General features: G+C 42.3%; 109 protein-coding genes and 1 other RNA gene (2 of these 110 cut by a window edge). 40 read left to right on the forward strand and 70 right to left on the reverse strand.

The genetic code is table 11. The features are described 5' to 3' along the window. The 4 genes from ACZ41C_RS01735 to ACZ41C_RS01750 form a co-directional block, all read right to left on the reverse strand. Positions 1–483, reverse strand: partial view of an HAD family hydrolase gene (locus ACZ41C_RS01735; RefSeq protein ID WP_464563890.1) — the 5' portion only. It extends 216 nt beyond the left edge of the window; the window shows 483 of its 699 coding nt (coding positions 1–483); the start codon lies at positions 481–483; its stop codon lies beyond the left edge, outside the window. After that, positions 474–1187: a 3-deoxy-manno-octulosonate cytidylyltransferase gene (gene kdsB / locus ACZ41C_RS01740; RefSeq protein WP_464565686.1), complete on the reverse strand. Its 714-nt coding sequence runs from the start codon at positions 1185–1187 to the stop codon at positions 474–476. Before kdsB ends, ACZ41C_RS01735 begins: the two co-directional genes overlap by 10 nt. A 19-nt stretch (positions 1188–1206) precedes the next feature. Next, positions 1207–1776 (reverse strand): DUF4126 domain-containing protein, encoded by a 570-nt coding sequence (locus tag ACZ41C_RS01745; protein ID WP_138259153.1) that lies wholly within the window; start codon positions 1774–1776, stop codon positions 1207–1209. Between the two features lie 71 nt (positions 1777–1847). Continuing rightward, entirely contained in the window at positions 1848–3281 is a 1434-nt protein-coding gene (locus ACZ41C_RS01750; protein ID WP_464563892.1) for an ATP-dependent DNA helicase, read from the reverse strand. 100 nt (positions 3282–3381) lie between these two features. Between ACZ41C_RS01750 and ACZ41C_RS01755 the strand changes: the two genes are divergently transcribed. The 4 genes from ACZ41C_RS01755 to ACZ41C_RS01770 all read left to right on the forward strand — a co-directional run bounded on the left by ACZ41C_RS01755 (position 3382) and on the right by ACZ41C_RS01770 (position 6591). Continuing rightward, a complete protein-coding gene (locus ACZ41C_RS01755; RefSeq protein ID WP_138259155.1) occupies positions 3382–4032 on the forward strand; it encodes a hypothetical protein in 651 nt (216 codons plus the stop codon). Beyond that, positions 4010–4846, forward strand: a complete 837-nt coding sequence (locus ACZ41C_RS01760; protein WP_464563895.1) for a DUF3822 family protein — start codon at positions 4010–4012, stop codon at positions 4844–4846. The genes ACZ41C_RS01755 and ACZ41C_RS01760 overlap by 23 nt, the downstream gene beginning before the upstream one ends. Next, positions 4846–5382, forward strand: a complete 537-nt coding sequence (locus tag ACZ41C_RS01765) for an RsmD family RNA methyltransferase (protein WP_464563897.1) — start codon at positions 4846–4848, stop codon at positions 5380–5382. The genes ACZ41C_RS01760 and ACZ41C_RS01765 overlap by 1 nt, the downstream gene beginning before the upstream one ends. 93 nt (positions 5383–5475) lie before the next feature. Further along, positions 5476–6591, forward strand: a complete 1116-nt coding sequence (locus tag ACZ41C_RS01770) for a DUF2914 domain-containing protein (RefSeq protein ID WP_464563899.1) — start codon at positions 5476–5478, stop codon at positions 6589–6591. Here ACZ41C_RS01770 and rnpB read toward each other — a convergent pair. Then, positions 6590–6895, reverse strand: an RNA gene (gene rnpB / locus ACZ41C_RS01775) — RNase P RNA component class A. The genes ACZ41C_RS01770 and rnpB overlap by 2 nt on opposite strands. Before the next feature lie 108 nt (positions 6896–7003). On the opposite strand from rnpB, the gene ACZ41C_RS01780 reads away from it, so the two are divergent. Beyond that, the gene (locus ACZ41C_RS01780) at positions 7004–8833 is read left to right on the forward strand and encodes a DNA polymerase III subunit gamma/tau (protein ID WP_464563901.1); all 1830 of its coding nucleotides are present in this window, start codon (positions 7004–7006) and stop codon (positions 8831–8833) included. Here ACZ41C_RS01780 and ACZ41C_RS01785 read toward each other — a convergent pair. The 7 genes from ACZ41C_RS01785 to ACZ41C_RS01815 are packed head-to-tail and all read right to left on the reverse strand — an operon-like array spanning position 8822 to position 15595. After that, complete coding sequence (locus ACZ41C_RS01785) at positions 8822–9175, reverse strand: transmembrane 220 family protein (protein WP_138259160.1); 354 nt, start codon at positions 9173–9175, stop codon at positions 8822–8824. The genes ACZ41C_RS01780 and ACZ41C_RS01785 overlap by 12 nt on opposite strands. Before the next feature lie 10 nt (positions 9176–9185). Further along, positions 9186–10559, reverse strand: coding sequence for an alkaline phosphatase family protein (locus ACZ41C_RS01790; protein ID WP_464563904.1), 1374 nt, complete (start codon positions 10557–10559; stop codon positions 9186–9188). Position 10560: 1 nt separating this feature from the next. Beyond that, complete coding sequence (gene eboE, locus ACZ41C_RS01795; RefSeq protein ID WP_464563906.1) at positions 10561–11754, reverse strand: metabolite traffic protein EboE; 1194 nt, start codon at positions 11752–11754, stop codon at positions 10561–10563. 11 nt (positions 11755–11765) lie between these two features. Beyond that, the gene (locus ACZ41C_RS01800; RefSeq protein ID WP_464563908.1) at positions 11766–12926 is read right to left on the reverse strand and encodes a 3-dehydroquinate synthase; all 1161 of its coding nucleotides are present in this window, start codon (positions 12924–12926) and stop codon (positions 11766–11768) included. Between the two features lie 4 nt (positions 12927–12930). Further along, on the reverse strand, positions 12931–13830 hold the full coding sequence (eboC, locus tag ACZ41C_RS01805; RefSeq protein WP_464563910.1) for a UbiA-like protein EboC: 900 nt from the start codon (positions 13828–13830) through the stop codon (positions 12931–12933). 1 nt (position 13831) lies between these two features. Beyond that, on the reverse strand, positions 13832–14740 hold the full coding sequence (locus ACZ41C_RS01810) for a TatD family hydrolase (RefSeq protein WP_464563912.1): 909 nt from the start codon (positions 14738–14740) through the stop codon (positions 13832–13834). A 6-nt stretch (positions 14741–14746) separates the two neighbouring features. Beyond that, complete coding sequence (locus ACZ41C_RS01815) at positions 14747–15595, reverse strand: EboA domain-containing protein (protein ID WP_464563915.1); 849 nt, start codon at positions 15593–15595, stop codon at positions 14747–14749. Positions 15596–15692: 97 nt separating this feature from the next. On the opposite strand from ACZ41C_RS01815, the gene ACZ41C_RS01820 reads away from it, so the two are divergent. After that, complete coding sequence (locus ACZ41C_RS01820; RefSeq protein WP_138259279.1) at positions 15693–16274, forward strand: MiaE family protein; 582 nt, start codon at positions 15693–15695, stop codon at positions 16272–16274. 13 nt (positions 16275–16287) lie between these two features. On the opposite strand, the gene ppk1 is transcribed toward ACZ41C_RS01820, so the two are convergent. The 9 genes from ppk1 to rpsA all read right to left on the reverse strand — a co-directional run bounded on the left by ppk1 (position 16288) and on the right by rpsA (position 24843). Beyond that, the gene (gene ppk1 / locus ACZ41C_RS01825) at positions 16288–18357 is read right to left on the reverse strand and encodes a polyphosphate kinase 1 (protein WP_464563917.1); all 2070 of its coding nucleotides are present in this window, start codon (positions 18355–18357) and stop codon (positions 16288–16290) included. After that, positions 18357–18842: a SixA phosphatase family protein gene (locus ACZ41C_RS01830; RefSeq protein WP_464563919.1), complete on the reverse strand. Its 486-nt coding sequence runs from the start codon at positions 18840–18842 to the stop codon at positions 18357–18359. Before ACZ41C_RS01830 ends, ppk1 begins: the two co-directional genes overlap by 1 nt. 10 nt (positions 18843–18852) lie before the next feature. Then, positions 18853–19500 (reverse strand): pyridoxamine 5'-phosphate oxidase, encoded by a 648-nt coding sequence (gene pdxH, locus ACZ41C_RS01835; RefSeq protein ID WP_464563921.1) that lies wholly within the window; start codon positions 19498–19500, stop codon positions 18853–18855. A gap of 102 nt (positions 19501–19602) precedes the next feature. Beyond that, the gene (locus ACZ41C_RS01840; RefSeq protein WP_464563923.1) at positions 19603–20103 is read right to left on the reverse strand and encodes a hypothetical protein; all 501 of its coding nucleotides are present in this window, start codon (positions 20101–20103) and stop codon (positions 19603–19605) included. A 52-nt stretch (positions 20104–20155) separates the two neighbouring features. After that, positions 20156–21064, reverse strand: a complete 909-nt coding sequence (locus ACZ41C_RS01845) for a ribonuclease Z (protein ID WP_464563925.1) — start codon at positions 21062–21064, stop codon at positions 20156–20158. After that, positions 21061–21393, reverse strand: coding sequence for a ribonuclease Z (locus tag ACZ41C_RS01850; RefSeq protein ID WP_138259172.1), 333 nt, complete (start codon positions 21391–21393; stop codon positions 21061–21063). The genes ACZ41C_RS01845 and ACZ41C_RS01850 overlap by 4 nt, the downstream gene beginning before the upstream one ends. An 8-nt stretch (positions 21394–21401) precedes the next feature. Next, complete coding sequence (locus ACZ41C_RS01855) at positions 21402–22328, reverse strand: aspartate carbamoyltransferase catalytic subunit (protein WP_464563927.1); 927 nt, start codon at positions 22326–22328, stop codon at positions 21402–21404. 5 nt (positions 22329–22333) lie between these two features. Next, entirely contained in the window at positions 22334–22873 is a 540-nt protein-coding gene (pyrR, locus tag ACZ41C_RS01860; protein WP_138259174.1) for a bifunctional pyr operon transcriptional regulator/uracil phosphoribosyltransferase PyrR, read from the reverse strand. A gap of 125 nt (positions 22874–22998) precedes the next feature. Then, positions 22999–24843, reverse strand: coding sequence for a 30S ribosomal protein S1 (gene rpsA / locus ACZ41C_RS01865; RefSeq protein ID WP_138259175.1), 1845 nt, complete (start codon positions 24841–24843; stop codon positions 22999–23001). A 265-nt stretch (positions 24844–25108) separates the two neighbouring features. On the opposite strand from rpsA, the gene ACZ41C_RS01870 reads away from it, so the two are divergent. Further along, positions 25109–25489, forward strand: a complete 381-nt coding sequence (locus ACZ41C_RS01870) for a LysM peptidoglycan-binding domain-containing protein (protein ID WP_138259176.1) — start codon at positions 25109–25111, stop codon at positions 25487–25489. Between the two features lie 44 nt (positions 25490–25533). On the opposite strand, the gene cmk is transcribed toward ACZ41C_RS01870, so the two are convergent. From cmk to ACZ41C_RS01885, 3 genes are all read right to left on the reverse strand, one after another. Then, positions 25534–26229: a (d)CMP kinase gene (cmk, locus tag ACZ41C_RS01875; RefSeq protein WP_138259177.1), complete on the reverse strand. Its 696-nt coding sequence runs from the start codon at positions 26227–26229 to the stop codon at positions 25534–25536. Between the two features lie 49 nt (positions 26230–26278). Continuing rightward, positions 26279–28729 (reverse strand): endopeptidase La, encoded by a 2451-nt coding sequence (lon, locus tag ACZ41C_RS01880; RefSeq protein WP_138259178.1) that lies wholly within the window; start codon positions 28727–28729, stop codon positions 26279–26281. 185 nt (positions 28730–28914) lie between these two features. Continuing rightward, positions 28915–29487, reverse strand: a complete 573-nt coding sequence (locus ACZ41C_RS01885; protein ID WP_464563931.1) for a sugar O-acetyltransferase — start codon at positions 29485–29487, stop codon at positions 28915–28917. A gap of 108 nt (positions 29488–29595) precedes the next feature. Between ACZ41C_RS01885 and ACZ41C_RS01890 the strand changes: the two genes are divergently transcribed. From ACZ41C_RS01890 to ACZ41C_RS01905, 4 genes are read left to right on the forward strand one after another with little or no spacing between them, the layout of a single operon-like run. After that, complete coding sequence (locus tag ACZ41C_RS01890; protein ID WP_138259180.1) at positions 29596–30150, forward strand: RNA polymerase sigma factor; 555 nt, start codon at positions 29596–29598, stop codon at positions 30148–30150. Continuing rightward, entirely contained in the window at positions 30150–30710 is a 561-nt protein-coding gene (locus tag ACZ41C_RS01895; RefSeq protein WP_138259181.1) for a hypothetical protein, read from the forward strand. The genes ACZ41C_RS01890 and ACZ41C_RS01895 overlap by 1 nt, the downstream gene beginning before the upstream one ends. After that, positions 30691–31785 carry a DUF4097 family beta strand repeat-containing protein gene (locus ACZ41C_RS01900; RefSeq protein WP_138259280.1) on the forward strand — a complete coding sequence of 365 codons (1095 nt, stop codon included), beginning with the start codon at positions 30691–30693 and terminating at the stop codon, positions 31783–31785. The genes ACZ41C_RS01895 and ACZ41C_RS01900 overlap by 20 nt, the downstream gene beginning before the upstream one ends. A gap of 46 nt (positions 31786–31831) precedes the next feature. Beyond that, positions 31832–32557, forward strand: coding sequence for a head GIN domain-containing protein (locus tag ACZ41C_RS01905; RefSeq protein WP_464563934.1), 726 nt, complete (start codon positions 31832–31834; stop codon positions 32555–32557). 42 nt (positions 32558–32599) lie between these two features. Here ACZ41C_RS01905 and ACZ41C_RS01910 read toward each other — a convergent pair whose 3' ends face one another. From ACZ41C_RS01910 to glgB, 4 genes are all read right to left on the reverse strand, one after another. Beyond that, positions 32600–33931 (reverse strand): MFS transporter, encoded by a 1332-nt coding sequence (locus tag ACZ41C_RS01910; protein WP_464563936.1) that lies wholly within the window; start codon positions 33929–33931, stop codon positions 32600–32602. Between the two features lie 152 nt (positions 33932–34083). Next, complete coding sequence (locus ACZ41C_RS01915) at positions 34084–34893, reverse strand: M48 family metallopeptidase (RefSeq protein ID WP_464563938.1); 810 nt, start codon at positions 34891–34893, stop codon at positions 34084–34086. A gap of 40 nt (positions 34894–34933) precedes the next feature. Then, positions 34934–37333: a glycoside hydrolase family 31 protein gene (locus ACZ41C_RS01920; RefSeq protein ID WP_464563940.1), complete on the reverse strand. Its 2400-nt coding sequence runs from the start codon at positions 37331–37333 to the stop codon at positions 34934–34936. Between the two features lie 102 nt (positions 37334–37435). Beyond that, complete coding sequence (gene glgB / locus ACZ41C_RS01925; protein ID WP_464563942.1) at positions 37436–39334, reverse strand: 1,4-alpha-glucan branching protein GlgB; 1899 nt, start codon at positions 39332–39334, stop codon at positions 37436–37438. Between the two features lie 247 nt (positions 39335–39581). Between glgB and ACZ41C_RS01930 the strand changes: the two genes are divergently transcribed. The 4 genes from ACZ41C_RS01930 to ACZ41C_RS01945 all read left to right on the forward strand — a co-directional run bounded on the left by ACZ41C_RS01930 (position 39582) and on the right by ACZ41C_RS01945 (position 42903). Then, a complete protein-coding gene (locus tag ACZ41C_RS01930; protein ID WP_464563944.1) occupies positions 39582–40157 on the forward strand; it encodes a collagen-like protein in 576 nt (191 codons plus the stop codon). A 194-nt stretch (positions 40158–40351) separates the two neighbouring features. Beyond that, on the forward strand, positions 40352–40849 hold the full coding sequence (gene msrB / locus ACZ41C_RS01935; protein WP_138259188.1) for a peptide-methionine (R)-S-oxide reductase MsrB: 498 nt from the start codon (positions 40352–40354) through the stop codon (positions 40847–40849). Positions 40850–41181: 332 nt separating this feature from the next. Beyond that, the gene (lpdA, locus tag ACZ41C_RS01940; protein ID WP_138259189.1) at positions 41182–42573 is read left to right on the forward strand and encodes a dihydrolipoyl dehydrogenase; all 1392 of its coding nucleotides are present in this window, start codon (positions 41182–41184) and stop codon (positions 42571–42573) included. 57 nt (positions 42574–42630) lie between these two features. Further along, positions 42631–42903 carry a DUF3817 domain-containing protein gene (locus ACZ41C_RS01945; protein WP_138259190.1) on the forward strand — a complete coding sequence of 91 codons (273 nt, stop codon included), beginning with the start codon at positions 42631–42633 and terminating at the stop codon, positions 42901–42903. Here the strand turns inward: ACZ41C_RS01945 and ACZ41C_RS01950 are convergent. From ACZ41C_RS01950 to ACZ41C_RS01965, 4 genes are all read right to left on the reverse strand, one after another. Next, positions 42895–44070 carry a PQQ-dependent sugar dehydrogenase gene (locus ACZ41C_RS01950; protein WP_138259191.1) on the reverse strand — a complete coding sequence of 392 codons (1176 nt, stop codon included), beginning with the start codon at positions 44068–44070 and terminating at the stop codon, positions 42895–42897. The two genes, ACZ41C_RS01945 and ACZ41C_RS01950, sit on opposite strands and share 9 nt — an antisense overlap. A 63-nt stretch (positions 44071–44133) precedes the next feature. Continuing rightward, on the reverse strand, positions 44134–44547 hold the full coding sequence (locus tag ACZ41C_RS01955) for a type II 3-dehydroquinate dehydratase (RefSeq protein WP_464563948.1): 414 nt from the start codon (positions 44545–44547) through the stop codon (positions 44134–44136). Positions 44548–44629: 82 nt separating this feature from the next. Continuing rightward, a complete protein-coding gene (locus ACZ41C_RS01960) occupies positions 44630–45148 on the reverse strand; it encodes a hypothetical protein (RefSeq protein ID WP_464563950.1) in 519 nt (172 codons plus the stop codon). A 203-nt stretch (positions 45149–45351) separates the two neighbouring features. Further along, the gene (locus ACZ41C_RS01965) at positions 45352–45912 is read right to left on the reverse strand and encodes a porin family protein (protein ID WP_138259194.1); all 561 of its coding nucleotides are present in this window, start codon (positions 45910–45912) and stop codon (positions 45352–45354) included. A 124-nt stretch (positions 45913–46036) separates the two neighbouring features. On the opposite strand from ACZ41C_RS01965, the gene xerD reads away from it, so the two are divergent. Continuing rightward, positions 46037–46933 (forward strand): site-specific tyrosine recombinase XerD, encoded by an 897-nt coding sequence (gene xerD, locus ACZ41C_RS01970; protein WP_464563952.1) that lies wholly within the window; start codon positions 46037–46039, stop codon positions 46931–46933. A gap of 1 nt (position 46934) precedes the next feature. On the opposite strand, the gene ACZ41C_RS01975 is transcribed toward xerD, so the two are convergent. Together ACZ41C_RS01975 and ACZ41C_RS01980 are read right to left on the reverse strand one after the other, a co-directional pair. Then, the gene (locus ACZ41C_RS01975) at positions 46935–47453 is read right to left on the reverse strand and encodes a hypothetical protein (protein ID WP_464563954.1); all 519 of its coding nucleotides are present in this window, start codon (positions 47451–47453) and stop codon (positions 46935–46937) included. Positions 47454–47537: 84 nt separating this feature from the next. Further along, positions 47538–48830, reverse strand: coding sequence for an NAD(P)/FAD-dependent oxidoreductase (locus ACZ41C_RS01980; protein WP_464563956.1), 1293 nt, complete (start codon positions 48828–48830; stop codon positions 47538–47540). Between the two features lie 102 nt (positions 48831–48932). Here ACZ41C_RS01980 and ACZ41C_RS01985 point away from each other — a divergent pair, with 102 nt between their 5' ends. The 3 genes from ACZ41C_RS01985 to ACZ41C_RS01995 all read left to right on the forward strand — a co-directional run bounded on the left by ACZ41C_RS01985 (position 48933) and on the right by ACZ41C_RS01995 (position 51736). Beyond that, positions 48933–50360 (forward strand): amidohydrolase, encoded by a 1428-nt coding sequence (locus tag ACZ41C_RS01985; protein ID WP_464563958.1) that lies wholly within the window; start codon positions 48933–48935, stop codon positions 50358–50360. 227 nt (positions 50361–50587) lie between these two features. Next, on the forward strand, positions 50588–51082 hold the full coding sequence (locus ACZ41C_RS01990; RefSeq protein WP_138259199.1) for an RNA polymerase sigma factor: 495 nt from the start codon (positions 50588–50590) through the stop codon (positions 51080–51082). Between the two features lie 3 nt (positions 51083–51085). After that, positions 51086–51736 (forward strand): hypothetical protein, encoded by a 651-nt coding sequence (locus ACZ41C_RS01995; RefSeq protein ID WP_154918623.1) that lies wholly within the window; start codon positions 51086–51088, stop codon positions 51734–51736. On the opposite strand, the gene ACZ41C_RS02000 is transcribed toward ACZ41C_RS01995, so the two are convergent. After that, positions 51733–52542, reverse strand: a complete 810-nt coding sequence (locus ACZ41C_RS02000; protein WP_138259201.1) for a lysophospholipid acyltransferase family protein — start codon at positions 52540–52542, stop codon at positions 51733–51735. The genes ACZ41C_RS01995 and ACZ41C_RS02000 overlap by 4 nt on opposite strands. 23 nt (positions 52543–52565) lie before the next feature. Further along, positions 52566–53207: an NUDIX hydrolase gene (locus ACZ41C_RS02005; protein ID WP_464563961.1), complete on the reverse strand. Its 642-nt coding sequence runs from the start codon at positions 53205–53207 to the stop codon at positions 52566–52568. On the opposite strand from ACZ41C_RS02005, the gene ACZ41C_RS02010 reads away from it, so the two are divergent. Continuing rightward, positions 53206–53922 carry a peptidylprolyl isomerase gene (locus tag ACZ41C_RS02010; RefSeq protein WP_138259203.1) on the forward strand — a complete coding sequence of 239 codons (717 nt, stop codon included), beginning with the start codon at positions 53206–53208 and terminating at the stop codon, positions 53920–53922. The genes ACZ41C_RS02005 and ACZ41C_RS02010 overlap by 2 nt on opposite strands. A gap of 4 nt (positions 53923–53926) precedes the next feature. Here the strand turns inward: ACZ41C_RS02010 and ACZ41C_RS02015 are convergent, their stop codons facing one another. The 3 genes from ACZ41C_RS02015 to ACZ41C_RS02025 are packed head-to-tail and all read right to left on the reverse strand — an operon-like array spanning position 53927 to position 55993. Then, complete coding sequence (locus tag ACZ41C_RS02015; RefSeq protein ID WP_138259204.1) at positions 53927–54532, reverse strand: trimeric intracellular cation channel family protein; 606 nt, start codon at positions 54530–54532, stop codon at positions 53927–53929. Positions 54533–54538: 6 nt separating this feature from the next. After that, complete coding sequence (locus ACZ41C_RS02020) at positions 54539–55267, reverse strand: hypothetical protein (RefSeq protein ID WP_138259205.1); 729 nt, start codon at positions 55265–55267, stop codon at positions 54539–54541. 9 nt (positions 55268–55276) lie between these two features. Continuing rightward, a complete protein-coding gene (locus ACZ41C_RS02025; protein ID WP_138259206.1) occupies positions 55277–55993 on the reverse strand; it encodes an RDD family protein in 717 nt (238 codons plus the stop codon). 33 nt (positions 55994–56026) lie between these two features. Here ACZ41C_RS02025 and ACZ41C_RS02030 point away from each other — a divergent pair, with 33 nt between their 5' ends. The 6 genes from ACZ41C_RS02030 to ACZ41C_RS02055 are packed head-to-tail and all read left to right on the forward strand — an operon-like array spanning position 56027 to position 62138. Continuing rightward, complete coding sequence (locus ACZ41C_RS02030; RefSeq protein WP_138259207.1) at positions 56027–57004, forward strand: stage II sporulation protein M; 978 nt, start codon at positions 56027–56029, stop codon at positions 57002–57004. Beyond that, positions 56985–57866, forward strand: a complete 882-nt coding sequence (locus ACZ41C_RS02035) for a hypothetical protein (protein WP_464563965.1) — start codon at positions 56985–56987, stop codon at positions 57864–57866. Before ACZ41C_RS02030 ends, ACZ41C_RS02035 begins: the two co-directional genes overlap by 20 nt. Position 57867: 1 nt before the next feature. Beyond that, positions 57868–58605, forward strand: coding sequence for a DUF4129 domain-containing protein (locus ACZ41C_RS02040; protein ID WP_464563967.1), 738 nt, complete (start codon positions 57868–57870; stop codon positions 58603–58605). Continuing rightward, complete coding sequence (locus ACZ41C_RS02045) at positions 58598–59818, forward strand: DUF4350 domain-containing protein (RefSeq protein ID WP_464563969.1); 1221 nt, start codon at positions 58598–58600, stop codon at positions 59816–59818. The genes ACZ41C_RS02040 and ACZ41C_RS02045 overlap by 8 nt, the downstream gene beginning before the upstream one ends. Next, positions 59808–60806, forward strand: a complete 999-nt coding sequence (locus ACZ41C_RS02050) for an AAA family ATPase (RefSeq protein WP_464565689.1) — start codon at positions 59808–59810, stop codon at positions 60804–60806. Before ACZ41C_RS02045 ends, ACZ41C_RS02050 begins: the two co-directional genes overlap by 11 nt. Then, positions 60807–62138: a DUF58 domain-containing protein gene (locus ACZ41C_RS02055; RefSeq protein WP_138259211.1), complete on the forward strand. Its 1332-nt coding sequence runs from the start codon at positions 60807–60809 to the stop codon at positions 62136–62138. It abuts the gene before it with no gap. Between the two features lie 540 nt (positions 62139–62678). Here the strand turns inward: ACZ41C_RS02055 and ACZ41C_RS02060 are convergent. Continuing rightward, positions 62679–63146 (reverse strand): hypothetical protein, encoded by a 468-nt coding sequence (locus ACZ41C_RS02060; protein ID WP_138259212.1) that lies wholly within the window; start codon positions 63144–63146, stop codon positions 62679–62681. Positions 63147–63476: 330 nt separating this feature from the next. On the opposite strand from ACZ41C_RS02060, the gene ACZ41C_RS02065 reads away from it, so the two are divergent. The 4 genes from ACZ41C_RS02065 to ACZ41C_RS02080 all read left to right on the forward strand — a co-directional run bounded on the left by ACZ41C_RS02065 (position 63477) and on the right by ACZ41C_RS02080 (position 67977). Next, the gene (locus tag ACZ41C_RS02065) at positions 63477–64190 is read left to right on the forward strand and encodes a pirin family protein (protein ID WP_464563972.1); all 714 of its coding nucleotides are present in this window, start codon (positions 63477–63479) and stop codon (positions 64188–64190) included. Between the two features lie 129 nt (positions 64191–64319). Then, positions 64320–65417 (forward strand): Gfo/Idh/MocA family protein, encoded by a 1098-nt coding sequence (locus ACZ41C_RS02070; protein ID WP_138259214.1) that lies wholly within the window; start codon positions 64320–64322, stop codon positions 65415–65417. Positions 65418–65496: 79 nt separating this feature from the next. Beyond that, entirely contained in the window at positions 65497–67692 is a 2196-nt protein-coding gene (locus ACZ41C_RS02075) for a transferrin receptor-like dimerization domain-containing protein (RefSeq protein WP_464563974.1), read from the forward strand. 57 nt (positions 67693–67749) lie between these two features. Continuing rightward, on the forward strand, positions 67750–67977 hold the full coding sequence (locus ACZ41C_RS02080) for a putative signal transducing protein (RefSeq protein WP_272637759.1): 228 nt from the start codon (positions 67750–67752) through the stop codon (positions 67975–67977). Between the two features lie 37 nt (positions 67978–68014). Here the strand turns inward: ACZ41C_RS02080 and ACZ41C_RS02085 are convergent, their stop codons facing one another. Then, complete coding sequence (locus ACZ41C_RS02085; RefSeq protein WP_464563976.1) at positions 68015–68944, reverse strand: 3-keto-disaccharide hydrolase; 930 nt, start codon at positions 68942–68944, stop codon at positions 68015–68017. 331 nt (positions 68945–69275) lie between these two features. Between ACZ41C_RS02085 and ACZ41C_RS02090 the strand changes: the two genes are divergently transcribed. Both ACZ41C_RS02090 and ACZ41C_RS02095 read left to right on the forward strand, forming a co-directional pair. Then, positions 69276–72683 (forward strand): HEAT repeat domain-containing protein, encoded by a 3408-nt coding sequence (locus ACZ41C_RS02090; protein WP_464563978.1) that lies wholly within the window; start codon positions 69276–69278, stop codon positions 72681–72683. A 78-nt stretch (positions 72684–72761) separates the two neighbouring features. Next, positions 72762–73283: a DUF5004 domain-containing protein gene (locus ACZ41C_RS02095; RefSeq protein ID WP_464563980.1), complete on the forward strand. Its 522-nt coding sequence runs from the start codon at positions 72762–72764 to the stop codon at positions 73281–73283. A gap of 26 nt (positions 73284–73309) precedes the next feature. Here ACZ41C_RS02095 and ACZ41C_RS02100 read toward each other — a convergent pair whose 3' ends face one another. Both ACZ41C_RS02100 and mnmA read right to left on the reverse strand, forming a co-directional pair. Next, complete coding sequence (locus ACZ41C_RS02100) at positions 73310–74254, reverse strand: NAD(P)H-dependent flavin oxidoreductase (protein ID WP_464563982.1); 945 nt, start codon at positions 74252–74254, stop codon at positions 73310–73312. A gap of 38 nt (positions 74255–74292) precedes the next feature. Continuing rightward, positions 74293–75483: a tRNA 2-thiouridine(34) synthase MnmA gene (mnmA, locus tag ACZ41C_RS02105; RefSeq protein ID WP_138259222.1), complete on the reverse strand. Its 1191-nt coding sequence runs from the start codon at positions 75481–75483 to the stop codon at positions 74293–74295. Between the two features lie 354 nt (positions 75484–75837). On the opposite strand from mnmA, the gene ACZ41C_RS02110 reads away from it, so the two are divergent. Continuing rightward, complete coding sequence (locus ACZ41C_RS02110; protein WP_464563985.1) at positions 75838–77859, forward strand: fasciclin domain-containing protein; 2022 nt, start codon at positions 75838–75840, stop codon at positions 77857–77859. A gap of 415 nt (positions 77860–78274) precedes the next feature. Here the strand turns inward: ACZ41C_RS02110 and yidC are convergent, their stop codons facing one another. The 3 genes from yidC to ACZ41C_RS02125 form a co-directional block, all read right to left on the reverse strand. Then, positions 78275–80128, reverse strand: a complete 1854-nt coding sequence (gene yidC, locus ACZ41C_RS02115) for a membrane protein insertase YidC (protein WP_464563987.1) — start codon at positions 80126–80128, stop codon at positions 78275–78277. 66 nt (positions 80129–80194) lie between these two features. Continuing rightward, positions 80195–81832 (reverse strand): CTP synthase, encoded by a 1638-nt coding sequence (locus ACZ41C_RS02120; RefSeq protein ID WP_464563989.1) that lies wholly within the window; start codon positions 81830–81832, stop codon positions 80195–80197. A 59-nt stretch (positions 81833–81891) separates the two neighbouring features. Next, positions 81892–82125: a DUF3820 family protein gene (locus tag ACZ41C_RS02125; RefSeq protein ID WP_138259226.1), complete on the reverse strand. Its 234-nt coding sequence runs from the start codon at positions 82123–82125 to the stop codon at positions 81892–81894. A 50-nt stretch (positions 82126–82175) separates the two neighbouring features. Between ACZ41C_RS02125 and ACZ41C_RS02130 the strand changes: the two genes are divergently transcribed. Continuing rightward, complete coding sequence (locus tag ACZ41C_RS02130; RefSeq protein WP_138259227.1) at positions 82176–83045, forward strand: hydroxypyruvate isomerase family protein; 870 nt, start codon at positions 82176–82178, stop codon at positions 83043–83045. Positions 83046–83134: 89 nt separating this feature from the next. Here ACZ41C_RS02130 and ACZ41C_RS02135 read toward each other — a convergent pair whose 3' ends face one another. From ACZ41C_RS02135 to guaA, 3 genes are all read right to left on the reverse strand, one after another. Further along, positions 83135–83632, reverse strand: a complete 498-nt coding sequence (locus ACZ41C_RS02135; RefSeq protein ID WP_464563992.1) for a DUF922 domain-containing protein — start codon at positions 83630–83632, stop codon at positions 83135–83137. Positions 83633–83728: 96 nt separating this feature from the next. Continuing rightward, a complete protein-coding gene (locus ACZ41C_RS02140; RefSeq protein WP_464563994.1) occupies positions 83729–85951 on the reverse strand; it encodes a LysM peptidoglycan-binding domain-containing protein in 2223 nt (740 codons plus the stop codon). 2 nt (positions 85952–85953) lie between these two features. Then, positions 85954–87486, reverse strand: coding sequence for a glutamine-hydrolyzing GMP synthase (gene guaA, locus ACZ41C_RS02145; protein WP_464563996.1), 1533 nt, complete (start codon positions 87484–87486; stop codon positions 85954–85956). 74 nt (positions 87487–87560) lie between these two features. On the opposite strand from guaA, the gene ACZ41C_RS02150 reads away from it, so the two are divergent. Further along, positions 87561–88286: an SIMPL domain-containing protein gene (locus ACZ41C_RS02150; protein ID WP_464563998.1), complete on the forward strand. Its 726-nt coding sequence runs from the start codon at positions 87561–87563 to the stop codon at positions 88284–88286. A gap of 389 nt (positions 88287–88675) precedes the next feature. Continuing rightward, a complete protein-coding gene (locus ACZ41C_RS02155) occupies positions 88676–89218 on the forward strand; it encodes a pyridoxamine 5'-phosphate oxidase family protein (protein WP_154918597.1) in 543 nt (180 codons plus the stop codon). A gap of 7 nt (positions 89219–89225) precedes the next feature. On the opposite strand, the gene ACZ41C_RS02160 is transcribed toward ACZ41C_RS02155, so the two are convergent. Next, positions 89226–90596, reverse strand: coding sequence for a pyridoxal phosphate-dependent decarboxylase family protein (locus tag ACZ41C_RS02160; protein WP_464564001.1), 1371 nt, complete (start codon positions 90594–90596; stop codon positions 89226–89228). A 69-nt stretch (positions 90597–90665) separates the two neighbouring features. Then, positions 90666–92270, reverse strand: coding sequence for a bacillithiol biosynthesis cysteine-adding enzyme BshC (gene bshC, locus ACZ41C_RS02165; protein ID WP_464564003.1), 1605 nt, complete (start codon positions 92268–92270; stop codon positions 90666–90668). Between the two features lie 267 nt (positions 92271–92537). Here bshC and ACZ41C_RS02170 point away from each other — a divergent pair, with 267 nt between their 5' ends. Then, on the forward strand, positions 92538–94988 hold the full coding sequence (locus ACZ41C_RS02170) for a M14 family metallopeptidase (protein ID WP_464564005.1): 2451 nt from the start codon (positions 92538–92540) through the stop codon (positions 94986–94988). Between the two features lie 18 nt (positions 94989–95006). After that, complete coding sequence (locus ACZ41C_RS02175; RefSeq protein WP_464564007.1) at positions 95007–95201, forward strand: DUF4177 domain-containing protein; 195 nt, start codon at positions 95007–95009, stop codon at positions 95199–95201. A 78-nt stretch (positions 95202–95279) separates the two neighbouring features. On the opposite strand, the gene rimO is transcribed toward ACZ41C_RS02175, so the two are convergent. From rimO to recR, 15 genes are all read right to left on the reverse strand, one after another. Continuing rightward, entirely contained in the window at positions 95280–96593 is a 1314-nt protein-coding gene (gene rimO, locus ACZ41C_RS02180; protein ID WP_464564009.1) for a 30S ribosomal protein S12 methylthiotransferase RimO, read from the reverse strand. Between the two features lie 142 nt (positions 96594–96735). Beyond that, positions 96736–97815 (reverse strand): DmpA family aminopeptidase, encoded by a 1080-nt coding sequence (locus ACZ41C_RS02185; protein WP_464564011.1) that lies wholly within the window; start codon positions 97813–97815, stop codon positions 96736–96738. Between the two features lie 59 nt (positions 97816–97874). Beyond that, a complete protein-coding gene (locus ACZ41C_RS02190; RefSeq protein ID WP_464564013.1) occupies positions 97875–99545 on the reverse strand; it encodes an amidase family protein in 1671 nt (556 codons plus the stop codon). Between the two features lie 11 nt (positions 99546–99556). Next, positions 99557–100438 carry a DUF2911 domain-containing protein gene (locus ACZ41C_RS02195; protein ID WP_464564015.1) on the reverse strand — a complete coding sequence of 294 codons (882 nt, stop codon included), beginning with the start codon at positions 100436–100438 and terminating at the stop codon, positions 99557–99559. Continuing rightward, the gene (gene ftsY / locus ACZ41C_RS02200) at positions 100435–101397 is read right to left on the reverse strand and encodes a signal recognition particle-docking protein FtsY (RefSeq protein ID WP_464564017.1); all 963 of its coding nucleotides are present in this window, start codon (positions 101395–101397) and stop codon (positions 100435–100437) included. The genes ACZ41C_RS02195 and ftsY overlap by 4 nt, the downstream gene beginning before the upstream one ends. A gap of 84 nt (positions 101398–101481) precedes the next feature. Then, complete coding sequence (locus ACZ41C_RS02205) at positions 101482–101634, reverse strand: DUF4295 domain-containing protein (RefSeq protein WP_125224007.1); 153 nt, start codon at positions 101632–101634, stop codon at positions 101482–101484. A 7-nt stretch (positions 101635–101641) separates the two neighbouring features. Beyond that, entirely contained in the window at positions 101642–101824 is a 183-nt protein-coding gene (rpmG, locus tag ACZ41C_RS02210; protein ID WP_125224006.1) for a 50S ribosomal protein L33, read from the reverse strand. A gap of 19 nt (positions 101825–101843) precedes the next feature. Continuing rightward, positions 101844–102080 carry a 50S ribosomal protein L28 gene (gene rpmB / locus ACZ41C_RS02215; RefSeq protein ID WP_138259239.1) on the reverse strand — a complete coding sequence of 79 codons (237 nt, stop codon included), beginning with the start codon at positions 102078–102080 and terminating at the stop codon, positions 101844–101846. A gap of 70 nt (positions 102081–102150) precedes the next feature. Beyond that, the gene (locus ACZ41C_RS02220) at positions 102151–103401 is read right to left on the reverse strand and encodes a competence/damage-inducible protein A (RefSeq protein ID WP_464564020.1); all 1251 of its coding nucleotides are present in this window, start codon (positions 103399–103401) and stop codon (positions 102151–102153) included. Next, a complete protein-coding gene (locus ACZ41C_RS02225) occupies positions 103401–103739 on the reverse strand; it encodes an Hpt domain-containing protein (RefSeq protein ID WP_464564022.1) in 339 nt (112 codons plus the stop codon). The genes ACZ41C_RS02220 and ACZ41C_RS02225 overlap by 1 nt, the downstream gene beginning before the upstream one ends. Next, positions 103739–104350, reverse strand: a complete 612-nt coding sequence (locus tag ACZ41C_RS02230) for a fumarylacetoacetate hydrolase family protein (RefSeq protein ID WP_464564024.1) — start codon at positions 104348–104350, stop codon at positions 103739–103741. The genes ACZ41C_RS02225 and ACZ41C_RS02230 overlap by 1 nt, the downstream gene beginning before the upstream one ends. A 10-nt stretch (positions 104351–104360) precedes the next feature. Continuing rightward, positions 104361–105137: an exonuclease domain-containing protein gene (locus tag ACZ41C_RS02235; protein WP_464564026.1), complete on the reverse strand. Its 777-nt coding sequence runs from the start codon at positions 105135–105137 to the stop codon at positions 104361–104363. Positions 105138–105211: 74 nt separating this feature from the next. After that, positions 105212–106483 carry a hypothetical protein gene (locus ACZ41C_RS02240; RefSeq protein WP_464564028.1) on the reverse strand — a complete coding sequence of 424 codons (1272 nt, stop codon included), beginning with the start codon at positions 106481–106483 and terminating at the stop codon, positions 105212–105214. Between the two features lie 97 nt (positions 106484–106580). Then, a complete protein-coding gene (locus ACZ41C_RS02245) occupies positions 106581–107939 on the reverse strand; it encodes a dihydrolipoamide acetyltransferase family protein (RefSeq protein ID WP_464564030.1) in 1359 nt (452 codons plus the stop codon). A gap of 91 nt (positions 107940–108030) precedes the next feature. Continuing rightward, on the reverse strand, positions 108031–108651 hold the full coding sequence (gene recR, locus ACZ41C_RS02250; RefSeq protein ID WP_464564032.1) for a recombination mediator RecR: 621 nt from the start codon (positions 108649–108651) through the stop codon (positions 108031–108033). Between the two features lie 68 nt (positions 108652–108719). On the opposite strand from recR, the gene ACZ41C_RS02255 reads away from it, so the two are divergent. Then, on the forward strand, positions 108720–110201 hold the full coding sequence (locus tag ACZ41C_RS02255) for a sodium:solute symporter (RefSeq protein ID WP_464564034.1): 1482 nt from the start codon (positions 108720–108722) through the stop codon (positions 110199–110201). A 7-nt stretch (positions 110202–110208) separates the two neighbouring features. Here the strand turns inward: ACZ41C_RS02255 and ACZ41C_RS02260 are convergent, their stop codons facing one another. The 4 genes from ACZ41C_RS02260 to ACZ41C_RS02275 all read right to left on the reverse strand — a co-directional run bounded on the left by ACZ41C_RS02260 (position 110209) and on the right by ACZ41C_RS02275 (position 114112). Then, positions 110209–110568, reverse strand: coding sequence for a CoA-binding protein (locus tag ACZ41C_RS02260; RefSeq protein ID WP_464564036.1), 360 nt, complete (start codon positions 110566–110568; stop codon positions 110209–110211). A 465-nt stretch (positions 110569–111033) separates the two neighbouring features. Next, a complete protein-coding gene (locus ACZ41C_RS02265; RefSeq protein ID WP_464564038.1) occupies positions 111034–112041 on the reverse strand; it encodes a 3-oxoacyl-ACP synthase III family protein in 1008 nt (335 codons plus the stop codon). Positions 112042–112133: 92 nt separating this feature from the next. Continuing rightward, positions 112134–113441: an ABC1 kinase family protein gene (locus ACZ41C_RS02270; RefSeq protein ID WP_464564040.1), complete on the reverse strand. Its 1308-nt coding sequence runs from the start codon at positions 113439–113441 to the stop codon at positions 112134–112136. 17 nt (positions 113442–113458) lie between these two features. Continuing rightward, positions 113459–114112, reverse strand: a complete 654-nt coding sequence (locus tag ACZ41C_RS02275; RefSeq protein WP_464564042.1) for a TetR family transcriptional regulator C-terminal domain-containing protein — start codon at positions 114110–114112, stop codon at positions 113459–113461. Positions 114113–114432: 320 nt separating this feature from the next. Between ACZ41C_RS02275 and htpG the strand changes: the two genes are divergently transcribed. Further along, on the forward strand, positions 114433–115343 hold the 5' end (the start) of the coding sequence (htpG, locus tag ACZ41C_RS02280) for a molecular chaperone HtpG (RefSeq protein WP_464564044.1). The gene runs 976 nt beyond the window's last position; the window shows 911 of its 1887 coding nt (coding positions 1–911); the start codon lies at positions 114433–114435; the stop codon falls past the right edge of the window.

A 115343-nucleotide genomic window follows, 5' to 3' on the forward strand; every position in this document is an offset into this window, starting at 1 on the left:
ATAGTTTTTCTCTTTCTTATCGCTCAACACCTCAACATGATGAAAGTATTCCGATAGGTTGGAGCGTTCCAACTTTCTTTCCTGATCTAAGAGGTCGCCCTTAGTCAATACGATCAACCTGTATTTACCTTGTAGTTTTTTCAGCACTTCCACCACACCATCTAATATTTCCACCGGATGCGAAATCATACTTTTGCCCAAATCCAGAATTTTAGAAAGTGTTTCTTGCGTTACCTCATTATTGGACAGTTCCAAGGCCGACTCAATCATGGACAACATGAAGCCTTTTATACCGTATCCGTACAAATCCAAGTTCTTGATTTCCATCTTAAAGAGCTCTTGGTCTATCTTGTTCTTGGTCTCATAGGTTTCCAAAAGGTCCGCAAAGGCTTCCTCCGCCTCGCGGAAATAGGTTTCGTTCACCCAAAGGGTATCGTCCGCGTCAAAACCTATGACCTGTATGTCCTTAAAATTTATTTCCATGCCGCCTTTGCCCTTTCCAAGTCCTCCGGGGTATCTATCTCGATACCGGTTACGGTAGTCTCTACCATTTTTATTTTTTTTCCGTATTCCAAATAGCGTATAGCCTCTATTTTCTCAGTGGCTTCCAATGGCAACATGGGCAATCGTTGAAAATCCATCAAGGCGCTTTTACGAAAGGCGTAGATTCCTTTGTGCTTATAATACCGTGTGTAATCGCCTTTGGCCCGTGGATACGGGATGGGTGACCTGGAAAAATAGAGGGCAAAATTTCTATTGTCCACAATCACCTTTACCGTGTTGGGGTTTTTGATTTCCTCTTCATCCGTTATCCTGACCATTAAGGATGCCAAATCGATTTCCTTTTCAAAATCCTGCTTGAATACCTCAAGGACACCGTGTAGGCTCTCCCGATCCGTAAAAGGCTCATCACCTTGTACATTTACGATGATATCAACGTCCATATCCGTGACCGCCTCAGCAATCCTGTCACTGCCACATTCATGCTCCTTTTTGCTCATGAGTACATTCCCGCCTTCGGCTAGAATCGTTTGATAAATGATATCGCTATCCGTTACCACATACACGGCATCAAAAAGTCCCGTGTTCACCGCCGCTTGATAGGTCCTTACTATGACGGGCTTGCCCGATAGATCCTGCATCAGTTTTGCCGGAAACCTTGAGGCCGCATAGCGTGCCGGAATCATTGCAATTATCTTCACCTTTTTATGTTTTTGCCTTGGGCCTTAGACTTCTATAAATTCTAAAAATTACTATTAAAATGATGATGACCAGTACCGCGGCCAAAATGGGGGCGAATATGGATGCGATACTCACCACCGTAGCGGTTCCCGTTTCCACGGTCGCCAAAATGGGATTGGCCAGGCCTCCCGTTGTCGTAGAGGATGCCAACCTGCCCGTGGCGCCCGCCCCCCTGATGGCAGTAGCCGTTCCCCCGCCGGCAATAATGGCCAACGACCACGTTACCACGGGGTCTAAATCGGCCACCGTGGAGACCATTACGGCCGTACCCGCGATCGCAGCCAAGGGCACTGCAAAACTATCCAATAAATTGTCCACCCAAGGAATAAAATAGGCGAATATCTCCACCACGGTAGCTACTCCCAGGGTAATCAAGGCGGCCAAACTTCCGATCCATTGCCAGTTATCGTTCAATTCCCACACATTAAAATAAGCGGCCAAACTCAAAGCGAACAATGGCAAAAATACCCGGAAACCAACGGAAGCGGCGAGCCCAATACCGAGAAAAATACTGATGATGGTTTCTGATGTCATTTTGTTTCTTTCTTAAACTGGACTTTGAAAATCTTCGGTCTATTATATTCCAATACTAAAGTAACGGTTTCCTATTCAAGAAAAAAATCACTTTTAAAGCCGATAAGGTATAGCTTTTCCTTGGCCCTGGTTACGGCGGTATACAGCCACCTTAGGTATTCTTTGTCCGGACCGTTTGGCAGATAGGGCTGCTCCACAAATACGGTGTTCCATTGCCCTCCTTGGGACTTATGGCAGGTAATCGCATATGAGAATTTTACCTGAAGTCCATTGAAATATTTGTTGTTCTTTACGCCGAGAAACTTCTTGTACTTGGATTTCTCATGGGCATAATCCTTCATCACTTCTTGATATAGCCTATTGCCATCCTCATAGGAAAGGGACGGGGATTCCGCCTTTATGGTATCCAACAGTAAAACTGTCTCAAAAGGTTTCATATTGGGGTAATCGACCATTTGAACCTTGACTTCCGCAAATTTGAATCCATAAAGATCCTTGAAGGCAAAAATTTCCAATACCTCTATGATATCACCATTGGCGATGAAGCCCGCCTCAGAATTGGGCTTTAGCCAGAAATAGTTGTTTTTTACGACCATCATAAAATCACCCGCTGCCAACTCGTGCTCCAAGAACAGGATTCGCTCCCTAATATTGAGATTATACAGGTTCGCCCTTTTATTGGAACGTACGATAATCGCCGTTTCTTCTTTTCCGTTTTTTGAATAGGATTCGTCAATGGCTTCCTGAATGTCATGCCCGTCTATCAATCGGACAATATCGGAATACGGGCCCACATCAAACTGAAAGCTGTCAAAATAACTTCCATTCAACTGCTCCCTTAGTATGGTGGCGTTCTCCAAGATTCCTGAATCTTCGGCTTGCCTCACAACTTCATCCAATTCCAAGCGAACTATTTCCTTATTATAATTTAGGGCAAGTTTGTCCTCGTCCAAGGCCGGGCTCAATTCCAAGTGGACGGGCGGTAATTGGGCGGTATCACCAATCAAAAGTAATTTGCAGTTATGACCGGAATATACGAACATGAGCAGATCATCCAATAAGGAACCATTTTCGAACAATTTGGAATCTGCCGGGGTATCAGGAATCATGGAAGCTTCATCCACTATAAATATGGTGTCCCGATGTTTATTGGGTGCCATCACAAATTGAACCCCGCCCCCACTTTGCTTTTTAGGGAAGTATATCTTTCGATGGATGGTAAATGCCTGCGTTTTCGAGTAATTGGACATGACCTTGGCCGCCCTGCCCGTGGGTGCCATCAAAACCGATTTCATCCCGGTCTTCCATAGGCTATTAACCAAGGTACCAACCAAAGTAGTCTTTCCTGTACCTGCAAAACCCTTTAAAACAAAAACCTCGTCCTTCTTTTTGGAAAGGATAAAGTTGGACAGTTTTTCAAGGGCTATTCGTTGTTTTAGGGTCGGCTCATGTGGAAACTTGGTTTCCAACTCTTTAAAAAAAATAGCAGGTGTCTGTAACTTCATGGAGCCCCAAATATAAAAGGATTTTTAGGGCAAAAACTTTTGCGATTAAAAAAAAATTGTAGATTTGTGACAACCACTAAATTAAATTAACACTTAAGAAATGAAGACCATAATACAGATTGTACTTTGGATTGCATGTATCGGTTTAGGCTATTTGATTTACAAATCGGTAACAGGGCCAATCGAGTTTAACGAGGTTAAAGTTGAACGTTTTGGCAAAGTTATAGCGAAACTAAAAGATATTAAAAATTCTCAGGAAGCCTATAAAAGTGCCAATGGTAAGTATGCCAACGATTTCCCTAGCTTGATTAAATTCATAGACACTGGTAGTTATGTGATAACACAGCAAAGGGATTCTTCTTTCATGCGATACGATAAAACGTATCAAATTGACCTTCAGCAAGATACTGTTATTGTGGATACTTTAGACTTTGTTTCTGTTAAGGATTCACTCTTCAAAAGTGACACAAGGTATAAGGATTTAGCAACCGTACCTACTGCTCCAAATGGCGAAACATTCACAATGAAAGCTGATATTATCGAAAAGAGTGGTTATAGGGCACCTGTATATGAAGTGAAAGTTGCCAAAAGTGTTGTTTTATATGACCAACCAAAGGATTTATTGGCAAAGGAGAATTCTTTAATGAGTGTGGAAGAAGTGAGTGGATCCGAAATAAAGGTGGGTTCCTTGACAGAAGTTAGTACCAGTGGAAACTGGCCTCCTATCTATGACAAAAAAGGCGATCAATAAGGATATTGACATAGCAGATAAAAACTTTAAGAAATTGTCCATTCAAGTGAGCTTGAATGGACTTTCTTTTTGTATTGCGGATACTGTTTCGCACAGGGTACTATTATCCGATAGTATTTTATTTTCCGAAGAACAGCACCCCGAAGCATTACTTAAGGAGGTAAAAACACTTTTGGGAAAGCATACATTGACGGGCAAACAATTCGATGAGGTAGTCGTTGTTCATTCCAATATGCTGTTTTCATTGGTACCGAAGCCCCTTTTTAATGAAGAATCCCTTTCAGAATACCTGAAGTTCAATACCAAATTATTGGCTACGGATGCGCTTGCCTTTGACATGTTGGAGGGTTTTGATATTGTCAATATTTATGTTCCCTTTACGAATGTAAACAACTATATCTACGAGCTTTTTGGCGAGTTTACATTTCTGCACAATGGTTCCGTACTGATCCAATCCTTATTGGATAACTATGGCAATCAAGGAGAGAGTGTCTGTTATGTCCATGTGGGTCAAAGACAAATGGATATTACCGTTTTAAAACAAAAAAGTCTAAGCTTCTATAATAGTTTCCCTTACCAGACCAAGGAGGATTTTGCCTACTATCTCCTTTTTGTGCTGGAGCAATTGGATTTGGACATGGAAACCACGGCGGTCAGATTTTTCGGTACTATTGAAGAGGACGATGAAATATTTCAATTGTGTTACTCCTATATAAATGATTTGACCATATTTGCGCCCTCCTCGCCCAATCATTTGAATTTGGGAATACCGGAAACTTCGTCCATAGACTTTACCGTTATCAGCACCCTATAATGCGAATAATCTCAGGGAAACATAAAGGCAGGCAGTTATTGGCACCAAAAAACCTACCGGTCAGACCTACCAAGGACATGGCCAAGGAAGGGCTATTTAACATCCTAAACAACCGATACTATTTTCCAGACCTTAAAGTGCTGGACCTATTTGCGGGAACGGGCAACATTAGTTTTGAATTTGCCTCACGGGGCGTAGACGATATTCTGGCCGTGGACATGCACTCCGGTTGTATCAATTACATCTCAAAAATAGCCAACGAACTTGAAATGGATATCAAAACCGTTAAGAGTGATGTCTTTTCCTTCCTTAGTCGCAATACGGAGAAATTCGATGTCATTTTTGCCGACCCATTTTACGATATGGAACTTGGTGAATTCCAAAAACTTCCCCCTTTAATCTTTGAAAACGAACTCTTGTTGGAAGATGGCGTACTTGTTATCGAGCATTCAAAACAGACCAATTTGGAATCAATTCCCCATTTTGATAATTCAAGGAAATATGGCAACAGTGTATTTAGTTTCTTCAAAACCTAGAATTGAAGAAACACATGAAGCAAGCCAAAATACATATTTTCTGAGCCTAAAAGGAATTACGAATCGGCCTATATTTAAGTTTTCAAAATACCCATGAAAAGGTTCCTGGTACGGTATCGTAATAGTAAATTTCGGAGATTTATCCGTAAGCATGGAAAGTATGCCCCTTTACTGTTTTTTATAGGAGGGTTCCTATTTGATGTGCTTACCCTTGGACGCATAGACCGTACCTACGATTTGGTAATGCTATGCCTTCACATGACCAACCTTAGTATTACTTTATATCTCTATAATTTAGCCGATGATGGCACTTGGAATAATACCTTTTTGGAACGTTTTGAGGAATACTTCCCATTGGCCATCCAGTTTTTCTTTGGGGCATTATCAAGTGCCTATGTGATTTATTTTTCAAGGAGCGTATCCCTTTCAAAGACCGTTTCATTCTTTTTGATCCTCATGGTCCTATTGGTTGCCAATGAATTTCTAAAACAAAGGATATCCAACAAATACTTACAGTTCAGCGTCTACTTTTTCCTGAGCTTTACTTTCTTCGCCTTCATGATTCCGGTAGTTACAACAAAAATGAGTCCCCAAGTATTCTTTATTTCTGGATTCATAAGTCTTGGCTGTACCCTAGCCTTGATAATTTTGATCTATGTTATGAGCCCCAGCACACAAAGGGAAATACATATAGGCAAGTTGCTTTCACTCATTATATCCATATACGCCTTCATAAACCTGTTTTATTATTTTAGATTAATTCCACCTGTCCCCCTTGCACTCGATGAAGGTATTGTAGCCCATTATGTTGAAAAAAAAGGGGATACCTATACCGTTGCCTACGAGAAAAACGACACATTCATTTTTTGGCGGGACCATAGGACAAAATTTAGCTTTAAGCCGAACGAAAACGTGTATATTTTTTCTTCCGTTTTCGCCCCGACGGATTTGGAAAAATCCATCCTACACCGATGGAAATGGTTCAATGAAGAATCTTTGGAGTGGGAACTGGTAGAGGATATCGGGTATGAGATAAAAGGCGGTAGGGACGATGGTTTCAGAGGCTATACTTATAAAAACAATATTTGGCCGGGCCAATGGAAGGTAGAGGTCATCACTACGGAGGAATTGGTATTGGGCGTCATCGATTTTGAAATATCCATCGATGAGAATCTTGAACCTGTAAATCTGGTGGAACGCAAATTCTAAAAAAAGCAGGCCATAAGCCGGATTCTGTTTTCGTTGAACGAAACCTTATCATTTATCTAGACCATGGGTTACCCCATGGTTCCAACCGCCTACCCTTCGGCTCGAGCGTGCAGCCCTCAAACACCGATTTACATGACGTTTCACCGTATAGAGTTTACCTGATTTCACTACAGCCTAACTGTACTTGCTTTCTGTTGCACTGGTCCTCGCCTTACGGCGGACGGGCGTTACCCGCTATACCGCACTATGGTGTCCGGACTTTCCTCCCCCGATATAAATCGGGAGCGATAAGGTGGCCTGCTCAGCGCAAATGTACTCCAATTGTTGATAACTAAAGATGATCTACGATGTAAATCCACCATCAAATAAACCGCTATTTCTATATTTGTAAGCATACAAACTTGTCTATATTTTGGAACCGTTCATAGTTTCTGCCCGCAAGTACAGACCCCAGACCTTTAAGGATGTTGTGGGGCAGCAGGCTATTACAAATACGCTCCAGAATGCCATAGACAACAATCACTTGGCACAGGCCCTTTTATTCTGTGGTCCAAGGGGCGTAGGAAAAACGACGTGCGCCCGTATTTTGGCCAAACAGATAAATTCTGATGGCAGCGAACGCGAAGATGAGGATTTTGCATTCAATATTTTTGAACTGGATGCAGCTTCCAACAACTCCGTGGATGATATTAGAAACCTAATCGATCAAGTGCGTATCCCGCCCCAGGTTGGAAAGTATAAAGTTTATATCATCGACGAGGTCCATATGCTTTCCCAATCGGCTTTCAATGCCTTTTTGAAGACCTTGGAAGAACCGCCAAAGCATGCCATTTTTATACTTGCCACCACGGAGAAGCATAAAATAATACCTACCATACTTTCCAGATGTCAAATATTTGATTTTAAAAGAATTACGGTAAACGATGCCGCAGAGTATTTAAAATACATTGCGGAAAACCAAGGAATAGAAGCTGAGGAAGACGCCCTACATATCATTGCACAAAAGGCGGACGGTGCCATGCGGGATGCCCTCTCCATTTTTGACAGGGTCGTTAGTTTTTCCGGTAAGGAACTCACCAGGAAAGCGGTGACGGAAAACCTGAACGTGCTGGACTACGACACTTATTTTGAAGCGACGGACCTCATCCTGGACCATGATATTCCCCGCGTATTGATTCTATTCAATAAGACACTTTCCCTGGGCTTTGACGGTCACCATTTCATAGCCGGTCTTGCCTCCCACTTTAGGGATTTAATGGTGTGTCAACATAAGGATACCATTTCACTTTTGGAAGTTGGAGAGAACGCCCAAGAAAAATACCGGGAACAATCCAAGAAGGCCTCCCCAGGTTTTCTCTTACAGGGACTTGATATTGCCAATGACTGCGACCTAAAATATAAGTCGAGCAAAAATCAGCGACTTCTCGTAGAACTAACTTTAATGAAATTGGCCTCCATCGACTTTGATGGAGAAAAAAAAAATCCTGAATCCCTAGCCCTTCAAAACAGGACAATCGATTTTATCGCACCGGCCGAGTTTTACAAAAATTTCCAAAGAAATCCGGAAGAAAGAAAACCGATAGCCGTTTCTGTCTCCACCAATATCGCAGGCAAAAAGGAAGAATCCCCATCCTTACCTTTAGAAAATGTATCGGATGAAAAAGAAAATCGGCCCACCTTATATGATACCATTAAAGAAGAAATAAAAGAGGTTGAAACCGATGTAACGCAAGCTGTTCAAGAACCGGTATCGCAAAAAATCCAAATTAATCCCTCTAAAAAAAGAGTTTCTGGATTATCGCTATCCAGTTTAAAGGCCAAGAAGGAGCACGAACTCAACAAAATTGAAGTGGTCATCGATGAGGAGGATTTACCCAAGGATGATTTTACCGAGGCCGATCTACAAAGACATTGGTCCGATTTTACGGAACAAATAGACAAAAAAGGGCAAAAGATTCTGGCATCCAATCTAAATACGGACGTTCCCAAACTTGGAAAGGACTTTACCATACATATTGAGCTTCCCAACGGTACGATGAAGAAGGAAATAGAGCGTGAAAGTTTTGAGCTCATGGGCTACCTGAGAACCAAACTTAACAATCACTTCATCCAATTGATTATAAAGGTAAATGAATCCAGTGCCAAGAAATTCGCCTTTACACCTGAGGAAAAATACGAGAAACTACGGGAGAAAAATCCAGCAATCGACCTATTGAGAAAAGAGTTTGACCTAGATCTTTAACATCCTTCGTAACCTCACGGTATAGAAGAACATCACCAGGGCAATTATCAACAATCCAAAGGCTTCACGGCCCAATTCAACGGTTTCAATGGGACCGTCCTCCAATCCAAAACCTTGGAAATCGGTCGGGTATAGATACATAAAGCCTATAAAACAAGCTGTTCCCAATACCAATGGAACCACGGCTCTCAATCGGTTGAGGGAAAAAAGTACGGATATGATAGCCGCCACCGCATAAATCAAAATCCAAAGGAAAGAATCAGGGTCATTAAATTGGACAATGGCACCTACCGCAAAAAGTATCGCAAATACATATCCTATCGTCTTAAAAAATAAATTCATTACAAATAAATCAGCTTACTACATGGTTTTTAATTAGGTCATAGACCTCTACGGCCGCTACTTCATGGGTATCAATTTTAGTTGCCCGATTGGTTATAAATATGGGGTAATCCTCCTTATCCTCAGGGAGCCTGCCATGGGAGCCTTTGATCAGGGAGGCGTCCAAGGGAATGATATCCAAAACGGTTCTAAATCCCAATTTCTTTTTCAAAAGTTTCCAAGCCACTTTTACCATAACAAGTTTATCCTTGGGGTCCGTCATCATTTCTACAGGGTCGTACCCGGGTTTTTTATGGATATCCACCATTCTGGCATAATCCGGAGCTACGGCATCATCCAACCAAAAATAATAAGTAAACCAGGAGTTGGCATCCGCAACGGCAACCAAATCACCACATCGTTCGTGGTTTAAATGCTCGACAGCAATTTCTTCTTTTGACAGTACCCTTTCAACACCGGGAACTTTGGCGATCAAGTTTTTGATAGTTTCCAATTTGTTTTTATCCTTTACATAAATATGGGCGACTTGATGGTCCGCCACGGCAAAGGCTTCACTGGCGCCGGCATCCAATAGTTCCAAGCCCCTCTCTATTCTCACATTTACAAAGCCTTCACGTCTCAAAACTCGGTTTAGGTGAATGGGGTTTTTTACATTGGTAATTCCGTATTCAGACAATAATATAATGTGGGCACCCAGTTTTTCGTAATGATGTACCAATTGTTCGACCACTCCATCGATTTCATTTAAATCCTTTGAAATTTTGCCGAAATCCAAACCATGACGCTGCAAGTTATAATCCAAATGCGGAAGATAGATCAGGGTCAAGGTGGGATCGTATTTTTCATCGGTTTTTATGGCGCCGTTCGCAATCCATTGGGAGGAGTTAATGGTCGTGCGAGGTCCCCAAAACTCGAACAGCGGAAATGTACCAAATTCCTTTTGAAGCTCATCTCGCAATTCAGCCGGATAGGAATAAATATCGGGGATTTTACGTCCGTCCGCCAAATAATTGGGCCTTGGTGTGATGCTATAATCCACATTGGAATACATATTGTACCACCAAAAATGATTGGCACACGTAAAGGAAGTATCCTTTTGCTTTAACGCATCCCAAATTTTGGGTTGTTGCACCAACCTATTGGATTGTCGCCAAAATTTTACTTCCAACTCGTCCTTAAAATACCAACCGTTTCCCACGATACCGTGTTCCGATGGCCATTTTCCTGTTACATACGTTGACTGAACGGAACAGGTTACGGCTGGCAACATGGGTTTTATAAACGTATGTCCACCATTTTCCAAAAACGTTTTTATGAAGGGTGTATGCTCACCTATAAGGCGTTTGGTCAGTCCAACAACATTGATGACAACTGTCTTTTGCATGTTATATGTGCGCTTTTAACCATTCTATTTCACGGACGATGGAATGGGAAAGATTTTCCTTTAACCCTTCCGGCAGTACATCCCACGTATAGGTTTCTATTTCCAAATGTTCCGTCAATGAATCCTTTTTTAAATAATCTAAGGTATCCAAAATCTGATCTTGGGTAGAGTCCAACGCCCCAAATCGCTCCAAAAAGATAGGCACATGATAGTGGGCCCGTAGTTCGTCCACCTCCTTTTTTGCCTCCAATACGATAGGCAGATCGTTATAGGTTTTTACCCGCTCCCCTATTTTTTCAGTTACCTGATGCAAATAGACCGGTTCGTTGAATTTTTCCAGAACCTTCCATACCTCCTCCCGATTCTTTCCTGTGAACAGAATCTTCAGTGCGGCACTCACCTGGATTTTCCCAACTTGGATACCCGCTTCCTTAAACTTGGCAAAGGTTTCACTGGGATGCTCATACGCCAGGGAAAAATGGCAAATGTCATAACAAATGGTAATATATCGTTTTACCAATTCTTCCAATTGGTAAGCGTTTTTATCCAACGTCCTGGATAATTCCTGTTGCGCGATGGGAATTAGATAGTCCGAATAAAATGAAAGGACCTCCTCCGTATTTTCCAAAAATCCATCAGGTTCCGGTTCAATGTCCAAATGGAGATAGGTACCTGTCCTTTGTTCCAGTTCAAAGAGTTGAATTGCGATTTGGACCATGTGCTCGGCTCCTTTTTTAAGAGCGGTATCCTTTTCCATTTCCGAAGCAAACCAATGCTTATAACTAATTGGCGATGTGGATATTCCGCCATTGATTCCTTTTGGAAGCAATGCCGCCAATTGTTCAAACAATCGTTGGGTATATGTCAAACGTTCCTTGGTGGTCCAATCCGGCGTGTGGACATCGTCCTTTACACGTTCATTGTGAAAATTTCCATAGGGAAACCCGTTCATGGTGAAAATATACACATCCTCCTGCTGCAACCAATTCAAGAATTCCGTCATATGGTTTCCCAAAGCTAGTTCCTCGCTCGCCTTGTTTGAAAGTCGTAAACCAAGACCAAAGGGGCTATCCGGTGAAACCGACTTCTTAATACCTGGAACATGTTCCTTTATACTGGAGAAGGTGCTTTCCCAATCCTGACCGGGATGTATGTTCGTACAATAAGAAAGGTGGTATTTGTTTTTTATAAACATAAGGGGATTCGCTATTTAAGGGCCATCTGATGATTAAGCTGCTCAATGGACCGTTTCATTATCGACCTGTCAATTTCATGGACATCATGTTTCTTTCCCAATCCTGAAATTAATGTGATGGTCAATCTACCGCCCAAATGTTCCCTAAACTCCTCGATACCTGCCAAAAGCTGGTCCACTTCCTTTTCAGAATGCAGTGGCAAGGATAAATCGAAACCTATTTCCTTCATAACATCAAGAATAATCCTCAATTCTTCCTCGGAAATCAACCCGATCAACTGTGCATAAGTAACGTCCAATGCAATTCCCTTAGCTACGGCCTCGCCATGTCTTAACTCGTAATTGGTCATAAACTCCAATTTATGGGCCGCCCAATGACCAAAATCCAGCGGCCTGGAGGAACCGGACTCAAAGGGGTCACCTCCCTGTGAAATGTGTTGCATGTGCATTTCTGCACATTTATAAATTACATATAGCATAGGTTCCAAATGCCCTTCCTTAAGGTCAATGGCATGCTTTGCAATAAATCCGAAGAATTCCTCGTCCTTGATCAAGGCAACTTTTATGGCCTCGGCGATTCCGGCTATCCAATCCCGCTGCTCCAAGGTTGCCAAGAAATCACTATCGTTGATAATGGCATAAGGCGGAGCGAATGTCCCCAGAAAATTTTTCTTCTTAAATATGTTCACACTGTTCTTTACGCCTACGGCGGAATCGTTCTGAGAGAGCACCGTAGTTGGAATCCGAATCAATTTTACCCCCCTATGGGCAATGGCCGCAGCATAGCCCACCATATCGATTACCGCACCGCCTCCGATCACCACCACAAAGGAGTGCCTGCAGATAGCATTTTCATTAATCCCTTTCAGCACAAGGTCAATATATTCTGCATGATTTTTGGACTGTTCGCCTCCGTCGATCACCAAAGTATCGGTACAGATCAGGTTCCCGGAATACAAACTGCAATAGGCGGAAATATTGTTCAAGAGATTTGAATGGCTGTCCGCCACTCCTTTGTCGACTACAAAAAACAACTTTACAGGCTCGTAGTCCTTGTACCCTTTTATAATATTGACAAACAGCGGGTTATCAACATGAAACAAATCCTTTGTAAAGTGGAGTTGGTACTCATATTGAACTGAAAACGACTGCTTGATAGGTTTTAATTCCATAGCACTAGGTAACGGCAAAAATTCTTGAAAGTAACAAAGATAAAGGCAAAAGTAATAAAACCAGCAGTCCCACATACCAGTGGCTAAAACCGGCTACCCAACAGGCATCCATAACAATGAGGGACAAAACCCCGGCCATGACCGCCTTTTTAATATTCCTTGGGGAGTTTTCCCTGTAGGCTCTTAATAAAGGCCTAATCACCAAAAACCCAAATAGGACAATAAAAGGTAGGGAAATAAGTATTGTATCGGTATTCAAAGTAATGGTAATCGCAATAAAAGCCAGTACCAAAATATATAAAAAACCGGCGATCGCAATATGGTTTTTGTTATCGCCATGGACCTCGCCCCTACTGATCAGCGTGATGGCGAAAATATAGATCATGGGTACCACGGAAACCCACCATACCTCCAACTGTCCCAAGATGGACATCCCCAACAATAGGTTCAATCCCCTGCAAATTCCCATGACCAAGGGCCCAAAAAAGGAATGCTTTTTGGCCAAGGCATCGTAGACAAGAATTGAAAATATCAAAATACCTGCAATACTGCCACTTACCTGATGCACCGAAAATGCCAAGTAAAGCCCGATGAAAAATAAAAACACCCCCCATAGGGCAGCCTGGTTTTTAGGTATGAGTCCGCTGGGAATAGGCCTTTCCGGACGCTCAACGGCATCCAATTTGGCATCGAAGACATCGTTGAAAACCACACCTCCGGCGTACAAAAACACCGATGCAAAAACCAGGGAAAGAAAAGCAGTCCCGTTCGCCGAAAAAAAATCAGGAATTGCTATACCGGAAGAAAAAAGTGCCAAACTTATACCGGCAAAGATATCCGCTGCCGCCGTAGGTAAATTGGCAGGCCTTGCCAGTCTGGCAAAACCCATGATTTTTTTCATCATTCTAAGAGATTTGTTCGGAATCTATCCGAGGTGTCTGCCCTCTTAAAACGCTATTATCATTAAAAAGTTGTGATTGGTCGATGCCTTTTGGCTTTAACCAGTGTTCCTCCTTCATGCGTCCATTTTTGCTAAACGCATCCAAGGCGTTTTGGTAACAGGTCTTCACTACATCTTCACGTGAAATCCCCCTTTTAAGCATTAAGGAAGCAGTTTTTGGCACGGCCAACGGATCACTTACACCCCAATCCGCGGAGCTGTCAACTATGATATTATCGCTACCAAACTTTCGAACCACCTCAACCATACGCTCGTTGCCCATTTTTGTCTTGGGATAAATGGTAAATGCGGCGATAAATCCCCTATCCAAAACCTCCTTTACAGTTTCTTCATTATTATGGTCAATAATTACATTGGCGGGGTCCAACCCGTGTTCCAGACATACTTCCATACTCTTGATGGTGCCCGCTTTTTTGTCCCGATGCGGTGTATGCACCTGTACGGTCATATCCAATTCCTTTGCCAGTTCCAATTGCATCCTAAAATATTTGTCCTCTGCGGGAGTTTGATCATCATACCCTATCTCTCCAATGGCGACCACATTCTCCTTATGCAAATACAACGGCAGAAGTTCCACCACTTGTTCTGCCAAGGCCTCATTATTGGCTTCTTTTGAATTTAGTCCGATGGTACAATAGTGCTTAATCCCAAACTGGCTGGCCCTGAAGGGTTCCCAGCCTACCAGGCTACTGAAATAGTCCTGAAAGGACCCGACCTGCGTTCTGGGTTGACCCAACCAAAAAGAGGGTTCAATTATGGCTACCACACCCGCCTGCTGCATGGCCTCATAGTCATCCGTTGTTCTGGAAGTCATGTGTACGTGTGGGTCGATTATCATTAAATTATTCTGCATATTCTGTTAATTCTTTAAGTTATTCCAAGTTAGTTTTCCTACTGCTATCTGCTGTTTCAAGTCGGGTCTACGATTCAAAATTTCCATGGCTTCGGTAGTGCCGGCATGATAACAGCACAAAGCCCCGGCTTTATTCTCCACGGCATCATCGCTCCCCATCAAATGTTCCATATCCTGAAGCAACACCGGATTCATAAAGCCAGAAACAGGCCTCCAGAACATAGGGTCTATTTTTCGTGAGGCAGCCCACCGCTCGTGGGCATAATCCGATATGATCCTTGCCAAATCCACGTTGGCACGTTCCGCTACCGATGGTATTTTCGAGAGATCTCGCTCCATAAACGCAGCTTTTAGATACATCTGGTTCCACTGCTGGTCGTTGAAGTATTTGGCGGGATATGGATTGTTCAACGTAATGGCATCAAAAATGACGGATATGTTCGTTCTCAAGGCTTCTACGGCCGTAAATAGGAACATTTTCGGGTTTGGCAATAGGTCCAGAAACTTTAAGAAGGTCTCCAGTTCCGTTATATCGGCCACCTGGATGATATTGGCCACTTTGGGCCCATAAAATTCGGTGTCGATTTCCAAAACCTTGATAAGCAGGTAAATTCTGGCTACCTCCAACAAGTTTGCATCTCGGGAGGTTAAAAATTCGAGTGTTCCTTCATCGGCATTTGCTACCTTGAATGTAGTGCTCTTGTCAAATTTTGAAGCCAAGAGGCTGTACGTCATGAACAGGTCCCGTACGGATTTATCCGATTCCAGTTTTTGGGTTTTTTCCGTCAGCCATTGCATTGAACCTGAATCCGCTTGGACTCCTAGCGCTTCCTTTATCCGTTCGCTTACCTGCATTGTCGTGTATTCTAATTTCTCTCCTCCCAAAAATAATTATTAAAACCCACAAAGCCTTATTTTTACATCGTAAACAAGGTAAATAAGCGTTAAAATGATGTTAGGTTTAAAATTACCCACCGATCCAAGATGGGTAAATATTGTGGAAAAGAATATCGATGAAATCTTGACGGACCATGCCTATTGCGAACAAAAGGCCGCCAGTACGGCCATCTCCCTGATTGTCTCATTTCCAGAATACACGGAATTGGTTGAGGAAATGGTGGCATTGTCCCGTGAGGAAATGGGGCATTTTAAAATGGTGCACGACCTGATTTTGGAACGTGGTCAAAAATTGGGCAGGGACCGAAAGGACGAATATGTTTTGGAACTGCTTAAATTTTTTCCCAAGGGCGGAAGCAGAACCACCCAATTGGTGCACCGACTTTTATATGCAGCGTTAATTGAGGCCCGAAGCTGCGAGCGCTTTCGACTTTTATCCGAAGAACTTCCAGATAAAAAATTGGCCGATTTCTATCATAAACTCATGATCAGCGAAGCGGGGCATTATACGATGTTCCTAAAATTCGCCCGCAAATATGGGGACCGAAAAGAGGTGGATGCAAAATGGCAGGCACTGTTGGAATACGAAGCGGATATCATGAAAAACCTCAGCAAAACAGAAAAGGTACATGGGTAAAGTTAGGAGGCATTTACTTCTCCTTTAACTTCTTTACGTAGTAATCGTACGTTTCAAACTGCGAACGGTGTTTAGGCGTTTTGGCCTTTCTGTAAGCGTTGTCCTGTTTCTCGGAAAAAACCCTCGCTTTAAGGTTATCGCGCCAGCAAATTTCAAAAGTATCCATCAGTTCCTGCTTGATATCCTCATCATAGATGGGGCAACCAACCTCAACCCTATAATCGAGGTTTCGGGTCATCCAATCCGCAGAGGAGATATAGACTTTTGGATTTCCTGCATTGGCGAACACGAACAGCCTGGTATGCTCCAAGAATTTATCGACAATACTGATGGCCTCAATGTTCTCGCTCATTCCCTTTACGCCGGGAACCAAACAACAGATTCCACGAACGATCAATTGGATCTTAACCCCTGCCCTACTTGCTTCGTACAGTTTATCCACCATCTCGTAGGAAGTGAAACTGTTCATCTTTATTTTGATGTAGGCCTCTTTTCCCACGATAGCATTGGCGATTTCCTGTTCAATAAGCCTATGAAATACCTTTTTTGTATAATGTGGCGAAACGATCAAATGCTTGTACTTATTTATCTTGTAGGTCGTTTCAAAGAAATCAAAGACCTTGTTCAACTCCTTAAGAATTGGTGCATGGGAGGTAAACAAGGTATAATCGGTATAAATACGCGCAGTGGACTCGTTGAAGTTTCCGGTACTGATAAATCCATATCTCTTTAGACCTTCGTCCTCTTCGCGTTCTATCAGGCAGATCTTGCTATGGACTTTTAGTCCAGGAACCCCAAATATCAATTTTACACCTTCCGCCTGCAACTGCTCTGCATACTCAATATTTGCCTGCTCATCAAACCTAGCCTGCAACTCAATTTGTACCGTCACCTGTTTTCCGTTCTTTACGGCATTGATAAGCGACGCGGCCACTTGGGAGTTATTCGCCAATCGGTATACCGTGATTTTAATGGTGCGCACTTTTGGGTCCAAGGCAGCTTCCCGCAGAAACTTGAGGATATAGGTAAAGGTATGGTATGGTGTGTATTGTAGGTAATCCTTATGGGTTAGACTTTCCAAAATACTCCCCTCGATGCTGAGTCCCTTTACGGGGAGTGCCTTTATTTTATCGTACAGTAAATCGTTCCTGTCCAAACTTGGAAAACCCATATAATCCCTTTTGTTGTGGTACCTACCACCGGGAATCACACTATCCGTATCCTCAATTTGCATTTTCTCCTTCAGAAAGGCCAAGGTGTCCTTCGCAATACTTTTGTCATAAACAAAACGTACAGGGTCGCTTATTTTTCTATGTTCCACACTGGAGGAAATCTTCTCTATAAAACTCTTGCTCAAGTCATTGTCCATATCCAGTTCCGCATCCCTTGTAATCTTGATCATGTGGGCGGAAATGGATTCATATTCGAACATGGTAAAAATATTGCCCAGGCAATACCTGATCAAATCGTCCAGGATTATGATATAATTTTTATCGCCTTCCTTTGGCAGTACCACAAATCTGTCCACTCCTTTTGGAATCTCAATTAGCGCAAAGCGCTTTTCCTTTTTCCCGTTGTCCCCCTTTATTATCATTTTTACGGCCAAATAAGCGGCGGTATCCTTTAAAGTAGGGAAGCGTGTAAGGTCGTTGAGGATGATGGTCATTAGCTGCGGACTCACATTCTGGAGAAAATACTCCTTTACAAATTCCTTCTGGGTTTTGTTCAAGGCGGTTTCCCGAATGATAAAAATGTTCTCCCGCTCCAGTTCTTCCTCAATATGCTTTAGGATTACCAAACTTTTACTTTGCTGACGGATAACAATCTCCGTAATCTCTTCGAGTAGGTCCTTTGCCTTTTCACCTCCCAAAACACTTTTACCGGTCTTGCCCGCTTCCACGATTCTTTTCACCGTGGCATATCGTACCTTGAAGAATTCGTCCAAATTGTTCGAAAAAATCCCCAAGAATCGTAAACGCTCAATGAGCGGGACATTTTTATCCGCACTTTCCTGCAGTACTCGTTCATTGAACCATAACCAACTTATCTCTCTATTTACGTACTGATTGTTGAATTTCACCATTATTTTAAGTGCTTAGGAAAAATCGTTTCTACTGTTTTGCCCTGGGAAATGCTCGCCCAAGAATCTTGCTTAAACCGTATGTGGACATAACCACTGGTTGGAACGTTGTCAATATAGGAATCTCCAAGGGAATTTACCAAATGGGTAAAGGCATGATTATGTCCAAAAATCATGACCGTACCCAAAGAATCATTCATTTTTTTCACAAAATCAAGTACTTGGTTCCCTGAAAAATCATAAAGATCCGTTGCAATTTGAAACTTGGTCATGGGAAATTTCAGGTTCCGCAAACATATCATGGCCGTATGCAAGGCTCTATTTGCGGGACTTGAAAATACGAAGTCCGGATTCAGATTCGCTTTTGAAAGGTTATTTCCCACCCTATGGGCATCCGTAATGCCCCTTTGTGACAAAGGCCTGTCCTGGTCGCCAACATCAAGGTCCCATGATGATTTGCCATGGCGCATGAAAAGTAGATTCTTCATTCTTTATTGCTTAAGGTGCCAAGCGTTCCATTTTCCAATCCCAATCCTCTTGCAAGGTAAACCGGATCCTATCGTGTAACCGATTAGGTCTTCCCTGCCAAAATTCAATGGATATGGGCCTCACCAAATAGCCGCCCCAATGATTTGGTCGTGGCACTTCCTTATTTTTGTAGGTAACCTCAAGTGTTTTAAGTTCCTGTTCCAGGACATCCCTAGAGGCGATAACACTGCTTTGGTTGGATACCAAGGCTCCCAATTGGCTTCCTTTTGGCCGGGATTCAAAGTAACCATCGGATAGATTCTCGGCAACCTTTTCCGCTTTTCCCTTTATGATAACCTGACGCTCCATATTGGGCCAAAAAAAAGATATACAAATGTTGGGATTCGCCGCAATGGCCTTACCCTTTTCACTGGTATAATTTGTGTAGAAAATAAATCCCTCATGGTTGAACCGCTTCAACAAAACCACCCTGCTTTTGGGAAAGCCATCCAATCCAATGGTAGATACGGTCATCGCGTTGGGTTCATCGACACCATCTGACTGCTCCACTTCATGGAACCATGTTTTAAAAAGCTGCATGGGATTATTGGATATACTATCCTCCATCAAGGCGCTTTTCTCATACGATTTGCGATAATTCCCTAGGTCTTTCTGCATGCTAAAAACTAAAAAAATCAAGATACTCAAAGATCACTAAAAATAACAAGACCCCAAAAGCTTTAATCACCTTTGGGGTCTTATTAAACAATTAATTTTAATCTATTCCAACCTTTTAAAACTCATTTGTGTCTGTACTGGTGCATCGGCAGGATATGAAATATAATACAAGGTCAATGTTTCGTTCTTTATGGTAAACCGATTCCCATAAGCTTCTCCATTCAATAAGATGGTCTCGGGCTTCGGCTTAAATCCTTTTTCCCAAGAAGTATTTTCAAAAACCCTTATAAAAACACTATCATTGTTAACTTCAAAAGTTCCTATATTTTCAGATTGCCCCATTAGTTCATTTGGGTTCTCATCCCTAAAATCATAGTAATTCACTTTATAGGTGTAGGTTCCATCCAACTCAAAGGTGTGCAAAGTCTCTACATCGAAATACCGATATTCCTCCCGTATACCGCCACTAGGTATTTCATCGATACGGTTCCAAGTACCCATGATGGCACTACCTCGTAACTCAGCGTTTATTCCATCTTCTTTTTCACAAGAAATTGATAGAATAAGCACAAAAAATAAACTAGGTAAAAATGAATATTTCATGATAGGCTTTACTTAAGGATATTCGAGCTGCCTAAAGGTTGCGTAGAAAGATTTAACCTATTTGGAAAGATTTACCATCATCTGCTAATTCAACTGGTTCGAATACCACAGATGCTTCCTTTCTAAATAACTCCAAGGAACTATATCGTGTTGAATAATGGCCCAATATCAATTTACCAACGGAAGCTTGTTTTGCTATTTCGGCGGCCTCTTTGGCCGTTGCGTGTTTTGTCTTTTTGGCCAAATGAACTTCGGATTCCAAAAAAGTGGCCTCGTGGTACAAACAATCCACCTCCTTTATCAGGGGAACAATACTGGGATTATAAGCCGTGTCGCTGCAAAAGGCATAGGATGTCGGTTTAGGTGGATCGAAAGTCAATTCCCTGTTGGGAATGATTTCGCCTATTTCGGTAACAATATCCTTTCCTTTTTTGATATTATTGAAATATGCTTTGTCTATTTCATAATATCGAACGGCCTCTATGTTCAAGGTGCGTTCCCTCTCCTTTTCCCTGAATAAAAATCCATTGGTATAGACCCTATGATCTAAGGGTATCGTTTGTACGATTACTTTTGCATCCTCAAAAATAACCTGGCTATCCACGGAGGTCAATTCATGAAAACACAAGGGATAATTTGTCCAGGAATCCCCCAATTTTAACAACATGGTAATAGCTTCCTTTATCCCTTTAGGGCCATGAATATGGAGTTCCTTTTCCCTTCCCAATAACCTAAAGGTGGAAACCAGGCCCGGTAGTCCAAAAAAATGATCGCCATGTAGATGCGAAATAAAAATGTGGCTGATGCGGGAAAATTTGATTCTGTGTTTCCTAAGCTGGACTTGGGTACCTTCCCCACAGTCGATCAAAAACATATGGTTTTTGACTTCCAGTACCTGGGAGGTTGGATTGGTCAAAGTTCTGGGAGTGGCGGCATAACACCCTAGGATGGTCAACTTCAAAGCTCCAAATCTCTTTCAATTTCCTCCATTTCAATGATGTCCTTCGCTTCTTGTAATGTAGGGGCCACGATAATTTCATCGGGGACGTCGTCATACGAAACCTTATCCGTAACGATTACAAAGGATTTGCCCGACTTGCGATGTCTATTGGAAATGTCCAAAAACTCCATGACATCCCCAGAGGTCAATGTATCAAACGAAAAAAGATTGATTATGAGGTTGTCATTTTTGACTTCCGAATATTTTTCATCCAAGTTTTTCAAAAAGATGGATAGTGATTTTTTTTCCTGATATATTAGGGTCGTAGTTCCGTCCTTATCAAAAATCATACTTACAATTATTTAATTTTTGAAGCTAACAAATAAATGACCGCCATGCGAACGGCCACACCATTTTCTACTTGATTGAGTATGATGGACTGTTTGGAATCTGCCACATCACTTGTTATTTCCACGCCCCGGTTGATGGGACCGGGGTGCATTATTACGATTTCCTTGTCCAAACTGTCCAGCAATTTCTTATTTACCCCAAATTGTTGGGTGTACTCCCTGGTTGTTGGGAAGTAGCTTATATCAAGTCGTTCGTTCTGTATACGCAACATATTGGCAACATCGCACCATTCCAAGGCCCTTCTTAAATCCATCTCTACCCCTACCCCTAAGGATTCTATATATTTGGGCATCAAAGTTTTTGGTCCGCATACCTTTACATTTGCGCCTTGCAGTTTTAGCGCAAAAATATTGGAAAGTGCTACCCTGGAATGCAAAATATCCCCAACGATGACCACGTTCTTTCCCGCAACATCGCCCAACTTTTCCCTAATGGAATAGGAGTCCAACAAGGCTTGGGTAGGATGTTCATGGGCTCCGTCCCCAGCATTTATTATGGAAGCCTTGACATGTTTGGCCAAAAAAATACCGGCCCCAGGATTGGGATGTCGCATGACCACCATATCCACTTTCATAGAGAGGATATTGTTTACGGTATCGATAAGTGTTTCGCCTTTTTTAACCGAAGACTGGCTTGCCGAAAAGTTCAGGACATCGGCGGAAAGTCTTTTTTCGGCCAATTCGAAGGAAAGCTTTGTACGGGTACTGTTTTCAAAAAAAATATTGGCGATGGTAATATCGCGCAAGGAAGGAACTTTTTTAATGGACCGATTGATTACTTCCTTAAAATGATCCGCAGTTTCAAAAATGAGCTGAATATCCGATTCTTTAAAATATTTGATTCCCAACAAGTGATTTACACTCAGTTCGCTCATTTGTACTATCTATTTATCAAATAAATTATGTCTTCCCCATCATTTTCCTCCCACATCACTTTTACCTTTTCGTTGTCTATGGCATCCACCTGTCTACCTCTGTAATTGGGCTGTATGGGCAGATGTCTGCTGAATCTTCTGTCAATCAGGGTCAACAGCTCAACTTCCTTGGGCCTTCCAAAGGATTGCAAGGCCGTTAAGGCTGCATTGATACTACGACCTGTGTACAGCACATCGTCAATTAGAACCACCTTTTTATCCTCTACCAAAAAATTGATTTTCGTCTTGGTCGCCTCCAAGGTTTTTTCCCCTCTTCTAAAGTCGTCCCTGTAAAAAGTGATATCCAAATAACCAAGGTCTATATGTTTAACCTTGTATTCTTCCAATAAAATTTTAGTAAGCCTTTGGGCTACGTATATCCCTCTGGGCTGTATTCCGATTAATACAGTATTTTTGAAATCCTCATGGTTTTCAAGCAGTTGACAGGCCAAACGGTGAAGGATAATATTGATTTCCTTTTTGGAAAGTAGGACTTTTTGACCCATAATTCGTCACACATGCTTTAAGCAAAGCAAAAATAGGGAATTCTCCCTAATTATCTTTCCTAGTTTTTAGAAACAAAAAGGCCCGGTAAAAAACCAGGCCTTTGAATATTTAAAAGTCAAATGTATTACTTCTTCTTTTTGGAATCCGCTTCCATTTTATCCTTTAATGCTTGTAGCGCATCATTGGCATCCCCTAATGTTGGTTTTGCCTCTTCTGACGCTGCAGACTGCCTTTGGGCCGCTGCTTTTACATTGCGTTGTTCCTCTTCCCTGAAGATAGCAGTGTGGCTAGCTACAACGCGTTTGAAGTCTTTATTGAACTCAATAATCTTGAATTCTGCCTCATCGCCTCGGCCCAGTTTTTTGCCATCTTCCTTTTCAAGGTGACGCTGTGGAACAAAAGCCGTAATATCCTCGTTAAAGTCAATAGTAGCTCCTTTATCCACTACATCGGTTATGGCAGCTTTGTGAACCGTACCAACGGCAAATTCCTCTTCGTACTTATCCCAAGGGTTTTCAGTAGTTTGCTTGTGACCCAAGCTCAACTTACGTCCTTCCACATCCAATTCCAACACTTCAACTTCCAAGGTATCACCGACATTGGTGAACTCGGAAGGATGTTTGATTTTCTTGGTCCAAGAAAGATCGGAAATATAAATAAGACCGTCAATACCTTCTTCCAACTCAACAAAAACGCCAAAGTTGGTAAAGTTACGTACGATACCTTTGTGTCTGGAACCTACAGGATATTTGGAAGTGATATCTGTCCAAGGGTCCGGAGTCAATTGCTTGATGCCCAAAGACATCTTACGATCTTCCCGATCCAAAGTCAATACAACCGCTTCAACCTCATCCCCTACCTTCACGAAATCCTGAGCGGAACGCAAGTGAGTGGACCAAGACATTTCAGAAACGTGGATCAAACCTTCAACACCTTCAACAACCTCAATAAAGGCACCGTAATCCGCAATAACGACAACTTTACCTTTTACTTTATCACCGACCTTAATTTCATCGCTTAGTGCTTCCCAAGGATGTTTCTCCAATTGCTTAAGACCTAGTTGGATCCTGGATTTGTTTTCATCAAAATCAAGAATAACAACGTTCAATTTCTGGTCAAGCTCAACAACCTCGTTCGGGTGGTTGATCCTGCTCCAGGAAAGGTCTGTAATATGAACTAGTCCGTCAACACCACCAAGGTCGATAAAGACACCGTAGGAAGTAATGTTCTTGACAACACCTTCCAATACCTGTCCTTTCTCCAACTGACTGATGATTTCTTTTTTCTGTTCTTCGATATCGGCTTCAATAAGCGCTTTGTGCGAAACAACAACGTTCTTGAACTCGTGGTTGATCTTGACCACCTTGAACTCCATTGTTTTGTTCACGTATTGATCGTAGTCCCTGATAGGCTTCACGTCAATCTGAGAACCTGGTAAGAACGCCTCGATACCAAAAACATCGACAATCATACCTCCCTTGGTTCTACACTTCACATAACCGGATACGATTTCCTCCTTGTCATGAGCGGCATTCACCCTATCCCAAGCTTTGATGGTACGCGCCTTCCTGTGAGACAATACCAACTGTCCGCTTTTGTCTTCACGGATATCAATCAATACCTCTACCTTGTCACCTACCTTTAAATTAGGATTATATCGAAATTCGTTCAATGAGATGACACCTTCAGACTTGGCATTTATATCAATAATTGCCTCCCTATCGGTCAAATACACTACCGTTCCTTCCACTACTTCCTCATCGGCAGTATCAACGAAATTTTCGGCAACCAATTCTTCGAATTCCTTTAGCTTGGAATCGTCTACTCTTTCGATTCCTTGCTCGTACTTTTCCCAGTTAAAATTTTCCAAAAACTCCTGTGGGTCCTGCTTTGGGGTCTCCTGTGCAGTTTCTTGTGTAGTAGCTTCCATAGTTTCTTCTACTTCAGCCGTTGTTTTTTCTTCAGCCATGTGCTGATATAAAATTTGTATTCCATAACCCAATCAAGATGTAAGCAATGATCATGAAAGTTATTATTGATCTATTTTTTGTCCCTTTTCCATCTTGATTCGCTTGCTAAAAAAGGAGTGCAAAACTACAACTAAATTCCTTAATACACAACATGTTGAAATCCTTGCTATGCGCTGATTACAGTATTTTGTGAATTTGGAAAGGTTTTGAACAATAATTAGTACCTTAACCGCATAAATATTAACCGTTAAATTGAAATTAATTATGAGCGTAAAGGCAAAGTATCAACCCGTTTTGGACCTGGGGGAACAACTTGGTATCAAAGATGGAAATGTGACCGTTGAGGGCGATGTCCTTAAGGTTAAAGGAATGGCGAAGACCCAGTATGAGAAAAACATCATTTGGGACAAAATAAAGGAAATAGGTGGCGAAAGTCCGTCCGATATAAAAGCGAACATTACCGTAGAAGATGACTCCGTGTATCACAGGCATACCGTTAAAAGTGGGGAATCGCTTAGCAAAATCGCCAAGCACTACTATGGAGATCCTATGAAATACAAGCAAATTTTTGAGGCCAATACTGGCATTTTGAAGAATCCGGATCTCATCCATCCAGATCAGGTTTTGGTCATTCCAAATTTGTAAAATCAAAGAATCAAAAAAAACCGTCAGGAAATCTGACGGTTTTTTTATTTATTTTTTTCAATGACCCTAAGCGCATGTTCATAAATGCGCTCAAATTGTTGTACCAATCCCATATCACTGTTATCGAATTCAATGGCACCTTCCGCCTTTGTTAAAGGGGAATTTTCCCTGTGCGAGTCTATATAATCCCTTTTTTGAACATTTTCCAGGATATCCTCATATTTTACATCCTCGCCCCGATCCAGCAATTCCTTGTAACGCCTTACCGCCCTTTTTTCGGGGCTTGCGGTCATAAAGATTTTGAGTTCGGCATCGGGAAAAACAACGGTTCCAATATCCCTACCGTCCATGACCACACCTTTATTCTTGCCCATATCCTGCTGTAGGGCGACCAGTCTGGTCCTTACTTCCTTGATTTCGGCGATCTGACTCACATAATTGGAAACTTCCAATGTCCGAATTTGTCTTTCCACATTTTCACCATTCAAATACATTTCGGCAAAACCCAAATCCTGATTAAATACAAATTTCAACTCAATACTATCCAAATCCTCAATAAGACCTGCTGTATCAATTTCACCATCTACTACAAAGCCATTATTCATAGCATATAACGTTACCGCCCTGTACATGGCACCGGTATCTACATATATATACTCCAATTTTTTGGCCAGTTGCTTTGCCAAGGTACTTTTACCCGTGGAGGAAAATCCATCGATGGCTATGGTAATCTTATTCATTGAATGTTTTTATTGCCGATTCCATTTTCCAAGAGGATACAGAAATAGATTATAATTTTTTGGCATTTTTTACTTTCTGATTTGTCAACGCTATGTCGATTACTTCAGACATTTCAGTGACATAATGGAATGTCAACCCTTTTAGATAGGATTCCTTGATTTCCTTTACATCCCGTTCATTATCGGCACAAAGTATAATTTCCTTGATCCTTGCACGCTTTGCCGCCAATATTTTCTCCTTGATACCGCCAACGGGCAATACCTTGCCCCGAAGCGTAATCTCCCCTGTCATGGCCAAACTTTTCTTGATTCGTTTTTGAGTAAAAAGGGATACCAAGGAAGTCAACATGGTGATTCCGGCACTTGGCCCGTCCTTTGGGGTAGCTCCTTCCGGTACGTGTATATGCACGTTGTACTTCTCAAAAATAGACGCATCCAAACCAAACCTATCGGCATTGGATTTAATATACTCCATGGCAATTGTGGCCGATTCCTTCATCACCTTGCCAAGGTTTCCCGTAATACTCAGGTTCCCCTTACCCTGAGACAGAATGGATTCAATGAATAGGATATCCCCACCAACACTGGTCCAAGCCAATCCCGTAACCACGCCGGCAACTTCATTATTCTCATATTTGCTGCGTTCCATTTTTGGAGGCCCCAGCACTTCCTCAATATCCGCGGTGCTGATCTTTACATTATAGTCTTCCTCCGTTGCGATTGATTTGGCCGCATAACGCACCATTTTGGCAATTTGTTTCTCCAGCGATCGTACCCCGGATTCCCTAGTGTACCCCTCAACGATTTTCTCCATTTGGGGTTTACCGATCTTCAAATGACCGGAATTCAAACCATGTTCCTCCAGTTGCTTGGGTAGTAAATGCCTTTTGGCAATTTCAACCTTTTCCTCTATGGTATACCCGCTTACATTGATGATTTCCATACGGTCCCGCAACGCTGGCTGTATATTCCCAAGATTGTTCGCGGTAGCAACGAACATGACCTTAGAAAGGTCGTAGCCCATTTCTAAGAAATTATCATAAAAATCATTGTTCTGTTCAGGGTCCAACACTTCCAACATCGCCGATGATGGATCGCCTTGATGACTGTTGGACAATTTATCAATTTCATCCAATATAAAAACAGGATTCGAAGTACCCGCCTTTTTGAGGTTCTGAACGATCCTGCCCGGCATGGCACCAATGTAGGTCTTTCTATGACCACGAATTTCCGCTTCGTCCCGCAGGCCTCCCAAGGACATGCGGACATACTTTCTACCCAAGGCCTCCGCAATGGATTTTCCCAAAGAGGTCTTACCTACACCTGGAGGTCCATAGAGGCAGAGAATGGGGGATTTCATATCGTTACGCAATTTTAAAACTGCCAGATATTCTATAATACGTCGCTTAACATCTTCCAATCCGTAATGGTCACGGTCTAAAATACGTTGGGCCCTTTTTAAATCGAACTTATCCTTGGAGAATTCGTTCCATGGCAAATCCAAAAGCAGGTCCAAGTAGTTTCTCTGAATGGAATATTCCGCTACTTGGGGGTTCATACGTTGCATTTTGGCAAGTTCCTTTTCAAAATGCTCCTTTACTTTTTTGTTCCATTTTTTCTTCTTGGCACGTTCGCGCATTTCCTCAAATTCTTCATCATAGGAAACACCACCCAATTCCTCTTGGATGGTCTTCATTTGTTGATGAAGAAAATATTCGCGCTGCTGTTGATCCAAATCGCTCCGCACCTTGGACTGAATATCATTCTTCAGCTCCAGTTTTTGAAGCTCAATGTTCATGTATTTTAAGGTAGCCAAGGCCCTGTCCTGCAAACTCCCGATTTCCAATAACTCTTGTTTCTCCTTTACCGCAAGATTAAGGTTGGAGGAAACAAAATTTATCAAGAAGGAATCGCTCTGAATATTTTTGATGGCAAAAGAAGCTTCACTTGGAATATTTGGATTGTCCCTAATAATTCTCAAGGCCAGATCCTTGATGGAATCTATGATGGCCATGAACTCACTATTGCCCTTTTCTGGCCTAAGTTCCTCGGTTTCGCGAACAGTAGCGGTTATGTAGGGCTTTTTGGTAAGCACTTCGGCTATTTCAAACCGCTTTTTTCCTTGTATGATTACCGTGGTATTTCCGTCGGGCATTTGCAATACCCTTAAAATACGGGCCACGGTACCCAAAGTGTTGATATCCTTTATATCCGGGTTCTCCGTTTCCTCGTCCTTTTGGGACACCACCCCGATCACTTTACTACCATTGTTCGCATCTTTTATCAATTGGATGGACTTGTCCCTCCCGGCGGTAATAGGAATTACCACGCCTGGAAAAAGGACCGTATTCCTAAGGGGTAGGATTGGTAAGGTTTCCGGCAATTCCTCACTGTTCATTTGCTCCTCATCCTCTGCGGTAAGCAATGGTATCAACTCGGAATCCTGATCGATGCCCTGTAAGGACATATTGTCAAAATTTGAAAATTTAGAATCTCCCATACTCATATATCGGTCATTCTGTCATTAAATTAGACAGCAATTTTTTTATCGTTCAAATTTAAAAACCCTTGAAAGACCTTGCTAACAGGGTTTTTATCGTTTTTTAGTCTTTACTTCACCTCTATATTTCAATTCCTATGCCATACCTATAACAAATAACGATAGAAGTTTGGGATTAGAAAACATTATAGCTCTCTCAGAACCTTGCACGGATTACCTACGGCAACCGCATTGTTTGCAATACTCTTGGTAACTACACTTCCTGCACCAATGGTAACATTATGGCCAATTTCAACCCCGGGACAGATAACACTATTACCGCCTATCCATACATTGTCCCCTATAGTAACGGGCATACTTGAAGTAACGTACGAAGCACCATCCGAATTTTCAACTATCCTGTCCGAAGCCTTCAACGGGTGTGACGCAGTATAAATTTGCACATAAGGCGCGATGAGCACATTCTGACCGATACTGATGGCATTATCGTCCAAAAAGGTACAGTTCATGTTCACAAAAGTGCCATCGCCAATGGATATGTTGTTGCCATAATCGCAGAAAAAAGGAGATTCTATCCATACTCCCTTGCCGATATTCTTAAAAAGTTCAGACAACACCCGATATTTTTCCTCGGTCAATTCAGCATCCAAATTGTTGAATTCCTTCAAAAATCTTCGGGCACGGAAATACATTTCCAATAATTCCGGATCCCGGGAATTATAAAGCAGGCCCTGAAGCATTTTTTCTCTTTCAGTCATAAACTAAAAATTGATGAAGCATAAATACCGCTCAATTTAGAAAAACTTTTCGGCCAAAACTGTAACAATGGGTAAATTGGATCATCTCTTAGACAAACCAATCACTTTTTGAGCCAAAGTAAGGTACATATTGATGATTTATTGCAATCGTGCAAGGAAGGTAAACAAAGTGCGCAACTGGAGGTTTACAATCGGTATTACAAAGCCATGTACAACACGGCTTTACGGATCGTAAAACACAGTGCCGAGGCCGAAGACATTATGCAGGAATCGTTTTTAAACGCGTTTACGAAACTGGATACATTTAGAGGCGAGGTTACTTTTGGGGCATGGCTGAAAAGAATCGTTGTGAACAACAGTATTTACCATTACAAAAAGCAACTGAAAAAGAATGAAGTTGCGCTGGACGATTTAATGTACAAGGTCGAAGATAATGACGGAATTGCTTCGGATCATGTGTTTGCTGAACAAAAGGCTCAAAAAGTAGTGGAAACCATGAAACGCTTAAAAGACAATTACAGAATTTCTTTGACCTTACATTTGATCGAGGGTTACGACTACGAGGAAATTAGTTCCATAATGAATATGAGCTATGCCAATTGTAGGACCACCATTTCCAGGGCGAAGGAAAGTCTTAGAAAAGAATTATTAATTGCGAACTGATGGAAAAAGATAAACTAGAGGATTTGTTCAAAACACTCCAGGACCGTTTTGATACGGAAGAACCAGCTTTGGGGCACCAAGAACGTTTTTTGGCCAAACTGAACCAATCTAATGGCACCGTTTCAACGGCCAAAACTAAATTCAACTGGTGGAAGCCCTTGTCCATAGCGGCCTCCTTGGCCCTTATGGTCGCTTTGGTGTACCCCCGGTTAGACCTGAACAAATCCATAGAGGAACAAGTTGCCGAGATTTCACCCGAGGTTGCCAATACCCAGTTTTACTTTGCAAGTCTCATCGAGCAGCAAGTAAAGGAGTTGGAAGCTGAGGAAACCCCTGAAACAAGAAAAATAATTTCAGACACCATGGACCAGCTTAAAAAACTGGAACAGGACTATAAAATGTTGGAGAATGAGTTGTTAAACGGGGGTAACAGCAAATTGATCCTCAGTGCTATGATAACCAATTTCCAAACAAGAATCGATTTATTGAACGATGTTCTAAATCAAATTGAAACTATTAAAAATTTAAAAAATTACGATGATGCGAACTATACTATTTAAATACGGCCTACTTGTACTTTTGCTTTGTCCGTCCTTTTTATTGGCCGAAAACGGTGGAAAACCAACCGGAAAGTACACTAAGGAAAAAACCATAAAAAAGGAGTTCAATGTTAATGCCGATGCCCTTTTAAAGGTGGACAACAGTTATGGTAACCTAAATATTACCTCGTGGACAGAAAAGAAGGTCATGATCGAAGTCCATATTAAAACGAACGGTAACAACGAGGAAAAAGTACAGCAAAAGCTGGACGAGATATCGGTATCCTTTGATGCCAGTAGTTCCATGGTGTCCGCCAAAACGGAGTTCAACGACAACAAAAGCAGTTGGGGCTGGAGCTGGGGAAGAAACAACAATGTGAACATGCAGATCAATTACACCATAAAGCTTCCAATAAAAAACAGTGTTGACTTGGACAATGATTATGGTTCCATACTTCTGGACCGGATCGATGGGCACGCAAAAATTAGCTGTGATTATGGAAGGCTGGAAATTGGGGAACTACGGGGTAGAAACAATCAGTTGAATTTTGATTACACCTCTAATTCCACCATAGGATTTATGAACAGTGGCGAAATCAGGGCGGACTATTCTGGATTTACCCTTGAAAAGGCCGGAAACCTAAAAGTAATCGCGGATTATACCAACACCAAAATAGACCAGATGGAAAATTTGGATTATAGCAGTGATTATGGAAAAATGGAAGTTGGAAACGTGCGGAATATTCAAGGAAACGGTGACTACATTACCGTAAAATTGGGAAGTGTGCACGGTAATGTGGATATAGCATCAGACTATGGTTCCATACGTATTGAGGAATTGTCCGAAGATGCAGGGAATGTCAATATACGATCAGATTATACAGGGGTAAAAATTGGTTACAACGCCAATTATCATTTCGATTTCGATATTACCACTAGCTATGCAGGTGTGAGCGGAAAAGACGATTTTGTTATCAACATCAGTGAGGAAAAATCAACCTCCAAGCATTATAAAGGGTATTTTGGAAGTAAGGGAAGTGGAAATATGATTACCTTAAATAGCGATTACGGCAGCATCAGTTTTACCAAAAATTAATATCAATCAAAAGCTGAACGATGTTCAGTTCAAAATCAATTAAAAAATGAAAAAAATCACAACACTAGCCATTGTTTTGGCCATGACAGTTTCCTGCTCTGCACAATGGGGCAAAAGAATTAACGGTAACGGGGAACAGGTTACTATCGATAGAACTACCAGCGACTATGATGCCATTGGTGTATCGGGTTGGTTCGATGTGCACTTGGTAGAAGGAAATGAAGGTAAATTGACACTTACGGGAGAATCGAATTTATTGGAATATATTATTACAGAAGTGAAAAACGGAAAATTGGAAATCAAAACCGAAAAAGGGGTCAACTTAAAGCCTTCTTCTTGGAAAAATGGTATAACAATAACCGTACCCGTAGAAAGTGTTGATGCCATTGCACTCTCTGGTTCTGGGGATATTGTAGGGAAAACGACCATAAAAACGGACAATTTGGAAACGGCCATGTCAGGTTCTGGCGACATTATTTTGGATGTGGATGCCAACTCCGTACACGCAAGTATGTCGGGATCAGGGTATATCACATTGAGCGGTAGCACTAAGGATTTTCAGGCAACCATTTCTGGAAGTGGTGATATCAAGGCCTTTGATATGGAGGCCGATAATGTGGATGCTACCGTTTCAGGTTCGGCTGACATAAAGGTAACGGCCAATAAGATGTTAAAGGCAAGGGTTTCAGGTTCAGGGGATATTACCTACCGCGGAAATCCTGAGAAAATAGACACGAAAACGTCCGGTTCCGGGGACGTTTCAAAAGGATAAAATCAAATAGCGAACAATCAACAACTGTGAAAAGGCCTCTAATCAAAGGGGTCTTTTTAGTTGTTTCACCCTTGTAAGTAGCAACATACCCACCATGAAAAATATTCCCAAGAAAATAATGGCATTACGCATACTGCCGGTAAATTGGGCGATAAAACCATAAAGGAAAGTTCCTATGATAATACCTATTTTTTCGGCAACATCGTAAAAACTAAAAAAGGAAGTGGTATCCTTGGTTTCAGGAATGAACTTGGAATAGGTGGAACGGGACAGGGCCTGAATGCCGCCCATGACCAATCCTACGCATCCGGCAGCTATATAGAAATCCATCGGTGTAATCAAAAAATAGGCATATACACAGATAGCGACCCAAAGCGCGTTTACCACGATCAGGGTTTTTACGTTTCCAAAATTTTTGGAGGCCCATGCCGTTACCGAGGCCCCGAGAATGGCAACGATTTGAATGACCAAAATACTTACGATCAAGCCCGTGGTGCGTTCAGAATCCGATCCCCAACCTATTTCTTCCTCCCCAAAATAGGTCGCGATCAACATAACGGTCTGTACGGCCATACTATATACGAAGAACGCCCCTAAATACCTTTTTAATCGGGTTTGATTCCCTAATTGGTGCCAGACACCCTTCAACTCCCTAAATCCGTTCAGGATAACATTGGTTCGAGCCCCTTCACGTTTATTACCTTTGGGTAAATAGTAAAAACTATATTGTGCGAAAAGTATCCACCAGAACCCAACCGAAACAAAAGAATATTTCATGGCCTTGATTTCGGCTACTCCACCATCACCGGAAGTGATTCCAAAAACTTCTGGTTTCATCACCATGGCGAGGTTCACCAATAACAGAAGAACGCTCCCAATATATCCTAGGGAAAACCCTTTCGCACTAACGGCATCCTGTTGTTCCGGATAGGCCACATCGGGCAAATACGAATTGTTGATGGCAAAACTTACCCAAAACCCCACAAGTCCAAAAAAGTAACAAAGCAATCCAAAATAGATGTTCTCCAAGGAAAACCAGTTAAGGCCAATGCAGGATAGACCGCCCAGGTAGCAAAAAAACTGCATGAACATTTTCTTGTTTCCAAGATAATCCGCAATGCCCGAAATCAAAGGGGTGATTATTGCTATAAATACAAAGGCCAAGGATGTGGTATAACTAATTAGTGGAGCCCTTGCGATTTCTATTCCAAAGACGGTCAACTTTTCTATCTCGGCCACCCTAAAAAGTGCCCCATAGAATATGGGGAAAACGGCTGATGAGATAACCAAACTATAAACGGAATTGGCCCAATCATAGAACGCCCAAGCGTTCAACAGCTTTTTACTTCCCTTTAAGACCAAGGTTCTTGCCATTCTTGTAAACTAACTCGGGGCAAGCCCACGACACATTTATTGGAATAAGTATAAATTTCTCGGCAAGCATCGGGGCATTATACCCTTTGGCGGTGCCCATAAAATAAAAGCCGTTTCTAAGAACGGCTTGAATATACAATAAAAAGTATGTATTATTTGAAACTGGTCACCCCAAATTTAGCGGCCTCAGCAGCAGCTTCGGGAGCCCAAGCCGTTAGGTTGTTAATCCTGGTATCGTTTGACGGATGGGTACTCATAAATTCCGGTGGCGCCTGTCCACCGCTCTGTGACTTCATGCGTTTCCAAAGCTCAGCGGCTTCATAGGGGTCATAACCTGCAATGGCCATAATTTGCAACCCAATACGATCTGCTTCGGTTTCATGGCTTCGGCTAAAGGGCAACATAGCTCCCAATTGGGAACCTATACCGTATGCCTGGTTGAACATATTTCTTTTTTGGGGATCCTGAATGGCTATATTTCCAGCGACCGCACCCAATTGCTGCAAAGTACCCGCACTCATTCTCTGGGCTCCATGGTCTGCCAAGGCGTGTGCAACCTCATGTCCCATAACCACCGCTACACCGGTTTCCCCATCACAAATGGGCAATATTCCCGTATAAAATACAATTTTACCACCGGGCATACACCAAGCGTTTACGGTTTCGTCCTTAACCAGGTTGTACTCCCATTTATAATCGTTCAAATACCCTGGGTATCCGTTGGCCGACAACCATCGCTCCGCGGCCGAGGAAATTCTTTGTCCCACCCTGGTAATCATATGTGCCTCGGAAGTTCCCTTAACTACATTGTTTTCACCCAAAAACTGGTCGTACTGGGCAAAGGCCATTGGAAAAATTTGACTATTGGGATAAAAATTCAATGTTTTCTGACCCGTAAAAGGATTGACCTTGCAGGCAGAGACTGCCAGAAACAGGGTCAATATCAATAGTATTCTCTTCATGGTTTTAGTGTTTTACTATGTTGCGAAAATTACAAAATTATTATTTCGAGGTTATGTGCAAAAGCGTAAAGTTTTTGTCGATGAGCATGGAATTGTCCCCATTGGAACGTACAGTTTTCAAATTTACTTCCTCATTGTCCACCTGCACTTTACCAATTTTAAAAGGCAGTCCGTAGATATTGAACCTAAATTTTTCATATCCAGTTACAAAGCTACCGTCCTTGAATTGTTGGATGGTCAAAGACTTTTCCTTTCCCGTCAATTTAAAGTTCCGCAATGAATACCTACCCTTTTTATAATCGTATCCATCCTGTGCATCCTCATAAACCTCAGAAGTCTCTACCCCAACAGTAAAATAGGTTTCCAATACCAATTCCTTTAATTTTAACTGACCAACATATTGTTGAACGGGATACTTTGGTATTACGGCACCGGCCTTAACATAGATGGGGATCATATCCAGTTCTGCGGTCACCCAACGTTCCTTACCTCCATTCAAACATTCTTGGGTCCAAAAATCATACCACTTTCCTTTTGGAAAATACATTCTCCTACCTTGGGCATTGGGTTCCTGAATAGGACATACCAATATTTGGTTTCCAAAGATAAACTCATCCGTTCTAAAATGTGTCTGGGTATCCTCTTGGTCGTAATACACCAAGGGCTTAAGCATGGGTATATGATCTTTGCTATACTTGTAAAACATCGTATATAGATAGGGCAATAGCTGATATCGTATCTCCACAAATTTTCGAACGATATCCGTAATATCACTACCAAAGGACCAAGGTTCCTGATCTCCATGGTCACCACTGGAATGCACCCTACAGAAGGGATGAAAAACACCCAATTGGATCCATCGTGCAAAAAGCTCGCCATTGGGCTGCTCCGCAAATCCACCAATATCAGAACCCACAAAGGAATAGCCGCTCATACACATGCGCTGTACCTGAACGTTGGCAATCCATAGATGCTCCCACGTCGCCACATTATCCCCGGTCCAAGTGGATGAATACCTTTGCGTACCGGCAAAAGCGGCCCTGGTTATTACAAATGGCCTTTTGGGATAAACATATTTTTTGACTCCCTCGTAGGTAGCCCTTACCATCTGCATTCCATAGACATTGTGCGCCTTTCTGTGCGTACAGGGGTGACCATCGTAATCATGCCGGGTGTCCAGCGGAGCGGTCTTGCTGGGAACTTCCATAACGGCTGGTTCGTTCATATCGTTCCACACTGCATGCACCCCAATATCCGACATGAATTCCTTGTACAGTTCCGCCCACCATTCACGCACCTCTGGATTTGTAAAATCTGGGAAATTACATTCCCCTGGCCAGACTTTCCCGTGCATCAAGGGACCGTCTCCACGTTTGCAGAAATAGTCGTTTTCCAAGGCCTCTTGATACACCCAATAATCGCGATCGATCTTTATACCTGGATCTATCATCACAACGGTCTTGAAGCCGTCCTGCTCCAATTCGGAAATCATTCTTTTTGGGTCGGGAAAATGGTTCTTGTCCCATGTAAAACATCTGAAACCATCCATATAATCGATATCCAGATAAATGGCGTCACAAGGGATTTTGTGCTCCCTAAATTGATTTGCAATTTCCTTCACATTACTTTCCGGGTAATAGCTCCATTTGGATTGATGAAAGCCCAAGGCCCACAGAGGCGGTAGCTCCGGGGTACCCGTTAAATTGGAATAGGCCGAAACGACCGTGGACATATCCGGACCATAAAAGAAATAATAGTCCATGGCGCCCCCATCCGCCCAAAAACTCGTAACGGTTCTTTTCTCATAGGCAAAGTCAAAATGCGTCTTGAAGCTATTGTCAAAAAAGATGCCATAGGCCCTTCCCCTATTCAATCCAATGTAAAAAGGTATTGCTTTATAAAGAGGATCCTGATCCTTCCCGTAAGCATAGGAATCCGTCACCCAATTCTCCACCCGTTTTCCCTTTAAATTGCTATGGGTGGATTTATCGCCCATACCGTAGTAGCTTTCACCGGTAGGGGTCATTTTACTCATCTTTACGGTATTGCCCCCATACTCATAGTTTTCCTCCCAGTGGAAGCCTGCTTCGTCCTCATTGATGATAGTTCCATCGAGGTCTGAGATCTGGGTGCGTAGGGACATTTTATCCACCAAAAGCTGTAACCTGGCGGTCTTTACCAAATACTCGGTATCGTTTTCAGCCACTTCCAGGATACTATATCCCAACGATGCCTCTTCGTCTATGGCATAGGAGAAATCGGGCTCAAAGACATGGTTTGTTGCGTATCTGAACCGCAGTACGCTGCCGCGTAAAATAGTTACTTGAAGGATTACCCCGTTTTCCGTGGTAAAATATAGCTTGTCGTTGTCCTGTTTAAATTCGACAATATGATTGGGATATAAATTTCCTTTATATTCCAGTTCCGTATTCGTAATCATATCATTTTGGTTATTGATATCCGCAAAAGAAGAACAATATCGGATAACTTAAAAAACTTTATTTTAAAAATATACCGAAAAGATTGCCTCCTTTAATCGGCGTTATTTCATGATTACTACACCCAAGGGAGGAATTGTAATCTCCACCGATTTTTTATGACCGTGCCACGGTTTGTTCGAAGTCTTAATATTGGGATTCACTTTGCCCGTTCCACCGTATTTAACATCATCACTGTTCAATACCTCTTTCAACTTCCCTTTTTTTGGCATACCGATTCTGTAATTATCCCTGACCACCGGGGTAAAATTACAGGCGATAACAAGGTCGTTTTCGGCATCATGACCCTTTCTGATGTAGGTAAGCACGGAGTTCTCATGGTCCCCATAGTCTATCCATTGAAAGCCTTCCGGACTAAACTGCTTTTCGTACAAGGCCGGGGAGCTCTTATACAGTGCGTTCAGGTCCTTTACAAATTGCTGTACGCCCGCGTGCACCTGGTATTGTAACAAGTGCCAATCCAGACTGTTCTGAAAGTTCCATTCCGCTGTCTGGCCAAATTCTCCGCCCATAAACATCAATTTGGTCCCCGGATGCGTAAACATATATCCAAACAACAGTCTTAAGTTGGCAAAGCGTTGCCACTCATCCCCAGGCATACGATAAACTAGGGACTGTTTGCCATAGACCACCTCATCATGTGAAAATGGCAGCATAAAGTTCTCGGTAAACGCATAGGTCATGCTAAAGGTAAGGTCGTTCTGATGGTGCCTTCTGTAAATTGGCTCTTTCTTGAAATACTCAAGAGTATCGTGCATCCAGCCCATCATCCATTTCATCCCAAAACCAAGACCCCCGTATTCCACCGGCCTGGATACACCGGAAAATGCCGTAGATTCTTCCGCTATGGTCTGGACCGCTCCCTGAAAACTTGCCTGCACTTCTTGATTGAGTTCCCTTATGAAGGACATAGCCTCCAGATTCTCGTTGTTGCCATACATATTGGGTTCCCATTCGCCGTCCTCCCTGGAATAATCCAAATACAACATGGAGGCAACGGCATCTACCCGTAAGCCATCCACATGGTATTGATCGAGCCAAAAAAGTGCATTGCTGATCAAAAAGGCACGTACTTCATTTCGGCCATAGTTAAAGATCAAACTTTTCCAATCTGGGTGGTAGCCCTTTCTTCTGTCCGGATGCTCGTACAGGTGAGAACCATCAAAGAAGCCCAATCCATGGGCATCTTCGGGAAAATGGGAAGGTACCCAATCCAAAATGACCCCAATATCATTTTGATGGAAAGCATCGACCAGAAACTTAAATTCCTCAGGGGTGCCAAACCTGGAAGTTGGGGCAAAGTAACCCGTTAATTGATATCCCCAAGAGGGGTCATACGGATATTCCATCACTGGCATAAACTCCACATGGGTATAGCCCATTTCCTTTACATAGGAGACCAGTTCCTTGGCCAATTCCTTATAGCTAAGCACATTATTACTTGCATCCCTTTTCCATGAACCAATATGTACTTCGTAAACGGAATAGGGCCTGTCCAATCCGTTTTTGTCCTTCCTGTAGCCCATCCAAGCGGAATCCTTCCACTTGTAATCGGCAGACCAAACGATGGAGGCCGTTTTTGGGGGATGCTCGCACAATCTGGCAAATGGGTCTGCCTTCTCTGTCCAGATGTCATTATTGTGCGAATGAATTTTATACTTATAAATGGCGCCTTTTGCAACCTTTGGGATAAAACCTTCCCAAATTCCACTGGAATCCCATCGAACGTTCAATTTATGTTCATCGGAATTCCAATGGTTAAAATCCCCAACGACCGATACGGATTTAGCGGAAGGGGCCCAAACGGCAAAATAGGTACCCTCAACACCGTCCAATTCTATGATATGTGATCCCAATTTATCATATAACCTATAGTGCTTACCGCCTTTAAAAAGGTTTATATCAAAATCCGTAAATAGCGAATGTGGTATTACTTTGGACATATGCGAGCTTTTGGTTTTCCTGTAAATCTAATCAACTTTACGTTAAAATCTAACGAGAAATGTTTTGAAGACAAATCCAGAAACAAAATTTAACTCCTTTGGTTTTATATTTTAGAGGACTACGGACTGTCAATTAAGTGAAAAAATTTGGTTCTATCAAAAGGATATTTATGTAAACACCAAAAATGGAACGCTTTTTGAGTAACTAGGTTAAATTAATAATGGTGAAACAATAAAATTAAACATCATGAAGAAAACAACGATTCTACTCAGCTCAATATTGGCATTTTTATTTATGGCCTGTGAAGGACCCCAAGGCCCTCCGGGTTTCGATGGTTTGGACGGTCGTGACGGTCGTGACGGTGTCGATGGCCAAGACGGAATAAACATCTTAGGCAAAGTAATCGACATTGAAGGTACTTTTGATGCTGGAAACGACTATTCCATATTCTATGAGTTTCCGCAATCCATAGAGGTTTTTGAAACCGATGTTGTTTTGGTGTACCTGTTATGGGACCAAACCGAGGATGGCAATGGCGATCCCGTAGACATATGGAGGTTAATGCCGCAAACCAGAATCATCGACCAAGGCCTACTACAGTACAATTATGATTATACGTTTTTTGACGTGAGTATCTTCTTAGAGGCCGATTTTGATTTGGCAACCCTACTACCCGGCGATACAGACAACCAAGTATTTAGGATAGCCGTTTTACCTGCCGAAGCTGCACAGAGCGGAAAATTGGATTTTAGCAACATACATTCCGTAATGGGCAGACTTGGCGTCACCGAAAAGGATGTGCAAAAAGTGATTTTAAAATAAATGCCAATATTATAGATATAAACCCCGATAATTCGGGGTTTTTTATTTTAATATATTTAGAAAAACTTAACGAACCTGTAATTATTTGTATCCTATCTTTGAAAGGAATCCATCCAATTAGAGACCCAATGTAGGTGCAAGCAAATTCTTGCGAACAGTAAAAAGACACGATTATTCACCAAAAAAATAATGAAATGAAATTTACAGTTTTAATAGCGGTCCTAGCGGTAATGACCAGCTGCAAAGGCATTTCACAGGAAAAAGATATGGCCAAAGATAAGGGTCAAGAAAAAATGAAGGAATTTAAGGTCCAAAAAACGGAGGCGGAATGGAAGGCAGAACTCACCGATGCCGAATTTTACGTGCTACGGAAAGCGGCCACCGAAAATCCCTTTACCAGTGAACTTCTGGATAACAAGAAAAAGGGGACCTATGTCTGTGCAGGGTGCGGCACCCCTCTTTTCAAAAGCGAGACAAAATTCGATTCGGGTACCGGATGGCCCAGTTTTTATCAAGAGATTGAGGGAAATGTTGGGTACGATGTCGATTACAAGATTGGATACAAAAGAACCGAGGAACACTGCGCTACCTGTGGTGGGCACTTGGGCCATGTATTTGAGGACGGCCCTGCCCCAACGGGTCTAAGACATTGTATTAACGGAGTGGCCTTAAATTTTGTAGAGAACAAATAATTGTAAAGAATACCAAATTACCAAAAATGCGGCACCTTACATATGTCTTTTTCTAGATAAAATAATAGTATCCGAAAATTAATCAGCAAGGTCCAAATACCACAATGGAATAATTCTTCGAGGCGCTGACAAAGGCTTTGGATTTGAATAAATGGGAAGATACCCTTTAGGTTTTTTAGTCCTTACAATAACCTATAACTTTCGAAATACCCTAATGACTACTACTTTAAACAAGTAGGCTTTTAGAATTTCTTTATTTCTCTTCAAGGCCAGAATTCCGATTTGGTTTTGTATTTTTGCACCTCAATTTTCAACCTCAAAAAGAAATTTATATGAGCACTTTTGATGTCATTGTTCTGGGTAGTGGACCAGGTGGTTATGTTACCGCAATTAGAGCTTCCCAATTAGGTTTTAAGACCGCCATTATTGAAAAGGAAAACCTAGGAGGTGTCTGTCTAAATTGGGGATGTATACCAACCAAAGCATTGTTGAAGTCGGCTCAAGTATTCGAATACCTACAGCACGCCGGGGACTACGGTCTCAAAGCAGAAGGTGTGGATAAGGATTTTGGCGCCGTTATCAAAAGAAGTAGAGGTGTTGCCGATGGAATGAGCAAAGGGGTTCAATTCTTGATGAAAAAGAATAAAATAGAGGTTATAAACGGTTTTGGTTCCTTGAAACCGGGTAAAAAAGTTTCGGTAACATCCGAAGATGGTAAGGAAACCGAATATAGTGCGGACCATATCATAATTGCAACCGGGGCCCGTAGCAGGGAATTGCCCAGTCTGCCACAAGATGGAAAGAAGATAATCGGTTATAGGGAAGCCATGACCCTTTCAGAGCAGCCCAAGAAAATGATCGTTGTGGGAAGTGGGGCCATTGGTATCGAGTTCGCCTATTTCTACAATTCCATGGGCACCGAAGTTACCGTTGTCGAATACTTGCCCAACATAGTCCCCGTTGAGGACGAAGACGTTTCCAAACAATTGGAGCGCAGTTTCAAAAAGGCGGGAGTAAAAATTATGACTTCTGCGGAAGTAACATCCGTGGATACCTCCGGTAATGGTGTAAAAGCGACCGTAAAGACATCTAAAGGTGAAGAGGTTTTGGAAGCGGACATCGTCCTTTCCGCCGTTGGAATCAAAACAAACATAGAAAATATAGGTCTGGAGTCGGTTGGTATCGCTACGGACCGGGACAAGATTTTGGTAAACGATTATTATCAGACCAATATTCCTGGATATTATGCCATTGGGGACGTGACCCCTGGACAGGCCTTGGCACACGTAGCATCGGCAGAAGGCATATTGTGTGTTGAAAAAATCGCTGGAATGCATGTAGAACCCTTGGATTATGGAAACATCCCCGGATGTACCTATTGCAGCCCTGAAATTGCTTCCGTAGGACTTACGGAAAAACAGGCCAAGGAAAAAGGGTTTGACATCAAGGTTGGCAAATTCCCCTTCTCCGCAAGCGGAAAAGCAAAAGCCTCAGGAGCTTCAGACGGTTTTGTGAAAGTTATTTTTGATGCCAAATATGGTGAATGGCTAGGTTGTCATATGATCGGGGCAGGTGTGACCGACATGATTGCGGAGGCGGTAGTGGCCAGAAAACTGGAAACCACCGGTCACGAAGTCTTAAAAGCGGTACACCCACACCCAACCATGAGCGAAGCGGTCATGGAGGCGGTGGCGGATGCCTACGACGAGGTAATTCACTTATAAATAACTTGAAATGCGAAGTGCCCTTGCACTTCGCTTCTCTTCAATTTTTCTTTTGGTATGCTCAAAGCCTTTAGAATCACTGCCATTTTAGAAGGAATATCCTATTTGGCCCTATTTGGAGTAACCATGCCCTTGAAATATTGGGCGGAAATCCCGGAACCGAACAAATGGGTGGGGTATGCGCATGGCTTTTTGTTCATCGCCTTTATACTATTGGCCATAGGTGTTTGTTACACCAAAAAATGGGGCTTTAAACGATTGGCCATTTTTGGAATTGCCTCACTTCTTCCTTTTGCCACTTTTTATGTGGAGGAAAAATATTTACGGTAGACGTTGTTCTACGATCTTGTAAATTTTACCATCGAAACTACAAATATATAGTTCGTTGTCCTGGTCCGTTCCAAAGGAGGCTATGGGCAAATTGGTTTCAAACAATAACTTGTTTGTAGGCGTAGCACCGGATACATTGTCCAAAGCCCATATCCTGCCTGAAATAAAATCCCCATATATATAATAACCGTTCAGAGAGGGATTTAAGCTTCCCCTGTACACATATCCACCGGTTACGGAACGGTCATTGTTTCCATGACCATACTCGAAAACTGGTGCTATGGTTCCGGCCGAATCACACTCCTGGGCATTGTAACACGATGTGCCTTCCAGGATATTCCATCCGTAATTACCTCTCTTTTCTATAATATTGATTTCCTCCTTTTCGCCTTGGCCTACATCCCCGGACCATAAATTCCCGTTCTGGCTATCAAAAGAAAAGCGCCACGGATTTCTAAGACCATAGGCAAAGATTTCAGGTCTTGCATTTTCTATATTTAAAAATGGATTGTCGCCTGGTATGGCATAATTCAGCCCGTTAACTGTATTGTCAACATCAATACGCAAGATTGCTCCCAAGAGGTTTTCTAAATTCTGCGCATTTCCATCAGGGTCTCCGCCGGAACCTCCATCCCCGGATGCAATGTACAGATAACCATCGGGTCCAAATCCCAGCTGGCCTCCATTATGATTGGTGTAAGGTTGGGGAATTTGTAGTAACAAGGTCTCACTATTGGGGTCGGCCATATTTGGGTCGTTATCCATCGCTTTAAAACGGGAAACCACGCTTAAACTGCTCGATGGCGTATAACAAACATAAAAGAAGCCATTCTCCTCAAAATTAGGGTGAAAGGCAAGGCCCAACAACCCCAGTTCATCGGAACTGGTGACACTGCCACTTATATCGAAAAAGGTGGTGGCATCAGCAACATCGGTATCATTTTTAAAAACTTTTATGGTACCCCTTTGTTCCACCACAAAAATCCTATTGGTATCATCATTGGGACTTTGCAAATCCAAGGGCCTTGAAAAGGAAAGATTGGGAAAGGCATTTACTATTGATATGCTTTCGTCCTCGATCGGTGCAAGATTTATATCATCGGAATTACTGCAGGATGAAAGGAGAACTATAAGAATAAGGGTTAAATGGGGAAATAAATTTTTCATAGCATAATTTTTAATTATGTACGAAAAACTAGGTGCTCTTGGATCGACTTTACGGATTTGATTTTATAAAAAACTGCAGATGGCCAAATCGTAGCTTTGAAGTCCGAAGCCCAATATCACCCCTTTTGCCCCAGGGGAAATGTAGGAAACATGCCGATAATCCTCCCGATTGTACGTGTTGGAAATATGCACCTCAACAACAGGTGTATTTATTGCCTTTACGGCATCGCCCAATCCAACCGACGTATGTGTATAGGCCGCGGCGTTTAAAACGATGCCATCGTATTCAAAACCTACCTCCTGTAACTTGGTAATCATCTCACCTTCAATGTTGGATTGAAAATACTCCAATTCCACTTCCTTAAAGCGAAATTGCAGTTCTGAAAAGTAATCCTCGAAGGTTTTGTGACCGTATACTTCGGGTTCCCTTTTCCCTAGAAGGTTTAGATTGGGACCATTGATGATTATTAGCTTCATGCCGCTAAAAGTACTAATTATTTGAACAAAAAAAGTGGCATTCCATGAATACCACTTTCACTTATATACTTATTAAACGCAATTAAAACAGGAACAAATACCCCAAAAGCACGGTGCCAAAGGTTACGTCGTCCGTAACGGCCATATAGGATATATTCAATTCTGAGGAACCCCCACTTAAATCGATACCAATGGACGGCCTGTAGTAAAATCCACCGTCATTGCCTTCGTTTAAGCCGATAGCAAACCCAGCATCCGCGCCAAATTTGAAGCCTGAAGTTGGATAAATACGTACCGATGCACCCGCTGGAATAAATTGATAATTATCAAATTCCGTTTCTACAGATATACTACCATTAGAAATGGTTTGTTTTTCTCCAAAGGCATTCATAAATCCTGTAGTAAGACCCAAGTCAATCTCCCGGGAAACACCCCAGTGGTGGTAAATATCCAAACCTAGGTTTAGGCTATAGGCTTCAGAAAAGTCGCCTACCACGATACCACCAACCAGACCTGCCCTAAAATTTGTTCTGTCAATATACTGCGCACTACCTAAGTGCCCTATTCCCAGTAAAAACAAAATCGTAAGCAATCCTTTCATTGTTGTTGTTTGTTGATTAAGCGTTAAACTTAACTCCATTTTAACAATTGACTAATTTTAAGTTGTGACAGATAAAATAATGGTGGTAAAAAAGGGAATAATGAAGGTTTTGGATTCAGTTCCAAACCCAAAAATGTTTGATTTTTCTTGGGACAAAAAAAGGCGAAGGAAGTCCTTCGGCCATCTAAAAATAGACTTTGTCCTTATAAAAAATACACCACGGAAAGTGCAAATACCCTGTTTTTGGTCTTTAGGTCCTCAATGGCATTGATCAACCCAGCAGAATACCGTGCCTGAAGGTAGAAATTTTCATCCAGACGATACCCGGCACCTATCCCCAAACCTAAGTCAAGTCCGTTTGTCTGATCAAAGGTCTGTCCGCCCACAAAGGTATTTCCATCGAGGTTATTTGACAACATCAAACCCAAGTAAGGCCCTGCCTCAATGTACAGTTCGTCGAACACATTATACTTGGCCATTACGGGAATATTCAAATACCAAAAATTCAAATCGTCCTGAAAAAAACCACCACTTCCCTGTAGGGAAATAAGTGCTTCCGGTTGAATGATAATATTGTCACTAAATGGAATCTCCAAAACCCCGCCCAAATGAAATCCCGCCTTTGGGTCAAAACTATAGAGTGCATCCCCTCCCAAGGTTGAAAGGTTCAATCCGGTTTTGGCCCCAAATCTCGTAATATCCTGTGCGTTCATCGCGTAGCATCCCATGAGTACGAAGGACACCATAAAAACTACTTTTTTCATGTTCAATTTGTTTAATGGTTGCTTTCAAAGATATGAATCTTTGATAATTTAGTTATCTACTATATTTAAAGAAGAGGACGTAATTATAAAGAAACCTATTCTAGGATTAAATGTATCTTTAGGTATGAAGTGGGAAAAGGCCTTAAAAGACTATGGACATTACTTAAAATTGGAGCGTGGATTGGCCCATAATTCCATTAAAAATTACATAATGGACGTGGAAAAGCTTATTGCATTTCTTGAAGATTATCAAATAAAGGAATCCCCAATAAACATTTCAAGGAATATCCTACAACAGTTCATTTACGAGGTTGCCAAAGTTGTAAATCCCAGATCGCAGGCACGTATCATATCCGGATTAAAAAGTTTTTTCAATTATTTGGTATTTGAGGATTATAGGCAGGACAATCCGCTGGATTTGATAGAATCTCCCAAAATAGGAAGAAAATTGCCGGACACCCTTTCCGAAGCGGAAATTAACAAGCTTATAGAGCATATTGATTTGAGCAAACCCGAGGGCGAACGAAACCGGGCCATGCTCGAAACGTTGTACGGTTGTGGCCTTCGCGTATCGGAACTTATCGGTTTAAAATTATCCGACCTTTTTTTTGATGAGGATTTTATTAAAGTTACGGGGAAAGGTGATAAACAACGCTTTGTACCCATAAGCGATATCAACAAAAAATACATTGATATCTACCGAAATGAGGTTCGTGTACACCAAGAAATAAAAAAAGGATTCGAAGACACTCTATTCCTGAACAGAAGGGGAAGGCAATTGACACGGGCCATGGTCTTTACCATTGTTAAAAACCTTGCCGAGAAAATAGGCCTGCGTAAAAATATTAGCCCGCATACTTTTCGCCATTCCTTTGCCACCCATTTATTGGAAAATGGTGCCGATTTAAGGGCCATCCAACAGATGCTGGGTCATGAAAGCATCACGACGACGGAGGTATATATGCATGTTGACCGAAGCCATCTGGCAGCCGTGCTGAATAAATATCATCCAAGGAAGTAACTTAAAATTTGAGCTTTCCTTTTAGTGTATATACTTGAGGCATTGGTATCAATGGTTCCCCAAAGGCTCCCACGGAAGAACTGTTTATTTGGAAGTTGCCCCTTGCCTCCACTTTAAAATTTTTATTAACCTCATAACCGATTCCAGAGACAATACCAATTCTTGGAGGAACCTGTTTTTGGGATTCTAAACCAGGATACTTTTTAATGCTGTATTCTGCTTCCATGCCTGAAAACAAATACCAGTTTTCATTCAAATAGTGCTTAAGTAGTATGTTGGATCTAAATCGATTGGAGAGCACGTAAGTGTCGTAAAAAGCACTGAGATCTGCCGAAAAGGTGTTCGTAATCATATAGCTTAAACGAAAGGACGCATGTTGCTCTCCACCCAGAAAAACAGGGTACCCAAATGATTCCAACTTCAAACCATCTGTTGGTTTGGGCTCGTTTGCCAATCCAATTGTCTGTGAAGAACCTAGGGAGCAAATAAAAAGGAAAATTATAAAAAGATAGCACTTCATAGGATTCGCCTTTTCTTTAAAGGAAAAGAAAAATCCCGTTTAGAGTTCCCAACTTATGAAAAATTTAACGCAGCCCGTTGAAAATCAATCCCTGAACTGATCGTAGTTTCTTTTAAACGGTCGGATAATGAGTCGGGCCTCCCGGTCAAATCGGATATAATTATACACCCAATTCACGAACACCACTACCCTATTTCTAAAGCCTATCAAAAAGAACAAATGCACGAACATCCATACGAACCAGGCAAAGACACCTTGAAATCGAATATTTTTTAAATCGCAGACCGCTTTGTTACGCCCAACCGTTGCCATACTGCCTTTGTCTTTGTAAATAAAGGGTTCGAGCGATTTTCCGTTTATTAGTCGTATCAAATTTTCGCCCAATTTCCTGCCCTGTTGAATGGCAGGTTGCGCCATCATGGGATGTCCTCTAGGTGCCTCTTCGGTCTGCATACATGCAATGTCGCCTATGGCAAAAATATTTGGGAATCCAATCACCTGGTTGAACTCATTGACCGAAAGTCTATTACCACCAGCAATCAGTTCCTTGGCATCCAGACCCTTTATGGTGGCCCCTTTTACGCCGGCGGCCCAAATTAAGGTGGCGGTCTCGAAGACTAAATCGGTTTTGGTCCGAACGGTTTTGCCGTCATATCCGGTTACCCTCACATTTTTCCAAACCTGTACGCCCAGATCTTCCAAAAATTTCTCGGCCTTCTCGGACGCCTTTTCGCTCATCGCATCTAGAAGTCGGTCTCCTCCTTGAACCAAATTTATCTGTGCCCTACGTGTATCCAGATCGGGATAGTCTTTGGGCAGGATACCTTTTTTTATTTCGGCCAAGGCACCCGCCAGTTCCACCCCGGTAGGCCCGCCTCCTACTATGACGAAGTTCATGAGCGCATCACGTTCGTGGTATTCATCCGTGAGCAGTGCCTGTTCAAAGTTCTCCAAAATGAGGCTTCTTAGATTCAAGGATTGCGGGATGGACTTCATGGCCATGGCATGCTGCTCCAATTCCGTATTGCCAAAGAAATTGGTCTCTGAACCCGTAGCGACCACCAAATAATCGTATGAAATCTCGCCAATGGTGGTTTTTAACAACTGTTTATTAGGAAGTATTTCTGTTACCTCGGCGAGCCTAAAAAAGAAATTATCATATCCAATCAACACCTTACGCAGGGGATAGGCAATGGAATCCGGCTCCAATCCGCCTGTGGATACCTGATACAACAAAGGTTGAAAGGTATGGTAGTTGTTCTTATCCAAAAGTACCACCTGTACTTCTTGCTTCCGAAGTTTTTGGGCCAGGGAAATTCCACCGAAGCCCCCACCAATGATGACAACTCTAGGATTATTGGAACGAGGTATGTTCATATTCAAAAAGTAAGTTGCAAAATTAAACAAACGGGTTTCGAATAGAAAAGAATATAGCGTTTTTAGTAACTTTAAGGACTAATTCAACTAAATCACTCCAGCATGCAAAAAATTACGATTATGTTCATCGTTCTGTGTACCTCCGTACTCACATTGAGCGCCCAAAAAACCAAAAAGGAAGTATTGAAATCCTTGGATCAGAAAAGCGAAACCTACGGAGAAATATCGCAGGAAATATGGAACCTGGCAGAGATGGGATACCAGGAAGTAAAAAGTTCCGCATTACTACAAAAAACCTTGGAAGAAGCAGGTTTCACAATTGAAACCGGCGTAGCGGGCATTCCAACGGCCTTTATTGCCGAGTATGGCAGCGGTAGCCCTATCGTGGCCATTATGGGCGAGTATGATGCACTCCCCGGTCTATCGCAAGAGGCCGTGGCCGAGAAAAAATCGGCCGGAGGTGCAGCAGGTCATGCATGTGGGCACCACCTGTTCGGCACCGCTTCCACCGCTGCAGCCATTGCTACAAAGGACTGGATGGTGGTCAACAATAAACAGGGTACGATACGCTTTTATGGAACCCCGGCCGAAGAGGGGGGATCCGGAAAAGTGTACATGGTTAGGGCCGGACTTTTTGACGATGTAGACATTGCGCTTCATTGGCATCCTGGCGCACAAAATGCATCGAACGCAGGGGCCGCTTTGGCCAATAAATCGGCCAAATTTCGTTTCCATGGATTTTCTGCACACGCAGCGGCCGCTCCTGAGCAGGGTCGTTCCGCTTTGGACGGTGTAGAGGCCATGAACATGATGGTCAATATGATGCGCGAGCATGTCCCATCTGATGCGCGAATTCACTATGTTATAACCTCTGGTGGTAAGGCGCCCAACGTAGTTCCAGATTTTGCCGAAGTCTATTACTATGCGCGCCATGCAAAAAGGGATGTGGTCATCGATATTTTTGACAGGATCGTGAAAGCTGCCGAAGGAGCTGCTTTGGGAACGGGAACTACCATGGACTATGAAATGATCGGGGGTACCCATGAATTGTTGCCCAACCTAACCTTACAGAAAGTAATGTTCGACAATTTGACCGAAGTGGGTGGTTTTGATTATACCCCCGAGGAAAGGGAATTTGCCGATAAAATTGCAAAATCCCTAGGCAAGGATCAGGCCGATATCAGTGTTGCCCAAAATATCCAACCCTACAAAACCGAAGCAAAACCGGGAGGTTCCACGGATGTTGGCGACGTAAGCTTTACCGTGCCAACCGTAGGAATGAGCGCCGCCACGTGGGTGCCCGGAACACCGGCGCATAGCTGGCAGGCCGTGGCCGCGGGCGGTACTTCCATTGGAAAAAAAGGCATGATGGTCGCCGCAAAGACCCTGACCTTGACCGCTATCGATATTTTTTCCGATAAAAAATTAGTGGACGCCGCCAAGGCCGAATTTCAGGAAAAACGGGGAGCCGACTTCAAATACATCCCACTTTTGGGCGATAGGGAGCCTGCTCTAGATTATAGAAAGTAGTATCAATGGGTTATTAAAAGAGGCTGTCTAAAAAGTTTTATTTGCCTTATTGTCAGAGTGAGCCTGTCGAAACCGATTGCTAATTTCAGTAGGTTAGAATATTTCGACAAGCTTCATATGACATGCGGGACTACTTTTTTAGACGGTCTCTGTTATTTTATTTTCAACCCATACTGTAACAAAAGCTGATTACATACTACTAATAGCTTAACAACAGCCAACCATTTGTGAATAAAGAACTGGAACATAGTTTTGTGACAGAGCTTGAGGCCAATCAAAATATTGTCCACAAGGTTTGTACGCTATACACAAATGATAGGGAGTCGCACAACGACCTGTTTCAGGAAATTACTATTCAACTATGGAAGGCCTACCCCAAATTTAGGGGAGAATCCAAGTTCAGTACTTGGATGTACCGGGTAGCGTTGAACACCGCGATTACCCTTTACAGGAAATCCAAAAGAAGAATAGATACACAGGATTATGAATCGGTCTTATTCAAGATAAAGGCCGATGAATATGATGAAACGGAAGAACAGCAGTTAAAACTGATGTACAAGGCCGTACGGCAATTGGGCGATATTGAAAAAGCCTTGGTATTTATGTACCTGGAAGATAAAAATTATACGGAAATAGCGGAAACACTCGGTATCACGGAAGTAAATGCCCGCGTAAAGATGAACCGTATCAAAACAAAATTAAGAACCATTTTGAACCCCTAGGTTATGACGGATGAGTTGGAATTATTAAAGAGGGATTGGCAGAAAAAGGAAGTAAACCTGCCCAAACTTTCCTATGAGGATATTCATAAAATGATTTGGAAGAAATCCTCTTCCATAGTCAAGTGGATATTGATTATCAGTATTTTGGAGTTTGCCGTACCCCATTTGCTCTATCTCTTACCTTCAATGCAAGATGGAATGGAAGTTTATAAAAAGATTGGAGTGTCCAAATATTTATTTTGGGCCTCTGCTTTGACTTATGCGGTTATTTTCTATTTCATCTTCCAGTTTTACAAGCGTTTTAAAGAGATTTCAGTTTTGGACAGTTCCAAAAATTTGATGCGTAAAATCATTCGAACTAGAAGAACGGTGAAGCATTATGTCATATTTTCACTTTCCATGGTGTTGGTAAACGTATTGATTATGGTTGTGGGTATCGCCCTAAGCGATAATGTTCTAAGTGCATTTCCAGATTTGAAGTATAAACTTGACAACATTTCTCCGGAAAAATTAAAACTTACCCTTATGTTTTCTGTTGGGATTTTTGGTATAGTTCTTACCCTATTCATGGGAGGAGTGTACTTTCTTTTATACGGTCTGTTGCTAAGAAAACTCAACAAAAACTATCGGGAACTTAAACAGCTGGAAATTTAATTGGTTTTTCGCCAACGACGTTGTTTATTCTCTTCTTCGTAGGCCAGCAACTCCTCCTTGGGAATGACCTTTAAGAAAGAAGGATGTTGCTCTATGGCATATTCCAATTTTTCTATGATGGATTCCGTGGTTTCGTTATCGTAATCGATTTCCAAGGGCTCTTTGATGACCATGGACTGTAAAATGCCTTTCTTTTTAACCCGAAGTCCCTTTTTATCAAAAGAGCGTCTGAATCCGTCAATGACGACCGGTACTACAATGGGCTTGAACTTTTTAATGATATGGGCCGTGCCCTTTCTAAGGGGTTTCCAAGGAGTGGTCGTACCCTGCGGAAAGGTAATTACCCAACCATCCTTCAAGGCAATGCCAATATTGGAAATATCGCTCATTTTTACCTGCCTGTTTACTTCCTTTCCCTCGGAACGCCAAGTTCTTTCCACGCTAATGGAGCCTGCATAGGCCAAAATCTTGGTCAATAGGCTTTTTTTCATTGTTTCGGCCGCGGCCACGTAATACATGTTAAGCTTTGGCTGCCAAATGTATCCTACGTTCTTGATGGAATCCTCCCTACCGCTCAAACTGGCATTGAACACATGGAACATGGCCACTACATCGGCAAAGTAGGTCTGGTGGTTGCTCACAAAAAGTACATTGGTATCTGGCAAGCTTCGAATAATTTCGGAGCCGTCGATTTCCAACTTGTTAAATCGCTTATACCTTTGATGGGACATTAGACCTAATATCCGTATCAGCCATTTTTTTAGAAAAAGGTTATGCCCAAAAGGGTTTTTCTTAAACAATCCCATAGTTGCTAAAATACTAAATACACTTATAACACCTGCTTCAAAAGATCTTTAATCTCGCTCAACATCATGGCCGTTGCCCCCCAAATAATATAATCGTTTAGTTTAAAGGCCGGTACGGCAATTTCATCAGCGTAGGAGGTCTTCATTTTTTTTGTGGTCAGGTTGATATCCTCCAAAAAATCGGCCAGGGAAATTTCCAAAATTGAGGCCACTTCAGATTCCTGTAGCTTGAAAGGCTTTGGTTTTTTGTACAGACCGATGAAAGGCTGCACCTCAAAATTACTGGGCGGTATATACACTTCAGATAGTGTTCTTACCACTTCCACATCCATTGGGTTCACACCAACTTCCTCATAGGTTTCCCGTAGGGCGGTGATCTTTAGGTTCCCATCTTCCTTTTCCGCCTTCCCTCCAGGAAATGCCACTTGGTTGGAATGGACACCCTCGTAGGTCTTGCGTAAGATGCACAAAAACTGCGTCCGGTTTCCCAAATCCGGATAAAAAAGCGCCATGACCGCCGCTTTCCTTGGATTTTTTCTCGGAAACCTGCCTTCCATAAGTTCTTTTATCCTTTCCTGGGGCGCCATTTTATAATGGGAAATTTCGCCCGGGAGCGGTAAATCCTTTATTTTTGAAATCCGTTGTTCAAAAAAGTTGAAATCCATGCGTTTAAAGACTTTCTACTATTTTTTTATAATTCTTACGGTTCCATTTATAGGGTGTAAAGATACGCCCCAAAAGCCTGAAACCCCATCGAAAAAAGAAATAAAAGATGTGGATTCTACTGTCGTTGCGGCCAAAGAAACTACGGAAGTAGAAGAAGATACTTTTGAACTTACCGAAGAAAATGCCATCGATTTTTTCTTCGATTATCAAAAAGACCTAAAAGCCAACAAGGTAAAAATGACCACAAAGTTTGGAAGCTTCATAATCCAACTTTATGACGATGTTCCCTATCACAAGGCCAACTTTATTTATTTGACCCGAAAAGGTTATTTTGACTATACCCAATTCCACAGGGTCGTCAAGGATTTTATAATACAAGGGGGCAGTTCAGACGATCAAAAAACGGCCGACAAACGATGGGACATTGGCCGATACCTCCTTCCGCCAGACACCAAAAAAGGGTACAGCCATCACAGGGGCACCGTCTCCATGCCCAGTAGCGAAATGGACAACCCGCACAAACTGGCTTCGCCTTACGAGTTCTTTATCGTGGTAACGGACCCAGGTTCCTATCATTTGGATGGAGATTTCACACCATTTGGAAAAGTAATCGAGGGAATGGACGTAGTGGACAAAATCAATGCCCAACCCGTTGGCAAGGGTGATTGGCCACAACAGAATATTTACATCACCAAAGCGGAGGTTATCGAATAAACGCTCATTTCCTATAAATACTGGGTAAGGCTATCTTAAATTTCACTGCCAAAAGGCGCAAAACTATGATGCAGATAATTCCCGTGATGTAGGGAATATCTGGATTCACGGGAAATTGAAGGATTAAAAAATAGATACCGCCACCTAGAATACATACGGTCGCATAAATTTCCCGCCTGAAAATAACGGGGATTTCATTGCACAAAATATCCCTAATAACCCCTCCAAAACAAGCGGTCATGGTCCCCAATGCGATGCACATGATGGGCAACAACCCGGCGTCCAGTCCTTTTTGTATTCCGATCATTGTGTAAAGACCTATTCCTATGGTATCAAAAAGAAACAGGGATTTTCTAAAGTGTTTCAACCTTCCTGCAAAAACAATCGAAAAGATCACGGTAACGATAATAATAATTGTATAATTGGGCTGGGTCATCCAGCCTACGGGCGTATTCCCAATCAATACATCCCTTAGCGTACCTCCACCAACAGCGGTCACAAATGCGATGATAAAGACCCCAAAGACATCCAATCGCTTGTCCATGGCCACCAGTACACCTGATATGGCAAAGGCAATGGTTCCTAGAATGTCGATAAGGGAGTAAAGCATTTGATTTTAGGAAAATTTATTTTTGTGATGCTGAAGAATCTCAACAAACTGAAGTTGTGTTATATTCAACTCTGAAACGCTTATCTTTTTTAATCCGGATGAAATTGTTACAATTAAAATTTCCTTTTCTGAAGACCTATCGCCTTTGCCATTGATTATTCCATAATCCAAAATATCCGACCAATAAATAAAGTCACCACGATTGTCAATTCCATTTTGATGAATCTTGATTAAGGTAGGGTATTCATAGAAATAACCTTTATAAACAAAGTAAAACGAACCTATAAAAATTATTAGCATGGCTACAACATTCATCGAAGTTAAATCCCATGCCAAATCATTTTTAAAATTACCCCAAACTAAAACCAAAATAACTATCCATGAAATCACTATTAAAGACTTATCTCTATTATTGTCCTTTTTAATTTCAAATCCATAAGTTTTTTCCGGAATAGCAAATCTTTTGAATAAAACCTTTGGAACTCTTTTGAACTCAAATTCTGAGAGGGCTCCTTTCAAACCAGATTTAGGATATTGATCTTTTATTTCATTTTCATACCTATCTTTTAAATTTGCCAATTCATTATTATCAAGTTCATAGGTTGGGCAATTATTCTCAAAATTTGGTTCTTGACCTGTAAGACTACAAATAATACCCTTTTCTAAACTTAGTTTTCGATTAATGCAAACTCTACAAAAAGATAGATGGAATTTTCTTTGATCAGAAATTAACATAAGAAACTTCTACAATTGCTGCGTATAATAACTGTAATCCTTGATAACGATGTCCACAAACTCCATGGGCTGTAAATCACTGGTTATATCCGTGACTTTTTTTATTCGGTTGTTCAGGGATAAAATTACCTTGTGGTTTCCATTTCTTCGGGCGTTATCGTATAGATTTTTGATGGTCTGCATTTCATTGTCCTTAAAGACCGTAACCTGAGGAAATTTTGGGGTATAATCAGAGGGCAAGTCCCGTAAAAGCGTATCCCTCAAGAACACCCTTCGTTTTTCGCTGATTACGGTAGTTCCCGCCGCAATGTCCCCCACGCGTTGTCCCTTACCGCGTATTAAAATGGTAAAAACGGCAACACCGCCGGAGGTCAAGGTAATGTCCAACATCCGTAGTATCCATCGGATAAAATAACTGGAAAATCCGGGTTTGGTTCCATCCAGTTTGACCACCCTAATGCCCATAAAATGCTTTCCTATGGTTTTCCCGTCCATGAAGGTCTCCATCAAAAAATAATACAGAAAGGCAGGTAGGCTCATGAGCAAATAAATGGCCCAAGAATCGCCCGGTTCCACATCCAAGGCCAATAGTAGCCAAAACATCAGCACGTAATAAATAACGATGATAAGGGTATCAATAATGTAGGCCAAGATGCGGTCGCCAAGGTGTGCCGTATTTTGGGCAATGCTTATATTTTGGGCTGTTTCTATTTGAAATTGTTCCATTCTTTTGTTTCTTTGGTATAAACCAAGTAGTCAATGCGCGAAGCCGCCTTTGTAAAGCAAAATAAGGACAAATGGTCAACTTTTGAAAGCGCCTTGGCTAACAAAACGAATCTGGACCCAAATGTATTGTCCGATTTATACATAGAGGTTACGGACCATCTGAGCTACGCCAAAACCTTCTACCCTAAGAGCAATACCGAGTTTTATCTCAATTCCCTCGCCTCACAGGCACATCAAAAAATATACAAGACAAAAAGGGAGTCCAAAAGCCGCATCATAACCTTTTGGAAAACGGAATTCCCCCTAATGTTCAAAAACCATCACCGGGAGCTGCTCATCGCTTTTCTGGTGTTCCTGTTCTTTTCCTTTGTAGGTGCTTATTCGGCTGCAAATGAAGGGGATTTTGTCCGTTCCATATTGGGAGATGCCTATGTGAACATGACCCTTGAAAACATCGAAAAGGGCGACCCCATGGCGGTTTACAAGCAAATGGGTGAGTTCAATATGTTCCTGGGAATCACCATCAACAATATTAGGGTAGCCTTGATTGCCTTTGTATACGGCATCATGCTGGGCGTAGGTACATTGGTGGTCATGTTACAGAATGGGATCATGCTGGGCAGCTTTCAATATTTTTTCTACGAGAAAGGATTGCTGTGGGAGTCAGTGCGTACGATTTGGATCCACGGCACCATTGAGATATCGGTCATAATTATCGCTGGTTGCGCCGGTCTCGTCCTTGCCAACGGTATGTTGTTCCCCGGCACCTTTACCCGACTGGAATCCTTTAAAAGAGGGGTCAAAAATGGACTTAAGATCATGGTAAGTACCATTCCTTTTTTTGTAGTCGCGGGTTTCCTGGAAGGTTTTGTAACCAGACACACGGAAATGCCGGACTGGCTGGCCATCTTGATTATTTTAGGGTCCCTTGCACTAATTCTCTTCTACTACGTTATATACCCAAACCAAATAAACAAAAGACATAGATTACATGAAGCCAAATTACATTGAGTTCAAAAAGCAGCGGGATCTTGGGGAAATTATCTCGGACACCTTTGCTTTTCTTAGGGCCGAGTTCAAACCCTTTTTCAGTACTTTTTTCAAAATTGTAGGCCCCTTCCTTGCTGCGATGATCGTTGCCCTAGTAGCCTACCTATATTTTATTGGGAATGGTTTCACTTTTATGCTTCAAAATGAAAGCGGCGCGGCAAGCATTGCCACCATTTTCGTGGTTGGGCTTGTATATGTCCTATCGATTATCGTATTGTACACCATGTCACAATCTACGGTACTGCACTACATAAAATCCTACACCAATGGTAAGGGCACCACAGATTTCAATACCATACGAAAAGAGGTTTACGGAAGCTTCTGGAGTTTTATAGGATTGGGCATCATGGTTGGCCTTTCCATACTAGTAGGCCTCATGATCTGTATTTTACCAGGAGTCTATCTTTACGTACCCTTGGCACTGTCCTTCAGCATCATGGTCTTTGATAAAATGGGCGCATCGGATTCCTATAGCTACAGTTTTAAGTTGGTAAAGGACGAATGGTGGATATCCTTTGCCACCATCTTCGTCATCGGGATTATCCTATATATAGCGGCCTTGGCCTTCTCCCTGCCCGCGGTGGTGTATCAATGGGCAAAAATGGGCATTCTTTCGGGGGAGGTGGACGCCGAAAACGTCTTTGAAATGACCACAGACCCTATATATATACTTTTTAATATCATAGGTACCGTAGCCCAATTTTTGTTGAACCTTATCAGCATCATTTCCCTGGCACTTATTTACTTCAACCTCAACGAGAAAAAGAACTTCACCGGAACCTTTGAACAAATAGAAAATCTAGGAAAAACAGCCGAAGAATAATATGCCGAAACGGGTCCTATTGGTACTATTTTTATTTCTGACCGATTTTCTATTGGCCCAGCAGGATTCTTTGGTCGTACAATACGACACCATGGAAATCGCTCCTATAATCATAAGCGATTCTGATTTGGAGTCCTTTCGGGACAACCCAAAGTTCGATTATGAAGTCGTTGAAAAGAGCGCTCCGGATTGGTGGATTTCTTTCAAGAATTGGTTAGGCAGGATATTCATGAAGTTGTTCGAGTGGATTTTCGGCATCGAAAAGGCCACCGGGGCCTTCAATGCCTTTCTTCAAATTCTCCCGTATCTCCTTTTGGGAATCCTGATTTTTATCCTGATCAAGTTTTTCCTGAACGTGCATGCGCGTTCCTTGATCCATACTAAAAACAACAATTCTTTGGTGCATCTGTCCGAAGAGGAGCAAATCATCAAGAACGAGAACATAGAGTCCTTGATCGAAAAAGCCTTGGCCGAAAAGAATTACAGGCTTGCGATACGCTATAATTATCTATGGATACTAAGGTTGATGACCGATAAGGAAATCATTCAATGGGAGTTGCAGAAAACCAACGAAGACTACCTAACTGAAATAAACTCAACGGGTTTAAAGGATGCCTTCAAAACCACCACAAATTTTTACAATTACATTTGGTACGGTGATTTTCCATTGGACGAAACCAAATACAACCGTGTGGCCAATGCCTTTATTGCGCTAAAAAAACAGGTCTCCAATGCGTAAAAAAGGAATTTCCTACATAGTGACCGCCGTAATCCTGGTTGCCGGGTTGCTGCTTTTGCAGTACAACAAACCAAAGACCATAAATTGGTTCGAGTCCTATGTAAGTACCCACAAAATTCCCTACGGTACTTTTGTTCTAAATGATTTGATGGAAAACTTGGTTTTCAAGGAAAAAGTGCAACAGGTCCATGTCCCTCCTTTCGAGTTTTTGGCGGATATGCCATCCAAAAAAGGCATCTATGCATTTGTGAACAATGGCGTATTTTTTGAGGAAGCCGAGCTGAACCGACTCTTGGAATGGACCGCAGAAGGCAATACCTTGTTCATTGCTTCTGAAGGTTTTGAGGAAACCCTTAGGGACACGTTAGGATTTGAACTCGGAACCCGATATGCCGGTTTTGAGGTGACCCAGGATCAGGAACATCGATTGGAAAATCCTAACTTAAAAAGTTGCAAAACCTATGCGTATAAAAAGGAAAGCTTTGTGACCGTCTTTGAAGCAATCGACACCATTAACTCCGTCGCATTGGCCACCGTGGAACTACTCGAGGAGGGAAATGATAAAAAATCCAGGGATGTAACGGCCATAAAAAGTCCGTTCGGTAAAGGAGAAATTATACTATCCACCTTTCCCAAGGCCTTTACCAATTACTTTATTCTGGAGGATGACAACAGGGAGTACACGGCTGGTTTACTTTCCTATTTTGGACAAGCGGAGCATATTTATTTGGACAACTATTACAAAAGTGGAAAGTCCTTCTACACCTCGCCCATGTACATATTTTTGAACACCAAAGAATTGAAATGGGCCTATTATCTCGTACTTATTGGAGGGCTGATCTACATCATATTTGAGGGAAAAAGAAAGCAACGCCCCATACCCGTTGTGAAACCGCTTCAAAACCAGACGCTTGCATTCACCCGAACCATTTCGGACATGTATTTTGAAAAAGGGGACACAAAATCCATTGCGGAGCATAAAATCAATTATTTCCTCCACGATATCAGGAGTCGGTACTATCTTGGAAACGTTACCAAGGAGGAGGAATTTTACAAAAGTGTATCGGCGCGAAGCGGAAACTCCCTTGCCGATACCAAGTCACTTTTTAAGCTGATGGACGAGCTAAGATCGAGCGACCAAGTATCGGAACATCAACTCAAACAACTCAATAATCTGATTCAGAAATTTAAATCTAAAAATGATGGAAAATAACGAGGAGCAAAAGGAAGAACTTGGTTTTGACAGCCGGATTCCCTTGGCCGAGCTGCAAAAGGCGGTAGCCGACATCAAACAGGAACTCTCCAAGGTAATCGTAGGTCAGGAAAACTTTATAGAACTCTTGATCGTGTCACTTTTGGTGGATGGCCATGTCTTGATTGAAGGTGTTCCCGGGGTTGCCAAGACCATTACGGCAAAGCTCTTTGCCAAGACCCTGAAAACCGATTTCAGTCGGATCCAATTCACGCCAGACCTTATGCCCAGTGATATCCTGGGGACATCCGTATTCAATGCAAAAACTACCGACTTTGAGTTTAAAAAAGGTCCAATATTTTCGAATATCATATTGATCGACGAAATAAACAGGGCGCCCGCAAAGACCCAAGCGGCCATGTTCGAGACCATGGAGGAACGGCAGGTGACCATGGACGGCACTACGTATCCCATGGCGGCCCCGTTCATGGTGTTGGCCACTCAAAATCCCATTGAACAAGAGGGAACCTATGCCCTACCCGAAGCGCAATTGGACCGTTTCCTTTTTAAGATTAAAATAGACTACCCAAAAACAGAGGAGGAAATCTTGATTTTAAAGACCCACCACGAACGCAAGGGGTCACAGCCCCAAACGTTGATAAAGGATATTCTCGACCCAAAACAATTGGCGATTTTCAAGGGACAGATTCAGGAAGTGGTTGTGGAGGAAAAGATTTTCAAGTACATCGCTGAGGTCGTTGCCAAAACCCGAAACCATCCACATCTGTATCTGGGCGGTTCACCAAGGGCCTCGATTGCCGCCTTGAACAGCGCCAAGGCATTTGCGGCCATTAACGGCAGGGATTTTGTTACCCCGGAAGATGTGAAGAAAGCCATGTTTCCGGTTTTGAACCATAGGGTCATCCTAACCCCGGAACGGGAAATGGAAGGCATGTCCACGGAGAATGTCGTGCAAATGATCATGGAAAGCGTGGAAATACCTAGGTAAATGAACTTTATAAGGTCCTTTTACATACATAACATCTTTTTTAGGTACCTCGCGGTCCTTTCGGGCTGTTTTGTGCTTTCCTATTGGGTCAAACCTCTCTACCCCATCGCATGGCTTTTGACGCTACTGCTTATTGGTCTATTTCTTTTTGATATTTTTTTATTGTATGCATCGGGTCAGAACATAAAAGCCGAAAGAAAACTTCCCAAAAAACTCTCCAACAGTGACATAAACCCAATAAAAATCACCTTCGAAACAAGATATGTATTTAGGACCTATGTTTCCATTATTGACGAATTGCCGCTTCAATTTCAAAAAAGGGATTTCGAATTTAAAACGTCGCTCATCAAGGGTGAAAAAAAACAGTTCGATTATGAGGTACGCCCAGTGGACCGGGGGGAATATATTTTTGGAAACCTGATTGTCTTTGCTTCCTCGCCTTTGCGCATCATCAAAAGAAAATACAGTTTTCAAAAAGACCAAATGGTGCCTGTGTATCCCTCCATCATACAGATGCAGCAATTTGATTTTTTGGCCATCAGCAAAAGACTTACGACCATCGGCCTAAAAAAGATTCGGAGAATAGGGCATACCCAAGAATTTGAGCAGATAAAGGAATATGTACAAGGGGACGATATTAGAACCTTGAACTGGAAAGCAACGGCGAAACAACATCAATTGATGGTAAACCAGTATCAGGACGAAAAATCGCAGCCCATCTATTCCATCATTGATACGGGAAGGGTGATGAAGATGCCGTTTAACGAATTAAAACTCTTGGACTACTCCATTAATAGCTGTCTGGCCTTTTCCAATGTGACCCTCAAACGAAATGATAAAACCGGGTTGATCGCGTTTTCAAAAAATATTGAAACCTATGTACCGGCCGTTCAAAAGATTACCCACCTTAACACCATACTGGAAAAACTGTACAATATTGGCACCGCTTTTACGGATTCCGATTTTGGATTGCTCTACGGACACATAAAACGAAAGATAACCCACCGAAGCCTTTTGTTGCTGTATACCAATTTTGAGCATATTTCAGCACTAAGGAGACAACTGCCCTACCTCTTGGCGATGGCAAAAAAACATGTACTGGTGGTCATCTTCTTTGAAAACTCCGAATTGGAAAAACTTATCCATACCGATGCCGAGGATATGCAGGCCATTTACCATAAAACCATTGCAGAAAAGTTCTCCCTGGATAAAAAATTGATGCAAAAGGAACTGGAAAAGTATGGTATACAGACCATTTTGACCAAACCTGAAGAACTGACCATAAAGGCCATCAACAAATACCTTGAAATCAAGGCGAGGGGAATTTTATAAAACCTTAGAAGTGGTTCAAATTTTTTGAATTGAATCAAACCTTCCTGCGGATGGCAGATAGAAATTAAGGGTTTAATGGCCCGATAAAATTCATAACTCCGGCGGTGACCTTGCGTAATCTTATGATGGTCGTAGATTCGATTGTGTTTTCGGGTTTGGAACGGCGGGGCGCAGAAATAGAGAGCGACGGGCTGAAATTGCGGTGCAAAGCACGACGCATGCAAGCCCCTAAGCGAGCGGTGCGCAGCAATTTCCTCGTCCCGTCTTGATTTTTTGCTTCGTTTTTCATCAAGGAAAAATGAAGGAAAGAAAAATAAAAAATCCGTTTTGATTTAGATTGGCTCCGAATTGTTAAAACCATTCCCCCACAAAACGATATAGAACCCTTTTTTATCTGCATGGCAGGGCTAAGGAGCAAGAAATAGACCGCAGCTTTTAATAGATAGCCCCGTGTAGCTTTTGAATAAAGATGCCAAACGATACCTGGGAGACACAAAAAGTCTATTTTTATTCAATTTAAAGAAAAGGCAAAACAACTTCTTATTCCAAAAAGAAGGATACTTGAATTTGGGATTGAATATCTCTCGAGCTTTTTTCCGAAACAACAGGTATAAAAATAGGGGTCGCATTGTTTGAACCGTCAGCAACAAGACAACCACATCCCTTTCCGGAGCGACCATTTCTACGATATGTATTTTTAAACAAGAGTTCCAAGGCCAGTCCGGATATTACCCCGCCCAGTGTGGTATACAACACATCATCTGTTTGCCATAAACCAGAATTGGACTTGTCATACGTTTCCTTGGCAAGACCGGCGGCCAAACTCGAGCCAACGGCACCTGCCCAGGTCCAGCCCCGTTGGCCAGGAAAGATTTTGTGGGCGGTATAGCCACCTACTCCACCAATGACCACTCCGGCACCAACATGTTTTGCGGCATTATTAAAATCTTGTCCAAAGGAAACGGAAAGGTTTAAGCAAAAAAACAAAAGAAAAAGTTTAAATTTCATAGCCTAAATTCTTGTTTGTACTTTACAATCCCCAAACGAAAAAATCGATCATTAATTTTATCGTGAAATCAATCTTCAACAAGAAAACAATCTAATTTGTGGGCACCCTACTTAAAAACACAAATTTTTGACCAGAAGCAAAAAAAGGGGCCGAACGGAGGTATCGAGAAGTAATGGACATTGTAAAAAAAACGATACTTTTTCGACTAAGGTGAAAAATAACTACACATAAAATGAGCCATAACAAGCCTTGATACCTACCGACATGTCCAAAAAGTTATTGGGATGGAGAATTACATGTGACCTATAAAAAACAATAAAAATTAACACATGAAAACGATATTACATAAAGCGGACAGCAGGGGCCATGCCGATCATGGCTGGTTGAATTCGTATCACAGTTTTAGTTTTGCCAATTATTTTGACCCCAATCGCATGAATTTTGGAGCATTGAGGGTCTTAAACGACGATACCGTGGCTGCAGGTCGCGGATTTGGGAGGCACCCACATAGCAATATGGAAATCATCTCCATACCCTTGCAAGGCGATTTGAAGCACATGGATAACATGGGCAATTCCACGGTAATTAGGGAAGGTGATATTCAGGTCATGAGCGCAGGTACCGGCGTGGAACACAGTGAATTCAACAACAATAAGGATTCGCTGGTCAAATTCCTACAAATTTGGATCATCCCTAATAAAGAAAACGTGCAACCCAGATATGACCAGATTTCGCTATCCGACCTAAAGGTGAAAAATAAGCTTTATCAGGTCCTCTCCCCAAATCCGGAGGACCAAGGTGTATGGATACATCAAAATGCATGGTTCCATATGGGCGATTTTGACAAAGGGCAATCGGAAACCTACGCTTTAAAATCCGAAGAAAACGGGGCCTATATTTTTGTTTTGGAAGGCGAGGTGAGTGTCGAGGGCACAACCTTAAATGCTAGGGACGGATTTGGGATTTGGGATGCGGACTCTATAACGTTCCAGGCATTGAACGATGCCAAATTCCTGATTATGGAAGTACCGATGGAGTTTTAATTTTGATAGGATTTCAAAAACCATCATGAATGTTAGACCTGACAGGTTTACGAAACCTGTCAGGTCTGTTAATTAAATTATCATAAGCTCAATTTAAGTTTGGTATCTTTGGGGAAAAGCCATACCGATATGAAAACTGCATTTGTGATAATTATTTCTCTGCTTCTATACGTTTCTTTATCCGCCCAAGAAGAACCTTTAAAATTAGGTATCGCCGGTCTTACCCACGGACACGTCGGATGGATTTTAGGCAGGGAACATAAATCGGATATCAACATGGTGGGTATTTACGAGAAAAACAGGGAATTGGCCCAAAAACTTTCCGAACAATATGGCTTCTCCATGGACATCGTCTACAATAGTATGGATGAAATGCTAAAAGCTGCAAAACCGGATGCCGTAGCGGCCTTCGGCAACATAAAAGATCATCTTTCCGTAGTGGAAGCCTGTGCCCCAAAAGGGGTTCATGTAATGGTAGAAAAACCGTTGGCCGTTAGTCTCGAAGATGCAAAAAAAATGGAAGCCTTGGCCAACAAACATGGTATTCATTTGTTGACAAACTATGAAACCTCTTGGTACGAGACCAATTTCAAGGCAAAAAGCCTTTTAGAGGAAGGTAAAATTGGTGGCCTACGAAAAGCAATCATCAGGGACGGGCACAAAGGCCCCAAGAAAATTGGGGTTTCCAAGGAATTTCTGGAATGGCTTACGGATCCCGATCTAAACGGTGGTGGTGCAATTATGGATTTTGGTTGCTACGGGGCTAATTTAATGACTTGGTTGATGAAAGGTAAAAAGCCGAATTCCGTGACTGCAGTGACCCAACAACTACAACCCGAAAACAATCCAAATGTAGACGATGATGCCACCATAATTATCACCTATGATACTGCCATGGCAATTCTGGAACCCTCATGGAATTGGCCCATTGGAAGAAAGGATATGGAACTCTATGGCGAAACGGGCGCCCTGTATTCTGAGAATGCCAATCAGTTGCGTATTAGACTTTCTACAGGCTACAGTTCTTATACTGAGGAAACACTGTTCTTCAAGGACAGGCCAGTTCCTTACGATGACCCTTTTTCGGTACTGGCTGCCGTAATCAACGGAAGTTTGGTGTTGGAGAGATATGGTCCGTATACCTTGGAAAACAACATGATTGCCATGGAAATTTTACAGGCTTCGGTTGATAGCTCCAAGTCGGGAAAAACGATACATCTGGAGTAGTGCTCGCTTCTTCTTTGCAACCCTATTGAAAATTCTAAAATTATTAGGTAACTTTCTCAGAATATCTATCAACACCATTATGAAATATACCATTACTTTATTGCTACTGTTCATTTTTGTTTCGTTTGGAAATGCCCAAAATTCAATCCTGGGGTTTTCCGAAAAAAGTGCCATCGAACAACAGGCACTTGAAAAAGCCTTTGAAGAAAAACTCAAGGCCACCAACATTGACAATTGGATACAGAAAATGAGTGCCGAACCCCATTGGGTAGGCACCAAATTTGGTGAGGAAAATGCCAAATGGATGCGGGACCAATTCAAGTCTTGGGGATACGACGCCAAAATAGAAACCTACCATGTCCTGTTCCCTTATCCCACGGAAAGGGTTTTGGAGTTGACCGAACCTACGCAGTATAAAGCAAAACTGACAGCGGTTCCTGTGGAGGGCGACCCCTACACTGCCCAAGGTGATGCCCTACTGCCCAGCTACAATGCCTTTTCAACGGATGGTGACGTGGAAGGCGAACTCGTTTTCGTAAACTACGGTATTCCCAAGGATTATGAGGAACTTGAAAAACTGGGTATCAGCGTAAAGGGTAAAATTGTAATTGCAAAATACCAGGGAAGTTGGCGCGGAATTAAACCAAAACTGGCCGCCGAAAATGGGGCGATTGGATGTATCATTTATTCGGACCCACAAGATGATGGCTATGGACGTGGGGATGTATATCCAAAGGGTGCCTTCAAAAATAAGACGGGAGTACAGCGTGGTTCCGTAATGGACATGCCCACATATCCGGGAGATGTTCTGACCCCTGGTTATGGCGCTACCAAAGATGCCAAAAGGCTAACGAAGGAGGAGGCTCCCACGATTACCAAAATTCCGGTGTTGCCCATTTCCTATGAAGACGCACAACCTTTATTGGAAGCTCTGGAGGGGCCCATTGCCCCGGAATCTTGGCGTGGTGGTTTGCCCATCACCTACCACATTGGGCCGGGAAAGGCCAAAGTCCATTTGAAGCTGAAGTTTGACTGGCAACTCGTTCCAGCACACAACGTTATTGCCACCATGAAGGGAACTGAATTCCCAGATCAATGGGTGGTACGGGGAAATCATCATGATGCATGGGTACATGGTGCCAATGACCCCGTAAGCGGTATGGTAGCCCTTATGGAAGAAGCCCGTGCCGTAGGGGAAATGGCAAAAAAAGGACAAAAACCTAAGAGAACCTTGGTGTATTGTGCTTGGGATGCGGAGGAACCTGGACTTATAGGTTCTACGGAATGGGTAGAGGATCACAAAAAGGAACTTCAGGAAAAAGTGGTAGCTTATATAAATACCGATGGCAATGGCCGCGGCTTTTTGGGCGTGGGAGGTTCACATTCCCTGCAATCGATGGTAAGCGAGGTTGCCGGAGCGGTTACGGATCCTCAAACAAAGGTTTCCGTCAAGGAACGGAGGATAGCCAGGGATATGGTAAACGGTGGCAACGATACTTTTGAACTCTATGCCCTAGGTTCTGGGTCTGATTATACGCCCTTTATCCAACATGCCGGTATCGCTTCGTTGAATCTAGGTTTTGGTGGGGAAAACGAAGGAGGCGAATACCATACCATTTACGACACCTATCCCCATTACAAAAGATTTAAAGATCCCGAGTTTGCCTATGGGGTTGCCCTCGCCAACACCGCCGGAAGGATTACCTTACGATTGGCCAATGCGGATATTATTCCCTTGGATTTTTCCGCATGGTACAAAACAGTATCCGGTTATTTGGAGGAGATTATGGAAGAAACCTCAAAAATGCGTACATCTGTAGAAAAACATAATAAACTCATCGACAGAAATGCGTTCGAATTGGCTTTGGATCCTAGAGAGAACATTAAAGCCCCTGAGCGAAAGGAACCTGTTCCCTATTTGGACTTTTCTCCGCTACAAAATGTGCTGAGCGAACTAAAATCAACCATTGATGCGTATAGCTCCATTGATTTACATAAACTGTCCAAGGCGGAAAAGGAGAAACTCAATGCGCTGTTGATGGATGCCGAGCACAAGCTTACTTCAGAAGATGGATTGCCCAGAAGGCCCTGGTTCAAACATCAAATTTATGCCCCAGGATTTTACACGGGTTATGGGGTGAAAACCCTGCCTGGGGTTCGGGAAGCGATAGAACAGAAGAATTGGTCCGAAGCCAAGGAGCAGATATCGGTTCTTAGTGGAACTTTAAGTAATTTTAATGAACACTTAAAGGCTATAATCGGTACTGTAAAATAATTGTTATAAGCGCCTTTGGGGGACAAGTTTGATTAAAATTTTAAATCAAATAAGAATATGGAATCGGATTATATAAAAGTATTTGGAGGAAATGTCAACGAAAGTAACCGTGTGGAACAATTATTACAGAAAAATGATATAAGCCCGATTGTCAAAAGTGAAAGTGAGTCGGCCAGACTAGCGGGTTTTGGCACACCTTTGCCCCATATCTCGGAAATATATGTACATAAGGACGAAGAAGCAAAAGCATTGAAAATAATATCCCAGTTGGATTGGGAAGCATAAAAAAAGCCTCCTTTAGTTGGAGGCTTTTTACTTTTACCTATTTCGCTGTTATCGGTGTAATTTCGATAGCTTTAAATTCTATGGGACCGTGATCACCCTGTATCATAATGGGGCCTGCTTCGGCTTCATGATTGTCCAAAGCGCCACCGGTCATTCCCAGGATATTCTGTCCGTCAATGACCGTTTTGCCATTGGCAACTATAGTCACCCTTCTGCCAATTAACGTGATATCAAAACTTTGCCACTCCCCTGCTTTCATGGCGACGTTTTCATTGGGTGTGAGTAGTCCATATACGCCCCCAAAATAAATCGACGCCGGGGACAGTCCAATATTGTCCGCAATCTGGACCTCATACCTTCCTCTTAAATAAAGTCCACTGTTACTACCTTTTGGATATTTGAACTCCACATGTATTTTAAAATCCTTGAATTTTTCCTTCGATACCAAATTCACCCCAGATGCATTGCTCGTCAAGATACCATCAACCACTTTCCATTGATTACCTTCTTTAATCTCCCAACCATCTAGATTTTTTCCATTGAACAGGTCTATTTTCTTGCCCATTTTTTGGTCATCATAATAAGGCAACTCTGGTGCTCTTTGTCCTGTCCAAGAATAGGTTTTACCATTGGTATATACCATGGTTCCTTCCAATCCTTCACCTATCATTTCAAATTGAAATTCCATATCGGCCGCTCCAGGTTCCCATTGTGGCGGAATCTGAAATTGGAATACATCCCCAAATTTTTTGACTTCGGCTACCGGTCTCGCACTTCCAAAAGCATAGGTAAACCTACCAATTAAAGTGTTGTTTCCAGAATGCATGACCTCCAACCAGCTTGGCAAATCAGTACCTTCTTGAGAGATGGTGAGGTTCCACCTACCTTCCAACGGGTGACCTTCTTGGCTCCAGACCACAAAAAAACAACTAAAAAGAATCGGGAAAAGTAATACTCTTAATTTCATAAAGCAGTTCATTAATTTATCAATTTATAAGTAAACTACCTCGGGGCAAGCCCTCGAGGCATTCTTTGAAAAAGAACTTTTAATTCGAGTCCAGCCTTGGTGTATTAAACCCTTTGGCGGTGCGAATAAATGCAGTCTCAAATATAATCGATGCCCAGCGTTTTGTACTCATGGAAAATGGGGAAAATTCATGTATTTAGGCAATAATCGGTACATAAAATTATAAATTTCAAATTTTCGCATAGGTTAATTTATAAATCCACATACTTTTTCCGTTAGTTTGAATTTGATAATTACTATTTTTAGAGCTTCTAAATCTGTAAAGAATATCATGCGATTCCTTTTTAAAGCCCCATTAATTCTCGTTGTATTAGTAGCGATTAATTCCTGTCAAAATAACAAACCTGTTGAAACTCCGGTAGTGATCTATGAAGACAGTACGGCCATAGCAGAAAAAATAGAATCAGCAAGGGCAGGGGTTTCCGCCATCGTAGCCGATGGCCTAAAATTAAGTCTTTGGGCCACCGATTCCCTAGCTCCGGACCCTATCGCCATGGATGTAGATAACGAAGGTAGGATATACATTACCCGATCCAATAGAAATAAAAATTCCGAATTCGATATTCGTGGGCATCGGGATTGGATGACCGCATCCATAGGCCTGCAATCCGTTGAAGATAGAAGGGCTTTTCTTAGGGAGACCTTCGCACCAGAAAAAAGTAAGGAGAATCAATGGTTTCCCGATCTTAATAATGATTCCATTCATGATTGGCAGGACTTGGCGGTTCAAAAGGATGAAGTTTGGATGTTGGAAGATTCGGACGGAGATGGCATTGCCGATGTATCGACCCAAATCCTCAACGACTTTGATGACGAAATCAATGATGTTGCCGGGGCGCTTTTGATACGGGACGAGGATGTTTTTGTGGGCATTGGACCGGATATGTATCGCCTAAAGGATACCAATGGGGATAAAATCTTGGATGAAAAAACAAGTATTGCGACTGGTTTTGCCGTACATATCGGTTTTGGGGGACACGGCATGTCCGGGGCAACCCAAGGACCTGACGGCAAGATTTATTGGGGCATTGGAGATATTGGCGCGAACATTACCACGGTTGATGGTGTCAACCATAAATACCCCAATCAAGGGGTCATCGTACGTAGTAATCCGGACGGAAGCAACTTTGAAATATTTGCCCGTGGGCTACGAAATACCCATGAATTTGTATTCGATGCCTATGGAAATATTATTTCCTCCGATAATGACGGGGACCACAAGGGCGAGAGCGAGCGATTGGTCCATATTGTGGAAGGCTCAGATGCCGGGTGGCGTGCGAACTGGCAATATGGCAAGTATACGGACCCAAACAATAATGGATATAATGTTTGGATGGACGAAAAACTATATGTGCCAAGATGGGAAGGACAAGCCGCTTATATCATTCCCCCGATCCAGAATTTTCACAATGGCCCAACCGGAATGCTCTATAACCCGGGAACGGCCCTGGGAAAAAAATGGTTGGACAAATTCTTTTTGGTGGAGTTCGTGGGCGATCCCAGCAGGTCCCATATTTGGTCCTTTGACCTAAAGCCGAAAGGAGCATCTTTTGAACTGGGTTCGGACGAATCCATTTTAACAGGAGTTCTGCCCACGGGTATCGCCTTTGGACCTGACGGAGCCTTGTATCTAGCCGATTGGATCAATGGATGGGGATCTAAGGATTTTGGTCGGGTTTGGAAATTGGACGTTACGGAGGCGGAAAACGATTTGGAACAACAACGTTTGGAAACCCAAAGGCTTATGACCCATAATTATAGGGATGATGACACGGAAAACCTCATCAAGTTATTAAGTTATGAGGATATGCGTATCAGGTTAAAGGCCCAGTTTGAACTTGCCAATAGGACATTTTGGGGATATCGGGCCTTGGAAAAGGCCATAGTGGAAGAAGAAAATCAATTCGCCCGGATCCATGCCATTTGGGGCATCGGCCAAATTGCCTCGGAGAATCCAAAAAAAGCGGAACCTTTGGTGACTTTGTTATCGGATAACGATCCTGAGATTATTGCCCAAGTGGCCAAAGTTTTGGGCGACGTTCGGTACCCAGATGCATCGGATACATTGCTATCCTTACTGACCCATGAGAACGACCGGGTGAAATTTTACGCCGCGCAGGCCATGGGACGTTTAGGCTATGAACCTGCGATTGAGCCATTGATTCAAATGCTTGCTGCCAATGATGACCAAGACCTCTATTTGAGGCATGCTGCGGTTCTTGCCCTTTCCAGAATAGGGAAGGTAGAACCCATGGTCGCCTTGGCAGGGCATGAAGATAGAAGTCTACGTTTGGCCGCCGTACTGGTGCTGAGAAGACTTGAGAGTCCGGAAATAAGCGTATTCCTATCAGATCCGGACACCTACATCGTTACGGAAGCGGCCAGGGCCATCAACGATGATTGGTCCATAGAAGCTGCCTTGCCAAATCTTGCCGCACTACTGAGAAGCGAAAAGTACAAATCTGAACCCTTGTTGAGAAGGGCCATCAATGCGGCGTTGCGTGTGGGAAGTGACGAGGCCTTACAGGACCTGATCGATTTTGCGAAAAAGGAGAGCGTTTCCAATGTTTTGAGGGGCGAGGCGCTATCGGCCTTAAGCACATGGAACAAACCATCTGTTTTGGACCGGGTCGATGGTAGGTATAGGGGCGAAATCATCAGGGACAACAGTCAATTAAAAGACCGGTTGGAGAAGGAAATCCCCATTTTTCTGGAGCAAAGAAATCCGGAAATCCTCATTGGGGTAGCAAAGGCTTTAAGTGCTGTGGGTATCGATAGCTACAATGACAAACTCTTCAACATTTTCAGGAATAGTAAAAACCCTGATGTTAGGGCCACTATACTATCGGCTTTGGGAAATCTGAACTACGGAAGAATGGAGGTAGCCATGTCCTTGGGCATGAAAGATACCAACGAGGAAGTGAGAACTGCGGCGGTGGGATTATTGGCCCAATTGAACCTACCCAAAGAAAAGCTTCCCACCTTGGTCGACCCCATTTTTCAAAATGGTTCTACAAGGGAACAACAAAGTATGTTAAATGTATTGGGCGATTTGCCAAAGGATAAAACCAATGCCATCTTGAACAGTCTCATTGACAAAGCCAGTAAAAATAGGTTGGGACAGGATATCATCCTCGATTTGATGGAATCAGTATCGGCAACCGAAGATTCGGTTTTAATCGCTAAAATGGACAAGTTGAATGAAGTGGGCTACACGGCCGATTCTTATCTGGAGACCTTGTACGGCGGAAATCGATGGAACGGAAGGGATGTTTTCAATAGCAATCCAACGGCCCAGTGCGTACGCTGTCATGCGGTAAACGGCTCCGGAGGAGAGGTAGGTCCCCCGCTGGATAATATCGCGAATATTTTGACCCGTGAACAAATTTTGGAAGCCCTTATTGAACCCAGTGCGAGATTGGCGCCCGGATATGGAACCGTAAACCTCACCCTAACCGATGGGCAGGTGGTCTCCGGCGTACCTTTGGAAGAAAATAACAAAGAATTGTTGTTACGTACGTCTGAAGCGGAACCTATGCGCGTTCCAAAAGGAAGAATAAAAAAGAGGGAGAACTCGGTATCCTCCATGCCCGCCATGGGCCGTCTCATTACCAGAAGGGAGCTACGGGACCTTATGGAGTACTTGGGTAGTTTGAAGCAACAGGATAAAGGAGCTTAAAGAAAATACTCCATTAAAAAAGTCAAACATCTTAGGCAACCTTTTTCAATAAGCGCATCTTTTCAAAAAAGAAGCCTTATGAACTTACATGTTTTTAAAAATTTGGGAGTTGTCGTACTATGCATGCTATTCGTTAATTGTGATTTAAACGAGGACCCTGTAGAATGTCCATCGCCTTTAACCGGAGATTTGTTGGAAACGGAAGTTACGCTGGTAGGAACCTGGAAAATCATTGGAATAACGGCGGATACGGAGGTGGATATAAGCAATGATTCCGAAGACAATCCAAGCACGGATATTTACAACCAGTCCAGCGATTGTTCCAAGGATGCATTTTACACGTTCAACGAAAATAGGACCTATACCTATAACACGGGTACACAAACGGATGGCTGCACGAAGAATACCACATCAGGGACTTGGCAATTGAATCAAAAGGATCTTTTATTGGTAGTGTCCTGTGGCTCCAATGTTTATAATGTCTCCTTTAACGAGGATGATTCACAATTTTCATATACCCTTTCCCTAGACGTTCAGGAAGTAAATGGCGTGTTGACCAGTGCAAGGATAACGTTCACTTTTTCAAAGGAAGAAAATTAACTTAAGATTCGTTTTAATGAGGATTTCTATTTCCCGTTGCAAAGTAGTTTAAGACATCCATTGTATTGATCGATGATTTCCTCCATGATTTCCTTGGCAGGTTTTATATCATGGATAATGGATGAGACCTGACCTATTTCGAGTTCGCCCTCTTCCAGGTCACCTTCGAACATACCTTTTTTTGCTCTGCCCCTTCCTAATAGAATCTTGAGTTCTTCCGGTTTGGCATGCCTAGCATAAGCGGCCTGCACATCGGAATAAAACTTATTCTTTAATAGACGAACCGGAGTCAACTCCTTCAAGGTCAATAGCGTGTCCCCTTCTTGTGCCTTAACCACCTGATGCTTGAAATTTATATGACTGGACGCTTCATTAGTGGCCACGAACCTACTTCCAATTTGTACGCCATCGGCACCAAGAACCATGGCAGCAAGCATACCAGCCCCAGTGGCGATTCCGCCAGCAGCTATAACAGGAATTTGGATTTTCTCCTTCACCAAGGGTATAAGGACAAAGGTAGTTGTCTCGTCCCTACCGTTGTGTCCACCCGCTTCAAAGCCCTCGGCCACAATGGCATCCACCCGGGCCTCTTGGGCCTTTAGGGCGAATTTTAGACTGCTAACAACATGTACAACGGTTATTCCACGTTCCTTTAAATACCCCGTCCAGGTTTTGGGGTTTCCTGCTGAAGTGAAAACGATGCGTACTCCTTCTTCTTCGATGATTTCAAAAATCTCTTGAACATTTGGATAGAGCATTGGAACATTTACCCCAAAAGGTCTATTGGTAGCATTTTTGCATTTTTGGATATGTTCCCTAAGTACCTCCGGATACATGCTTCCTGCACCCAAAAGACCCAATCCACCTGCGTTGGAAACAGCGGATGCCAATTTCCATCCACTGGCCCAGACCATCCCTGCCTGAATGATGGGATATTTTATTTGAAATAATTCGGTTATCCTGTTTTGCATCCCTTATTTACCAATTTAATGCTTGACGGAAAGTTCACCTACGAAATTACCCCAGAACCTACTAGCTCCTCACCAAGATACCAGGCAACGAACTGGCCTTCCGTGATGGCCGATTGTTTTTCCTCAAAATCCACATACATACCACCTTCTATTTTATAAAGGGTGGCTTCCTGAAGTTCTTGCCTGTATCTAATTCGTGCCTTCACCTTAAGGCTTTCATCGGAATGCAAGCTTAAATCTGGTCGGACCCAATGAATTTCCTCTTCCTGTACGAACAAAGTTCTCCTATAGAGTCCGGGATGCGACTTTCCCTGGCCCGTGTAAATGATATTCTGTTCAACATCCGTTTCAATTACAAATAATGGCTCCTTGGTCCCTCCCACATTAAGCCCCTTACGCTGTCCCTTGGTGAAATAATGGGCCCCTTGGTGCTCCCCTACTATCTTTCCGTCTTCAAGGGAGTACTGAGGTTTTCTGGCAAAAAAGGCAAGTTCCGATACTTTGTCGTCAAAATTGGGAACTGTAAGCTCAAATTTATTTTCACTTGAAGGAACCTCAACAATTTTACCTTTTTTGGGTTTGAGTTGCTGTTGCAGGAATTCTGGCAATCGTACCTTACCAATAAAACAAAGACCTTGAGAATCCTTCTTATCGGCCGTAATCAAATGCATCTTTGCGGCAATCTGCCTGACTTCAGGTTTGGTCAATTCCCCAATGGGAAATAAGGTCTTGGACAGCTGTTCCTGTGAAAGTTGGCACAAAAAGTAAGACTGGTCCTTATTTGTATCCTTACCGGCCAATAACTGATAGGTTTCAGTTCCATCCGCATTTGTAATGGTCCCTTTTCTACAATAATGCCCGGTTGCAACAAAATCCGCACCTAGCTGCAAGGCTATCTTAAGAAAAACATCGAATTTTATTTCCCGGTTACACAGCACATCTGGGTTTGGCGTACGCCCCATTTCGTATTCACGGAACATGTAGTCCACGATGCGCTCCTTGTACTCAACGCTCAGGTCCACTGTTTGAAAGGGAATACCCAACTTTTCCGCAACGATAAGGGCATCATTGCTGTCCTCCAGCCAAGGGCACTCTTCAGAAATTGTTACGGAGTCGTCATGCCAATTCTTCATAAAGAGTCCAATGACATCATAACCCTGTTCTTTTAAAAGATAGGCTGCCACACTGGAATCCACACCGCCAGAAAGTCCAATTACAACTTTTTTCATGATGACTGCTTTGTCGCTACAAAAGTACAAAATTACGGTACCGGTACATCAACAACTACATTATTGAAAAGTTGGCCAATCCAAATTAATAATTGTCATCCAAAGCTGGATAACGATTTCTATTACAACTACCAATCTGAATCATCTTAAAAACAATCAATTATGTTAAAGTTTGATAAAATTTTCGATATGGAAATGGTCCTTGCTTTAATTAATATCAAGAGATTTTATTACACTTCATCGATGAATGGCATGTAAAAAACCATCCTCTCAGACCCTAAATTTTAACAAAGCTTTAAATACGAACATTTCATATTGTTTAACTTTATTTAAAATTACTTAAACAAAAATAATATGAAAACAATTACTACCTATTTTAAACCTATTCTGACACTATTGGTGTTGGCTTTTGCCTTTTCCTGTAGCGAGGACGAGAATGAAGAACCCATAGTTGTGGATTCAGCTACTATTGTTGACATTGCCCAAGATGAAGATGCTCTGACATCCCTCGTGAGCGCACTAACTACTGCAGATATTAATGAGGGAACCGATTTGGTTGGAACATTGAGCTCCGATGGCCCTTTTACCGTATTTGCTCCTACCAATGATGCCTTCGCAGCGCTGTTAGGGCAATTGGAGGGTTTTGATTCCTTGGAAGATTTTGATACGGATGAAGAACGTGCCCTACTTGCCAAAATTCTAACTTATCATGTGGTAGCAGGTACGGCCGCCGCCTCTACAGACTTGACAGATGGTATGATGGTCACGACCGTTCAAGGAGAGGAGCTTACCATTAGTTTGGAAGGTGGCGTTTTTATTGATGATGCTACTGACATGAATGCCCAAGTAATTATTCCTGATGTGACAGCTAGCAATGGAATCGTTCACGTTATTGATAAAGTATTGCTGCCCCAAGAAATTATCGATGCCTTGAATGCGGGCGAAATGGAAAATGAAACTGGTACCTTGGTAGATATTGTGGTGGATACCGAAACACTTTCCATTTTGGAAGCTGCAGTAATCAAAGCCGATTTGGTCGCTACTTTAAGTTCTGATGGCCCCTTTACCGTTTTTGCACCTACGGATGATGCTTTCGTGGCTTTGTTGGAGCTTCTTGGGGACGACTACAATAGCTTGGATGACTTTGACACTATGGAAGAAATGGCCCTCTTAAAGGACATCTTGTTATACCATGTAATAGCTGCTGAGGTTAAGTCGACCGATTTAGCCCCCGGGGAAGTACCAACTGCCCTTCCAGATAACAGCATAGAGGTTATCGCTTCAGGGGATACCTTTGTAATTGGGGATGCTTCCGGTACGGACGCCAATATTACCGGGGTCGATATAATGGCATCCAATGGTGTTGCACATACGATTGATAAGGTATTACTGCCTCAAAGTGCCATTGATTTCGTAACCCAAATGCAATTAAAGTCCATAGTGGATATTGCTGTGGAAACAGACAATTTAAGCCTTTTGGTCGGGGCTCTAACCCAGGCGAATGCCGGTCTGGTGGAAACTTTGAACGGCGATGGTCCTTTTACCGTTTTTGCGCCAACAAACGAAGCTTTTGCCGCGTTGTTGGATACCTTAGGGGATGATTATAATGGTCTGTCCGATTTTGATACCGATGCCGAAAAGGATTTACTGGTAACCATTCTGACCTACCATGTTGTTGCCGGAACGACTGCTTTTTCAACAGCATTGAGCGATGGACAGGAAATTGAGACATTTCAAGGAGAAAACGTGGCCATTAATATAAAGGATGGCACCGTTCACGTGGCCGATGCCACTGGAGAAAACGCGACGGTAACAATGCCTGATGTTGAGGCAAGCAATGGCGTTGTACATATTATCAACAAAGTATTGTTACCTCAGGCAGCTCTGGACGCGTTGGTACCTCCCGTGCCCAATATTGTAGAAGCTGCCCAAGCTACAGAAAGATTGAGTTCCCTAGTAGCTGCATTGATTCAGGCCGATGCTGGTTTGGTAGCTACCTTAAGTGGCGAAGGTCCATTTACGGTATTCGCACCAACAAACGAAGCATTTGCGGCCCTGTTGGATAGTCTGGGTGAAAACTTCAATAGCCTGGAAGATTTTGATACCGATGAGGAGAAGGCGCTGTTGGCCCAATTGCTTACCTACCATGTAGTTGCAGGAGCCGCAGTGGCCTCTACTGACCTATCCGACCATGAGGAGATTGTAACCGTACAAGGGGAATCCCTATTCGCTATTTTAAACCACGGTGTACAGATTAGGGATAAAACACACGTTGATGCCAACGTAACAATGCCAGATGTAATGACCAGCAACGGTATTGTACATATTATAGATAAAGTACTTTTACCACAGGAAATTATTGATGCCCTACATTAATTTTTGAAACGTAACTTTGATAAAAAGCCTTCCTTATTCTAGGGAGGCTTTTTTTGTATGTTCTCAAACATCATATAAACAACATTTAGCATACAACTAAAGACCCTTTGCAACTAAGTTTTTTTTTATCTGTGAACAAGTCGCAATTTTACATTCCCAAATCTTACCAAACCAAACCTTAATCAATGGCAAAAGCCTCTACGAACTACGTAGAGGCTTTTCATTTTATAGTCTTAAACCCGGTATTTGCATTAGGGAACCTCGTGAAGGTGAAAAGCGCAAAAAAATAAAGTGGTTTGGAAATTTTAGCATAGCACCGCTATGGTGAAATTGAAAACACAGCGCAGCGATTTATTTTGAAGCGATATTTAGCTGTAGCAGCTTTTCTAATGTATAATCCGGGTTAAAAAAAGGGTTATTTCTTTTTCTGTGCTTCCGCTTGCTCCATCATTTCACGCATTTTACGCTGAAACTTGTTTTCCTTTTTAGGCTTCTTTTTATTCTCCTGTATCTGGGCATGGATCTTATCATTATCCAGAATGAAATTCTTGATAACGAGCATAATTCCAATGGTGATCAAGTTGGAAATAAAGTAATACAAACTAAGACCACTGGCATAGTTGTTAAAGAAGAACAACATCATAAAAGGCATCAAGTACATGATAAACTTCATGTTGGGCATCCCAGGTTGGGTGGGCATATTTTGTCCCGTGGTCATCATCATGTAAAAGAAGATGGCAATGGAGGCCAAAATTGGAAAAAGGCTCACATGGTCGCCATAGAATGGTATGGAGAAGCCTTCCGGAAATTGATAAATGGTATCAAAGGAGGAAAGGTCGTCCGCCCATAAAAACGACTTTTGGCGTAACGCAAAGGACGTGGGAAAAAACATAAATAGGGCATAGAAAATAGGCATCTGTAAAAATGCCGGTACACAACCGCTCATAGGACTAACACCTGCCTTTCCATACAATTTCATGGTCTCCTGCTGCTTTTTCATGGCATTGTCCTTGTACTTTTCGTTCAATTCATTGATTTCCGGCCGTAGTACCTTCATTTTTGCCTGGGACAAATACGACTTATAGGTCACGGGAGACATGGCCAAACGCACCAGAATGGTCATGATGATGATGGCGATTCCATACGGGAAGTAGGTACTCAAAAATCCATAAAAAGGAGTAAAAACATATCTGTTTATCCATCCAAAAATTCCCCATCCAAAGGGTATGGAGTCTGCGAGGCCAGCCTCCTTGTATTGGGAAAGTACTTCCAAGTCCGTGGGACCATAATAGAGGTACAAATTTTTGGCAATTTCCCCTCCCTTAATTTCCAACGGGAGTTTGGATGCATAATTTTTGGTAAAGCCAAAGGTCCTACTTTCCTCCTCTACCAAATCTTGGGATTTCAACTCCCCTGTTTTAAAGGGTTCATCGGTACCTAAAATGGAGCTAAAGAAATGCTGTCTGTAGGAAATCCATTTGATGTACTCCTCGGTTTCCTCATCATCGCCTCCGGCGGAAAGTTTACTTAATTTGCCATCCTCATGATGGTAGGTTAAACGGGTATATCTATTTTCATATTCGATACTCTTGGAATGCCGGATACCTTTCATCTTCCAATCCAGTGTAACAGGCTTGCTACTGTTGAGGATTCTGTCCAGCCCTTGGGTACGCACTGTGAAATCCACCAAATATTCACCGGGCTTCATTTCATATCGATATTCCAAAAACTGGTTGTTGGAGGTTTTGGCTTTCATGGAAAGCACTTGGTTGTCCCCAGATTTGGTCAATGTAGGTTCAAAGAATAGGTCCTTTGTATTCAAGACCCTGTTATCCGTGGTGGAAAAATCAATGGAATAGGCTGAGTTGCCATCCTTTACCAGATAAACGGGGACCGAATCATAGGTGACAAAAATTTTCATTTTTGCCTCTACCACATGACCTCCTTTCTTACTTATCTCCAAATAAAGCACATCATTCTCCAAGACCGTGGTTCCCCCTTTTGGCGTGGTAAATCCAAATGCACCTATTTGACTCTTGTAGCCTGCAACGGCTGTAGAATCATTTAGGTTTACGGCCGGCGTATCGTCGATTACAATATCCTCAGGAGATGACTCTTCAGCGGCCGCTGCATCCATTTGTTCCTGTTTCGCCTTCTGTGCCTCCAATTCTTCCGGGGTAGGTTTGTTTTGATAGAACATGAAAATCAAGATTCCAAAAATCAAGACAAACCCAATGATAGACTTTACATCTAATTTCTTCTCTTCCATTTAAGTATACTATGTGATGGTAAATGTTTGGTTCTCAAGGAGCAAATATATGCCCAAATACGTAGTTTATGCCATACTGGCATTAGTTTGTGACTTTTTGTGTACCAAGGCGGCCTTTACAAAACCAACGAACAACGGGTGCGGATTGGCCACGGTGCTCTTATATTCCGGGTGATATTGTACTCCAATAAACCAAGGGTGGTCCTTCAATTCTACGATTTCTACCAAATTAGTTTTGGAGTTGGTTCCCGATGCAACCAAACCGGCGGCATCCAGATCCGCTTTATATTTATTGTTGAATTCGTATCTATGTCGATGTCTTTCGGATATTTCCGTGGCACCGCCATAGACCTCCTGTACCAAACTTCCTTCTTTAAGGAGACAATCCCAGGCACCCAATCGCATGGTACCTCCTTTGTTGGTAATGGATTTTTGCTCCTCCATAAGACTGATTACCGGGTCCGGGGTATCCAAATTCATTTCGGTGGAACTTGCTTTCTTAAGTCCCAATACATTTCTTGCATATTCTATAACGGCCATTTGCATCCCCAAGCATATCCCCAGAAATGGGATTTCGTTGGTTCTAGCATAGTTAACGGCCTTTATTTTCCCTTCGATACCACGTTCCCCAAAACCCGGGGCTACCAAAATGCCATCCAATCCTTTCAGCTTGCTTTCCAGGTTACCGTCCGTAATGTATTCCGAATGTACGGAACGCACATTGACCTTTACCTCATTTTTGGCACCTGCATGTATAAAGGCCTCCAAAATTGATTTGTAGGAGTCCTGAAGTTCTACGTATTTACCCACCAAACCGATCGTTACTTCGTTCTTTGGGTTTTTATGCCGTTCCAAGAATTCCTTCCAATTGGTAAGATCGGGTTCATTGGTATCGGGTAAGGCCAATTTTTGAAGGGTTACGGTGTCCAATCCCTCCTCTTGCATCAGAATGGGGACATCGTAAATGGTGGACGCATCGATACTTTGAATGACCGCCTCCCTTTTTACGTTGCAAAAGAGGGCCAATTTATCCTTTATATCATCGGAGATTTTATGTTCCGTCCTGCATACCAAAATATCGGCCTTTATACCACTTTCCATTAAGGTCTTTACTGAGTGCTGGGTAGGTTTGGTCTTTAATTCACCTGCGGCGGATAAATAAGGTACCAAGGTCAAATGCACCACAATAGCATTATTGTCTCCCAATTCCCAAAGCAATTGACGCACGGCCTCAATGTAGGGCAGGGATTCGATATCCCCCACGGTTCCGCCAATTTCGGTTATGACAATGTCATATTCACCACTGTTGCCCAATACCTGTACCCGTTCCTTGATTTCATTGGTGATGTGGGGAACTACCTGAACGGTCTTTCCCAAAAACTCGCCTCTTCGTTCCTTATCGATGACACTTTGATAAATCCTGCCCGTGGTAACATTGTTCGCTTGGGAGGTACGGACGTTTAAAAAACGTTCATAGTGTCCAAGGTCCAAATCGGTTTCCGCACCATCATCGGTAACATAACATTCACCATGTTCGTAAGGGTTGAGTGTACCAGGGTCTACATTGATGTAGGGATCTAATTTTTGTATGGTAGTCTTGTAACCTCTTGACTGAAGTAATTTTGCCAAAGATGCGGCAATGATACCCTTTCCAAGGGATGAAGTAACGCCTCCCGTAACGAAGATGTATTTGGTTTGTGCCATTTTTCGATTTCTATGTTACGGGACACAAAGGTACAAATTGAGAACAGAACTAACCGACTTTACTTTGGAAAATGTTTTTGAATTCCCCGAATTAGGGATTCCAAATTATTTGTCTTTATTTCAAGCATAGAACGCAATAATTCACCCAATTTTCCATTTGGAAAACCCTTTTGCTGGAACCAGACCAAATAAGCCTCTGGCAAATCCACCAAATAGCGGCCCTTGTATTTTCCAAAAGGCATCCTGTAATGCGCCAATTCTATTAATTTTCGGTTATCGGGCTTTAATTCCATTTTTAAATCTAAAAAAATTATCTTTAGGAAATCAACAATTAAAAACCATTATGAAACGACGGGACTTTATAGGTACTTCTGCGGTGGCATCCGTAGGTTTTATGGCTTCCGCTAGTACAGGTACGGGCGCAAACCTTACTGAGAAACCATTTAAATTAAAGCATAATATCAACCATAGCGCTTGTTATTGGTGTTATGGTTCCATTCCCTTTGAAACGTTTTTGCAGGAACTGAATAAATTGGACATTAGGGCCATCGATTTGGTGGACGCGGAACAGTTTCCTTTGTTAAAAAAATATAACATACACGCCTCCATGTGTTGGGGAGCCGGTCTTGGTATCGAAAAGGGGTGGAACGACCCACAATATCATAAAGAACTCATTGAAGATTACAAAAGGGTCATTCCTTTGGTAGCCGAAGGAGGATATACCAACCTGATTTGTTTTAGTGGGAATAGAAACGGTATGAACGACATGGTGGGCCTACGCAATTGCGCCAAAGGGCTTAAGGAAATAATACCGATGGCCGAAGAGCACGGCGTTGTCATTCAGATGGAGCTTTTGAACAGTAAGGTAAACCATAAGGATTACATGTGCGATACCACCCAATGGGGGGTATCCCTTTGCGAGACCATTGGTTCGGACAACTTTAAATTATTGTACGATATCTACCACATGCAAATCATGGAGGGTGATATAATTAGGAACATACAGGACTACCATCAATATTACGGTCACTATCACACGGGAGGAAACCCGGGCAGGCACGAGATTGACGAAACACAGGAGATATTCTACCCAGCGGTCATGAAAGCTATTTTGGAAACCGGATATACCGGACATGTAGCGCAGGAGTTTGTGCCCAGTTGGGAAGATAAAATAGCCGCTTTGAAACAAGGTGTGACCATCTGCGACGTTTAATATCTTTGGATCATTACTTAAAATCCCTTTTCTTTGAAAAGGGATTTTTTATTTGGACCGATTTGACAACCATTAAAAGCCCGCATACTTCAAGAACTGCTTTCCCCTTTTAAAAGACTGTTTATTTGCTTTTGCCATAGTTTTTGTTTCTCGATATTTCGGGAAAAATCGGTTTCCAAATCGTAGCGCCGCTGGAATACATCCAACTCCTTTAAAATACGTTTGTAAAGCACGCGTACTTCCTGTTTGATGTTTTTAGTAAATTTTGTTTCGGACATTTCACGATCCATTTTTCTGGCAAATACTTCGGAAATATCAAAATGCAACTGTTCGTGGAGCAGGGTTATATCGTTGCAAATTTGGGGCCTGTACCAAGATTTGGCGGGATAAAAAAATGCCTGCACTTGGTAATCCACTTTCATCTCGCCCTTTTCATAAAAAGTGGAAAAACTGTAACTGATCCCGCTAGCCGTAGTGGCCGCTGCTTTGGCGCCTAAGGGAACATCCCCTTTAAAGTCCTTCCATTCCAATTTACCTTGGGGAGACCATGGAACCTCTTCCTGAGCCCTAATAAGGGAGCATGACATTGTAAAAAGTAGTATGAATACCGATATGCATCTCATCCTAATTACTGGGATTTGGCGATTTATCTTGGTAAAATGACTAAGAATTGAAATGGTTTTTTACTCCAATTCCTTGATATACATATTGTCATACCCCATGATGTAGGAAGCCTTGTTGAAATATCCAGAAGAGATATCCTTTTCATAGTCAAATTTACTTCCACTATATTGGGTCTCCCCTATGAATTTTGAAACACCCAACAAATCGTTCTTATATGCCAGTTTTAATAGGAGATCAAAGGTAACATCGAAACCTCGCACCGCGAATCTGTCCGGCACGACCCCGTATTTTGCCTTATATCTTCGCTCAAAGGCATCTGAAGGGGCTTCCCTGTAGACGGATGGATATGTAAATCGTAGATTGGACAAATGGGTACTTGAGATTACGTCGTTGTCAAAGGCATTGTTCTTATCGGTCGTAAACATGCGAACACGGATTTTTTTCGCCTTGGGGTCCTCCATATCCAAAACGGAATTATGGAAGGAATTCAAAATAGAAACCACACTGGAAATCAGTTTAAAATTATCCGACTCTACAAAAACCCAGTTCTCTGTTTCATTGGACAATTGCAGTTCCAATTTATCACGGTTAATACCAATGTTTTCTTCCTCTTCCTTTACGGTGACCAATTTCGCCGATGGAAATTTGCTTAAAATAGAATCCTTTACAACCCTGTTTTTGGCATCTGCGATAATGATAATATTCTCGTCCTCCCGTTTATCCGATATAAATTTCAACAGGTGCTCCCGTAAGGTCTCCTCTGGCGTGTAGGAGAAAAATACATTGCCTAGACTTATATCGCTTTTTGCGGGTACAGGTGCGATAACGGGCAAATTGTAACTGGCCGCCTGCGTTGAGGCCTCTTTTAGGGACAGAACATCCAAAGGACCAAAAATGGCATTGTAGGACCCTAAATTTTCGCGTTGTAGAATTTCCTTGGTCCTTTGAAGGTCCAGCCGATTGTCAAAGGTCTTCACATCAACCGATACCCCAAGGGATTTTATGGAATCCAGCGCTACCAAAGCACCTGAATAGAGACCAAGACTGTATTTTAGACTATTCCTGTTTTGTATGGTCCACTCAACTGTTTCGGTATCGTTCAAATCCAATTTATCCAATCTAAATGGCAATAGGAACATGATTTTGGGCCTGTTTTCCACATTGATACTATCCAGAAGATTTATCTTATCCAATACAAGGGAGTTTCGTACCTCAAAATCGCCCACTTGGTTTTTGGGCAATTTGAGTACCATTCCTGCCTTAAGCCCATCCCTAAGTTCTGGGTTCAGCTGAATCAACTCTTCCCAGCTCATTCCAAACTTTCGGGTCAATCGAAATTCGTTCTGCTTGGGTTTAACTTCGTAAAAAATATAATTATCCGTATTAATTTCCCCTGGATCCAATCTTCTTTCTGGCAAACGGATTACCATACCTTCTTTAAGCCCTCCACGCTCCGTAATCTCGGGATTTAAGCGCACGACCTCATCGGATTTGACCCCAAATTCCTTTTCAAGCCTGTAAAAGTTCATTTTTGGTGGTACCGTGTAGGAAGTAAACAGTTGTGTCTCCTGATTCTCCACTGTGGAGCCGGCTATTCGCGGTAGCAACAGTTCGTAACCTTCCTGTAAGTAGTTGGATGTTTTGGACAGCGAGGGGTTCAGCACCAACATACTATCTATGGTAATTCCGTACTTATGGGCAATACTCCACCGTGTCTCCTTGGGCGCCACGATATATTTCTCAAAATCCCCGATATCAATAGTGTTTTGAGGTTCCGTTGGTTTTCTGTATTTGGGGATTCTTATCACCATTTTACGGTCCAATTGAGCAGCATACAATTGGGTGTTGTACTTTTTGATTTCCTCCTCGGTTACTCCATATTCCTTTGCAATACCATACAAAGTTTCTTTTTTCTTGACCTTATGTTCCACAAAACCTATGGGCTCCCTTTTGGCAACGGAATCGTTCATAATTCGATTGACCAGTTCCTCCACTTCCCCGTTTGCGACCTGGCCCTTTTCCTTTTGGTTTGGCTTGGTATTGGTTACGGCACCGCTTGAACTGGGAATTACCAATATGGTATTGATGCTCAAGGACGCTCCGTTTTTAAGCTCTTTGTTATATTTTAGGATTTCTTCCTGTGAAACACCGTATTGTTTGGCTATACTGTATAAAGTTTCATTTTGCTTTACCGAATGGGTCGTAAATTTTTGGCCAAGGGCCTTACACCCCAAAAACGTGCAAAAGCAAACAGTTAGAAAAACCTTAATAAATCCTCTCATAATTATTCCCATTCAATGGTGGCCGGCGGTTTGGAGCTAATGTCGTATACGACTCTATTTACACCGGGCACTTTATTGATTATATCGTTTGAAGTTTTTTGCAAAAACTCGTACGGTAAATTTACCCAATCCGCGGTCATACCATCCGTACTTTCTACGGCTCTCAAAGCGACACACTTTTCATAGGTACGCTCATCGCCCATCACCCCTACACTATTTACGGGCAAAAGCATGGCTCCGGCCTGCCAAACCTGGTCATAAAGACCCCAATCCTTCAAACCTTGTATAAAAATATGGTCTACTTCCTGTAATATGGCAACTTTTTCCCGAGTTATATCTCCCAAAATTCGTATTGCCAAACCGGGTCCTGGGAAGGGGTGCCTTCCTAATAGGTTTGGTTCCAATCCCATACTTTTACCAACTCTTCTCACTTCGTCCTTAAAAAGCATTTTTAGGGGCTCCACTACCTTAAGCTTCATAAAATCTGGGAGACCACCTACGTTATGGTGACTTTTTATAGTAGCCGATGGTCCTCCCGTTGCGGAAACCGATTCTATAACATCTGGATAAATAGTTCCTTGTGCCAACCACTTTGCATTTTCAAACTTATGTGCTTCGTCATCAAAAACTTCAATAAAAACCCTACCAATGGTCTTTCGTTTCTTTTCCGGGTCACTTTCCCCTTCCAACGCGTCCAAAAAGCGTGCCGAAGCATCCACTCCCTTAACATTCAGCCCCATGTCCTTATACTGATGCAGTACATCTTCAAATTCGTTCTTCCTGAGCAGGCCGTTATTTACAAAAATACAGTGCAAATTATCGCCTATGGCCTTGTTCAAAAGAACGGCGGCCACGGAAGAATCTACCCCACCGGATAGTCCAAGGATTACTTTCTCATCACCGATCTTAGCCTTCAGTTCGGCCACCGTGGTTTCCACAAAAGCGGCAGGTGTCCAAGTTTGCGCTACTTTGGCTATGTGTACCAAAAAGTTTTCCAAAATCTGTTTTCCATCCGTTGAGTGATATACTTCTGGGTGAAATTGTATTCCGTAAGTATCCTCCCCTATAAACTTAAACGCAGCATTTTCAACATCGTGTGTACTGGCCAATAAAATTGATTTTTCAGGGAGATTTTTTATGGTATCTGCATGGCTCATCCACACCTGGCTACCTACCTCAATATGCCTTAAAAAGGGGTCTTGTTCGTACAATTTAGCCAACTTGGCCCTCCCGTATTCCCTGGTATTGGATTTTTCAACGTTACCGCCATTAAAATGTGCCAGATACTGGGCTCCGTAACAAACTCCCAAAAGTGGTTTCTTGCCCTTAATATTACTTAAATCAGGATGCGGAGCATCTTCTGCCCTAACGGAGTGTGGCGACCCGGAAAGGATAACGGCCTTGTACTCGGTTAAATCATCCGGCAGCTTATTGTACGGTTTTATTTCACAGAAAATATTCAATTCCCTAACCCGTCTAGCGATGAGTTGTGTGTATTGGGAACCAAAATCCAGTATAAGAACATTATTTTGCATGGGCAAAAATAGCAATTTGAAGTTTTTTGAAAACTATCTTTTGGTATATTTATCAGAATTTAAAGACAATTGTTTTGAAACATATTTCAGCGATAATCTTTGCGGCCGCCATCGTAATTGCAGCATTTTTCTTGGGCAATGCGTACGTAAAAAGGGCCAATCCGCCACAGATAATTTCGGTTACGGGGTTGGGCAATGAAAACTTTACATCAGATCTAATTGTCTGGGAAGGCCAGTTTTCGGCCAACAGTACGGATCTTAAATCGGCCTTTGACCAATTGAACAACGATAAAAGTATCGTACGGGACTATTTGACCTCCAAGGGCATCAAGGACGACCAGATTATTTTCAATAGCGTGCAAACCATTGAGCAAAGGGACAACAAATACGAAAACGGAAATTATATTGGCAGCATCTTTAGGGGGTACCAACTTATGCAGACAGTAAAAATAGAGTCACAAGATGTAAGTCTGATAGAAAGCGTCTCTAGGGAAATTACGGAACTTTTAAACAAAGGGGTTCAATTCAATTCCTATCCGCCAAGGTATTATTACACAAAGTTGGCCGACCTTAAAATAGAAATGATTTCCAAGGCCACCGAAGATGCCCGGTTGAGAGCCGAAAAAATTGCGGAAAATTCAGGTAGTAACTTAGGTGAATTGGTTTCCGCTAAAATGGGCGTTTTTCAAATTACGGGTCAGAATTCCGGGGAGGATTATTCTTGGGGCGGAGCCTATAATACCGATTCAAAAAACAAAACGGCCTCCATTACCATGCGACTGGACTACAAGGTCAAGTAGTTTATTTATCAATTCAAATAATTAGATACAATCAACTGGAAATAAAATAGTTGAATCAATTCCTACAAATTGAACTTCCCACTTAAAATAATTATGGAAAAGCAAAAGCCCGGCGAATACCGGGCTTTCTCAACCAACCTAATTGGAATACAATACTGAAAAATTTCTCTTTCATAGCACTTTGCATTCCGCATTTTTAGTCGTTAAAAATTCACAAACCTTACATTTTAAAAAAGAAAAGCTCGGGAACCACCCCGAGCTTACTAATTAAAATCAAAAACCAACCTAAAAATGAATCATTAACTAAATCTTCTTTTTCATAGCAATTTGTATTTATAACAACCAAGGCATAAAAAACCCTACCCTGATTTTGTATTTTTATTAAAAAAATGATGGATTACTTTTGGAACGAACTTCAGGACGAACTTAAAAAGGGCGTTGAGGAAAAAGGACACCCCTTTAGATTTGGGACATTTGCAACCGTGGGCGTGGACAAATTGCCAAGATTGCGCACCATAGTTCTAAGGCACGTCTATGAAAACGGGCATCTTTGTTTTTATACCGATAAGCGTTCCAAAAAAGTCATCCATATTACGGAAAACCCGAACGTTAGCCTTCTTTTTTATCATCCCGAAAAACTTTTACAGGTAAAGATCGAGGGACTAGCTTCCGTAGTCACCGATGAAAACAAACTTCAGACCATGTGGAAGGACATCCCCGAAAGCAATAAAAAGGATTACACGACCGATACTGCACCGGGAAGCACCTTAAAAAATCCGGATAACTTGGAATACCTTACCGGAGACCATTTTTTCTCCATGATTGAAATTGAACCTTTTAGAATCGAATACTTAAAGTTAAAAAGACCTAACCATATTCGAATAGCCTATGCGAAGGAAGACAATTGGAAAGGTGAGTTCTTGGTTCCTTAGTGGCAACTTATTCCATACTTTTTAGAATTTCCTCAATATCGTTTTTCGTCGTATCAGGATTTATAAAGCAGAAGCGGGACACCGTTTCATAGCCATCGCCGGATTTCCATTTTGTGGGCGTTACCAAGGCAAAACCGGCGGCATGGTTTTTATAGGTCCAATTTCTATAATCCTCGGCAGACCATCCGATCCTGCGATAAAGCACACAGGAAAGACTGGGTTCCCGCACCAGCTCCGTAAATGGATTTTTTTCGATAAGCTCGCCCGCTATTTGTGCCAGTTTTATCCCCTGCTCTACGGCCCACTCGTATTTTTCCGTACCATGGGTGGCCAAGGAAAACCACAATGGGAGTCCCCTAAGTCTTCTGGTGAGTTGTATTTGGTAGTCGGAAGGATTAAACCCAAAAGCCCCCTCATCCTTAAAAATTTCCAGATAGCTGCCTTCTTGGGCATGTGCCTCCTTGGCTTCTTCCAGGTTCTTATAGAGCACAGCACCACAGTCGTAAGGTGAAAACAACCATTTATGTGGGTCGATGGTAACACTATCGGCCTTTTCTATGCCTCTAAAAAGATGTCTGACCGACTTGGATGCCAAAGCACCGCCGCCATAGGCCGCATCCACGTGAAACCAAATCGAATGGGAGCTACAGAAATTGGCTATTCCTTCCAAATCATCAATAATACCCGCATTGGTGGTACCTCCTGTGCCCACCACCGCAAAAACCCGATCTTTTTGGGAGGCCGTAAGGTTTTGATAACAGTGTTCCAATTGAGTCCCGTTCATGGCATCTTCGGAAGGTACCAAAACCACATCCGCGTCAATTACCTTGGCCATGGCCTTGATGGACGAATGTGCGCCTATGGAGGTTATCAACAAGCCTTTCTGATTTATATTTTTTGGGTTTTTTCTCCATTTTTCCCTAGCGGTGACAATAGCCGATAAATTTGCGGCCGTTCCCCCGCTGGTGAACACACCAAAAGCAGGTTCTGGCATCCCGGTCAGTGAAACCAACCATTTCATGGCCTCGTTCTCACAAAATATGCCCCCTGCCCCTTCCATCCAATACGCACCGTGGATACTGGAGGCGGAAGTCACCAGATCAAAAAGAATGGCAGCCCTAGTGGGGGCTGCGGGTACAAAGGCCAAATGCCTGGGATGATCAATAGGTACCGTTGCCTTGACCAGTACTTGCCGAAAGAGTTCAAAGGCCTTCTCGCCCCCAATACCAGAATTGGTGACCGTCTCCCCCACCAGTTTCCTGAGTTCGGATTCGGTTTTTGGTTTCCCTAGTTCTGGATTGGTCTGGGTAATTCTGTTAATGGCATACTTGACCACGTCCAAGGTCATTTCGACCATGTCTATATCTATATCGTGCATTATTATGTTTTGAATTTCCCGATTCGACCCGGGAAGTTAATTTATTTTACAGCCTTTGGAAGCTAAGAATTACTTTATGGAGAGTACCAAAAAATTCAAATCCAATGGATTTAAGTGTTTTAGAAGCATTGGTATCAATTCCTCACCATGTTCCAAATACAGTTCTGAAAAGTTCAATTGGCGTTCCTGAAGGGACTGACATGGAAAGAGTTGGTTCTGAATATCCGTCAACCGAACCACATGGTCCTCCAATTTCCTTTTTTGGGCCTTTAACAATCGTTTTTCCAATTTATCAAGGCCTTTCTTCTGCTTTACTTCCTGGGCCTTTACCGCTCCCAAAAAGGACTTGTCCGTCTGTTCGGCCAAATCGTACATCCTCTTGAACTGTTCTTCCAAAAACTTTTTCTGCGGTGAAAAATCTATGTCTATGTTCGATACCTCCCTGATTTTCTTATTGATCAAACTGTGCAGTTTTAAAAAAATGTCTTCATGGCTTATGTTCAATTTGTCCAGCTTTTCATTCTGTTTTTCGGTAATTATCAAGACCGAATTTCGCAATAATAGTATAGGAAACGGTACTTCCATGGCTTGGAACGAGGCCTTTAACTGTAACCAATACGCCAGTTCACCGCCCCCGCCTATATAGCACAAATTGGGCAATATTACTTCCTGATACAAAGGTCTTGCCACCACATTGGGCGAAAATCGTTCTGGATACGTTTGGAGCTCTTCCAGTAATTCCTCTTTTGTAAAAGACAATTGGGTATCGTTGATATAAAATTTGCCATCCCTTTCCACAATGCGCTCCCTAATGCCATCCTTAAGGTAGAAGTAGTTGATTTCCCTGGGGTTCACCTGGATACCATAATCTGGGTCCATTTGCTGTATTTCCGATATTTTTTTTGATACCGATGTAAAGGAGACTTGTTCGAATAGGTCCTTTTTAATATAGGGAACCAATAATTTCTTCAAATGATGATCGTCACCATCTACTATTACCAGCCCCTGCTCCTTGAACAATTCATTTGCCAAATAGCGTGTGGCCCTTGTCAGATTTTTATGTTTCAGGTAGGCTTCCGTGAAAAGATTTTTTAGGTAATCGGCATTTTTACTTCCTCCGATGGTATTTGAAAATATCTCGAAGACTTCATCGAGACCTTCCGTGGAAAGATGACCAACCGCCCCCGATGCATTTTTGTTCCACTGTATCTTCTTCCCTTTAAAATTGAAATAGTTGATCTCCTCAAAATCGTGGTCTTCTGCCGCCATCCAATACACGGGAACAAAATTATAATCGCCATAGGTCTCCTTTAAAACCTTGGCAAGGTTGATTGTCGAAACGATTTTATACAGAAAATACAAAGGTCCCGTGAAGAGATTAAGTTGATGCCCTGTGGTTACCGTAAAGGTATTTTCAGCATGTAAGGATTGAATGTTTTCCGATGTCAAACTGGAAGTTTTAACGTCCACGTATTGTGCTTTCAGGCTCTTTACCAAAGTCTTCCTTCCGGAAACCGAAAAATTTGCGTTTTTCTCCCGTATCTGCCTTTCAAAATTTTCCAGTTTTGGAAATTGACCGTAAAGGGATGTAAGTGTTTCTTTTTCCTCTATATAATCACAAATCAGTTTAGAAAAATAACCGGTCTTTCGAAAAGGCAAACAATCAATTTCCATATAAAATGCTTAGTACGCGTAAATATAAAACGTTCCTACTTTAGAGTTCCAAAAAATACGTTAATTAGCCCAAATGAAACCCTCATAGAGGGATTTGCAATGGTAAGTTAAATAACTCTACAAAAAGAAATGTTTAAAAATCTAACTATTGACCTAAATTTAAAGGCTTGGAATAGCCCATATAATCGTCGAAAACCCCATTTCACATGATAAAAATTATCAATAATTTGGTAGCTTTGAGACTTTTGGACACTTTAGAATCACTATATGAAAAAATTAGTACACGCTTTTCTCTTTATCTTGCCCTTGGCGTTAATTGGCCAGCTGAAATCACCCTCGGAATTTTTAGGTTATGAATTGGGCACCCAATTCACCAGGCACCATCAAGTTGTGGACTATTATCAATATCTGGCCCAACAGGAACCCAAGCGGATGCAATTGATGCAGTATGGTGAGACCAACGAAAGAAGGCCCTTACTATTGGCCTACATTTCTACGGAATCCAATATGAAGAATTTAGAGGAAATCAGGAAAGCGCACTTGAACAATATTCATGGGGAAGCATCACCCAACAAGGCCATTGTCTGGTTAAGTTACAATGTTCATGGGAACGAAAGTGTAAGTACGGAGGCCTCTATGCAGACCATTTATGAACTATTGACCAGTAAGAAGGATTATCTGGAAGACCTTGTGATCATCATGGACCCGTGTATCAATCCAGATGGTAGGGACCGATACGTAAACTGGTACAACCAATATAAAAATTCGCCCTTCAATGTGGACCCAAACAGTAAGGAACACCATGAAGGTTGGTGGAGTGGCCGAAGCAATCACTATATGTTCGACCTCAACCGTGATTGGGCCTGGCTTACCCAAGTGGAGAGTCGGCATCGATTAAAACAGTACAATAAATGGCTGCCCCACGTACATGTCGATTTTCACGAACAGGGCGTGGACAATCCTTATTACTTTGCCCCGGCAGCGGAACCCTATCATGAGGTCATTACCAATTTCCAACGTGATTTTCAGGAAACCATAGGGAAAAACCACGCCAAGTATTTTGATGCCAACGGGTGGTTCTATTTCACCAAAGAAAGGTTTGACCTCCTCTACCCTAGTTATGGAGATACGTACCCAACCTACAATGGCGGTATTGGAATGACCTATGAACAAGGCGGAAGCGGCAGGGCCGGTCTGGGAATCATCAATCGAATTGGCGACACACTTACGCTTAAGGACCGTATTGCACATCACCACACTACCGGACTATCGACTGTGGAGGTAGCCAGCAAAAATGTGGAAAAGTTGAACACGGAATTCAGAAAGTTTTATAGCCAAAAGAATTTTACCCATCAGAATTTTATTCTCAATGGAAATCCGGATAAGCTGGAAGCACTGACCAATTTATTAGATCATCACCAAATAAAATACGATAAAGGGACCAATTCAAGCTACAAGGGATTCCATTATGCCACCTCTAAATCCGGCACCCTTAGGGCATCGGAAAACAGCCTAATAGTTTCAACGGACCAGACCAGGGGAACCTTGGCCAAGGTCCTGTTCGAGCCCAACGCAAAATTGAGCGACTCCGTAACCTATGACATTACCGCGTGGTCCTTGCCCTATGCCTATGGTCTGGATGCCCTTGCTACGGAAGGCAATGTTCAGAAAACTGCCTACCAACCATCCAACAGCACCTATGGAATAGGCGATACCAATAGCTATGGGTATTTAGCGGATTGGAACAGTATGAAGGATGCGAAATTCCTGGCGGAACTTCTAAACCATAAAATACGGGTACGATATGCCCAAAAACCCTTTAGTTTGGATGGAGTAAATTATGACCGTGGAAGTTTGATCATAATAAGTGCCGATAATAAGAATGTTCCGGATTTTACACAAATACTAGACCGAGCCTCCAAAAAATTTGCAAAAAGTCTAACCCCCGCCAATACCGGATTTGTGGAAAGCGGAAAGGATTTTGGATCAAGCTATGTTGAAGTGCTCCAAGAACTAAAAATTGCCGTTTTGTCCGGTGAGCCAACATCCACCCTACGGTTTGGGGAAATCTGGCACTTTTTTGAGCAACAGCTCAATTATCCCATTACCGTATTGGACGAAAGTTATTTTAACCGGGTGGACCTATCTAAATATGACATACTCATTTTACCCGACGGCTGGGGCTACTATAGCTTTGTTACCGAGAAAGTGGCCCAAAAGATCAAGGACTGGGTAAGCAACGGTGGAAAATTGATCGCCATGGGCGGTGCTGTGGACGGACTGGCAAAACAAAAAGGATTTGGGGTCAAGGAAAAAGATTACCAACGGGACAGTACCGCGAACCTTCAGGCATTTGACACTTCGGAGCGGGAGTATATCAAATCCACCATTTCGGGCGCTATTTTTAAGACTACGGTCGATACGACAAACCCTTTGGCTTATGGATATGAGGAACCTTATTTTACACTAAAGCTTGGTGATCGCTCATACGAGTATCTGGATGGTGGAAACGCCGTATATCTAGCCGAAGGCCAGAACGTACCAGTTTCCGGTTTTGCAGGTAGCGAGGCCAAGAAGAAAATTGCCGAAACCCTTATTTTTGGAACGGAACGAATGGGAAGGGGTCATGTAATCTACATGATAGACAACCCGCTGTTCCGTGGTTTCTGGGAAAACGGTAAATTATTTTTCGCCAATGCCCTCTTTATGGTTAATTAGTCTAAAATCAATACTATTATGGCCGATTATAAGGTAGAGACCCTCATCTATTACAGCAAAATTACGCTGGATACGAAACATATCGTAAAATCCTCCCAAAAGGAAATCCAGGAAAAACTGGATGCCCATTCAAAAGACGGTTGGAAGTTGACCTCCACGGATGCGGTGAGTTTTGGGGCGGCGATTTATATCTATCTGTATTTTGAAAAGTAATATTTGTGACCTCATCACCTCTGTACCCCGCTCGAGGTGACATTACGTGGAAATAAACCTAAGAGATATCACTCTCCATTATTTATTGTTATTAAACGGCTCCCCGTACAGATCAAAATCGGCCGCATCGGTTATTTTAAGGTCTACGAATTCACCTTGTTTTAGATAGTGTTTAGTAGCATCTACCAAGACTTCGTTATCCACATCCGGTGAATCGAACTCGGTCCTGCCCACAAAATAGTTGCCTTCCTTTCTGTCGATAATGCATCGGAAGGTCCGTCCTATTTTTTCCTGGTTCAATTCCCACGAGATTTGGGACTGTATCTCCATAATTGTATTGGCACGTTCCTGCTTCACTTCTTCGGGAACATCATCCACCAAATTGTAGGCATGGGTATTTTCCTCATGGCTATAGGTAAAACAGCCCAACCGCTCGAACCTCATTTCCTCGACCCATGACTTTAGGGTTTCAAAATCGGCTTCCGTCTCGCCTGGATACCCAACGATCAACGTAGTACGGATGGCCATTTCGGGTACCGCTTCCCTAAAATCCTTTAGTAATTGTGTGGTTTTTTCCTTGGTAGTTCCCCTGCGCATACTTTTAAGGATGCTATCGGAAATATGCTGCAACGGAATATCCAAATAGTTGCAGATCTTGGGTTCCTCTCGCATCACCTCCAGAACATCCATGGGAAATCCCGTTGGAAAGGCATAGTGTAACCGTATCCATTCAATACCTTCAACCTTGACCAACTGCCGCAATAGTTCTGCCAGGTTTCTTTTCTTGTAGAGGTCTAACCCATAATAGGTAAGGTCCTGGGCTATAAGAATCAATTCCTTTACGCCTTTACTGGCAAGTTTTTCCGCTTCCGTGACGAGTTCCTCGATCGGTTTGCTTTTATGTTTGCCGCGCATTAGGGGTATGGCACAAAAGGAACAGGGCCTATCGCACCCTTCCGCAATTTTTAAATAAGCATAATTTTTAGGCGTTGTGGTCAAACGTTCGCCAATAAGCTCATGCTTATAGTCCGCCCCCAAAGCCTTTAAAAGATTGGGAAGTTCACTGGTTCCAAAGTATTCGTCCACATTGGGTATTTCCTCCTGTAAATCTGGCTTGTAACGTTCGCTCAAGCATCCGGTCACAAAAACCTTGTCTACCAAGCCTTCTTCCTTTTTTTGGACGTATTCCAAAATGGTATTTACGCTTTCCTGTTTGGCATTGGCGATGAATCCGCAGGTATTAATGACCACCACATTGCCTTCCTCCTCGTGTACCACTTCTTTGTCATTGGCACGTAATTGGCCCATAAGTACCTCAGAATCGTAGACATTTTTGCTACATCCCAAAGTTACTACATTGATTTTATGCTTCTTTAGCGTCTTTGTCCGCATGACCTATCTTACTTTATCCCTTTTTTACAAGGCGGGTGCAAAAGTACGATTTGGAATGTTAAAAATGGGCTTTAACCAACTATTTCTTCGGATTTTAGATGTACCCAAAGTCCGTGAAAAAATTGAATGGCAACTTTTCCTATTACTCAATTTTCCGATACTTCTTAAGTATTGGCAACACCTCACCCAACGGCAAGGCTTCTATTTGATGTCCGTCCCTTCCGGTCATGGTACTGGCCGAAAATAAGGAATTCAGTATGGCTTCTTCCGTTGCCTCGATGGCGGCCAAAAACAAGGGTGACATTTCATCGTTTCGCAACAATTCCATGGTATTAAACCTACGATTACTGGTATGGGCTATCCTCACAGCCTCATTGGTGGAAACCGCCATGACATAATCCCCACTTCCATTGGAGGCGATACCACCGGTTTTCGCCAATCCCATCATACCTCTTTTGGCCAAACGCTCCAGGTTTCTGGCGTCGAGTGGGGCATCGGTCATAATGACAATCATACAGGAACCATCGGCATCGTTCATAATTTTGTCCCGATATGGATATGTATTCAGTTCCTTCCCAACAGGTGCGCCATTGATTTCCAACACGCCGCCAAAATTCGTTTGCACCAAAACCCCAACGGTGAATCCGCCCAAGGATTTTGGAAGTACCCTTGAAGAAGTCCCAATTCCGCCTTTATATCCAAAACAAATCGTTCCTGTGCCGGCACCCACATTTCCCTCCTTAACCGGGCCGGAAGATGCGTTTCTTATGGCACTCATTACGTGTTCCCGTTGTACATGTCTGCCTCGAATGTCGTTCAGCCAACCGTCATTTGTTTCCCCTACTACCGAATTTACGGAGCGCACGTCTTCATTGCCGGGTAAATCCAAGGTATAGGAAATCAAGGTCTCGGAGGCTGTAGGAACGCTCAACGTATTGGTCAAGATGATCGGGGTTTCAATAGTCCCCAATTCCTTTACCTGAGTATAGCCTGCCAATTTTCCAAAACCATTGCCAATGTAAATCGCCGCGGGAACCTTTGATTGGAAGATGCTCCCGGAATGGGGTAGAATGGCCGTAACTCCGGTCCTTATATTTTCACCTTCCACCAGGGTTTCGTGCCCCACTGAAACTCCTTCAACATCCGTAATGGCATTGAATTTTCCGGTTTTCAAGACCCCGATATAGATTCCGTAATCCCGTATTCGTTTCTGTCCATTCATGATGCCGACTTGAATTAGAAAAAGTAGTATAAAAATCCTGAGGTTCATAAAACGCCTGTTTATTGATAATCCTTGGGCATTTTCCTTTTTGGAAACGATGTTTCAAAAGCTTTTCCAATCCGCAGCAAATGTGCCTCTGAGAAAGGCTTACCAATAAAGGTAAGGCCAATGGGTTCCCCACTTGATTTATACCCCATGGGTATGGTCAAGGCCGGGTATTTTGCCACGGCCGCATATCCCGCGTGGTAATTGTTGATGGATAAAATAGCATCAAGATTATGTGCATCCATCGCCGTGTCAAAAAAAGTCCGTCCACTATTTTCCAATTTGGCATTAATTTCCTCCAAACCTTCCGCCGTGGTGGAGTCGGCCAAAATACCCTCAAACAGCTCCTGACCGTAGGGAATTCGGGTCAGGGAATCGGTATTGTTAAAAACAACTGCATCGGCAACGGAAGATATTTTTACAGATTCAGGGTTCGAATACGCCTTTAAGTATTCAGGTAAGTCATTACGCATGTCAATGTTAAGAATGCTCAAAAAACCATCCATATCCACCTCAGGCGGCGTAAATTCAACAATATGGGCCCCAGCCGATTTTAACGCTTCAATAGTTTCCTTATAAATGCTGTCCCGTTCCATCAAAGGTACCATGGCGCCAAGACGCATAACGGAAAAATCTTCCGGCTGTAGACCGGCCGAAAGTATCCCGGGAAATTCTTCTCTGACAGATTTTGTATCCGATGTATCAAATCCCAACATGGCCGATAACAATATCCCATTATCGACTACATTTTTGGTCATGGGACCCGGGGTATCCAAGGTGCTTGAGATAGGAACAATTCCGGATCTGCTTAAAAGTCCGATCGTAGGTTTTAAACCGACGACAGAATTTTGACTGCTTGGCGAGAGGATAGAGCCCGAAGTCTCCGTTCCTACGGCCGCAACCGCATAATTTGCGGCCACCGAAGTACCACTTCCCGAGCTGGAACCACCTGTTTCAAATATCCTTCTTCCATACGGGTTCAAGGTCTGCCCACCCACGGCACTATACCCCACGGGACAGCCGCTGCACAGGAAATAGGCCCATTCACTGAGATTTACTTTCCCTAAAATCAAGGCACCGTTTTCCTTTAAACGTTGAACTATAAACGAATCAGCTACCTCATTATCCATCAGCGCGATACTGCCCGCAGTGGTTTTCATCCCGGTCGTATTGATGTTGTCCTTTAACAGGATGGGCATCCCGAAAATAGGATGTCGAACTACGGGGAGAGTCCCCTTTTTCTTTTGTTCGTCCAATTTTCGAGCTTCCGCCACAACCTCTTTATTTAGTGCAATTACCGTGTTCAGGGTTGTTTCATTGTTCAACTCGTATTTATAAATCCGATAGAGATAGAACAACACCAGCTTTTCGTAAGACAGGGCATTGGCATCAATGTGTTTCTGGATACTGAAAATATCCTGCTCCAATATCAAAGGCTTCAAGGCCCCATACTCGGTTTCCGTCATTTTGGAAACCTCATGATATAGGGGTAGAAAAACATCGTTCTTGTCCAGCACTTTGGATTGGATGAGTTTGTAGCGCATTCTGGATATCCCATGGTCCGCATTTGCAGCCACTTCGGCGGAATCATTGTAGGGCTCCCACAGTACTATATCCTTCTGTACCGACTCATTTTTACACGATAAGAGAAGTCCAATAACAAAGAGCATACTTAATTTCTTCATAACATTACTTTTCAATTATTCTTCAGTTCTTCTTGCCAGACCTTGATATCCTTCTGATTGAGCCGCACAAATTCATCCTTATTTTCCTTTTCGGCTAATTGAATTGATTTTTTGGTGGATTCAATGGTGGCCGCATAATCGCCCAAATCACCTTCAACCAGGGCCTTTACCCTATAAAAATAATAGGTTTCCCCATGCATTTGCAAGGCCTTTTCCAAATAGGTTAAAGCATCAACAAGGCGTATTCCTTGCTCCTGGTAATAGCGGGCAATCTCATAATAGGTTTGGGCAGATGGATTGTCCTGTAACTTCTGCTGAATTTGCTTTTCCATCATGGACATGGTATCAAAGGAAATGGAAACTTGAACTTTTGTGCTGGCCCAGTGAATTATCAATTGGGCAGCGTCATGCTGAAGTTCATCAAAATATAGCAATAGATTTTCCTGAAAAGCCAAGGTTTTAAGGGGAATAACAGAAACCCTCAATGCATCTTCCTCCGGATTATAATTATCCCTTCCGTCCCCCCAATGTGAGGTGTTTTTATGGAAAACGATTTCCCATTGGTCTTCATAGGGGAAGATATAAAGCGCATAGGTTCCTTTGGACAAGTGTTTACCTTCTATTTTGACATCGGAATCAAAACTTATTTTTGTGGATTCATTGGCACCCACGCGCCAAATTCGACCAAAGGGAACCAAAGCTGGCATTCCATCCGCCTGAATACCAAAGACTTTTCTATTTCTGGCAGCCGGTCTGGAGTATTCCAAAGAAATCTTTGAGAGGCCCACTACCTGTTCTGTTTTGGTAAATGGACTTGCTTTAGGGTGTGTTATCTGTGACCAAGTAATCGTGGTCCATAGCGATATAAGAACAAATAACCCTACTACTTTCAATTATTGATATTAAAAAAGGAGTCCACAAATTCATATTTGTTGAAAACCTGAAGATCTTCCATGCCCTCTCCTACCCCAATATATTTTACGGGAATCTTAAATTGGTCCGAAATACCAATGACGACACCTCCTTTTGCCGTACCATCCAATTTTGTGACGGCCAAAGAAGTTACTTCGGTAGCTTTTGTAAATTGCTTGGCCTGCTCAAACGCATTTTGGCCGGTGGAACCGTCCAATACCAAGAGTACTTCATGCGGGGTATTCTCCACCACTTTTTGCATGACCCTTTTTACCTTGCTAAGTTCGTTCATCAAATTGACCTTGTTGTGCAACCTTCCTGCCGTATCGATGATGACGACGTCCGCATCCTGCTTTACGGCAGAGCTAAGGGTGTCAAAAGCGACCGATGCGGGGTCACTTCCCATCTGTTGTTTTACAATGGGTACCTCTACGCGATCTGCCCAAACCTGCAATTGGTCTATAGCGGCCGCCCTGAATGTATCTGCCGCACCCAACACTACCTTAAGTCCCTGTTTTTTAAATTGATAGGCCAATTTTCCAATGGTAGTGGTCTTACCAACCCCATTGACGCCCACGACCATGATCACATAAGGTTTTTTATCTGATGGAATATGAACTTCAGAGTCCTCACCGGAATGTGTCTCAGAAAGCAATCCGGCAATTTCCTCCCTTAAAATCGTATTAAGTTCATCAGTGTCCATGTATTTATCCTTGGCGACCCGGGCCTCGATTCGTTCAATAATTTTTAAGGTTGTATTTACCCCCACATCCGAAGTCACCAACACTTCCTCAAGATTGTCCAATACGTCATCATCTACCCTGGATTTACCTGCAACGGCCTTTCCTAATTTGGTAAAGAAACTGGTTTTTGTCTTTTCCAGTCCCTTGTCCAAGGTTTCCTTCTTTTCGGAAGAAAAAATCTTTTTAAATAAGCTCATCTTGTATGCAATAGATTATCAAATATAAAAATTAAAAAACCCCTTTCGTAGGGAAAGGGGCTTTTAAAACTTTTCAAAAGTTGGTTATTTTTTATCCAACCACTCATTGACCATTTCAGGGGCCATAACCGATTCAACAAAAACGTAGGCACCACTTTTTGGTGACTTAACCATTTTAATGGCTTTTGTCAATCTTTTTGAACTTGTCTGTAAACTTGCTACCGTCTTCTTTGCCATGGCCTACTTATTTAATTTCTTTATGAACTGTCATACGCTTCAAGATAGGATTGAATTTTTTAATCTCTAATCTCTCAGGAGTATTTTTTTTGTTTTTTGTAGTAACATATCTAGAAGTTCCAGGTTTTCCGGACTCCTTGTGCTCGGTGCACTCTAAAATTACCTGTATTCTATTACCTTTCTTTGCCATTATACTCTATAATTATAGGTTACTTTACCAACCCATTAGCTTTTGCATCCTTCAAAACGGCAGAGATACCTTTCTTGTTGATAAGTTTTACCGCTCTTGCGGAAACTTTCAAAGTAACCCATCGGTCTTCCTCCGGAATGTAAAATCTCTTTTTGGAAAGATTTACATCAAACCTTCTTTTCGTCTTATTGATGGAGAAGGAAACATTATTACCTACCATCGCCTTCTTTCCCGTAATTTCACAAACTTTTGACATTATGCCGAATTTTTTCTTTTAAACAGGGTGCAAATTTATATCATTTTTATCTTTCAGCCAACAATACAACTCACATTTTTATAATTTCTTTTTGAAGCAACTCAAGTGCTTTGTTTACAGACTTTTGCACTATCCTTTCCCGTTGGCTTCCCATGGTGAATTTAAGGGCAAAAACATGGGTGGGCGATGCAATACCAATGTAGACTGTTCCAACATTGGCATCTGAGTCACCTTTTGTGGGACCGGCATTGCCCGTAGTTGCAATAGCAAAATCAGTATCCAACAACTTTTTAACGCCTTGCGCCATGGCCATGGCCACTTGCTCGCTCACGACGGAATAGGTATCCACCAATGCTTGGGGTACGCCTAATACGTTCACTTTTGTCTCCGTGGCATAACTGACCACGCTCCCTTTAAAATAGGCCGAAGCTCCCGGTATGGCCGTAAGATGGCTGGCGATGGTCCCTCCTGTAAAACTTTCGGCAGTGGACAAAGTCAACCCTTTCTCGATCAACAGTTTAGAAATTGTCTCTTCCAGCTCCTCGTCCTCTTCAGAGCCTAGAATGATATCTCCTATCAATGGAAATAGTTTCTGTGATTCCAATTCTATGGCACTTGAAAGGATTGAATAGTCCGTCCCTTTGGCGGTAAGCCGCAACCGTACCTTACCCAAACTGGGCAAGTAGGCCAATTTGACGAAATTTGGAAGGTTATTTTCCCATTCCTCTATTATTTGGGCAATGGCGCTCTCTCCCATTCCGTAGGTATGAATGGTTTTATGGATGATATGCGGTCTATCGTAGAACCTGACCAACTCTGGAACCACTACTTCCCTTATGAGGTGTTTCATCTCAAAAGGAACCCCTGGCAGCGAAATAAAGGTAGTCCCATCCTCATAGAACCACATGCCGGGAGCCGTTCCGTTTTCATTGTGCAAAACTTTTGCCTTGCTGGGAACCCAGGCCTGCTTTCTGTTCAAATCTGAAATTGGGGTATTGGAAATATACTTGGCGAACAGGTTTTCAACATGTGCCAGAACCTTTTTGTCCTCTACAAGTTCGTCATTGAAAAATTCACAGAAGGTATGCTTGGTGATATCGTCTTTGGTAGGGCCCAACCCCCCGGTAACGATGACGATGTCCGCATGGGCCTTGGATTCCACCAAAGCCTGTAGTATGTGTTCGCGATCATCCTGAACCGAAGTAATCTGGTATACGGAAATACCAATTTTATTGAGTTCCTTGGCAATGAACGCCGAATTGGTATCAATAATCTGACCAATGAGTATTTCATCGCCAATGGTAATGATATCAGCGAACATTAGAGCTCAAAGTCGTTTTTTAACTCCCCGATGACCTGATGGATATCGGTTTTAAGAATAGGAAAGGTTTTTTCAATAGCTTCCCATGGAGCACTTTGTTTCCCTAGGGTCTCCACTTCCAGAGCTGCGGCCCTAGTCTGCTCCATACCCAACAAATCCACATTGGGCTTTATCTTATGGGCCAGTTGGTAGGTCCTTTCATAATCCCGCTCCTGTATAGCGGCTTCAAGTCCCTCCAAATCCTCGGGGACCTCGTCCAAAAAAACAGAAATGACGGATAGTATAAATTCCTGGTCCCCATCTGCCATCTCGTTGATCTTGTCCAAACTATATATCATTATCTTATTTTGACGTTAAAAAGTTCCGCTTCTTCCAAGTAACCTGTAAGGTAGTCATTTGCACTTACTTTGCCAACTCCGGCAGGTGTTCCCGTGAAAATAACATCTCCCTTTTTCAGCATAAAGAACGTGGACACATAGGATATTATTTCGTCTATTTTCCACAACATCAGCGAGGTATTTCCCTTTTGAACGGCCTCCCCGTTCTTCAACAAACTAAAATTTAGGTTGTTCAGGTCCTTAAAGTTGGATTTTGGCATCCATTCACCAATGACGGCAGCACCATCAAAACCTTTGGCCTTTTCCCAGGGCAAGCCTTTATCCTTCAATTTTGACTGTAGGTCCCTTGCGGTAAAATCGATTCCTAAACCTATTTCATCGTAATAGGTTCCCGCGAATTCCTCCTTGATATGTTTCCCTATGCGCTTTATCTTGACCAACACCTCCACTTCGTAATGTACATCGTCTGAAAATTCCGGTATATAAAAGTCCTGCTCTTTGGGAAGTACTGCGGAATCCGGTTTAATAAAAATGACGGGCTCCGTAGGTTTTTCGTTTTTGAGTTCCTCGATGTGCTCGGTGTAATTTCTACCGATACAGATTATCTTCATAATTATTCTACTAACTAAGCTTATTGTTGAGTTTGCTCAACTTTATCTGGGTAAGAATCTTTTTGGTGTACAGGGGAAAATCGGCATTTAGAATCCACCCGAAATATCCAGGCTCCTTATCGAGTACATCATGGACTTTTCTTCCCTTATGTTTTCCAAAGGAAAAAATTTCATCGCCATCCTCGTCCAATGCAATAAAACCGGCAAAGTCCACGAACTGCTTCCTTTTGGAGAATTCAGAAAGCTTTTTAATATTGTTTTCAAGATCCGGGTAACGCTCCAGTTGGGAAAGCAATACTTCATAGGTTGCGGTTGTATCGGCCTCCGCACTATGGGCATCGGTAAGGTCCTTATCGCAATAGAACTTATAAGCTGCCTCCAAGGTCCTTTTCTCCTTTTTGTGGAATATAGTCTGCACATCTACCGAAACGGTGTTCTTCATATCAAAATCGATATCGGCCCTCAAAAGCTCCTCTGCCAATAAGGGAATATCGAATCTATCGGAATTAAAACCGGCCAAATCACTGTCCTTTATCATGCGATGAATATCCTTGGACAATTGTTTAAATGTAGGTTCATTGGCCACCTTTTCGTTTGAAATGCCATGGATGGCTACTACATCTTCAGGAATTTCCATTTCCGGATTTACCAACCAGGTCCTGCTTTCCTTATTGCCATTGGGAAAAACCTTCAGTATGGATATCTCCACGATCCGATCCTTGGCCACATTGGTTCCGGTAGTTTCCAAATCAAAAAAACAAATAGGTCTGGTAAGCTTTAGCTCCATGAATTCCAATTTATGGCAAATATAGGTTTTAAGAGTTAGGCCCTAGAATGCCCGTCACCTCTTTTTTATAAAATTTATAGTCTATTGTTGATAATATTATTGAACGCAGAACCGAAAGTATAGCTTAATCCCACCCTAAAACCAAGTTCAAAATCCGTAGCAATCTGTTTTTGTTGTAGTAAAACATCCTCAATGGAAGCATCGCCTGCAGGCAAATTGATTTGATCACGGATTACTTCAAAATTACCAGAAAAGGTGACACCTAGACCTTTGAATATACGAACGGAAAGTCTTGAAAATAATTGAATTCTATTTTTATTAAAATCCTTTATGAAAGTCGAACCCCTTAATCTTGTGAAAATATTACCCCATGGTTGACGATATCTAAGTTGAACATCCAAAGAGTGGTCTAATACACCTTCGCTATCTTTCTCAAAAATAGTTGTATCAATATAGTTATTGTAAAAGTAGCCGATACGATATGCGAAAACCAGTTCCCGTTGTAAAACCTCACGATAAGGAAAAATATTATACTCTATTGCCGGGCGTATATAAGTAAAAAGATTTTGATTCGTAAAAGTATTGTGACGTGCACCTGCGAAAATACCCGCCGACCAGTGATCTGTCAAGCTTCTAACTATACTACCATCTGCAGAATAACGAAGCCTATCACTAGTGAACGTTTCATTATTCTGCTCAAACCTGCTCGTGGCCTGGTTTAGTTCCAAATCCGCACGAATTCTCCATTTTTCAGTTACCCTATCACTCTCAAATCCGACTTCATATTCGAACTCATTCCTACTGGACTCCTTAGAGAGCTCAGCTTCACCATAAATTTCAAAAATCCAATTGTTCCATGGATCTTCAACACTCATCTGCTCTATTGTACTGTTACCCTTTCTATTTATGGAATATGTAATTTCATAGGCCAAATCAGATTCTAGAAGATATTTAAGCAAACCCAGTTTTATTTTGGCTACCAAACCTTTCCTTATCTCATCCGGGGTCATATTGGGAGTGGTTTCATAAGAAATCTCACCTTGAATTTCGGTATAGTTTTGTGCTCCTTTAAAATCCAATAAATAAGTCCGCCCTCCGCTTCCGTTGCCAACATCATAGATAAACAATTGTACGTTTGCCAAGGATTGATCCCTGACATGGTCAACGAATGGAATTTCCTGCCTTACATAGTTTCTATCACAATTACAATCAATGAAAAGCCTCATTTGAGTCTCTTCCTTCTTGATTTCTTGAGCAATTGTAGAAAATGGAATCAGAAAATAAATAAATAAATAAACTAGGATTTCAAAATGATGTTTGAAAAATAAGGATAATGGTCTTAACATTTGTGGGCTTGGTAAGACACAAAGCTAAAATCTAATGAATGAAAAAGATGTTAGTTTTGTGTTAATCCTAACATTTTATTTAAAATACTAATTACTTTCAGATTTCCCTGTCTACCTCCCAAGCCTCGAGGTAATCCGCAACTGCCTTGGCGAACATACTGCCCAAAGCTCCGTTTACCACCCTATGATCATAGCTGTGAGACAAAAACATCTTACTTCTTACGCCAATGAAATCACCTTCCTTCGTTTCTATTACTGAAGGAATCTTTCGTATTGCACCCAGGGCCATGATTCCTACTTGCGGCTGATTGATTATGGGGGTCCCAAAAACACTTCCAAAGGTACCTACATTGGTCACGGTATAGGTACCGTCCTGCACCTCATCCGGTTTTAAGGCATTTTTTCTAGACCGCTCCGCCAAATCATTGACTACCCTGGCCATACCTACAAGGTTTAATTGGTCCGCATTTTTGATTACGGGCACTATCAAGTTGCCATCCGGCAGGGCGGCCGCCATCCCTATATTGATGTTTTTCTTTTTAATCACATTGTCCCCATCCACGGAAATATTCATCATGGGGTATTTCTTCAAGGCCTTGGCTACGGCTTCCATGAAAATAGGCGTAAAGGTCAGTTTTTCACCTTCCTGCTTTTCAAAGGCATCCTTCACCTTGTTTCTCCAGTTTACGATATTTGTTACGTCTACCTCTATAAAACTTTGAACGTGCGCCGAAGTGGAGACGCTGTCAGACATATGCTTGGCAATCAATTTGCCCATTCTTGACATGGGAATAATCTCGTCGCCTGCCCCAACTTTTATCTGTGATTCCTCCTTTTCCACAATTTTTGGTGGTGCCGATACCTCTTCCTTTTTGGTTTGGACGGGCTGGGGGGCTTCGGGAGTTTTCTTGGGTTGGGTCGCGACCTGGGCCCCATTGCTTCTTCCCGAAATATAATCCAAGATGTCATTCTTTGTTACCCTTCCCTCTTTCCCGGTACCGGATATGGCCTCCAGTTCGGCAAGGGAAACCCCTTCCTCTTTGGCAATGTTCTTTACCAGCGGTGAATAAAATCGCTCTGAAGAAGTATAGTCGGGAACGGGACTCCCAACCGTTTCGCGGGCCTTCACAACGGCCTCTTCGGCCACGGAGGCCAGTTTCTCATCTGACGTTTCCTCCGTATTGTCCGTATCTTCAACTAATCCGTCTGCTTCCCCTGCAATTTCGATTACAGCGACTACCTGCCCTACTTTGACAATATCATCAACTTCAAATCTTTTTTCGATAAGCACACCATCCACCTCACTGGGAACCTCACTATCCACTTTATCCGTTGCTATTTCAAAGATGGCCTCATCCATTTCAACCTTTTCGCCTACTTCCTTTAACCAAGAGGTCAATGTAGCCTCGGCAACACTTTCACCCATTCTTGGCAATTTCAATTCAAATTTTGACATATCAATAATCTAAGGTCTATTTTTTATACTGTTTTTGCAAAAATAATAAAATACAACACCCTTTACTGAATTTATATCAGAATTAAGTGGATTACTTGTTACTAAAACTTCCTTCAAACGGAATCCTATTTAAAATACTTCGCCCCAAGGTAACCTCATCAGCATATTCCAACTCGTCCCCTACGGCAATCCCTCGGGCAATGGTAGAGGTTTTGACCCCTGTATCCTCCAATTGTTTAAAGATATAGAAATTGGTAGTGTCCCCTTCCATAGTAGAGCTCAACGCAAGAATCAACTCTCGTACTTCCCCTTCTTTCACCTTATTTATCAAAGAGGATATGGTCAAATCCTGGGGGCCCATGCCTTCTATGGGTGAAATCTTACCGCCCAACACATGATACAATCCCCTATACTGGCCAGTATTTTCAATGGCCATTACATCCCTTATATCTTCTACCACACAGACTAGGGAGGCATCCCTTTTTGGATTGGAACAAATTTCACAAAGTGCCGTATCACTAATGTTATGGCACTTCTTACAGAACTGCACCATAGTTCTCAATTTCGTCAAAGCATTGGATAGATTTTCTGTCTGGCGCTCCGGCTGCTTTAGCAAGTGCAACACCAATCGTAGCGCAGTTCGCTTACCAATTCCAGGCAATTGTGACATTTCATAGACGGCATTTTCCAGTAATTTGGAAGAAAAATCCATTGCTTTGAGTTTCCGGTAAAATTACGCACTATTTTTACTTTTTGTACTTTGACCACAAATAAATTCCCATGACTGCATCCCATATTCTGCTTCTTATAGGAAGCTATTTTGCATTACTACTCCTGATTTCCTACTTTACGGGAAAGAACGATTCCAATGAGGATTTCTTCAAGGCAGGAAAGCAATCCCCTTGGTATTTGGTTGCATTTGGAATGGTGGGCGCTTCGTTATCGGGGGTTACCTTTATATCCGTTCCAGGGTGGGTGGACGCATCCAAATTCAGTTACCTACAAGTGGTTTTTGGTTATTTGGTGGGGTACTTTGTAACGGCATATGTGCTGCTTCCCATCTACTACAGGCAAAATTTGACCTCCATTTACGAATATCTGGATAGCCGGTTCGGTTTTGTAAGTTATAAAGTTGGGGCGATTTCCTTTTTTGTATCCCGAGTTTTGGGTGCCGCCTTTCGACTCTTTCTGGTCGCCATCGTTTTGCAGCAATTCGTATTCGACGCATGGAACGTGCCGTTTGAAATTACGGTTACTCTTTCCATCCTATTGATCTGGATCTATACTTTTAAAGGGGGTATAAAAACCATCGTTTGGACGGATACCTTGCAGACCTTGTTCATGTTGGTTTCCGTTGGGCTTTCCATCTACTTTATCCTAAACAAACTAGAATGGAGTTTAGGGGATTTTCTACAATCCGAAGAACTTGCCAAATACAGCCAGACCTTTGTCTTGGATGATCTCTTTGCCAAAAACCACTTTCTAAAATCCTTTATCGGGGGGATGTTCGTGACTATTTGTATGACCGGATTGGATCAGGACATGATGCAAAAAAACCTCACCTGTAGAAATTTGAAGGAGGCTCAAAAAAACATGGTGTCCTTTAGTTTTGTCCTTGTTTTTGTGACCTTTCTATTTATGCTCTTGGGAGCCCTTTTGTTTATCTACGCCGATAAATATCAAATTGAAATGCCTCTAATGGACGGTCAACAAAAGACCGACCTACTTTTTCCTGAAATTGCCCTGAACAGCGGATTGGGAATTACCGTGGCCATTACTTTTATGCTAGGCCTTATAGCTGCGGCCTATAGTAGTGCTGACAGTGCCCTGACTTCATTGACCACCTCCTTTTGTGTAGATTTTCTGGGGACGGCAAAAAAATCTGAAGTAGCGGCAAGGAAAATTCGCAGGCGAACACATATTGGCATGAGCATCTTGTTGATTTTGGTGGTAATTACCTTTAAATACGTATTGGATAGAAACGTTATCGACGGATTATTGACGGTTGCTTCCTACACCTACGGACCCCTACTTGGATTATTCGCCTTTGGAATTTTCACCAAACATCAAATAAAGGATAATTTTGCTTGGGCCGTGGCTTTGGTTGCGGTATTGATAATAATCGGTTTGGCGAAAATACCGACCGACTATTTAGGTGGCTACGAATTTGGATATGAGCTACTGCCCTTGAACGGACTTTTAACCTTCATTGGCCTATGGCTTATCAGAAAAAATCCTGATACGGATACTATAAGCAATTAAATTAACCTCAATATTGACCGGTCGCCAGCAAAACCAAAGTACAGGCAACTTGGGCCTCTATACCTTGGGATTCCAGTAATCTCTGAAAATCAAGATTCTCAGTGCCTGGGTTAAAGATTACGCGCCTTGGACGTAAACCGATAATGGCATCGTAATATCCTTTTTGATTATTTGGATTTAAATAAAGAGTTATGGTCTGAATATTTTGGAAATCTTCTATTTTGGTTTTAACTTGCACTCCCCCGATAATTCCAGATTTTAAACCGAAAGCTTCGGTTTTTATTCCATGACCGACCAATCTATGAATTGCCAAATTACTGTAACGGTTTGGTTTTAAGGATGCTCCAAATACTAGTGTTGTATCCATCTTTATCAGGGTGTTAAATTTTATAAGTTCTGTAACTTTTTAAAGTAATAATAGTCTTTAAATTGTTATACTTCTTACAAGAAGGTTTACATTTATTTGTAGCAAAATATTCAAGACGTTGATATTGCTATATATTTATAGTTAATGGTTAGTGTTTAGTATAGCTTATCAGCAAGAAACCCGGGCTTTTGTCCGGGTTTCGCATTTTTACGAAAAACCCAATCATTAATTTATATAAGTACCTGTAACATTAAACCAGTTTACAAGTCTATTAGTATAAGGAAATACTCTTAGATAGGGAATTGGTTGGTTTTCCCCCAAGGGTTTATCCTGAGGAAAACCCGTGGCCTAGGTTGCGGGTTTTTTATTCTATATTCAGTGTTTACAAGCCTTCCCAGCTTAATCCGAGGAAAAATATCTTGGTCTTCAACTACACAAGCCAAGAAGTTGTTAGAAGTGGCTTATCTACCATCTGATAATGACACTGCCCCACGTAAAGCCGCTTCCAAATGCGGCCAATACCACCAAGTCCCCAGAATTTACCTTTCCAGCTTCCCAAGCTTCGGTCAGCGCGATGGGTATAGAAGCAGCTGTTGTGTTTCCGTAACGCATAATGTTGTTGAACACCTGATCATCGGTAAGGCCAAATTTATTTTGGATAAACTGTGATATCCTAAGATTCGCCTGATGCGGAACCAATAAATTTATATCCGTTGGTTGCAATCCATTTTTCTTAAGGCCCTCCATGATAACTTCGCTAAAACGTACCACGGCATTTTTAAATACGAATTGTCCGTTCATATAGGGGAAATAAGACTCATCGTTTGGGTCGTTATCGGCAATTATGTCAGAAACCCATCTTTTTCCCATTCCGGGCGCAATTAGTGAGAGTTCTTCTGCGTGTTGTCCTTCTGAATGCAAGTGGGTCGAAAGTATTCCCTGATCCTGACCTTCTGCCCTACTCAAAACGGCGGCACCGGCACCGTCGCCAAAAATTACGGAAACAGCCCTACCACGTGTCGTCATATCCAATCCGTGGGAATGGAGTTCTGAACCAATAACAAGAATATTCTTGTACATTCCGGTTTTTATGTACTGATCCGCCACCGAAATCGCATAGACAAACCCGGAACATTGGTTTCTCACGTCCAAGGCACCAACGGTCTTTATCCCCAAATCTCGCTGTACCAAAACCCCTGGCCCGGGAAAATAATAATCCGGACTCAAGGTGGCGAATACAATAAAATCAATTTCATCCTTATCGATTCCGGCACGTTCAATTGCAATTTTGGCCGCTTTTACGCCCATGGTCGTGGTGGTATCCTCGCCCTTTATGACATGCCTTCGTTCCTTGATTCCCGTCCGCTCCTGAATCCAAGCGTCATTCGTATCCATTATTTTGGATAAATCGTCGTTGGTTACCACATTTTCAGGAACATAATATCCTAGACCTGTAATTTTTGAATTGTACATAGTGTAAAATTTAGCCGAATTCACTGCTGTTCAGGCAGTGCAATATAACAACAATTCCGAATTTCGCATTCATTTTGGAAAAGCTTGTTACACTATAAATACTTTTGAAAATGATTTACATGAATTTCAGCCTTTAGGTCATTGAGGAGATTATAGAGTCCAAAGAAGGTCCGGTTCATATATAAAAAGTGCTTGGAACCCCGGTTTCCGTTCATTTTACGTATCTGTTTATCTGATGCATATTGCTCACTAAGTGCCGCAATTTTCCCCCAGAAATCGGCACTGCCAAAGTCAAAGGTCTCCTCATGGAACGGCGATGTGAAGAGGCTCAACATTTCGTAAAAAAGATTCTTGAAAAAGGTTATTTCGGTATCGGTATCGGAAGGGGTCAAAATTTCGAGTTCATAGAGCTTTTGAGTGAAAATGGCGTCGTTTGAAATATTCTCCTTCTTGGCCAATTCAAAATAGGGATTATAGAAATCGTCCGGCACTTCTTTGATACAACCAAAATCGATGACGACCAACTCCCCATTGGCATTTACCAAAAAATTACCTGGATGTGGGTCCGCATGCACTTTGCGCAAACCGTGAATTTGAAACATATAGAAATCCCAAAGGGTCTGGCCCAATTTGTTACCCATTTCTTGAGAAAAATTGGTCTTTGTGAATTCCCCTAAATGGGTACCCGTCATCCAATCCATTGTGATGATACGCTCGCTGGAAAGTGCCTCGTAATAGTTGGGAAATCGTAAGTTTTCTATATGGCTACACTTCTTGGTAATTTCCTTGCTTTGCGCAATTTCCAAAAGATAATTGGTCTCTTCGAGTAATTTATCCTCTACCTCTTTGAAGTATTTATCCGAATCCTTTCCCTGAAGGTTGAACATTCGCAAAGCCACTGGCTTTACCAAGGCCAAATCACTACTTATGCTTTGAGCCACTCCGGGATATTGTATTTTAACTGCCAAGTCCTTCCCGTCCTTTTTGGCTCTGTGCACCTGCCCGATACTCGCCGCGTTGACGGAATCCTTTTCAAAGGAATCGAATACTTCCTCCGGATATTTATCCAGGTATTTTTTAAACGTTTTTCGCACTAGTGGAGCGGATAAGGGCGGTACGGAAAACTGTGAAAGTGAAAATTTTTCTACATAGGCATTGGGGAGCAGGTTTTTCTCCATGCTCAACATTTGGGCGACTTTTAGGGCACTGCCCTTTAGACTTTTGAGTCCGTCGTAGATGTCCCCGGCATTATCGTTGTCGAGTTCGTCCCTAGTCAAATCTGGATTTACGATTTTCTTTCCATAATATTTGGCATAATTTCCGCCAATTTTTACACCGGTCTTAATCAGTTTGCTGGCGCGTTCAATTTTTCCGGTAGGGATTTTATCGAGAGTCTTCAATTTTAAATGAAATTAGGTTAAGCAAATGTTTCCTTGTAAAGAAATTTCCCAAAATCTACGATGTTGTCCAATGGAGTATTGTCAAAAAGGTCAAATACCGTATTTACGGATTTTTCAATGGCCAAATCCGTTTTTTCGAATCCTTGGGATTCATCGTTCATCCAAAATCTTAACAGAAAAAGGAATTGCACCCAAGTTCCCTCCGAAAAAATAGAAGGATTGTGCTTGGCTATTTTATACGTTTTTTGCTTATTACCATCAGCAATCAACTCTTTGGCAAACTCCTTCAAGTGCTTTCGCAATCCCTTTAGTTGCTCCATGTTCTTAAGCTGGTTACCGCCTTGGTTCAATGTAAAGAGGGCATAACTTCTGTTGAGGGTCAACATCTCGAAAAATGTGTAGAAAAACGTCAACAATTTGTCCCTATTTGCAAAGGATTCATAGTCCTTGTTCTCTTGCATCAATGCAAGCGTATTGGTGAAAAAGGTGTCCCAAATACCCTTCTTGATAGCGGGAATGGAGGCAAAGAATTTGTAGAAATCCGCTTCCGGAATTTCATGCTGCTTACAGAATTTATAGACCGTTTTGGGCTCCTTTTCCTGTTCCAAAACATAGTCCATGTACTTTGAAATAATTTCTTCCTTGGTAATCTTTTTATTCTTGGTAGCCATAATATGTAGTATTGCGTGTAAAGATTTATAGCAAAAAATGTATTGATTTTAGACTAAAAAACGTGCCTTCGGGGGGAAAGCACGTTTTCAAACAACCTAACCAATAAATAATCAAACGTGATTATGATTAAAACTTTTTCATAGCATTTTCTTTCCTAATCACAAGTAAAATTAAATAATGTTTAATGTTTATGAAAAATAATTAAACAAAAGTTTTGTTAAAGTTTTGTGCTCTACCAGGGTGTCAGTTTGTCACCTTCTTTAAGTATGGTATTTTTTTTGTCCAAAGGTGTTTGCAACTAATATAAAAATTCAAAATAATGGCTACAGGTAAAATCAATGTTTCGGTAGACAATATATTTCCGCTCATAAAGAAGTTTTTGTATTCCGATCATGAAATCTTTCTTCGGGAATTGGTATCCAATGCTACGGATGCTACCCTTAAACTAAAGCATTTAACCGCTATTGGAGAGGCAAAAGTGGAGTATGGCAATCCGTTGATCGAAATTAAGGTCGACAAAAAAGGAAAAAAACTTCACGTCATTGACCAAGGTCTGGGTATGACCGAGGAAGAAGTTAAAAAATACATCAACGAGGTTGCCTTTTCCGGTGCTGAGGAGTTCATCAACAAGTATGAGGATTCCGCCAAGGATGCCGGTATTATTGGGCACTTTGGACTCGGGTTTTATTCCGCCTTTATGGTCGCCCATAAAGTGGAGATCATCACGAAAAGCTATCAGGACGAACCGGCAGTGCATTGGTCCTGCGACGGTTCACCCAACTTTACCATTGAACCATCGGACAAAAAAGAACGCGGAACGGAAATCGTACTTCATATAGCCGACGATTCCACCGAGTTTTTGGAAGACAGTAGGATTCGTGAGCTATTAAGAAAATACAATAAGTTTATGCCGGTCCCCATTAAATTTGGGACCAAAACGGAGACCTTGCCCAAACCCGAAGGTGCCAAAGAGGACGATCCCGCCCCTACCAAGGAAGTGGACAATATCATCAACAATCCAAATCCGGCGTGGACCAAACAGCCAACGGATTTAAAGGACGAAGATTATAAGAGTTTTTATAGAGAGCTGTACCCTATGCAGTTCGAGGAACCGCTGTTCCACATTCATTTGAATGTGGATTATCCCTTTAACTTGACGGGAATCCTATATTTTCCGAAGCTTACGAACGACCTGAACATACAAAAAGATAAGATTCAATTGTACCAGAA

The organism is Maribacter sp. C-4077, assembly GCF_055378385.1.

Excerpts from the sequence above, each read along its gene's own strand:
- kdsB (WP_464565686.1), bottom strand. The coding sequence starts at position 1,187 with ATGATTCCGGCACGCTATGCGGCCTCAAGGTTTCCGGCAAAACTGATG.
- ACZ41C_RS01745 (WP_138259153.1), bottom strand. The coding sequence starts at position 1,776 with ATGACATCAGAAACCATCATCAGTATTTTTCTCGGTATTGGGCTCGCC.
- ACZ41C_RS01750 (WP_464563892.1), bottom strand. The coding sequence starts at position 3,281 with ATGAAGTTACAGACACCTGCTATTTTTTTTAAAGAGTTGGAAACCAAG.
- ACZ41C_RS01755 (WP_138259155.1), top strand. The coding sequence starts at position 3,382 with ATGAAGACCATAATACAGATTGTACTTTGGATTGCATGTATCGGTTTA.
- ACZ41C_RS01760 (WP_464563895.1), top strand. The coding sequence starts at position 4,010 with ATGACAAAAAAGGCGATCAATAAGGATATTGACATAGCAGATAAAAAC.
- ACZ41C_RS01765 (WP_464563897.1), top strand. The coding sequence starts at position 4,846 with ATGCGAATAATCTCAGGGAAACATAAAGGCAGGCAGTTATTGGCACCA.
- ACZ41C_RS01770 (WP_464563899.1), top strand. The coding sequence starts at position 5,476 with ATGAAAAGGTTCCTGGTACGGTATCGTAATAGTAAATTTCGGAGATTT.
- ACZ41C_RS01785 (WP_138259160.1), bottom strand. The coding sequence starts at position 9,175 with ATGAATTTATTTTTTAAGACGATAGGATATGTATTTGCGATACTTTTT.
- ACZ41C_RS01790 (WP_464563904.1), bottom strand. The coding sequence starts at position 10,559 with ATGCAAAAGACAGTTGTCATCAATGTTGTTGGACTGACCAAACGCCTT.
- eboE (WP_464563906.1), bottom strand. The coding sequence starts at position 11,754 with ATGTTTATAAAAAACAAATACCACCTTTCTTATTGTACGAACATACAT.
- ACZ41C_RS01800 (WP_464563908.1), bottom strand. The coding sequence starts at position 12,926 with ATGGAATTAAAACCTATCAAGCAGTCGTTTTCAGTTCAATATGAGTAC.
- eboC (WP_464563910.1), bottom strand. The coding sequence starts at position 13,830 with ATGATGAAAAAAATCATGGGTTTTGCCAGACTGGCAAGGCCTGCCAAT.
- ACZ41C_RS01810 (WP_464563912.1), bottom strand. The coding sequence starts at position 14,740 with ATGCAGAATAATTTAATGATAATCGACCCACACGTACACATGACTTCC.
- ACZ41C_RS01815 (WP_464563915.1), bottom strand. The coding sequence starts at position 15,595 with ATGCAGGTAAGCGAACGGATAAAGGAAGCGCTAGGAGTCCAAGCGGAT.
- ACZ41C_RS01820 (WP_138259279.1), top strand. The coding sequence starts at position 15,693 with ATGTTAGGTTTAAAATTACCCACCGATCCAAGATGGGTAAATATTGTG.
- ppk1 (WP_464563917.1), bottom strand. The coding sequence starts at position 18,357 with ATGGTGAAATTCAACAATCAGTACGTAAATAGAGAGATAAGTTGGTTA.
- ACZ41C_RS01830 (WP_464563919.1), bottom strand. The coding sequence starts at position 18,842 with ATGAAGAATCTACTTTTCATGCGCCATGGCAAATCATCATGGGACCTT.
- pdxH (WP_464563921.1), bottom strand. The coding sequence starts at position 19,500 with ATGCAGAAAGACCTAGGGAATTATCGCAAATCGTATGAGAAAAGCGCC.
- ACZ41C_RS01840 (WP_464563923.1), bottom strand. The coding sequence starts at position 20,103 with ATGAAATATTCATTTTTACCTAGTTTATTTTTTGTGCTTATTCTATCA.
- ACZ41C_RS01850 (WP_138259172.1), bottom strand. The coding sequence starts at position 21,393 with ATGATTTTTGATAAGGACGGAACTACGACCCTAATATATCAGGAAAAA.
- ACZ41C_RS01855 (WP_464563927.1), bottom strand. The coding sequence starts at position 22,328 with ATGAGCGAACTGAGTGTAAATCACTTGTTGGGAATCAAATATTTTAAA.
- pyrR (WP_138259174.1), bottom strand. The coding sequence starts at position 22,873 with ATGGGTCAAAAAGTCCTACTTTCCAAAAAGGAAATCAATATTATCCTT.
- rpsA (WP_138259175.1), bottom strand. The coding sequence starts at position 24,843 with ATGGCTGAAGAAAAAACAACGGCTGAAGTAGAAGAAACTATGGAAGCT.
- ACZ41C_RS01870 (WP_138259176.1), top strand. The coding sequence starts at position 25,109 with ATGAGCGTAAAGGCAAAGTATCAACCCGTTTTGGACCTGGGGGAACAA.
- cmk (WP_138259177.1), bottom strand. The coding sequence starts at position 26,229 with ATGAATAAGATTACCATAGCCATCGATGGATTTTCCTCCACGGGTAAA.
- lon (WP_138259178.1), bottom strand. The coding sequence starts at position 28,729 with ATGGGAGATTCTAAATTTTCAAATTTTGACAATATGTCCTTACAGGGC.
- ACZ41C_RS01885 (WP_464563931.1), bottom strand. The coding sequence starts at position 29,487 with ATGACTGAAAGAGAAAAAATGCTTCAGGGCCTGCTTTATAATTCCCGG.
- ACZ41C_RS01895 (WP_138259181.1), top strand. The coding sequence starts at position 30,150 with ATGGAAAAAGATAAACTAGAGGATTTGTTCAAAACACTCCAGGACCGT.
- ACZ41C_RS01900 (WP_138259280.1), top strand. The coding sequence starts at position 30,691 with ATGCGAACTATACTATTTAAATACGGCCTACTTGTACTTTTGCTTTGT.
- ACZ41C_RS01905 (WP_464563934.1), top strand. The coding sequence starts at position 31,832 with ATGAAAAAAATCACAACACTAGCCATTGTTTTGGCCATGACAGTTTCC.
- ACZ41C_RS01910 (WP_464563936.1), bottom strand. The coding sequence starts at position 33,931 with ATGGCAAGAACCTTGGTCTTAAAGGGAAGTAAAAAGCTGTTGAACGCT.
- ACZ41C_RS01915 (WP_464563938.1), bottom strand. The coding sequence starts at position 34,893 with ATGAAGAGAATACTATTGATATTGACCCTGTTTCTGGCAGTCTCTGCC.
- ACZ41C_RS01920 (WP_464563940.1), bottom strand. The coding sequence starts at position 37,333 with ATGATTACGAATACGGAACTGGAATATAAAGGAAATTTATATCCCAAT.
- glgB (WP_464563942.1), bottom strand. The coding sequence starts at position 39,334 with ATGTCCAAAGTAATACCACATTCGCTATTTACGGATTTTGATATAAAC.
- ACZ41C_RS01930 (WP_464563944.1), top strand. The coding sequence starts at position 39,582 with ATGAAGAAAACAACGATTCTACTCAGCTCAATATTGGCATTTTTATTT.
- msrB (WP_138259188.1), top strand. The coding sequence starts at position 40,352 with ATGAAATTTACAGTTTTAATAGCGGTCCTAGCGGTAATGACCAGCTGC.
- lpdA (WP_138259189.1), top strand. The coding sequence starts at position 41,182 with ATGAGCACTTTTGATGTCATTGTTCTGGGTAGTGGACCAGGTGGTTAT.
- ACZ41C_RS01945 (WP_138259190.1), top strand. The coding sequence starts at position 42,631 with ATGCTCAAAGCCTTTAGAATCACTGCCATTTTAGAAGGAATATCCTAT.
- ACZ41C_RS01950 (WP_138259191.1), bottom strand. The coding sequence starts at position 44,070 with ATGAAAAATTTATTTCCCCATTTAACCCTTATTCTTATAGTTCTCCTT.
- ACZ41C_RS01955 (WP_464563948.1), bottom strand. The coding sequence starts at position 44,547 with ATGAAGCTAATAATCATCAATGGTCCCAATCTAAACCTTCTAGGGAAA.
- ACZ41C_RS01960 (WP_464563950.1), bottom strand. The coding sequence starts at position 45,148 with ATGAAAGGATTGCTTACGATTTTGTTTTTACTGGGAATAGGGCACTTA.
- ACZ41C_RS01965 (WP_138259194.1), bottom strand. The coding sequence starts at position 45,912 with ATGAAAAAAGTAGTTTTTATGGTGTCCTTCGTACTCATGGGATGCTAC.
- xerD (WP_464563952.1), top strand. The coding sequence starts at position 46,037 with ATGAAGTGGGAAAAGGCCTTAAAAGACTATGGACATTACTTAAAATTG.
- ACZ41C_RS01975 (WP_464563954.1), bottom strand. The coding sequence starts at position 47,453 with ATGAAGTGCTATCTTTTTATAATTTTCCTTTTTATTTGCTCCCTAGGT.
- ACZ41C_RS01980 (WP_464563956.1), bottom strand. The coding sequence starts at position 48,830 with ATGAACATACCTCGTTCCAATAATCCTAGAGTTGTCATCATTGGTGGG.
- ACZ41C_RS01985 (WP_464563958.1), top strand. The coding sequence starts at position 48,933 with ATGCAAAAAATTACGATTATGTTCATCGTTCTGTGTACCTCCGTACTC.
- ACZ41C_RS01995 (WP_154918623.1), top strand. The coding sequence starts at position 51,086 with ATGACGGATGAGTTGGAATTATTAAAGAGGGATTGGCAGAAAAAGGAA.
- ACZ41C_RS02000 (WP_138259201.1), bottom strand. The coding sequence starts at position 52,542 with ATGGGATTGTTTAAGAAAAACCCTTTTGGGCATAACCTTTTTCTAAAA.
- ACZ41C_RS02010 (WP_138259203.1), top strand. The coding sequence starts at position 53,206 with ATGCGTTTAAAGACTTTCTACTATTTTTTTATAATTCTTACGGTTCCA.
- ACZ41C_RS02005 (WP_464563961.1), bottom strand. The coding sequence starts at position 53,207 with ATGGATTTCAACTTTTTTGAACAACGGATTTCAAAAATAAAGGATTTA.
- ACZ41C_RS02015 (WP_138259204.1), bottom strand. The coding sequence starts at position 54,532 with ATGCTTTACTCCCTTATCGACATTCTAGGAACCATTGCCTTTGCCATA.
- ACZ41C_RS02020 (WP_138259205.1), bottom strand. The coding sequence starts at position 55,267 with ATGTTAATTTCTGATCAAAGAAAATTCCATCTATCTTTTTGTAGAGTT.
- ACZ41C_RS02025 (WP_138259206.1), bottom strand. The coding sequence starts at position 55,993 with ATGGAACAATTTCAAATAGAAACAGCCCAAAATATAAGCATTGCCCAA.
- ACZ41C_RS02030 (WP_138259207.1), top strand. The coding sequence starts at position 56,027 with ATGCGCGAAGCCGCCTTTGTAAAGCAAAATAAGGACAAATGGTCAACT.
- ACZ41C_RS02035 (WP_464563965.1), top strand. The coding sequence starts at position 56,985 with ATGAAGCCAAATTACATTGAGTTCAAAAAGCAGCGGGATCTTGGGGAA.
- ACZ41C_RS02040 (WP_464563967.1), top strand. The coding sequence starts at position 57,868 with ATGCCGAAACGGGTCCTATTGGTACTATTTTTATTTCTGACCGATTTT.
- ACZ41C_RS02045 (WP_464563969.1), top strand. The coding sequence starts at position 58,598 with ATGCGTAAAAAAGGAATTTCCTACATAGTGACCGCCGTAATCCTGGTT.
- ACZ41C_RS02050 (WP_464565689.1), top strand. The coding sequence starts at position 59,808 with ATGGAAAATAACGAGGAGCAAAAGGAAGAACTTGGTTTTGACAGCCGG.
- ACZ41C_RS02055 (WP_138259211.1), top strand. The coding sequence starts at position 60,807 with ATGAACTTTATAAGGTCCTTTTACATACATAACATCTTTTTTAGGTAC.
- ACZ41C_RS02060 (WP_138259212.1), bottom strand. The coding sequence starts at position 63,146 with ATGAAATTTAAACTTTTTCTTTTGTTTTTTTGCTTAAACCTTTCCGTT.
- ACZ41C_RS02065 (WP_464563972.1), top strand. The coding sequence starts at position 63,477 with ATGAAAACGATATTACATAAAGCGGACAGCAGGGGCCATGCCGATCAT.
- ACZ41C_RS02070 (WP_138259214.1), top strand. The coding sequence starts at position 64,320 with ATGAAAACTGCATTTGTGATAATTATTTCTCTGCTTCTATACGTTTCT.
- ACZ41C_RS02075 (WP_464563974.1), top strand. The coding sequence starts at position 65,497 with ATGAAATATACCATTACTTTATTGCTACTGTTCATTTTTGTTTCGTTT.
- ACZ41C_RS02080 (WP_272637759.1), top strand. The coding sequence starts at position 67,750 with ATGGAATCGGATTATATAAAAGTATTTGGAGGAAATGTCAACGAAAGT.
- ACZ41C_RS02085 (WP_464563976.1), bottom strand. The coding sequence starts at position 68,944 with ATGAAATTAAGAGTATTACTTTTCCCGATTCTTTTTAGTTGTTTTTTT.
- ACZ41C_RS02090 (WP_464563978.1), top strand. The coding sequence starts at position 69,276 with ATGCGATTCCTTTTTAAAGCCCCATTAATTCTCGTTGTATTAGTAGCG.
- ACZ41C_RS02095 (WP_464563980.1), top strand. The coding sequence starts at position 72,762 with ATGAACTTACATGTTTTTAAAAATTTGGGAGTTGTCGTACTATGCATG.
- ACZ41C_RS02100 (WP_464563982.1), bottom strand. The coding sequence starts at position 74,254 with ATGCAAAACAGGATAACCGAATTATTTCAAATAAAATATCCCATCATT.
- mnmA (WP_138259222.1), bottom strand. The coding sequence starts at position 75,483 with ATGAAAAAAGTTGTAATTGGACTTTCTGGCGGTGTGGATTCCAGTGTG.
- ACZ41C_RS02110 (WP_464563985.1), top strand. The coding sequence starts at position 75,838 with ATGAAAACAATTACTACCTATTTTAAACCTATTCTGACACTATTGGTG.
- yidC (WP_464563987.1), bottom strand. The coding sequence starts at position 80,128 with ATGGAAGAGAAGAAATTAGATGTAAAGTCTATCATTGGGTTTGTCTTG.
- ACZ41C_RS02120 (WP_464563989.1), bottom strand. The coding sequence starts at position 81,832 with ATGGCACAAACCAAATACATCTTCGTTACGGGAGGCGTTACTTCATCC.
- ACZ41C_RS02125 (WP_138259226.1), bottom strand. The coding sequence starts at position 82,125 with ATGGAATTAAAGCCCGATAACCGAAAATTAATAGAATTGGCGCATTAC.
- ACZ41C_RS02130 (WP_138259227.1), top strand. The coding sequence starts at position 82,176 with ATGAAACGACGGGACTTTATAGGTACTTCTGCGGTGGCATCCGTAGGT.
- ACZ41C_RS02135 (WP_464563992.1), bottom strand. The coding sequence starts at position 83,632 with ATGTCATGCTCCCTTATTAGGGCTCAGGAAGAGGTTCCATGGTCTCCC.
- ACZ41C_RS02140 (WP_464563994.1), bottom strand. The coding sequence starts at position 85,951 with ATGAGAGGATTTATTAAGGTTTTTCTAACTGTTTGCTTTTGCACGTTT.
- guaA (WP_464563996.1), bottom strand. The coding sequence starts at position 87,486 with ATGCAAAATAATGTTCTTATACTGGATTTTGGTTCCCAATACACACAA.
- ACZ41C_RS02155 (WP_154918597.1), top strand. The coding sequence starts at position 88,676 with ATGATGGATTACTTTTGGAACGAACTTCAGGACGAACTTAAAAAGGGC.
- ACZ41C_RS02160 (WP_464564001.1), bottom strand. The coding sequence starts at position 90,596 with ATGCACGATATAGATATAGACATGGTCGAAATGACCTTGGACGTGGTC.
- bshC (WP_464564003.1), bottom strand. The coding sequence starts at position 92,270 with ATGGAAATTGATTGTTTGCCTTTTCGAAAGACCGGTTATTTTTCTAAA.
- ACZ41C_RS02170 (WP_464564005.1), top strand. The coding sequence starts at position 92,538 with ATGAAAAAATTAGTACACGCTTTTCTCTTTATCTTGCCCTTGGCGTTA.
- ACZ41C_RS02175 (WP_464564007.1), top strand. The coding sequence starts at position 95,007 with ATGGCCGATTATAAGGTAGAGACCCTCATCTATTACAGCAAAATTACG.
- rimO (WP_464564009.1), bottom strand. The coding sequence starts at position 96,593 with ATGCGGACAAAGACGCTAAAGAAGCATAAAATCAATGTAGTAACTTTG.
- ACZ41C_RS02185 (WP_464564011.1), bottom strand. The coding sequence starts at position 97,815 with ATGAATGGACAGAAACGAATACGGGATTACGGAATCTATATCGGGGTC.
- ACZ41C_RS02190 (WP_464564013.1), bottom strand. The coding sequence starts at position 99,545 with ATGAAGAAATTAAGTATGCTCTTTGTTATTGGACTTCTCTTATCGTGT.
- ftsY (WP_464564017.1), bottom strand. The coding sequence starts at position 101,397 with ATGAGCTTATTTAAAAAGATTTTTTCTTCCGAAAAGAAGGAAACCTTG.
- ACZ41C_RS02205 (WP_125224007.1), bottom strand. The coding sequence starts at position 101,634 with ATGGCAAAGAAGACGGTAGCAAGTTTACAGACAAGTTCAAAAAGATTG.
- rpmG (WP_125224006.1), bottom strand. The coding sequence starts at position 101,824 with ATGGCAAAGAAAGGTAATAGAATACAGGTAATTTTAGAGTGCACCGAG.
- rpmB (WP_138259239.1), bottom strand. The coding sequence starts at position 102,080 with ATGTCAAAAGTTTGTGAAATTACGGGAAAGAAGGCGATGGTAGGTAAT.
- ACZ41C_RS02220 (WP_464564020.1), bottom strand. The coding sequence starts at position 103,401 with ATGTTCGCTGATATCATTACCATTGGCGATGAAATACTCATTGGTCAG.
- ACZ41C_RS02225 (WP_464564022.1), bottom strand. The coding sequence starts at position 103,739 with ATGATATATAGTTTGGACAAGATCAACGAGATGGCAGATGGGGACCAG.
- ACZ41C_RS02230 (WP_464564024.1), bottom strand. The coding sequence starts at position 104,350 with ATGAAGATAATCTGTATCGGTAGAAATTACACCGAGCACATCGAGGAA.
- ACZ41C_RS02235 (WP_464564026.1), bottom strand. The coding sequence starts at position 105,137 with ATGGAGCTAAAGCTTACCAGACCTATTTGTTTTTTTGATTTGGAAACT.
- ACZ41C_RS02240 (WP_464564028.1), bottom strand. The coding sequence starts at position 106,483 with ATGTTAAGACCATTATCCTTATTTTTCAAACATCATTTTGAAATCCTA.
- ACZ41C_RS02245 (WP_464564030.1), bottom strand. The coding sequence starts at position 107,939 with ATGTCAAAATTTGAATTGAAATTGCCAAGAATGGGTGAAAGTGTTGCC.
- recR (WP_464564032.1), bottom strand. The coding sequence starts at position 108,651 with ATGGATTTTTCTTCCAAATTACTGGAAAATGCCGTCTATGAAATGTCA.
- ACZ41C_RS02255 (WP_464564034.1), top strand. The coding sequence starts at position 108,720 with ATGACTGCATCCCATATTCTGCTTCTTATAGGAAGCTATTTTGCATTA.
- ACZ41C_RS02260 (WP_464564036.1), bottom strand. The coding sequence starts at position 110,568 with ATGGATACAACACTAGTATTTGGAGCATCCTTAAAACCAAACCGTTAC.
- ACZ41C_RS02265 (WP_464564038.1), bottom strand. The coding sequence starts at position 112,041 with ATGTACAATTCAAAAATTACAGGTCTAGGATATTATGTTCCTGAAAAT.
- ACZ41C_RS02275 (WP_464564042.1), bottom strand. The coding sequence starts at position 114,112 with ATGGCTACCAAGAATAAAAAGATTACCAAGGAAGAAATTATTTCAAAG.